The sequence below is a fragment of the Actinoplanes sp. L3-i22 genome, assembly GCF_019704555.1.
GTDB lineage: Bacteria > Actinomycetota > Actinomycetes > Mycobacteriales > Micromonosporaceae > Actinoplanes.
The window spans coordinates 4,352,954-4,464,502 of the sequence record NZ_AP024745.1; the positions used below are offsets into that span (position 1 = coordinate 4,352,954).

The following is a 111,549-nucleotide window of genomic DNA, read 5'->3' on the forward strand; positions in this document are numbered from 1 at the left end:
CCGAGCGGTACCGGCGAGGGTGGGCCGGGCTACCGCTACCGCGACGAACTGCCGACGAACCTGCCGCCGGCGCCGACCGATCCGACCGGGGTGCGCCGGCTTTACGCGCGCGGGGTGCTGGCGATGGCCAACGCGGGCCCGGACACCAACGGCAGTCAATTCTTTCTGGTGTACGGCGATTCGGCGCTGCGCCCCAACTACTCGATCTTCGGGCAGGTGACGGCGCGCGGCCTGCGCACGCTGGACCGGGTCGCGGCCGGCGGCATCGAGGCGACCGCTGATGATCCGGCTCCGGTGGACGGGGCGCCGGCGCTGCGCACCGAGATCCGCAAGGCGACCGTCCGGCACTGATCGGCGGGGCGCTGCAGGAGTGGGTCCGCCCCGGCGGACTCACTCGTCCGGGCGGTGGATTGCCAGGCACCGCCCGGACGGCCTTATATGGTCGCAGTCAGCGTCCGATTCCGAGAGGTGTCCTACGTGGCAAGTCCGCAAGGGATCGAGCGGCTGCGGGTGAAGTACGGGGAGCTGTTCGATCCCGACGCGCCGGCCACCGACCACTGGATCGAGATCGATCCGGCGAAGCCGCCCAGCATTCCGTCGCTGGCTGCCAAGATCGCTGCCGAGCTGGACGGGTCCGGGGCAGCCGCGGTCGAGGTGCGGGTGGCCGGGACGGCGCTGGGCGCCGGCACCCGGGCAACTCTGGACGCCCTCGACGGCACGGCGGCGGGGGAGAGCACCCCGGTGGGCAGTGGCGATCGGGCCTCGCTGGCCGGCGAGTCCACCCAGTTCCGGGCGTTGCGCTATGTCTGTCGCACGCCCGGGTGCGGCGGGGAGGCGTTCCGGTCCTTCCACGACCCGCGGTTCGTGCCGGCCTGCGGGCAGACCGGTCACCAGGCGATGGAGTTGCGCGGATGGATCTGAGCTCGGTGAGCAGCCCCCTCGACGGGCTGCGGTCGGGACGCTTCCTGACCGTCGGCTACCTGCCGGCGGCCGCGTCGGCGATCTTCCTGCTGGTGCTCGTGTGGTCGGGAGCGCCGCTGTGGCTGCGCCACGGCGACCACCTGTCCTTCACCGCCGCCTGGAAGGTCGCCAAGGATCTCGGCGCGGGCGAGATCGTGCTGCTCACCGTGGTCGTGACCCTGATCGCGGTGGTCCTGGTGCCGCTGCAACTGGCGATGATGCGGGTGCTCGAGGGCGGCTGGCCGGTCGCGCTCGGCTCGGGGCTCGGCCGCCGGTGCCAGGTGGCACGCAAACGGCGGCTGGCCGCGAAGGCGGTGCTGCCGCAGGAACGCGGCGAGCTCACCGACGATGTGGTGCAGAAGGCCGGACGCCACGGGGCCCGGCTGCGCCGGCGGTACCCGCTGCCCGAGCATCTGATGCGGGCGACCGCGCTGGGCAACGCGCTGGCGGCGATGGAGGACACCGCCGGGCGTGACTACGGGCTGGACGCGGTTGTCGCCTGGCCGCGGCTCTACCCGTTGCTGGGCGACAAGGTCCGGCTGGTCGTCGATGACCGGCGCGATGTGCTCGACGGTGCCGGCCGGATGGCGGTCACCGCCGCCCTCACCACGGTTGCCGCCCTGGGGCTGCTCTGGGGCGCGGGCTGGTGGCCGTTGCTGGCGATCGTGCCCGCGGTGCTCGCGGCCGTGTCCTACACCGGGGCGGTCGCGGCTGCCGTCGCGTACGGGGAAGCCGTCGGTTCGGCCTTTGATCTGCACCGTTTCGATCTGCTCAAGGCGCTCAAGCTGCGCCTGCCGAAGAGCCCGGAGGCGGAGCGTCTGCAGAACGAGGCGTTGTGCGCGATGTGGCGCCAGGGTGTTCCGATGGAACAGAACTACGAGCAGGACAGGGCGGCGCCATGACGGCCGAGGACGTCCCGATTCTTCCGTACGCGATGGTGGTCGGCCAGGACGAGCTGAAACGGGCACTGGAGATCGCGTACGTGGTCCCGGAGGTCAAGGGTGTGCTGGCGACCGGCCAGCGCGGCACCGCCAAGTCGACGACCGTGCGGGCGTTCGCCAAGATGGTGCTCAAGGCACTGCCGGTGACGCTGCCGATCGGTGCCACCGACGACCGGGTGCTCGGTGGCTGGAACGTCGAGGAGCTGCTCAAGGGCGGTTCCGGCACGCGGGACGGCCTGTTGCTCCAGGCGCAGAAGACCGGCCAGGGGCTGCTCTACATCGACGAGGTGAACCTGCTCGACGACTACCTCGTCAACATCATCCTGGACGCGGCCGCGGGCGAGGTGCTGCCGATCGAGCGCGAGGGCATCGACGAACCCAACGTGCCGGTCAAGATCACGCTGATCGGCACGATGAACCCGGAGGAGGGCAATCTGCGCCCCCAGCTGCTCGACCGGTTCGGACTGGTCGCGACGATCACCGGGGACGACAGCGCCAAGGCGCGCCTGCAGATCCTGCGTAACGTGCTGGCCTTCGACGCCGAACGCGAAGGCCACGCCTCGGCCGAGATCCAGGCGGCCCGGCAGGCCGACACGATCCTCGGCACGAAACTCGAGGACGCTCGCGAGACGGCCAAGGGCCTGGTCTGCTCGGACCACATCCTGAAACTGTGCGCCCAGATCGCCTGGACGTTCCGGACCGCCGGGCACCGCGGCGAACTCTGCATCGCCAACGCGGCCCGGGCGGCCGCAGCGATCGACGGCGACACGCGGGTGCGACCCGGGCACGTCCTGGCGGTGACGCCGATGGCCCTGGTGCACCGGCGGGCCTCCGCCGACACCGGCGGGATCCTGCCGTGGACCGACGAGGACGCCGCGACGCTGGCCGCGCTCGTCACCGAATTTTAGTGGTCTCGATGACCTCCGCGGCCCAGCGGCGCATCGCGACGTTGCTGCGGTGCGTCGCGATCGACCACCGGATCGGCCCGCTGCTCGTTCTCGACGCCCCGCCAGGCCTGCTCGCCGCGATGGCGCGCGCGCTCACCACCCTGATGTCCGTCTCCGGCGCCCCGCGGCCGGAGACCGTCGTGGCCGGGTCCTGGCTGGGTGAGGACGACCTCTGGGTACGGCTACGGCTGGCCGACGGGCAGTTCCGGATGGCGCCCGGCATCCTGGTCGAGCCGGGCACCGCGCCGATCGTGCTGGTGCCCGAGCTCAGCCGGGCCGGGACCGCGGTCACCCGGGCGGCGGTCACCCTGCTCGGCGCCGAGGTCGCCACCGTCGAACGGCACGGGCACAGCGGCACCTGGCAGCCACGGGCCCGTTGGCTGGCCGGCGCCGACCGCTCCGCTCTGGCCGGTCTGTCGCCGCACCTGCTGGACCGGTTCCCGATCCGGGTCGACGCCGCCGAAATCATCGCCGGCGACCTGGTCGTCGCGCCGATCGAGCCGCTGACCGGGGACTGGCCGCAGGTCACCGAGGACGCGCTGGCCGAGGTGCTGCGCACGGTCGGTCGCGGCGCGCGGCTCGGCCTCGCGCTGGCCCGGACGGCACGTGCGCTGGCCCGGTTGTCGCATGCCGCCGCGACGACGGCCACCCATGTCCGGGCGGCCGCGGAGATCATGGGCCTGGTCACTCTCGCTTCGACGGCCGAGGCGCAACCCGAGACCGAAGCATCCGAGCCCGGCGAGGGTGTCGCCGCCGACCCGGTCGAGCAGGCACCCGCGGCCGCGCCACTGGTCGAGGTCCAGGAGTCCGACGAGCCCGCCACCGTCGAGGCGGTCGTCGCGGCCGGGCTCTACCCCGAGGCTTCCCCGGGCGCGCTGCCCGAGATCACCCCGCTGCGCAATCCCTGGGCGGGCACGACCCTGCGGCGCGAGTTGCGCGGCGCCAAGATCGGCACCGAGCGGGCCCGGTCGCGTTTCGACCTCGCCCCGGTGCCGACCCTGCTGGAGGCGGTCAAACATCGGCGGGTGCGCCCGCCCGCCGATCGTCTGGAGATCCGGCCCGAGGACTGGCGCCGGTACCGCCGCGGCTGGACCCCGGGCAAGCTGCTGGTCCTGGTGCTCGACCACAGCTGCCACCGCGGCTGGGACTGGACCCCGGCGCTCGCGCCCTACCTGCGGTGGGCCTACGCCGAACGGGCCGCGGTCAGCGTGGTCGACCTCGGCCACGACAAGGCCGCCGACTGGCTGCGGGCCGAGCGGTACCGGGCGAGCAGCGTGCGCGATTCCCGGGTCCTGCGATCGCTGCGGCACACCCCGGGCCGGGCCACCCCGCTGGCCTCCGGGATCGAGCTCGCCGCCCAGGAACTGCTGCGGCATCTGCGGCGCAGCCGGGTGTACACCGACCGGGCCTGGCTGGTCGTGGTCACCGACGGGCGCGGCAACGTCCCGCTGGAGGCCAGCGCGCGCGGCACGGTCGCGGGCCCGATCGCGCGGCAAGGCATCGACGACGCGCTCGCCGCCGCGGCGGCGATCCGGCCGCTCGCCGGCCTGCGGACCATCGTGGTCGCGCCCGAGGCCGGCGCGTACGCGATGCTGCCCTTCGACCTGGCCGACGCGCTCGGCGGGGTTGTGGTCGCCACCGGGGAGCCGCGATGAACCCCCAGGAACTGGCCGTGACGGTGCGGGGCGGGCGCTCCCCGGAACCGGCGTTTGCCGCGGCCGCCCGCCCGGCCCGGTTCGAGGCCGAGGACGCGCTCGCCTCCGCCGAGGTGCCGATCACCACGGCGCCGGCGCCGATCCCGGCCGCGGCCCCGGCCGGAACCGCGCTGCTGCGGGTGACCCGGGAGACCTACGAGGGGGAGGAGTGCTTCCATCTCGAACTGCAGTCCGACGCCGCATTGCGGATCTCGGTCACCGCGCAGGACCTGCGCAACCAGCGGCGGCCCCGGCTCGGCCTGGCCGGCATCGCCGCCGCCGGCACCTGGCGGCAGGGCCTGGACGCGCTGCACAGTTGGTCGGTCACCAAGGTCGCGCTGCGGCAGTGGCTGACCGCGCTCCGGCGACAGCACGGCCGCGGGCTGCGCCTGATCGTCTGGGACGAGACCGACTTCCAGATCCCCTGGGAGCTCTTCTTCCACGAGACCGACGACCCGGGTGATCACGGCTGGCTGGGCGCCGACGTCGAAGTGATCAGATGGACGACGGTGTTCACCGAGACGCCGATCGACTGGTCGAGCGGCGGCGCCACGGTCTGCGAAGGCCCGGTCCTGAGCTATGTCGAGAAGAGCTTCCCGGCGCTCGACACCCGGTTCGGTGCGCTCGTCCACGACAAGGCCGCCAGCATGGCCGACCTGCTGAGCAAGCTCGACGCACGCAACCAGCGCTTCGGGCTGGTACATCTGTGGGGCCACGGCACCGTCGGCACCGACGGCGCGCAGGCCACCCTCGGCGGACTTTCGATGGACCAGCTCGGCCGGCACCGGATGCGGGCGCTGCGCGCGGCCCGCACGCTGGTGCTGCTCAACGCGTGCAGCAGCGCGCTGCTGATGAACGACGACCGGTTCGGTGAGCGGGCGACGCGGACCTTCGCCGAGATCTTCCTGCGGCGCGGCGCCCGCGGCGTCATCGCCACCGCCGGCGAGGTCGGCAAACTCGACTCCCTCGAGTTCGTCGACCGGCTGCTGGAGGTCGCCCGGGACCGGTCGGTCAGCGTGCCGGCCGCGCTGCGCGACTACCGGGCCGCGCTCGTCGAAGAACTGCCCGCCGATCCGTCCACCGCCGATCCGGCCCTGCTCAAAGCATTCTTCTACGGCTTCATGTATCTCTACGTCGGCCATCTCGACACCGCTCTGTACATGCCGCCGCGCGAGGGTGCCCGATGAGTGTCGAATCCATCGCGCTGCAACCGCTGGTGGGCTGGCCGCGCCAGGTCGCGCCCGGCGGGCGCCATCTGGTCACCGTCGACCTGCGACCGGGCGATCCGCACGCCGACTGGCCGTACGAGGATGAGGAGTATCCGGTCGGGCTGATGCTCAGCGGCCAGATCGGGCTGACGGTGGAGAGCCTGGGCCAGAGCAGTGTGGTGCTGCACCGCTTCGGCGGGACCTATGGTCCGGCTCGATTCGTGGTGACCGTTGATGACGGCCTCGCCGACGGCACCGAGACGGCGCTGTGGCTGACGCTGATCAGTGCGGGCGGTGTCCCGTTCCATACCGCCCGGCTTGCGGTGACGGTGACCGGTGATCCGCCGGTCCGCCCGGTCGCCGATGTGCCGCCGGGGTCCGTACCTCAATCGTCTTTTGATCTTGAATTGCGACCGCCGGTTTCGATTGAGTCGGAGATCGGGTCGATGGTGGCGGTCACCGTCGACGGTCGTGCGACGCTGGCCCTGGGCTGCGAGGACGGCGTCGTGCGGCTCTGGACGCCCGGTGCGCCGATGCGCAAGCGGCGCATCGGCAGTGGGCCGGCCAAGGTCGCCGGCTTCCCCACCGGGAGCCGGACGCTGGTGGCGGTGGCCGCCGGTGACTCGGTGACGATTCTCGACCCGGCGACTGACAAGATCTTTGGGCAGGGGTTCTTCGGTGGCCCGGAGACCGCGGTGCCGACCGCAGCGACGTCGCTGCTCGTGGTGCCGGTCCAGGACCGCCTGATGATCGCGCTGGGCACCGCGGACGGGCGGGTGCAGCTGTTCGATCACCGTGGCAGCTCTCTGGTCCATGTCCGCGACATCGAGGTTCTCGACGGGCCGGTGCTGGCCATGTGCCTGGTCGAGGGCGACGGGCGACCAGTGCTGGTGGTGGGCGGGACGGACCCGGCCCTGAACGTGGTCGATGTCGTGCCCGGGCTGTCAGTTCGCCGGCTTGCGGTCGGGACGGCCAGGGTCAACCAGCTGACAACCTTCGGCGGCTCCGGGGGACCGCCCTCGATCGTCGCCGCCTGCGACGACGGGCTCCGGACCTGGGAACTGCCCGGCTACCAGCTCTCATATGAGTACAGCTATCGTCGCGCGGCCCGGGTCACGGCCGTCACCGATGTGCCACGCAGCGGGGTTGTCTGGGGCGACAGTGATGGGACTCTCGGCAACCTGATCGAGGCTGGACGTTACGCATTCCGGGGCAGTGCCGGTGCGGTGACCGCGCTGGCCGCGTTCGAGCGCGACGGCCGTCAGATGCTCGCCATCGCCCAGCGAGGACGCACGCTGTCTTTTCTGGATCTGACCGAGGTGGCACCGCCGCGGGCCGCGCCCAGGGACAGCGGCCCGCGCCGTGATTCGGGATCGGCCCGCGACGCGGTCGTCTTCATCCCCGGATTCATGGGCAGCGAACTCGTCGATATCGCGACCGGTGAATCGCTGTGGGGCACGTCTGATATGAGGTGGTATATCAGGGCGGCGGCCAGTGGTGCCGTGCTCGACCGTTTGCGTCCCACCGCGGAGGAGCTGGCGGGTCGTAACGAGCGGGTCCGGGCCAAAGGTCTGCTCCGGGCGCCCGGGTGGGCGCCGCTCTTCGGTGGCATCGAGCCCTACACCGCCCTGCTCAAGGCGATCGACCGGGCGGTCCCGCACCCTGACGCGGTGTTGACCTTCCCCTACGATTGGCGCCTTTCCGTCAAGCACAACGCCGGCCTGCTGGCCGAAGCGGCACAGCAGCACCTGGAGCAGTGGCGCCGGCACCACTTCGGTAGCCGGGAGGCTCGCCTGGTGCTGGTCGGCTCGAGCATGGGCGGACTCATCGCGCGGTACTTCACCGGTCTGCTGGGCGGAGCGGACTACACCCGCTTGACCATCGGCATCGGGGTTCCGTACCGGGGGACAGTGGCGGCGTTCGAGAATCTCGCGGGCCGAAGACCGACGATCCCGTTGCCGCGGGCCAGATTCGCCGCCCTGTTCCGGGCGATGCCCGGCACGTACGACCTGCTGCCGTTCTATCGCTGCGTGATCGAGGAGGGTGGTCTGCGGCGGATCACTCCTCGCCATGTCGCCGAGATCGGCGGGGATGCCGGCCTGGCCGCTGAGGCGATGGAGACCAACGAACGTCTCTGGACGGTCGCCACCGGCCGTACCTTCAGCATCGTCGGGATCGACCAGCCCACCTATCAGGGTCTCCAGGTGGAAGATGGGCAGCTGCGGGCGGTGCGGTTGCTGCCCGGGCTCGACAGTGATTTCGGCGGGGACGGAACGGTGCCGCGGTTCTCCGCCCTGCCGCCGGGGGGCGAGGCTCAGGCGCTCTATCTGTCGCAGTCGGCCAGCGGCCTGCTGAGAGATCAGGCGGTGCTGGACTCGGTGCGAGGCATCCTGGCCGGAACCGGCACGGGGAGTTCGCTGTGATGCAACGGCATGGCATCGGTGTCGATGCGCCCGAGGTCGTGACGGCCGGCCGGGAGTTCGCCGTGATCGTTCTCGGGGTTTCGAGCCCGGCCGAGATCGTGGTGCGCATCGTCGAGGTGGATTCCGGCCGCAGGTTCTTTGTCGCACCGGTTCGTCGGACCGGCGTCGCTGAGCTGACGGCCGGCGTGCGTCTCGACGCCCCCGGCCTGTTCCGGATCGAGGTCAGCGACGGTCGGTACCCAGTTGAGCGCCTGCTGCTGGTCGTTCCGGACGCCGAGGAGTGATCTCGCGCTGAGCTTGCGGGCATGGAAATACCCTTGCGCAATGGTCAAGAAACGTTGACCATTGAGCGCATGCCTGCCGATGAGCTTCCCGAGACGTTCCATGTCACCACCGACGAGCAGCTACGTGCCGTCTCCAACCTCACCCGCCACCGGATCATGGCGGTGCTGCGCTTCGAGCCCGCGACGATCACGCAGATCGCCGACCGGGTGGGCCTGGCGAAGGGAAGTTCGAGCTACCACGTGCGGCTGCTCGAACGCGCCGGCCTGGTGAAGGTGGTCCGCACGCGCAAGGTCCGCGGGGTCGTCGAGCGGTACTACGCGATGGCCGCGCGCTCCATCGAGCTGCCGGATCCGGGCGAGGGCGGCCCCGATGTGCTGATGCGGCACGCGGTGGCGGACCTGGAGGCCGCGCCGGCCGACGGCGAGCGGCACGTCCGGATGGCGCACCTGCGGCTGACCGAGGAGCAGTTCGCGCAGCTGGGTGCGCGGCTGGAGGCCCTGGCCGATGAGTACCGGCAGCTGTCCGATGCGTCGCTGCCGGACGTGTCCCTGGTCTTCGCGCTGTTCCGGCCGGCGCAGCCCGGCCGGGTCGAGGGGGACGCGAAATGACCACCGACGCTCGCACGTTGCCGACCGGGTTCGGCCGGCTGTGGACCGCGCAGACGATCTCTTCGCTCGGTGACGGGGTGACCCACGCCGCGCTGCCGCTGCTCGCGTTGACGCTGACCCGGGATCCGATGGGGCTGGCGGTGGTCACGGCCGCCGGGACGCTGCCGTGGCTGATGTTCGGGGTGCTCGGCGGTGCGCTGGTGGACCGCTGGGACCGGCGGCGCACGATGTGGGTCACCGACGCGGCGCGTGCCGTGCTGCTGGCGATACCGGCGGTCGCGGCCGGGCTCGACGTGCTGAGCATTCCGCTGCTCGCGGCCGTCGCCTTCCTGCTCGGCCTCGGTGGACTCTTCTTCGACACGGCCGCGTCGGCCTATCTGCCGGATCTGCTCGGGCGCGACCCCGCGCTGCTGGAGCGCGCCAACGCCCGCCTGCGCGGCGCCCAGACCGCCGCGTCCGGCTTCGTGGGGCCGCCGGCGGGCAGCGTCCTGCTCGCGCTCGGGCGGGCGGTGCCGCTGTTCGCCGACGCGATCTCGTTCGCGCTGTCCGCGCTGCTCGTGCGGTCGCTGCCGGCCGCGCCCAAGCCCGCAGCGCAGGCGCGGGAGTCGCTGCTGCGGCAGGCGCGGGCCGGCGCCTCGTACGTCTTCCGGGATCGGTTGCTGCTCGGGCTCGCGCTGCGCCCGGCGGTCGGGAACATCGCCTTCGTCGCGGTGGAGACCGTGCTCGCGCTGTTCGCGCACGACCGGCTCGGGCTGGCCACCTTCGGCTTCGGCCTGCTGCTGACGGCGGAGGCCACCGGTGGTCTGCTCGGCGCCGGCATCGCTTCGCTGCTCAGCCGGCGACTGGGCACCGGGACCGCGCTGACCTGCACGGCCGCGGTCGAGGGGCTGGCCATCCTCGGGCTGGCCGCCGCGCCGAATCCGTACGTCGCCGGGCTCGCGCTCGCCGTCTGCGGAGCGGGCATGGGCGCCACCATGGTGCTGGTGCCCTCCCTGCGGCAGGCGATCGTGCCCGCGCACCTGATGGGCCGGGTCACCTCCACCTCCCGGATGCTCGCCATGTGCGCCGCGCCGTTCGGCGCCTTCCTCGGTGGCTGGCTGGCCTCCGCGTTCGACGTGCGCACCCCGCTTTATGTCGCCGCCGGCCTGCTGCTGACCATGACGGCCGTCACGACGAGCATGACCAACAACCGCCGGGTCGAGGCGGCGCTGCGCGACGCTGCCTCGACCGACGACCGCGATGCCACCGGATCGCACCCGGGATTACTTGCAGCTTGAAGTGATTCGGTACTACCTTTCACTTAAGGCTTTAACTCATGACCGATCGCGAAGGTGCGCAGATGGCCCCGACGTCGCTTGACGAGATGTTCAATCCGGTACGTCCGGCCGGCGCCTACGACGCGCTGCTGGCCCGGGTGCTGCCGCAGGCGCGTGACCAGCGTCAGTGGGAGCCGGCCGACGGGGCGCTGCCCTCGCTGTTCGTCAGCCACGGCGCCCCGCCGACGCTCGACGACGCGCAGTGGCTCGACGAGCTGTTCGCCTGGGGCCAGTCGATGCCCAAGCCGCGGGGGATCGTGGTGGTCTCGGCGCACTGGGAGAACGCGCCGGCCGCGCTGTCCGGATCGGCGGCCGGTACCCCGCTCTACTACGACTTCGGCGGGTTCCACCCGCGGTACTACACGTTGCCGTACGCCAGCCCGGACGCCACCGACCTGGCCCACCGCATCGCCGGCACGATCGCGACCACCGGCCCGGTGCACCAGTTCGTCGACCGCGGCCTCGACCACGGCGCCTTCATCCCGCTGATGGCGATGTACCCGGCCGCCGACGTGCCCGTGGTGCAGCTGTCCATGCCCAGCCTCGAACCCGAGGCGCTGCTCGCGCTCGGCCGGCGCCTGCGCGGGCTGCGCGAGGAGGGCATCCTGGTGCTCGGCTCCGGCTTCATGACGCACAGCTTCGCCGTCATGCGCCGGCCGGCGCTGGCCGGGCACACCAAGGCCTTCGACGAGTGGGCGGTCGACGCGCTGGCCCGCGGTGACGTCGACGCGCTCGCCGACTACCGGGCCAAGGCGCCCGGCGCCGACGTCGCGCACCCGACCGCGGACCACTACGTGCCGCTGCTGCTCACCCTGGGTGCCGCCAACGATCCGGCCAGTGCGGTCTCGGCGATCGACCGTCAGTACTTCGGCAACTCCATCCGCTCGATCCGGGTGAATTGAGTCGTTAACACTCTTGACTGATTGACGTAACTCGATGTCGAATGTGACAACGTTGTCGTCGGTCGGGTCTTTCGTCGGGGGTGGGCATGATTTCTCGAGCTCTGGTGGCGGCCGTGCTCGCCGCCGGCGCGGTCGCGCCGGCCACCTCGGCGCAGGCTGCGCCGGCCGCGATCTGCAACCGCTACTGCGACGGGCGCGACGCGGGCGCCGCGCCGGCCGACCGGGTCGCGGTGGCCAGCAGCCTCTACGGGCGCACGTTCCGGCTGCACGTCAACGACACCGACGCGATGGCCTGGGCCACCATCGAGGGCGGCCAGGGCTCCGACGAGGTGTGGCTGGACCGGTCCTTCGACGGCGGCCGCACCTGGAGCGACAGCAAACTCGGCGACACCACGGTGCCGGCCGGCTCGACCGGCTGGCGCACCGGCCAGTACAACGTCGACGACTGGAACACCTCCGGCGTCGGCGCGCTGCGCGCCTGCGGCAAAGCCGGCGACCGCCCCGAGATCAGCTGCACCGCCTGGGCCCGCAGCACCTGGAACGCCTGGGACCGCCGGACCGCCGCGGCCACCGCGCTGATGATGCGCTTCGACCGCGGCACCGGCCTGTTCGACGGCAACGGCTGGTGGACCGGCGCGAACGCGCTCACCGCCGTCATCGACAACATCAAAAAAAGCGGAATGCACAGCTATCAGTACGTCGTTGCCGGCACCTACGACAAGAACGTCAACGCCCGGCAGGGACAGTTCCGCAACGAGTACCTCGACGACACCGGCTGGTGGGGGCTGGCGTGGGTGGCCGCCTATGACCTCACCGGGGACAGCCGGTATCTGAGCACCGCGCGGGCGGACGCGGACTACATGTACAGCTACTGGGATGCGACCTGTGGCGGCGGGGTGTGGTGGAAGACCGACCGCAAGAACAAGAATGCCATCGAGAACAGTTTGTACATCCAGCTCAACGCGATGATCAGTCAGCGGGTCGCGGGGGACAGTGTGTATCGGGGGCGGGCTCAGCAGGCGTGGACGTGGTTCCAGGGCACCGGGATGCTGAACGGGTCGAGCCTGGTCAACGACGGGGTCAACCTGAGCACCTGTAAGAACAACGGGGACGTGACCTGGACGTACAATCAAGGGGCTTTGATCAATGCCTTGGTGCAGCTGAACAAGGTGACCGGGGATGCGAACGCGTTGAGCACCGCGCGGCGTGTCGGCGATGCGATGACTGCCAGCGGTTACCTGTCGCCGGGTGGGATTCTGCGGGAGCCGAACGAGCCGGATGGTTGCAGTGGGGACGGGGCGTCGTTCAAGGGGGCGGCGATTCGGGGGCTCGGGGTGCTGAACGCGGCGGTCGGCGGGGCCTACAACGGCTATCTGACGCGTAACGCGGACAGTGCCTACGGGCGGGATCGCGACAGTCTGGACATGTATGGGTCGCACTGGGCCGGGCCGTTCGCCGGGACCAACCACAGTTGCCAGCACAGCGCGCTCGACCTGCTCAACGCCGCCCCCTGAACCCGGGCGGCGGTGCCTGCGGATCAGAGGACGATTTCTGGATCAGGGTGTGTTCCAGCTCGAACCCGGGTGGCGGGCCGAGCAGGTGGCGCTCGACAAGAGCATCCAGGGGAAGAACCTATGCCCGACATCGACGACGCCGCCCTCGCGGCCACCCTGCCGTTCAGCTCGATCGGCGCGCTGCCGGGCGACGCTGTGCCGGTGGCGTGGACGGCGATCGCGGCCGCCGACGGTCCCACCGAACGGGTCGCGGTGGCCCGGCGAGCGTGGCCGGCCGGCTGGCTGGAACAGATCCCGCAGTTCGCGGAGGTACTGAACACCCGGCTCGTCGACGTGCGCCTCGTGTCGGCGAACGACGTGCCCGCACTGATGTACGTGATCGACCACTCCCGCGCCGATCGGGTGGTCACCTGGCTCGGCTACGAACCCGCAGCCTTCGGCGAGCCGCCCCAGTTCTGGAACTCGTTCCCGGAGCCGCTGCAGGACTTCCTGCGGCACACGCATGCCGGGTTCGTCTCACACGACAACTACTCGTTCGGCCTGTTCCGGCCCAGCGAGATGGTGACCATGGCGGAAACCGCCGGCAGCCCCGACGGCATCGACTTCTGGGACGAGATCCAGCCCTACCCGTCCACCCGGCTGCTGCAGATTGCCGCCAACGGCCCAGGCACGATGTATTGCGTGTGCCCGGACGTTCCCGTGGGCGAACTGGTCCTCGCCGACGAGGCGGAGGCAGAGGTGCTCGAACTCGGCCCAGCCCTCGATGACCTGATGATGGCCCGCTTCAGTCTCACAAGCTGACGAATCCGCGATCGAAAGCGGGACGACGGTGGTGAAGCCGACACACCTGCCCCGTTCACCGGGACGGCCTCCGGGTCGGCGTTGACGCTTACGTTCAGCGGGCCGTTCGGATCTCAGACGTCGCTGTCAGGAACCCTCACCGACGACAACATGTCGATCACGGTGCCGCAATCCGACGGGACGATGTCAGGTGTGACCCGGCAACCCTCGACCGTCGATCACTTCAACGACCTCGTCGCTGAACTGCAAACTTCGGCGCAGAATACCGCCGATACGCAAGCATCCGAAAAAAGCAGCCCGGGACGCCACCGCGGCGGCCGTAGCCGCTTCCGGGAAAGTCGCCGAGGACATGGAAGCGCTCCAGGCGGCGGTCACCACCGTTCCGGACCTGAAGGGGCTCGGCACTGCCCTGAACGACGCCGGCGCCTATCTCGGCAAGGCATGTAAGGACATAGCCGCCGCCGGAGCTCAGAGCGACACGATTGCACGGTGCGAAATGGTGATAGCGGCTGCCGATAATTCGACAGCAGTTCACGATGCCGCGTTCGAGCTGCAGGGAACCGCCGGCGAAATCGACGCGGCGGCCGTCGCCGTCCCCGACGCGCTCAGCGTCCTCGACGACGATTTGGCCGCGTATCGCGCAACGCAGGTCCAGGCGCCGGACTACACCGATGGCGGGGACCCGAACGACGCCGCGATCAACGAGCTGCGAACCCGGGCCCAGAAACTCGCCACGTCATGGAAATCGCAGGCGGGCCTCGCGCGGAAGAAGATGGACAAGCCGGCGTGCGCCTGCCCATCCGGGCGGCCGCACACCGGGCGAGCGCTTTATATCAGTGTGGCCGCTCACCGCGTCAGCTTCACATCGGTGCCGACCTACTCCTCGATGCGGCCAGTTCCTCACGCGGGGTAGCGCAGAGTGTTCGAGATAGGACACTCTGTCTCTCTTCGTCAACCGGGGGTGTGAAGGCGTGGCAAGAAGCTCGGCCGAGAAGCAGCGTATGGACGGATTCGCGCTCGTGCTGTTCGGCCTACCGGCAGTAGTCGAACCCGCCCTGGTGGCGGTCGCAGCGACCGCATTCCCGGAGATCGCCGACGCGTCACCGTACGGGCGCACAGGCACCCTCGTCATCGGCTTGCTGGCCGCGACCGTGTCCGCCGTCGGAGTGATCCTGGCCTGGCGTGGCATTTCCGGTACGCCCCGAGCCGCTACCGCAGTCCTGCTCGGCGTCGCTGCCGGGCTGGTGGGGCTACTCGCGTTCACGCTTCTGCTCGGCGGCGGGATGCTGCTCATCTTCGCCATCCTCCTGATCCACGGCACGTTCTCGATCTGCGTGATCGCCCGCGAGGTTCTCCGGTCGGCGCCGACAGCGGAAGGGAGATGAGGGCCCGATGCGGCCTGAAGCCATCCACCGCATACATGAGTACGCCGAAAGTGTCGGGAAGTTGGCGAGCGAGCCGGCTGCGGAGACCCCGCAGCACACGGAGCGAACCGACGCGACCGGCCGGGTGATCGTCGTGCTCGCCGGCGATGGGCTGCCGACGGAGATCCGCGTGCGCGACGACTGGCCGCAGGACGCCACGGCCGACCCGTACGACGACGCCGCCGACTCCGGATCAGAAGGTTAGCGGTTCGAGTCCCTTCGGGCGTACTTATGTGAAAGGCCGTGACCTGCGGAAACAAGGGTCCCGGCCGTTTTCGTTCCCCTTTCCGACCGGTCAAATCCCGAGTCTTGGGGCTGGCCTCCAGGCGCCGTTAGGGTGTTCTCCCCGACCCGGCGCGGCCTTTCGTCACAGCCCGTTGCGGAGTGCGGCGAAGAGTCGCTGAAGGCGAGCGCGATGGTCCTCGGCCGTCGTGGGCTGCCCTGCGATGCAGCGTCGCGCGTTTTCGGTCAGCACTGTGGCGTAGCCGGCCACGAAGAATGCGGCGAGCAGGACGCTGTCGCCTTGGAAGCGTGGATCACGGTCGAGCTCCTCGGCCAGAACCTGCTGAAGTTCAGCGGCAAGCTCCCGGGCTCGCGCGATGAGGGGTGCGGAAGCGGCCACGGTGCGGAAGAACGGGGCGGATCTGTCGTCCAGCCCTGACAGGCCGTGCCGGTCATCGGCGAGCCGGAACGCCAGGTCGTGCAGCGACGCCAGCACGTCGAAGTCGGCTGGACGCTCGCGAACGGCGGATCGCAGCAACTGCACGGCATCGTCGACTCGATCGAGGAGCAGGTCTTCCTTGCGGGGAAAGTGCTTGAACACGGTCACGCTCGAGACGCCCGCTTCGCGCGCCACGTCGGCGACCGTGACGGCATCGAATCCCCGGTCCAGGAACAACCGAGTCGCGACCTCGGAAATTCGAGCGCGTGTCAACGGCCCGCCCCGTGTGTCCGTGCGTGCCATGCGACTCCCTCCGTGGATCAGCCGATCCTAGCTGGGTTGTGTCACTAAGTTTAGTCAGTTAGTGTAGGGTATCCGTCACCGACCAGGAGGAGACCTGGAATGCCTGACCTCATGTCGCGCCCACCTTTCGATCCCGAGTTGGGAGCCGTCCTGGCCGTGTTGCAACAGCGGGGGTCCTTCACCCTGACGACCGAGATGCTTCCGCGGATGCGGCAGCTGGAGATCACGGAGCAAGAACTCGACGAGCGTCTGCGCAGCCGAGGGCTGGAGCGCCGTACCGTGACCGTTCCCGGTCACCAGGGGGACCCCATCGATCTTGCGATCATCCAGCGCGCGGGACGCACCGGTCCGGCGGCATGCTTCTACACCGTGCACGGCGGGGGCATGATGTTCGGCCACTACCTCGGCAACCTCGATTCGTACGACGACTGGCTGCTGACCCACGACGTGGTTCTGGTGAGCGTCGACTACCGCCTCGCGCCGGAGCACCCCGACCCCTATCCCGTCGAGGACTGCTATGCCGGACTGGTGTGGACGGCGGCACACGCGGACAGCCTCGGCATCGATCCGGCCCGCGTCGTCCTGGTCGGCCAGAGCGCCGGCGGTGGCCTCGCCGCGGGAACCGCCCTGCTGGCCCGGGACCGCCAAGGCCCCCGCCTGTTCGGGCAGATCCTCATCTCCCCGATGCTCGACGACAGTGACTCCACCGTCTCGACCCGGCAGATCGACGGAGTCGGCGTCGCGGACCGCGCCATGACCAGGTTCGGGTGGAACGCCTACCTCGGCGAGCGGCGTGGCGGGGACGACGTCACCAGCTACGCGGCACCAGCGCGGGCGACCGACCTCACGGGCCTCCCCGCTACCTACATCGACTGCGGCAGCGCCGAAGTGTTCCGGGACGAGACGGTGGCCTATGCCAGCCGACTCTGGGAAGCCGGCGTCAATGCCGAACTCCACGTCTGGCCGGGCGCCTTCCACGGCTTCACCAGCATGGCGCCGCAGGCGGCGCTCTCCCGGACCGCCATCGCGGCCCTGACGGATTGGACCAACCGGCTCCTCGCCGCGTGAAGATTCACGCGAGCGCAGGGAAATGTCCACTGAAGCGCTTCCGCCCTCGCGGAGAGCAGCCGCCGCCCTGACCCGGCGCCGGCCCGCCGGCGGTCTCGTCTTTCATTCCGATCGCGGCGTCCAAGATGCTCCGCACATGCACGCTGCGTACTCACCGGCCGGTCCAATGCCCGCAGCGACTTTAGGTAACCGGGGGCCTCACGATGCAACGCGTAGCCCTCGTCAATCACCACCCAATCGGTGGAACCTCGGGCACGAATGTCCCGCTCAGAGCAAAAACGTCGAGGCAGTGCCGCTGAGCTGACAGACGTAACCGACACCGGGCAGATACCTTCCGGAGGTGACCTCAAAGGACCGTCCATGCCCTCCGTAACTGACGATCTGGAACTACAGAAGGTAACGTTTATCCTGATCGATTTTGAGGGCACTACGCCGAAGAATCACCCGGCGGAGCCGATCGAAGTAGGCGCCGTGATGCTGCGCCCGGCTGGCGCGGTTCTGGCGGAGGTCGGCCGATTCACGGCGCTGATGCGCCCGCCCGCACACGCGCCGGTCACCGCCCGGCAGGTTGGGATCACCGCGGCGATGGTCGCCGACCGGCCGCCCGCCGGCGTCGTGCTCGCCGAACTCGACTCCGGTCTGCGTGAGCCGCCGTACGTGGCGGTCGCCCATCACGCCTCGACCGAGGCGAACATCCTCGCTCGGTACGCCGCCGCCTGCCCCGTTCTGGCGGCGGCGCCGATGCTGTGCACCCGGCGGCTGGCCCAGCACACCTACCCCGGGCTGACGTCGTACAACCTGGACGCGCTGCTGGCCCACACGCGCATCCCGGTGCCGGCTGACCGGCACCGGGCGTTGCCCGACGCACTGGTCACCGCCGCGCTGCTGCAGCGGCTACTCACCGACGGCGCAGCCCGGCACGGGTGGTCCCGGCTGAGTCAGCTCACGCAACTGGCTGGCCGGCCAGCATCCGGCGGTGCCGATACCACCCAAGACGCCCTGTTCTGAGCACGCCTGCCCGTACCCGCCAGGAGGAGACAACTTGAGCACCCCGCACCAACCCGAACAGACTGGCTCGCCCCAGCACCCCGTGGACGTCTTCCTGCTACTGCTCGACGGTGAGCAGGTGCTGCTCGCCTTGCGCGAGGGCACGGGATACGCCGACGGGCAGTGGAACGCGCCGTCCGGCAAACTCGAGCTCGGTGAGACCGCCGTTGCCGGGATCCGCCGCGAGGCTGCCGAGGAAGTCGGCGTGCGCCTTGACGGCGACGAGCCATACCTCGCCGCCACCGTGCACCATCGCAACCGTGACGGGCAGGGCCGGATCGGCCTGGTCTTCACCGCCGTTTTCGATGCCGGCCGGCACGGCGAACCGATCAACGCCGAACCGCACAAGTGCGCGAAAGTCGGATGGTTTCCGCTCGCCGAACTTCCGGCCGAGACAGATCGGTACACCCGAGCCTGCATCACCGCCTGGCGCACCCGCACCCCGCTGTACCTGAGCGGATGGCAATAGCGACTACCGCAACCGGCTGGCGCGACCATGACGACGGTGCCGGGCGCCGCCGACCTGGTTCCCAACACGAGCACCGACTGCCCCGGCTGGGATCTACGCGTCGCGCTGCCCGGCGTCGTCCCGGCGCCGCGGGCCGCTGTCGGGCAGCCCCGTGCTGCCCGGCCGGAGCCGGCATGACCCCGGAAGAACTCGCCAGCCGACAGGCCGCCCGCACCCGCCCGAACGGAGACACGATGAGCCCGCCGCCATTCGCCGCCGGCACGACAGTGGTACGCCGAGACGTCCTCAACAAACGTGTCTTCAGTGCGGTGGCGCACCGCGTCATCGGCGACGACGGTGAGCACCTCACCCTGGCCTCCTGGCCCGGCACCATCACCTACGCGCTCACCACCTGGATCGCCTGGCTCGGCACCGGCGACGACACGACTCGTAAACAAAGCATTCCCGACCTGGCCTGCGGCCGGTGGGACCTCGGCGAGTGGACCTGGCGCGACACCGCGGTACTGACCTGGGTCGGACTCGACGCCGACTTCAACGTGCAGCGCTACCTGCCGATCACCGGCGGCACCGACCATTGGAAGATCAACTTCGAGCGGCCGGTCACCCGGACCACCCTCGGCATCGACACGTGCGACCTGCTGCTGGACCTCATCGTCGAGCCGGACACGATGCGGTGGCGGTGGAAGGACGAGGACGAGTACGCCCAGGCCAGGCGCCTCGGCATGATCACCGACGCTGACCACCGCCGGGTGGACCAGGCCCGGCAACGGGCCGTCGCCTTCGTCGGAAACCGCTCCGGTCCCCTCGCGCAGGACTGGTCCAGCTGGCAGGTGCCCGCCGACTGGGCGCTGCCCGTTCTGCCGCTGCACGCGTTGAACCAAGGAGAACGCGGATGAGCATCACCGCTGAGAACTCAACGCCAGCCGCACTACGCGCCCGGCTCACCGCCGCACTGGTCGAGAAGGCCTGGATCAACACGCCGGCGGTGCGGGCCGCGTTCGAGGCCGTACCCCGGCACCTGTTCGTGCCGGACACCGTGGCGCCGGCTGCCGCGTTGATCACCGCCTGGGACCGTGACTACCGTGACGGCCCGACCCCGGAGATCACCGTGCACCCCACCGGCACCCCGCTGCCCGGCGCGGGCGGGCTCCAGCTCCTGGTTCCCGCCGGCACACCACCATCGCCGTGACCTGGCCCAACCCGGAGAACCGGCGATGACCTCGACCGAGCACCATGACGCGCCTCGATTGGTGATCATTCGGGGCAACAGCGGAAGCGGCAAGAGTACGGCCGCGGCGCAGGTCCGCAAGAGGTACGGGAGAGGTGCCGCCCTTATTGGGCAGGACTATGTGAGAAGAGTGCTCTTACGAGAGCACGGTGGAAGCAGCATGGACCCGGTCGCGCCCCAGTTCATCGCGACGATGGCCCAAGCCGCGCTCGACGCCGGCTACCACGTCGTTCTGGAAGGCATCCTCGACGGCCGCGGCCACGGCGATATCCTGCGCCGTCTCATCGCGCACCATCAGGGCCCGTCCGCGGTCTTCTACCTCCAGGTCAGCTTCGACGAAACCGTGCGCCGTCACGCCCAGCGCGCCGAGCCGATCGAGGTCACCGCCGAGCAGATGCGCGATTGGTACATCGACCGGGATCTCCTGGGTGTTCCCGGCGAACGGGTGATCGGAGAATCAGCGTCGTTCGAGAAGGTCGTCTCCACGATCCTGCACGACAGCGGCCTCGCCGGCGCTGTGCCGCTGACCCCGTGCCCCACCCGCTGCCCACGATGCGCGTAGAAAGCCGCCGCCGCCGGACACCCGGTCGGCGACTACCCTGATCCACTCGACGGCGTTTCCGCCCGAGGACCCAGCGGCCAGCAAGGCGGGCGTCAGTGAGCGGGTGGTTGCGGCCCGAGCCGTACGGCGATCGCGTCTGACTACGACAACCGGCACCGGGCGACGAACCGGCAGTGATCGAGATGGCCACCGACCCGCGGGTGCGCCGCCGTATCGGCGGGTTGTCCGGCCCCGCCAACGCTGCGGTCCGTCGACTGCGGGCTACCTCATGATCTCGACCGGCTCATAGTTAGATGTTGACCATGAGATTCGCTATCAGGTCGGATGTCGCGATCACGGTGGCGTTCGAGCCAACCGCGGAGATCTATCCGCTGAGCGCAGGCGAAGAGATCGCCGTGGAATGGACCGATGGCGCAGATGACGGCGCAGTCACCCTGGAAGCTGGTGACATGGTCGTACACGTGCCCAGCGGGGGTTCCAGGATGAGAGCGTGGCGGTCCGACGGAAGCGAGATCTATATCGGTCCGGACTCCGGACCTGAGGCGATGTGAATCACCGTCGACCCGGACTCGATCCGGAGCATCCTGGCTGCCGTTGCTGCGGACCGCAGGCAAGGACAGGCGCACTTGTTTGCCGCGCGGCGCTCACTGCGAAGCACTATGCAACCGGGGGTCGCTGAGCCTCGGTACGGGCTTACTTCACGCCCGCCTGAACGCCTGGTTACCGGCGAGGAACTTCGAAAGCGGAGTGCCCCCAGCCGGGCATGCTTGGATCCCTAGTCATGACCCCTCCTTTGCAGCGCCGTGTCGGTCACCCCGGATCGCGGATCCTGAGCGTGGCCTCCTACCGCCCGCGAACCGAGGTGGGCAACGAGGCGATCGCCGACCTGATCGACTCGAGCGACGAATGGATCCGCCGCCGCTGCGGCATCGAGTCTCGCCGGCGCGCCGCACCCGACGAGGACCTGGTCATGATGGCCACGGCGGCCGCCTCCAAGGCCCTGGCCGATGCGGGCGTCGACCCGTACGACGTCTCGGCCGTCCTGGTGGCGACGATGTCCCACCGGGGCCGCGCGACCACCACAGCACCCCTGGTCGCCAACGCGTTGGGAGCCACCCAGGCTGCCGCGATGGATCTGGGAGCGGCATGCGCCGGATTCCCGTACGCCCTGGCGACCGCCGACGCGCTCATCCGCAGCGGCTCGGCCGGCTACGTGGTCCTGGTCGGCACCGAGCGCATGCTCGACATCGTCGACGAACGTGACCGCGGCACGGCGTTCCTGTTCGGCGACGGCGCCGGCGCGGTGGTCATCGGTCCGGCACAGACGTGCGACATCGGCCCGGTGGTGTGGGGCGCTGACGGCTCCGGGAGCGAGTTGCTGCGGTACGACGAAGCGGGCATCCTGCGCATGGCCGGCCCCGAGGTGTTCCGCTGGGCGACCTCCATCGTTCCCGACCTGGCCAGGCGCGCGCTGGACGCGGCGGGCATCTCGGCGGACGACCTCGCGGCTTTCATCCCCCACCAGGCGAATATGCGCATCATCTCGGCCACCGCGAAGGCCCTGGAACTCGGAGCGCACGTGCGCGTGGCCACGGACATCACGACCAACGGCAACACCGGCGCGGCTTCCATCCCCCAGGCCATGGCAGCCCTGCCCGACACGACGGGGCCGGCCCTGCTCGTCGGCTTCGGCGCCGGCCTCTCGTACGCGGCTCAGGTCGTGATCTTGCCCTGACCCCGTGGTTGCGATGGCCGTTGGTGACGCCTGGTTCACGCAATCGGTCATGGAACAGAGCATTTTGGCCGCACTCGTCTGCCGGCAGTCGCGCGGGCGGCCGGCTCAATCGCCGATGAACACCAGTTCGCCGTGCTGCTCCGCGCAGTGCTCCGCCATCGATCGAAGCCGCATCAGCCCGCGGTGCTCAGCGCCCGCCTTCGCCAGCGTGAGCAGCAGCTCGACCTCGGCGATGAGCTGCTGCATCTGGCCAGCGCCGAAACGGGTCTCGCCATGAGGATCAAGCCGGCCCAACAGCCCGAGTGCCGAATTCTCGTGGAGCACCAGCCGATCGAAGTCGCCAGCGGCATCGAAGGATCCGCCGGCCGGGTCCGGTAGTCGTTGGATCCGCTTGCCGGCCACACGCAGCTCGGCCTGAATGCCCATCCCCTGATGATCCACGATGCCGGGCCGGCGCCCTCATCGGCGGCCACAAGGAACTGCTCGACAGGCGTCCCGTCTGATCGTCGTGGCGTGCCGCCGCTCGCTTTCCGGTCAGCAGCGCGGCTGCGCGGCCAACCGGTGGGAGACAAAGACACCGATGCCGGTCGTAATGCCGACCATCGAACCGGTGGTCCAATCATGCTGAGTGGCACCGAGGGCCAGCGTGAAGACCACCGAGGTTGCGAACCCGGTGAGCGCCGCGCCCCGCTTGGTGAAAGGGGTTCGGTTTGTCGTGCCCATGACCCGAGTGTGCGACCGGTTGCAGCACGTGTGCGAGAGCGTTCGGAGACGCACTCGGATGACGCATAAAGTCGGCGCACCGAGTAGGCCAGATCGGGTGCACTTACCTGCCGCGATCCGCGTCGGCGTTGTCACTCACCCGGTGACACAGCGTAAATCCTCGACTTCGAGGCGCCGGCCGCTGATCCTGGAGCTCGACAGACGACCGGAACCGGCGTAGCTCCTCCGCGCGCTGTCGAGCCGTCACGCAACCACCTCACCCAATTCCGGCCGGGGCGGCATCCGGACGGCGCCGACGTTGGCGGCGATGACCAGCGTGATGGCCAGCCCTTCGAGCACGGTGAGCTGCTGGTGCAGGACGACGTAGCCGGCGAGCGCGGCGACGGCGGGCACAAGGCTCATCAGCACGGCGAAGGTCGTGGTGGGCATGCGGCGCAGTGCCAGCAACTCCAGGGTGTAGGGCAGCGCGGAGGACAACAGCGCCACCGCGGCGCCCATCGCCAGGACGTACGGATTCAGCAGCGTGATTCCTGCTGTGCCGGCGCCGAACGGAAGAGTGATGACCGCGGCGGCGGTCATGGCCAGGGCCAGGCCGTCAGCCCTGGGAAAGCGTTGCCCGACCCGGGCACTGGCCATGATGTACCCGGCCCAGACAGCGCCCGCCGCGACCGCGAAGCCGATCCCGGCCGGGGTGAGCCGATCGAATCCGGTGCTGCTCAGCAGTGCCACCCCGGCTGCGGCCAGGCCGGCCCACAGCCAGCTCGCCGCGCGGCGGGTGGTCACCACCGACAGTACGAGCGGCCCCAGCACCTCCAGCATCACCACGGGACCGAGCGGGATCAGCGCGATCGCGTGGTAGGCCAGCGTGTTCATGCCGGCCAGTGCCGTACCGAATCCGCCGATCAGCAACCAGTCCGTGCGCCGATATCCCCGCACGCGGGGCCGGCACACGGCCAGCAGCACGAGCGCCGCGATCGTCAGCCGCAACGTCACGACTCCGTCCACGCCGACCCGGGGGAACAACAGCGCCGCTACCGCGCCGCCGAACGGACCCGACAGCAAGGCCCCCAGTACGAGCCCTACCGCGCCGGCGCGTCGTGTCGGGGCAGCGGTGACGGCGGACGGGGCGGGGTGCAGAGCGTTGGCCATGCGGCCGAGGTTAGGAGTCGGCCTTCGGGCACGGAAATGCCGAATGTGCTGCGGTTATGCTCTGTCGTTATGACCGTGGAGCTGCGGCATCTGCGCGCCTTCCTCGCCATCGCCGCCGAAGGCACCATCACCCGGGCCGCGGCCCGGCTGCACGTGACGCAGCCCGCGCTCTCTCGCACCCTGCGTCAGCTGGAAACCCACCTCGGTGCTCGCCTGATCGACCGGTCCACCCATCACCTGCAGCTCACCGCCGCCGGACTCGCGTTCCAGCCGCGAGCCGCCGCGGCGGTCACGGCCGTCGACGAGGCGCTCGACCCGGGGCGCGTCGGGACCTGGCCCCTGCGCCTGGGCCACGCCTGGTCGGCGCTGGGCGAACACACCACGCCACTGCTGCGCGGCTGGAAGCAGGAGCACCCGGACACGCCCCTGCAACTGCTGCGCGTCGACGATCGCAGCGCCGGGCTCGAGCACGGCAGCGTCGACGTCGCCGTCATCCGGGGCGAGGTCGACCTGCCCGCCGAGGTGAACACCGTGGTGCTGCTGCTCGAGCCGCGCGTCGCCGCCGTCGCCGCGGACAGCCCGCTGGCCCGCAAAGCCCGGCTCACCCTGCACGATCTGATCGCCAAGCCGGTCGCCGTCAACACCATCGCCGGCACCACGGCCCTCGGCCTCTGGCCTGCCGATGACACGCCGAACGACATCGTCGAGGTCGCCAACACCGACGACTGGATCGCTGCCATCGCCGCCGGCCACGCTGTCGGCGTCACCACCACCGCGACCGCGGCCACCTACCCGAACCCGGCCGTCGCCTACCTTCCGCTCGTCGACGTGCCGGCCGTCACGGTTCACCTGGCCTGGAAGCAAACCCCGAGCCATCCCGCCGTACCGGATTTCATCGCCTTCGCCCGGCGGTTCATCTCAACTCCACACGGCCCAGTCTCGGGACGAAGTCCGAGTGGCGGAGCAGGAAGCCAATGACGGAGTGGGTGGGCTCGACGGCGGAATGCGTCGCGGCGTACGTTGATCCTTGCCGCCGGCGAAGGTTCGCGGGAATGGCGCTACGGGTGCCTACCTTGCGAATGCTCGGTTCGCTGACGACGTAGTGAGCTTCACGGTCACCCTTCAGGGTCGCTGGCGTCAAGGCGGCTGAGGCCACCAAGGTCCAGCGGATCGTTGCGAGCGCCACCTAAGAATTATTTGGAATTCCCGGTAGATCTGTAGGGATTCCTTTACCACTTCGTGGAGTCATGGATCTCTGTTATTCGGATCAGGGCGCCCGCGACTGTAGGTCAAGGCTCCTGGTGTCAGCTTCCCGACCGTGACCCTAAGGGAAGGATCTTCATGTTCAGTGAACCCCATGAGCCGCGCAGGCGTTGATATCGTTGCGCGTCAACGTCTGGAGGTTTTTTGTGTCAGTGCCACGGGCCATTGAGGCACGACGACTCGCCGGCAAGTTCGTGCTCCTGGTCGCGGGTGTCTGGATCATGGGCCTGGTGGCGTTCATCGCCGCAGGCGCTCAGGGGTCCTGGCTGCCGCTACCGAATCTCTTGATCTACCTGGCTTCTGGCGCCGCATTGATCCCGGCGGGGTACTTCTCCGTCCGGCTGCATGCCACAGACGATCGAGAGGTTTTAGATCAACTTTTTCCTAGAGCTGTCTGGTGTTGTCTCGCAGGCGTTGCGATCTTCGCAGCCGGCTTCTTCCTGGTCCTCCAACTTGGCGGTGCTAAATGACCTTCAGTGTAGAACCTGCCGACATGCGGGCGTACGCCGCGAAACTTCTTGACCTTTCTGATGACGCCATCGAAGGCAAGGCCTACACCCACCGCTACGGCGACATTGGGATTACGGAGAACGGCATCTTCGGAGCACTCCTGATGAGTCATTCCAGATTCATGACTCGCCTTGACGACATGTCCAGCCATCTTAAAAAGTTGACTGACAGCAATCATCAATCACTGATGCAGATCGCTAGAGGGTATGAGGCTATCGATCACAGGTCGGCTGCGGAAATTGATGATTCGTATCCGACGACTCAGCGCCCGATGGTTTTTAAGGGCTAGCCAGCACGGGGGAAGCGATGAGCGAGGCAGTAAACCTTCTGGTGGCTCCAGGTGAGCCCGACGACAGCATGACTGAGGGTTTTTGGGATCCTGGGGACCTGTTCAACTACTTGTCGCCTTCGGCGTATATCTCTTCGATGATCGAAAGTGTCACCGGCGTTGACGTTTTCGGCACCGTGACCGACGCCTTAGCTGGCGATTGGGCGTCATTTTACAGGTTTGGCGATGCTCTAATCAGCATGGCGGACTTCCTTCAGGAAATTGGGGTGCAAATCCAGTCTGGGTTCCTGGATCTTGACAGAACCTGGAACGGGAACGCCGACGATTCAGTATTCGTCTACTTCAGCAACCTGGCGTCTGCCGTGAGTCGGCAGCAAGACGCACTTCACCAGGCATCCGACGGCTACCACGAAGCAGCCAAGGGTGCATACCAGTTTTCGAAGCAATTAGGGAATGTACTCCAAGCCCTCGTTGATTCAGCAATTTTGATGGCCGCGTCTGCTGCAATCGGTACCGCAACCGCCGAAACCGGGGTGGGCCTCCTCGTCGGCTACGGCCTTGCCGCCTCCCAAGTCCTCCGTGTCCTGGAACTAGCCAATAAGGCGGCCATCATCGTTTCCACCGCTTGGACAGCAATTTTCGGCAGCTTTGGGCTTATTGTGGACCTGGCGAGCCAGGGTGGCGACTTGTCGCAGGTTCCACTACCCGCGAACACGTTCGCTCTCCCGGAGAACTAGTCATGACTGATCACGTGAGCGAACAGCTGGAACAGATGACCGACAATCCCCGCATGGTCCGAGCCATGCGAGACACCTTTCATCAGCTCAGTAAGGGGGTAGCCGGCCCCGACCTTGCGGAGATGGCTGAGGGCGTCCTCAAGGGCGACGTTCCGATCCGAGACCTTGCCCGTACCTCCGCGTACGGCGACGCACTGGGCGCGGCCTTCGAGCGCTATCGCGAGTGGGAGGCGAAGCTCGAACCTGAAGAACGTCAGCGGCTGATGGACGAGACGCGCAAGACACTCGAAGGTGATCCGCAAGGTGACAAAGGCACCCGGCGCTGAGACTTCTTGTGACCCCCGAGGAAGCGGGGGTCACAAGAACGGGTAGGCACCATGGGCGGTGAATTGCATGTCGATCCGCCGAGTCCCTCCGGGGGTACCGGACCTTGCTTCTGTCGGCGCTTGGTGCCGTACGCGAGCAATCCTTTGATCTTGATCGGGTTTTCAGAAGGGAGTGGCCGCGGGCGGTTCGGTGACTGCGAGGTTCGTTTGCCGAGCAGGGCGAACCGGTCCGAGGTGGTGTGGTCGGTCAGGTGCGGCAGGATCGGGGGCGGCGAACACGGTGCGGGAGAAAGCCGGCGTCGCGCATCGCGCAGTTTCGTCCGGACGGCCCGCGTCGCCGGTAGGTGACCCCGTAGGGCGGTGCGCCGCGGTTGCCCGGACCCGTGATGATGGGTGGATGCCGATCATTCGGGGTGGGTCCGGTTCAGTGCGTTCGGGCTGGAAAGTGGCCGGGTTTCTGGCGCTGTGCGGAGCGTCGGTCATGGCCGCCGCCGTGCTGATCGGGATGTTCGCGCCGCCGTGGGCGTCCAGGGATGGGCAGGCCTGGCCGGTTGTTGCCCTGGCCGCGGTGTTCATCCTTGCCAGCACGCGGCTGTGCCTGCGGCTGGAGGGTCGCCGGGCGGTTTCGTTCCGGCCTCAGGTCGCTCGCCTGGGCATCGGTCTTGTCGTCGGCGTGGGGCTGGTCGGCCTGCTGGCCTGGGGTCTGATGCTCGCCGGGGTGCTCTACTGGCAGCCCAACCGGGGCTTCAGCGCCTCGCTGATGCTCAGCGGCACCGTCTATTTCTGCTGCGCCGTCCTGGTCGAGGAAATGACCTTCCGGGGGTACGCCCTGCAACGGCTGGCCGAACGCATCGGGGCGCGCGCGGCGGTCGCCGTGCTCGCCGTCGCGTTCGGTGGCTATCACCTGCTGAGCCTGGGGGCCAACCCGTCGGTGAAGACCGGCGGCGCCGATCTGCTCTGGATCGCGGCCGGCCCGGCCATCGGCGCGATCGTCTTCGGTGTCGCGGCCCTGCGGACCGGTGGCATCGGCCTGCCGCTGGGATTGCATCTGGGCTGGAACTGGACCCAGTGGCACTTCTTCACGTTCGCGGCCGACGACAATCCGGTCGGTCTGTGGAATCCGCTGGTCATGCCGTGGTACACGGAGCATCCGGCGGCGTTTCGAATCGGCTACGTCGCGGCGATGGCACTGGCGCTGCTGATCGTGCTGCTCACCACCCGGCGCCCGGGGGCCGACCCGCTGTTTCCGGCCAGTCGGCCCGCGGCCGTCATAGGCTGACCTGTCCGGGCTTGCGTCAGTCGCACAAATGGGGCGCGATGGGAGAGGCCGTGACACACGATCGTGCCGCCGGCGACATCGCGACGCTGAGACTGCCCGGGATCGGGTGGCTGCTGCAGTGGCGTGGCGACGGCTTCTGGCGAGAGCTGAACGACGCCCAACATCACGACGAGCTGGCCGGCTCGTTCATGCCGTCCGAGGATGAGTGGGTGCGCTGGACCGGGCGTTCCCGGCCGCAGGCGCGAGGCGGCGCATGGGGTGGGGTCGCGACGTGGTGGCTGGTCTACGGAGAACTGCCCGGCGAAGCCACGCCCAGCGTCGGGCTCGCCGACGGCACCTGTCCGCCGGTTCTCCGGCTGGGGCGGGTGTGGGCTTGTGAGTGGCGATCCGTGGCCCAGCCGGTGACGGTCAGCGTCGCAAGCGAACGATTCGACTTTGCTTTCGCCGAGCCGCAGTACCGGCGGTCGCTCGGCTGACCTCATCGAGGTGGGTCCGATGCCGGCGAGGTGCGGCGCCACTGGTGGAAGGTGCCGGCTGTGGGAAGAGATTGCGGCTAACGGGTGCGGGAACGGTGCCGAATGGTTAGTTGTGCACCGAATGACGATCCGTTCCCGGCTCGTGCTCAGTGTGACCGCGTTGCTGATCGTTTCGGTGGCAGTGCTGGTCACGGTGCTCGTGGCCGGGGCGTCCAGCAGACTCAAGACGGCCGCCTTCAGCGACGCCGAGCATCAGGCCGAGGCGAGTGCCGCGCAGGTGGAGCGGCGGTTCGACACCGCGTTCACCACCGCGCGGGATCTGGCCGGGTCGCTGGAGTCGATCGCGGTCAAGGATCAGTCGCGGACCGTCGCCGATCAGGTGCAGGCGACGCTGCTGGCGGCGCACCCGGAGTACATGGCGGTGTGGTCGGCGTGGGAGCCCAACGCGTTCGACTCGCGTGACCGCCGGTTCCGTAACACCACCGGCACCGACAAGAGCGGGCGTTACATCCCGTACTGGCATCGCACCGAGACGGGCGGGGTGGCGCTGGAGGCGCTGGCCGGGCTCGACGACACGACGAGCAACTCCTGGTACGAGAACCCGAAGAAGACCGGGCAGGAGATGGTGCTGGAGCCGTACTCCTACAAGGTGGGCGGCAAGGACACGCTGATGACCTCGGCCGAGATGCCGATCATGCGGGACGGCACGTTCGTCGGCCTGGCCGGTGTCGACATCACCCTCGACTCGCTGAGCGGCATCGTCAGCGGGATGAAGCCGTTCGGGACCGGTGCGGCGACGCTGGTCAGCTCCGCCGGGAACGTGGTCGCCGGCGGGAAGGCCGACCAGTTGACCAAGCCGCTGGGCGGGGCGCTGGGCGTCCTGGCGGGCAAGGCGGTGCTGGGCGCCAACACCCGGGCGGTCACCTCGTCGCAGCTGCGGGTCGCGGTGCCGCTGGCGATCGGCGCGAAGGCGACCTGGGCCCTGGTCGTGACGATCCCGGACGCTACGGTGCTGGCGCCCGCGCACCGGCTGCGGAACCTGGCGATCCTGCTCGCGGTGCTCGCGATCGGGGTCAGCGCGATCGCGGCGCTGCTGCTCGGGCGGGCGATCGTGGCGCCGATCAAAGCGCTGCGTGACCGGATGGCCGACATCGCCGACGGCGACGGCGATCTCACCCAGCGCGTGGACGAGTCGCCGTACCACGAGGTCGGCCAGCTCGGTGCGGCGTTCAACCGGTTCGTGCTCAAGGTCGCCGGGACGGTGCGGGGCATCGCCGGCGCGGCCGAGGAACTGGGCGGGGTCAGCGGCACCATCACCGACGTGTCGGGGCGACTGGCCGGCAGTGCGCGTACCTCGGCCGAGCAGGCCGCCGTGGTCACGGATTCGGCCGGGCGTGTCTCGGCGAACGTGGAGACGGTCGCGGCCGGCGCGGGGGAGATGGGCGCGTCGATCCGGGAGATCGCCGAGAACGCCTCGGAGGCCGCCCGGGTGACCGCGTCGGCGGTGGAGACCGCGCACCGCACCGGGGCGGCGATGACCCGGCTCGGCGAGTCCAGCGCGGAGATCGGCGCGGTCCTGCAGGCGATCACCTCGATCGCCGAGCAGACGAACCTGCTCGCGCTGAACGCGACGATCGAGTCGGCGCGCGCCGGGGAGGCCGGCAAGGGGTTCGCGGTGGTCGCCTCCGAGGTCAAGGAGCTGGCGCAGGAGACCGCGCGGGCGACCGAGGACATCAGCGGGCGGATCGGCACGATCAAGGCGGCCACCGCCGAGGCGGTCGCCGCGATCAGCGCGATCACCGAGGTCATCGGGCTGATCAGCGGGTATTCGACGACGATCGCGTCGGCCGTCGAGGAGCAGACCGCGACCACGAACGAGATGAGCCGGTCGGTCGGGGACGCGGCCCAGGGCTCCCGGGAGATCGCCGCGGTGATCGCCGGGGTCGCCGACGCGGCCGAGAACACCACGGCCAGCGCGACCGAGACCCAGCAGGCGGCCGCCCAGCTGGCCGAACTGTCCGAGCGGCTGCGCATGCTGGTGGGCTCGTTCCGCTACTGACGCGGACCGCTACCGGCGTACGGCGATGATGGTCTTGCCCTTGATCCGTTCGGTCGGGTTGAGGGCGGCGACCGCGTCGTCGAGCGCGGCGACGGTGCCGATGTTGGTTCGCAGTCGCCCGTCGCGGACCCGCTGGACGATCTGGCTCAGCTGAGCCCGGTCGGACTCGACGACGAAGTCGACGGCCGAGCCGTCGGCGGGGCGGGACTCGACCGGCCCGACGACCGACACCAATGTGCCGCCGGTGCGGATCAGGGGTGCGGACTGCTTCTGGATGTCGCCGCCGATGAGGTCGAAGACCAGGTCGACGCCGCCGATGTCGGCCAGCATGTCGCTCTGCAGGTCGACGAACTCCTGGGCGCCGAAGTCGAGGGCCTTCTGCCGGTCGCCGGTGCGTCCGGTGCCGATCACGTAGGCGCCGAACTCGCGGGCCAGCTGCGTCACCATCGTGCCGACCGCGCCGGCCGCGCCGTGCACCAGCACGCTCTGCCCCGCCCGCAGCCGGCCGTGGTCGAACAGGCCCTGCCACGCGGTCAGACCCGAGATCGGCAGGCTCGCGCCGACGCTGAAGTCGACGTCGCCGGGCAGGGGCGCGAGGTTGCGGGCCTCGACGGCCACATACTCGGCGAGCGTGCCGTCGCGGTGCCAGTCGGTGAGGCCGAACACCCGCTGCCCGACCGACAGGCCGGTCGTGCCGTAGCCCAGGGCGCTGACCACGCCGGCCAGCTCGTGTCCGGGGATCGACGGGGTGCGGTCCAGGCCGCGCCGGTCGGTCCAGGTCGAGGGCCAGTCCGTCTCGGTGGGGACGAAGCCCGACGCGTGGACCTCGACGATGACGTCGTTGATCGCCGCGGACGGCGCGGGCCGCTCGGTCAGCGTCATCCCGGCGGTTCCGGCGCTCTGGTCGGTCACCACGATCGCTTTCATGCGGACTTCTCCTCGTTGAGGTGGTGGAAACCAACGTCCAGCCGGACGTTGTGCTTGTCGGCGCTTGGTGCCGTACCCAAGCAATGTTTTGATCTTGATCGGGGTTTTCAGAAGAGGGTGGGCGCGGGCGGATCGGTGGCCGCCGGGGTTCGTTTGCCGAGCAGGGCGAACCGGTCCGAGGTGTCGTGGTCGGGCAGCGGCAGGCCGTGGCGGCGCAGCGCCTGGTTGACCCGGGCGCGGATGAGGTCCTGGTGGGCGCGCGGGATGCGGGATCCGGCGGCGTACAGGTCGGCGTAGGCCGGCACGAGGTTCGGGTGTTCGTGGTGCAGCCAGGTGAAGAAAAGTTCCTTCACGCCGCGCATCAGGTACAGCGGGGTCGGCAGGATGTTGGCGGCGCCGGCCTCGGCGAGCGTGCCGATCAGGGCGTCGAGCTGCTCGGCGCTGTCGGAGAGATGCGGCAGGATCGGCGCGACGAACACGGTGGGGGAGAAGCCGGCGTCGCGCATCGCGCGCAGGGTCGCCAGCCGGGCGGCGGTCGAGGGCGCGCCGGGCTCGAGCGTGTGCTGCACGGCCTCGTCGAGGAACGCGATCGACATGCCGAGCTCGACGTTGACCCGCCGGGCGGCGCCCGCGAGCCGGTCCAGGTCGCGGCGGATCATCGAGCCCTTGGTGAGGATCGAGAACGGGATGCCGGCGCCGGTCAGCGCGTCGATGATCGGCGGCATCAGCTGGTAGCGGCCCTCGGCGCGCTGGTAGGGGTCGGTGTTGGTGCCGAAGGCCACCCGCGGCGGCAGCGTGCGCTTGCTGGCCAGCTCGCGGCGCAGCACGTCGGGGATGTTGACCTTGACGATGAGCTGGTTGTCGAAGTCGGCGCCCAGGTTGAGGCCCAGGTGTTCGTGGGTGGGCCGGGCGAAACAGTAGGCGCAGGCGTGGGTGCAGCCCCGATACGGGTTGATGGTCCACTCGCCGGGCAGCATGGCGCTGGTCGCCGGCACGTGGTTGAGCGCGCTCCTGGTCAGCACCTCGTGCAGGGTGATGCCGTCGAACTCCGGCGTGCGCACGCTGCGGACCAGGTTGTTGAGCCGGGTCAGGCCGGGCAGGGCGCCCGGCTCGATCGCGTCGATGCGCTGCCCGGCCCAGCGGATGTCGCTCAGGTGCGCGTGATGCTGGCTCTCGGCCTGGTCACTGGGTGAGGTCATGGTGGGGGAGCACTTCCGGGTCGGCAGGTTTCCCCGACCCTCTCATGCCCGGACCAAATAGTCCACTAAACGATCTCTTGAAACCAAGAAGAACCAGATCAAATGCGCATTGAGCGTACGGACAACTGGCCTGTATAGTCCATGCAGGCGCGTGATCGGGCGCGGATGGGAGCGACGGGTGAGTGACGAGCAGAAGCCGCGGCGGATCAGCCGGCGGGGGATCGCGACCCGGGAGCGGATCGTCGAGGCGGCCAACCAGCTGATGTTCGTCCGGGGGGTCAACGCGACCACGCTCGATGATGTGCGGGAGGCCAGTCAGACCAGCAAGTCGCAGTTCTACCACCACTTCGAGGACAAGAATGCCCTGGTCCGCGCGGTGGTGAGGTTCCGTGGCGCTCTGGTGCTGGAGCGTGAGCACGATCGTCTGGAGCGGCTGCGCACGTACTCCGGGCTGGTTCGCTGGCGTAACGCGCTGGTGCAGGCCAATGCTCTGCAGAACGGTGCCTACGGGTGCGGGCTGGGCAACATGGCCGTCGAATTGTCCGACCAGGACGAGCCGTCGCGGTCGATGCTGTCCGAGGCGTTCGCCGCGTGGGAGAAGCTGATCAGTGACGGGCTGCAGCGGATGAAGGACAGCGGTGCGCTGCGAAGCGAGGCTGATCCGGCGGGGCTGGCGACCGGGCTGATGGCCGCGTTGCAGGGCGGCTACCTGCTGGCTAACGCCGCGCACGACGTGAAGCCGATGGAGATCGCGCTGGACATGGCGCTGGCGCAGATCAAGTCGTACGTCGTCGGTTAGTTCTTCGTCATGCCTGCTGCGTCCGGTGGTATGCCTCGAGGACGGGCGCGATGCCGTCGGTGAGCATCTTCTTGCGCACCGAGCCGAGCAGCTTCGCCATCGCAAACCCACCGGCGCCGGTGAAGCCGGTGTGCTTCCAGGTGAACCGGGTGCCGCCGGGGACGGGTTCGAGCAGATAAGTCACGTCGGTGACGTTGGTGGTTTCCTCGTCGCCCCGCCACGTGTAATGCAGAGAATGTGGGGCGGTCACGGCGATCACTTCGCAGTAGACGATGCCGGCCCAGCCGATGACCGGCTTGCCCACGAACCGGAACTTCGTGCCGGGCACGGGGGCGTAGTTCTCCGGGCGGCCGCCCTGGCCCGTGGTGGTCCACTGCGCGACCTGTTCCGGATCGGTGAGGACCTGCCACACCTCCGCCACGGGATACGGGTACTCGCGGACCACGGTGTACTCGCTCATGAACAAACTCCTCGAGATCGATCGACTCAGCCCGGCAGCAGTAACCTACCTAACGGTAGGTAGGTAGTCAACCGGTCGTTAGGTAGGGTGGCCGCATGGCTGATCCGCACCTGACCCGCACGGCGGGGCGTCGCGACGGAGCGGAGACCCGGGCGCTCGCCCGCCGCGCCGCGCTGCGTCTGTTCACCGAGCAGGGCTACGAGGCGACGTCGCTGCGGCAGATCGCCGATGAGCTCGGCATCAACAAGGCGTCCCTGTACTACTACTTCGACAACAAAGAAGCGATCCTGCAGTCGCTGTTCGACGAGCGCGGCAGCGAGGCCGAGCAACTGCTGAGCTGGCTGCGGGAGCAGCCGCACACCCCCGAACTGCTGTCCGCCGCGGTGCTGCGCTGGGTGGACTCCTCAACCGCCGAGAAGCTGCAGGGCATCCGGTTCGTGAGCGCCAACCCGCTCATCGCCCGTCACCTGACCAGCCGGCCGGGCGGCGGTCGGATCGGGACGAGCCTGAACCTCGTCGTCGACGAGCTGACGACCCTGTTGCCGGACCCGTCGCCGCAGAACGTAATGCTGCTGCGCATGGCGATGCTCAGCATCAACGCTGCGGTCCAGGCCGCCCCGCCCGCCGATGGCGGCGATGAGGCCGTCATCGCCGCCGCCCGGCGGGCCGCACGAGCTGTCCTGAGCGAACTTACGAAGTGAACTGAAGACTTGCGGAAGCAATCGGCGGCGTCTCGCACGTAGGCGATCGGGCCCGCCTGCGCGGGCCCGTTGTCATGGCTTTCCGTCGTCCGCCATTTCGCTCATGTCCTGATATGACCGTCGCGGTGGCCGGGTTCCCGTCCGGTTCTGCGGCGGACCGTTTTCGGCCGAGGCGGTGGGGCCGGCTATCCGCAGGTGGCCGTGGCGGGTGATCTTCAAGCAAGCCCGTCGGCCAGGCGAATGGCCAGCTCGGTGTGCCATCGGGTCTTCATGCGCTCCGAGCGTGGATCGGTGAGGTATTCCTCGTACCGGCAGCCGAAGTGGTCGCCTTTGGGGCTTGTCGTGCAGTCCAGCGGGTGGCCGTGTTGCTGGGCCCAGTCTCGTAGCGTGCCGTTGGCGCGTCGGCCGTGGTTGATGTAGGTCAAGGTCGCGTATCGGCCGGCGGGCAGCACTCCGGGGCGGATCCGGCCGTCGCCCTGGACTTCCTTCTCCGTGATGACTCCGACCTCGACGTCCATGGGGCCGTCCATGTCCACCACGTGGAGACGGAAGAACGTGTGACCGTACGCGATGGATTGGTCGTCCGCCCAGGAGTACAGCTGCTGCATGAGCTGGTCGCGGACCGCGAACATGCCGCGGAACGGCGTGACGAGGCGGATGCCGATGCAGTGCCGGTCGGGCTTGGTGACGGTCTTCGGGCCATCGATGATTTCCACTGGCACCTCCAGGTGGATCGGGCCATGTCGGTAAGTCCGGGCCGTCGTGCGGTCAGAACAGTTCGCACTCCCACGACTGCAGGGCGGCCTGTCCGGGCGGAAGTTCGCCGGTGCAGTACTTGTACAGCCAGGTGGCGGCTCGGCGTTCGGCGTACTTCTCGTTGGTCGGCTCGCCTGCGTCGTCGAGTTCGAGGGCGAAGTCATTCCGGCCCGTGATAGGCGATAGACAGCACGTCTTGCCGCCGCTGGCCGAGATACCAGTCTCCCACCTGGGTCAGATCGAGAGTTTGCTTGAGCAGCCCCGGAGCCCCGTTGGGAAGCTCGCCCATCACTTCGCCCCGCGGAGACACCACCATGCTCGGACAATGTTGGTCGGGGTGAGCGATATTGGCGGAGACGACGAAGCGTTGGTTCTCCGCGGCGCGGCTGATCAGGTGGCTGCGCCATACGCCGTCAACCTCGCGTGTGTTGGCAGCGTTGGTCATGTAGACGAACAACTCCGCTCCGGCGCTGGCCAAGTGCTGCCACTGTTCCGGGAAGCGGATCTCCCGGCACAACTGCACACCTACGGTGAGCTTCCCCTGGGGTCGCGAAATATTCACGGTCGACAGACCGGTCCCGGGATGCAGCCGGCCGCGTTCGTTCATGGCGAGATTGATCTTCCGGTATACGTAGTGGTCGCCGGCGGCAGTGAAGGTCAGTCCGGCATTGCACCATCCGCCACGCCACGGCAGGAGCGATCCGCAGAAGATCTGCACCTGTCGCTGGACGGCAAGCGCGCCTACCTGTGCGACGGCGTCATCGATCAGGGCACGGTCGACGGCTTCCAGAGGTGTCAGATCCTCGCCATAGCCGGACAGCATGCCTTCGGGCAGGACGACAAGGTCGCCGGGCTGCGCTTCATCGACGACGTCCCGCAAGGTTCCGAGATTGGCCTCGACGTCCCAGGTGACAGGAACTTGCCCGATCAGAATGGAAATCTGCATCAGACGATCTTCGAGGGCCGGTGGGCAGCACGCCGTCGTGGGGTCGGGAACCATGTCTGCGCATCCGCTTCTGCCGCATCAAGTACGCGCCGGTTTGGCGGGTTCGGCACCCTGCATGCCAGGCGCTGGAACGTTATCGCTTCTCGGTCGTCCGGTGTTGCGGAACCGCAGAGGGTAGCGTCGATGTGGTGGAGGCGTTTTCCCGCGACGGCATGTGGTTCGACGTGTCGGACGAGGGGCCGGTGGATGCGGAGACGGTCGTGCTCCTGCACGGGTTTCCGCAGAGTGCGCGTTCGTGGATCGGCGTTTCCCGGCGGCTGCTCGCGGCCGGTTACCGGGTCATCGCGCCGGACCAGCGCGGCTACACCCCGCGGGCCCGGCCTCGGTCCCGGCGGGCTTACCGGCTCAACGAGCTCGTGGCTGACGTCGTGGCCCTCGTCGATGCCGCCGGCGCCGAGCGGGTTCACCTGGTGGGCCACGACTGGGGCGGCGGGGTTGCCTGGATGTTCGCCGCCACGAGACCGGATCGCCTGCACACCCTGACCGCCGTTTCCGCGCCGCACCCGCGTGCGGTGGTAACGGCCATGCTGACCAGTCGGCAGCTCTGGCAGGCGTGGCACGTCGGATTCTTCCAGGTGCCGTGGCTTCCCGAGGCCGCCATCCGGTCGCAGGGTGGCCGGTTCGCGGTGGCCATGCTCGAGCGATCCGGTCTCGGTGCTGAGCTGGCGAGGGCGTACGCCGAGCGGCTCATCAACGACCCCGGCGGTCTGGCCGGCGCGTTGCGCTGGTACCGGGGCATGCCGCTGGACACCGCCGTCGGACTCCGGACCGGCGCGGTCACCGTCCCGACGACCTACGTCTGGAGCACCGACGACATCGCCATCGGTCGCCGTGCCGCGGAGCTGACCAGCCGGTGGGTGACCGGCCCGTTCGACTTCAAGGTGCTCGAAGGCGTTTCGCACTGGATCCCCGAACAGGCACCCGATGAGCTGGCCGCGTACATCCTGGAGCGGATCAGAAGCATTTCGCCGACGACCTGAAAGGCGCGCCGCCGAGGTCGGCCGACTCGGCATGCCTTATGCCGTCAGGAGGCGTTCTGATAGACGTGCCTTCGCCGCGGGCCACTGAGCCCGGAGCATCGAGTACAACAGCAGGTTCGACTCGCCGGTGACTGTCGGGTCGGAGTCGATGAGGGTGGCGCCGACGCGGAGGATCGCCTCCCGTGAGCGGGTGTTCGCCGGGCTGATGCGCCAGAGGACGGCGGCATAGTCGAGCGTCTCGAAGGCGTAGGTCATCGTCAGCAGCTTCGTTTCGGTATTCGCCGCGGTACGCCACCACCTTCGTCCGAACCAGGTACCGCCGATCTCGATGCGTCCGTCGCCGCGCTGCCAGCTGTGCAGATTCGTGGTGCCGATCGCCGTTCCCCGGTCGCGGGCAACAACCGCGAACGTGACGCGCTTCCGGTCGTCGACGTCCTTGAGGCGTCGGGCCACGATCTCTCTCAGGTCGGCTTCGGTACGGGGAGTGGGCGCGCTCAGCCAGCGCCAGACTTCGTCGTCTTGGCCGCCCGCGTCGAACAGGGCGGGTACGTGCGACTCGGCAAGCGGCTCGAGACGTACGTAGCGGCCTTCAAGGACGATTGAACGGGGAACCGACGACATGGCGGGCGACGCTACGCTATCCAACATCCGCGCGTGCCGCGATCCGGACCATGCCGGTAAGTCCGTGCCGTCGTGCGGTCAGAACAGCTGGCACTCCCACGATTGCAGGGCGGCCTGTCCGGGTGGAAGTTCGCCGGTGCAGTGCTTGTACAGCCAGGTGGCGGCTCGGCGTTCGGCGTACTTCTCGTTGGTCGGCTCGCCTGCGTCGTCGAGTTCGAGGACGTTGGCGAAGATCGCGAAGCAGGTCTCCATCTGCGACGGTGAGTCCTTCAACTCGTCCCAGTAGTTGATGCCGTCGAGCATGGGGTGGCCGACGCAGCCGCGGGCCACCCATCCGGCGAAGCGTCGGATCGCGCCCGACGCTCCGTGGCTCATCTGGTTGACCATGCCGGAAACCTACCGGGAGTGCCGATGTCGCTCGTCGGCATCGGCACGAGCGAGCAGCCGGCTGACCGCAAGTCGGACGAGAGTTGCCGGTGAACGGCGGGGGGCATCGCCATCACGTCCTTTAGCGGCGGCTGAACCCGCCGGCCGCGTGCGGGGTACACGGGATCGAGGTAGTTCGAAGTCGTGTGGGTCGCCGAGGCGGGGATGACCGATGTTTGATGATCGTATGGCGGTGTTGGCCGGCCTACGGGACGACGGTGAGGCGCTACTGCGACGGGCCAGGTCCGCAGCCCGGGCTTCGGGCGAACCGGGATCGGACTCGACCGGTTCGGTGACGGTGACCCTGGACGAGCACGGCCGGGTCGTAGCAGCGACCGTATCGGACCGGTGGCGGTCGCGCCTTACCGGCGAACGGTTGGGCGCCGCGGTCGTTGACGCGGTCCGGGACGCCTCGATCCGACGGCTGACCGCGTGGGGCGTGGCGTACAGCGAACCGGATCGGCCGCAGCCGCTTTCATCCGCGAACGGAATGCGGCAGCAGTTGGATTTGATCACCTCTGCTGCGCTGTCCGACGCTGACCGGGAAGCCGCGTTGGTGGCGTTGCTGGAGGTAGTCGAGTCGATCGAGCGTGGCCTCGACGAGGTCTCCGGCAGGCTGCAGCAGACCCTGGATGCGACCCATGTCGGGCACAGCCGGCACCGCGAGGTGAGCGTTGAGTTGACCGGAGGTGGTGAGGTGGTGGCTGTGCGATTCGACCGGCGATGGCTGCGGGATGCTCATCATGCCAACCTGACGCGGCAGCTGTCCGCGGCGTTCCGGGCGGCCTACGAGCAGGTCGCGGCACACGGGGTGCAGCGACTGATCGCTGACAGTCCGCTGGGCGAGGCGCAGTGGGTGATGCAGGATCCGTTCGGGTTCGCCCGTCGGTTCGGGATGGCCGGCCGATGACCTTGAAAGTCGCGCTGGACGCGTTGCGCAGCGATGCCGCCTCATGGGAGCAGGTCGCGGCGGTGACTCGACAGGCCGCGCACGAGGCGAGTCTGCTGACCTTGGGGTCCGGGGAGATGTCCTGGGCGTCGTTGTCGACCGGGCTGCTCGACACCTACACAGAGCTTCAGCTCAAGGTGGTGACCTTGCTGCAGGAGGCGAGTGAGGTGTACAGCGGGTTGAGCACCAAACTCGACAAGGTCGCCTACGAGTACGAGACGAACGACGAACGTGCCGCACGAGACCTCAAGGGAGTGTGGGAAGTCCGTGAGTAGCAGCATGCAGCCCGTCCTTCTCGAACGCATCCATTCGACGATCAACCGCATCGATGGCAAGACGACCGAGCTGCAGAGCTCGATCGACGACAAGGTGGGTTACCTCCCGGGCCCGATGCAGGCAACGATTCGCAAGGGCTGGGACGACTTCTGTGCGTTCCTGCGGCGCATCTGGGACAACCTCGGCATCGTGCTGTCCAACATGGGTTCGCTGTCCGCCCTGTCGACGACCGCGACTGCCTGGACCGAACGGGTCGGGGTGCCGGTCAGTGGCCAGGTCCAGGCCGCCGACGCCGGCCTGCTCATCGTCGACGACAAATGGGACGGGGACGCCGCGAACGCGTACCGCCAGATGCTGCCGCTGCAGAAAGCCGCGCTTGAGAAGATCAAGACGACCATCACCGACGGCCTGTCCACGGCGCTGGACCAACTGCACGGCGGAATCTTCCTGTTCTGGACCGGCCTGGCCGGAGCCCTGGTCGCGCTGGCAATCGGCCTGATCAGCGCGTTGGCCTCCAGCGCCACGATCATCGGCCTGCCGGCGGCGCCGTTCATCGCGGCCGGCGCGGCCGTGACCGCCTCCGTGGCGCTGATCGTCGGCTGCGAGACCCTCCGACGGACGTGCACCTCAGCCAACAACACGCTGCGGCAGAAGTTCGACGACAGCGGCTTCTTCCACAAGCACTGGCCGCCGGCGGGCACCGCATGACGGCCTCGCGCACCGAGAACGGTCGAAACACGCTGCTCGCGGTCATGATTGCCGCGGCCGCGCTGGCCGATGCCCTGCTTGCCTGGCTGGGTGCGACGGCGTGGATCAGCTACCGCGACGGCGGTTTCACCGCCGCGCAGGCCGCGCCGTTCGCCGTGATGGGTGTGTCGGCCGTTGTCGGCGTCGTGCTTACGCTGTTGGCGATGATTGCCCTGATGCGTGGCCATCACGGTCTCGCCCGCGTCGCCGGCGTCCTGACCTGGCTGCGGTTGGGCGCGGTGACCGTGGCGTTGGCGGTCGTCACGCTCGGCCTCGGCGTCGCCGGGATGTTCTCGGTGTTCGGCGTCGTGCTGGCCGTGGGCGATGCCCTCGGTGGCTTCGTCATCACCGCAGCGGCGGCTCGCCGGACCCGCGGTGGATGAGTCGATCATTGCCCTGGGCAGCCTGCTCTGCGTGTTGATGATCGCGCTCGTCGCCGTGGTCGCGGTGATCCAGCGTCGTCATGGCCGCCGGGAGCGCCAGCGGTGGCAGCGGTGGGCCGACCAGCGTGGTTGGATCTTCGCCGACCGGCCCGTGGTCTCCTGGCACCGGAACGTGCCGGGAGAACTGCGATTCGCCGTGTCCGGTGTGGCGCAGGGCCGTCGCGTGATGGTGGCGGAGTGCGCGGTGACCGACGCCGACACGAACACCACCTTCTTCGTGGCGGCGGTGGCCGTCCTGCGGCTCTCGCTGCCGGACACCGAGGTGGAGCCGCGGGCAACGGTGTCTCGGCTGCTCGGCACCGGTGCCACGACCGGACGGCCCGACTTCGACCGGGCCTTCCGGGTCCGGACCGCCGATCCACGATGGCTTCCGCCGGCCCTGATCGAAGCACATCTGGCCGGCACCGTGCCGTCGTCCTGGCGGGTGCGGGGCACTGATCTGATCATCGTGCGGCGCGGGCGCGTCAATCCCGGTCAGGTATCCGGAATCATTGCCCAGGTGTTGCCGCTGGCGGCCGCGCTCGATCCCCCACCGGAGCCCTCCCGGACCCGTTGATTTTTCGAACGTTTTCTCCAACTCAGTGAACGTTAGTGGAGACGCACTAGCTGGGCTTTCGGGCTGGGGTGCAGGTCCAGTGGCCGTCGTGCCAGGTGCAGGTCTGTTCGTAGCCGGAGCGGAACGAGCCGAGCCAGGCGATGTCGTCCTGGTAGCGGGTGGGCGGCGGGGCCGGTGCGAAGTTCGCCGCGTCGTCGGTGCTGCCGGTGCCGTCGTAGCGGGCGACAGTCGGATAGGGGTAGACCGGCCGAGTCCGTACGGCAAGGTCGTCCTGGTTTTTCGTGGCGACCAGCCGGCTGGGGGCGACGCCGGTCTCGACCCAGGCGAGGGTGGGGGTGAGCGCGTCGATCGTGTCCGGTCCCTGACCGCCGCCGCAGTGGGCGACGCCGGGCAGCATGAACAGCCGGGCGAAGCGTTGGGTGGCGGCGGTCCCGCCCATGCGCTCGGTCAGGGCGTGGTAGTAGGCGATCGTGCCGTAGGGCGAGATCGCCGGGTCGGCCCAGCCGTGCCAGAGCAGGAGTTTGCCGCCGGCGGCGCGGAAGGCCGTCAGGTCGGGGTCGCTCGCGTCGTAGATGCCGGCCCGCTGGTAGATCTCGTGGAACGTCGCCGCGTCGAAACGCAGGTCCTGCAGGGTCGCCGTCGGCCGGGCCGACGGGTAGGCGAGGTATTTCAGCGCGTTGGTCGCGTTGGCCTCGGCCACGGCCGGGGCGCCGGCGGCGGTCGGGGTGACCCAGTGGGCCCAGTTGGCTTCCGAGCCGACGGGCTCGCCGCCCGGGTACATCCGCCGGTTGTGTTCGTCGCGGGGCCCGTCGTACAGCTTGCGTACGGCCTCGATCTGCGCGTCGGTGAGGCAGGTGTCGCTGTCGGTTCCGGTCGGGCAGCGCAGGCTGCGCGGGTCGAAGGCGCAGGCCCGCGGGTCGTCGATCTGGCCGTCGGTCAGGCCGTCGCGGGCGTCGCATTCGCGCAGCACGGCCTCGTGCAGGGCGGGCAGCTTGGCGGCGGTCAGGATGGGCCGGCCCTGCGCGTCGGTGTTCGCGGTGGCGTGCCAGCCGGTGGACCAGACGATGAGCGAGGTGAGCAGCGACGCCGGGGCGCCGGCGACGATGCCGTCGAAGTCGTGCGGGTAGCGCTGCGCCTCGGTCAGCCCCTGGTGGCCGCCTTGCGAGCAGCCGTCGAAGTACGAGTAGCGCGGGCCCTGTCCGTAGAAGAGCGTGATGAGTCGTTTGGCGACGAGCGCGACGACGTGGTCGGACCGGTAGCCGAAGTCGACGCGCAGCTGCGGGTCGGCGCCGAAGGTGGCGTCGAAGCCGGCGACGCCGACGTGGCCCTCGTTGTTGGTGGCCAGGACGAAGTCGCCGCGGTTGAGCGGCACGCACCCGTCGGCCGCGTCGGCGTAGAAGTCGATGTTTCCGCAGAGCGAGGCGCATCCCAGCTGCAGGTACCGCTGCCGCCAGGTGGTGGTGGGCAGGAAGACGTCGAACTGGATCTGTGGCGCCACGGTGCCCTTGACCTCGCAGGCCGGTGAGCCGTCCGGCGAGGTCGCCTCGGTCGCGGAGCCGATGACCGCCGGCGCCTCGGGCGTTGTCGACAGGTCCTGCCCGGCGAGGGCCGCGCAGTCGATCTTCGGCAGCACGACGGCCGGGCCGTCGGCCTTGGTGGATGCCCCGGCGACGGCCATGCGGGGCGCGGCCTGGGCGCCGCCGGTCGTGACGAGCACGGCGAGGACGGCGAGCGCCCGGAATCCGGCCTTGCCGATGACGTGTCCCGGCGTGCGACCCCGTAGACGAGCGCGCATGCGTGTCCTCCCCGTTTCGCGGCGTACGCGTAATCGCGGGATGTCGGTGACGCCTGCGACTGCACGACAGGAGCACGGAAAGCTAAATCTGGCCGCGCATAGGTGTCAATACCGAATCGGACACTCGGAGATCGCGCCGGCGCCCGACGACAGCTGTGGTGCCCGGGGTTGCGGCGCACGGCGTTGCGGTGTTCTCTGAATGCTGCGCCACGGTGCGTCCGTCGTGACCGTGCGCGGTGCCCGTCCGGACACCGGTGACCTCTCACTTGTTGGGAAGTGACTCCGGTTGGCTTCGGGCGCGTTCCGCACTGTTCTCCGCCGGCCCGGCGTGCGCCGGCCGACCGCCGGCGCGGTGATCGCATCCATGCCGATCGGCATGCTCAATCTTGCGGTGCTGCTGCTGGTGCAGCGTTCGCAAGGGCGATTCGCGACGGCGGGTCTGGCAGTCGGCATGCTCGGCGCGGGGACTGCTGTCGGCATGGTGGTTCAGGGCCGGTTGATCGATCGGTTCGGGCAGACCTGGGTGCTGCTCGCGGCAACCGGTGCGCAATCGTTCGCGATGATCGGCCTGGTGGTTGCCGGTCGCTCTGGTGCGGTCCCCACGGTGTTGGTGTGTGCCTTCCTGAGCGGTGCCTGCGAGCCGCAGGTGAATGCAAGTCTGCGTGCGTTGTGGCCTGGGCTGGTGCCCCCGCGGTTGCTTCCCGCGGCGATGACCCTGTCGTCCGTGCTGTTCGAGGCACCTGTGCTGCTGGGCCCGCTGCTGCTGACGGCGATCGTGCCGGCCACCGGTCCGGCTGTGGCGATCCTGCTGTGTGCGGTGCTTTTCGCTGCCGGCACCGTGATCCTGGCGACCAGCAGCGCTTCTCGAGCCTGGCGTGGCGAAGGCCGCCGCGATGATCTGGCCGGTGCGCTGGCCAGCCCCGGAGTACGCACGGCGCTACTGTTCGCCGTCGGGCACGGAGTGATCTTCGGGGTGGTCCAGGTGTCGGCTGCCGCGCGCTTCACCGGCTATGCCGGTTTCATGTACGCGGCAGTTTCCGCCGGCAGCCTTTCGGGGGCCATGCTGGCCGGCACCCGGCTGCAGGGCGGTCGTCCGGCCGTGCGGATGGCCGTACTGACGGTCCTTTGTGCGGTTGCGCTCGGTGCGGCATCGCAGGCGGCCACGCCCGTCACGTTTGCTGTCTCGCTGCTCGCCCTCGGGAGCTGTCTCGGCCCGGCGGGCGTGCTCGGATACAGCCTGGTCGGACGTCTGGCTCCGCCCGGTCACACGGTCGAGGCGTTCACCACGATCACCGCGGCCGGGCTGGGCGCCGTGGCCGTCGGTGCATCCGTGGCGGGCGCGGTGGCGGACCGGTTCGGCACGGCCGATGCTCTCCTGGCTACCGCGGCGGGGGCTCCACTGCTGGCGTTGCTGCTGATCGCGCGGCGACGCTCGTTGCCTCCAGCGGGATGCTGACACGCGCGACGGAAGAACTGCCGGATGTGTTCTGGTTCATAACCGGGGCCGCCTTGACTTTCGTTCCGGTAATAAACAAGCATCGATTGCGCGTGGGTCCCGCGGATCATTGATCCGGCGTGGCGGACTTCGCCGAATTCATCCATGCGCCGTCATCGAGAAATGTCGTGGCTGGATCCCGGAAGTGCGGAAATGCCGCCTTCTGAACCGCATTGCCGACGATCGAGGAGAGACGTGTCCGAAACGATGAGGGTTGTGCAGACCAGCGCTGTCGGGGGCCCCGAGGTGTTGCGCCTGGCCGAGGTTGACCGGCCCGTGCCGCTGCCGACGGAGGTGCTGGTCAAGGTGCACGCGGCCGGGGTCAACCCGGTCGACTGGAAGATCCGCGCGGGGGTCTTTCCGCCCGGTGGGCTGGGGGAGCCGCCGTTCGTGCAGGGCTGGGACGTGGCCGGTGTGGTGGTGGACGGGCCGCGGGTCACCCGGTTCGAGCCGGGCGACGAGGTGTACGGGCTGCTGTGGTTCCCGCGGCAGGCCGGTGGCTACGGCGAGTACGTGACGGCGCCGGCGCGTCAGCTGGCCCGCAAGCCGGCCGGATTGTCGTTCGTGCAGGCGGCGGCGCTGCCGCTGGCCGGGCTGACCGCCTGGCAGACGCTGGTCGAGGTGGCCGACGTCCGCCCTGGTCAGAACGTTCTGGTGACGGCCGCGGCCGGTGGTGTCGGGCACCTGGCGTGCCAGCTGGCCAAGCATCTGGGTGCCGAGGTGACCGGTACGGCCTCCGCGGGCAAGCACGACTTTCTCGCCGGGGTGGGCGTGGATCACGCGGTCGACTACCGCACGGCCGAGGTCGGGTCGGTGGTGCGTGACCAGGACGTGGTGCTCGACCTGCTCGGCGGGGCGAACACCGCGCCGCTGCTGGCGACGCTGCGGCCGGGCGGCCTGCTGATCACCGTGATCGGCCGGCTCGGCGACGATCTGATCGCCGCCGCGCAGCAGCGTGGCGTACGGGTGAAGTCGTTTCTGGTCGAGCCGGACCGGGTGGGTCTGGAGGCGCTCAGCGCCCTGGTCGAGTCCGGTGCGCTGCGGGTGCACGTCGACCAGGTCTTCCCGCTGGCCGAGGCGGCCAAGGCGCACGCGGTCGGCCAGGGCGGCCGGACCACCGGAAAATTGGTGCTGAACGTCGTCGAATGAGCGTCGAGCCGGGCGGGGTAGCCGATCAGCTACCCCGCCCGGCGGCCTCTTTTTGAGTCGTTGACCCATTGTCCGAATGCCCTTTACGGTGCTCCTCGAAGCATTAAAGAAGCGACGTCCACCATTTTCGGTGAGTCGCTCGGACGGGTATTTATAGTCGGGGGAGTGGGTCGGCTGTGCGAGTCCTGGTGACCAGTTGTCCCAATTACGGACATCTTTTTCCGATGGTTCCGCTGGCGTGGGCGTTGCGCAACGCCGGCCACGACGTGCTCGCCGCGGTGCCGGCCTCGCTGGTTGCGGCGGCGGTCGGCGCGGGTCTTCCGGCGATCTCGATCGGTGACGTGCTGATCCAGTCGGCGCACGACGATCCGGCGCCGGCGCACCAGAGCCAGACGACCGAGGCCCTGGTCGAGCACGTGCTCGAGTTCTACGTGCCGCTGGCCGAGGCGAGCGTCGACAAGGTCCTCGAGACGGCCCTGGCCTGGCGCGCCGACCTGATCGTGCATCCGTCCTGGGATTACGCCGCGCCGCTGGCCGCGGCCGCGCTCGGCATTCCCTCGATCCTGCACAGCTGGGGCCTGCTGCCCCCGCCGGAGATCGATCTGGCGGCGTTCGACGCGCTGGCGGGCCTGCGCGGCAAACTCGGCGGCGACCCGGTCGGGGATCCGCGGTGGATCGATGTCTGCCCGCCCGGGCTGGCCGTGCAGTCGCCGCCCGGCGCCCTGCCGATGCGCTACGTGGCCTACAACGGATCGGTGGAGCTGCAGCCCTGGCTGCTGCGGGAGCCGGAACGCCCGCGCATCTGCGTGACGCTGGGCAACATCCCGATCCTGGGTGAGCACAACGATGTGGTCTCCACGGTGATCGAGGCGCTGGCCGGCACCGAGGTCGAGCTGGTGGTCGCGGCGGCGGATCGGCTCAGCGTCGGCACCGACCTGCCGGGCAACGTGCGGGTCGAGCGCCGCCTGCCGTTGCGCCAGCTGCTGCCCACCTGTGCGCTGGCCATCCACCACGGTGGCGCGGGCAGCACGATGGCCTCGATCGTCACCGGCCTGCCGCAGCTGGTGCTGCCGCAGATGTGTGTGCAGTACCAGCACGCCCAGCAGATCGCCGCGGTCGGCGCCGGCGAGTGGCTGGCCCCGGCGCAGGTCGGCGTCGACAGCGTGCGCAGCGCGGTGCGGCGGCTGCTGGGCGATCCGGCGCCGGCGCAGGTCTCGCGGAGTCTGCGCGACGAACTGGCCGAGCGGCCCGGCGTCGCCGCGGTCGCCGCCACCGTGGCCGCGCTGTTGCCCGCGGCCAGTCCCGTCACTGTCTGAACGCCCGCCCGAGCCAGAGGAGATTCCGATGATCGAGGACGGATATCAGGACGTCCTGGAGGCAGTCCGCAAGTACCACCAGACCGCCGATGTGCAAGAGCAGTTCGTGCCGGGCGTCACCCCGCTGCTGACCGGTGGCGCGGTGCTCGACGAGGACGACCGGGTCGCGCTGGTCGAGGCGGCCCTGCAACTGCGGATCGTGGCCGGTCCGGCCAGCCAGCGCTTCGAGCGCGAGTTCGCCCGCACGCTGGGTCTGCGCAAGGCCCACCTGACCAACTCGGGGTCGTCGGCGAACCTGCTCGCGGTGACCAGCCTGACCTCGCCGGCGCTGGGCGAGCGGCGCCTGCGCCCCGGTGACGAGGTGGTGACGGTCGCGGCCGGGTTCCCGACCACGGTCAATCCGATCCTGCAGAACGGCATGGTGCCGGTCTTCGTCGATGTGGAGCTGGGCACCTACAACACGACACCGGAGCTGGTGCAGGCGGCGATCACGCCGCGGACCAGAGCGATCGTGCTGGCACACACGCTCGGGAACCCGTACGCCGCGCAAGAGATCAAGGACATCAGCGCGGCGCACGGACTCTGGCTGGTCGAGGACAACTGCGACGCACTGGACTCGACCTACCGCGGCCGGCTGACCGGCACGTTCGGTGACGTGTCGACGTGCAGCTTCTACCCCGCGCACCACATCACCACCGGCGAGGGCGGCTGTGTGACGACCAACAATGTGCGCCTGGCCCGGGTGATCGAGTCGATCCGGGACTGGGGCCGCGACTGCTGGTGCCCGCCGGCCGAGGACGACACCTGCCGCCGGCGCTTCGAGTGGACGATGGGGACCCTGCCGCCGGGCTACGACCACAAGTACACCTACTCGCACATCGGCTACAACCTGAAGTCCTCGGACCTGCAGGCCGCTCTCGGTCTCACCCAGCTGGCCAAGCTGCCGCGGCTCAGTGAGGCGCGCCGGCGCAACTGGAAGCAGCTGCGCGGCGCGCTCGAGGGCACCCCGCACCTGCTGCTGCCGCAGGCCACCGAGGGCAGCGATCCGAGCTGGTTCGGGTTCGTCATCACGATCGCGCCGGGCGCGCCGTTCGAGCGCGGCGAGCTGGTGGCTTTCCTGGAGTCGCGGCGCATCGCCACCCGGCTGCTGTTCGGCGGCAACCTGACCCGTCATCCGGCCTACCGCGACGCCGAGTACCGGATCAGCGGTGAGCTGACCAACAGTGACGTCATCACCGAGCAGACGTTCTGGGTGGGCGTACACCCGCGGTTGACCGCCGAGATGGTCGACTACATGGCCGAGAGCATCCGGGCGTTCGCGAGCTCGCCGTCGATGGTGTGAGCGGCGCCGCTCAGCCCGCGGCCGGGTCCGGGGTCGCCAGCCGGCGGGCCGCGGTGATCAGCGACTGGCGTTGCTGGGCGCGCTCGGCGGCGCTGTCGCCGGCGCCGCCGGTGAGCATGGCGATCACCTGGGGTGCGGCGAACCACCACGCGGCCAGGGCGATCACCATGAACACCAGGTGGGCGGTCTCGATGTCGACGGCGAGCCGGCCCTGGCTCTGGCCGGCCGCGAAGGCCTCGACCTTCTCCCGGTAGTAGCGGGTGCGCTCGGCGTGCCCGGCCGTGGAGCCGGTGTAGGTCAGGCCCTCCCAGTGCAGCAGCCGCACCAGTTGCGGGTGCTGCAGGTGGTAGTCGAAGACCAGGCCGGCGAACTCGCCCACGTCCTGGTCGCGCACCGACGCCAGCGGCACGGCCTTGGCGATGCGGGCCAGTTCGTCCTGCAGCACCAGCTCGAAGAGCTTTTCCTTGTCCCCGAAGTAGTGGTAGAGCCGCTCCTTGTTGACCCCGGCTCGTCGCGCGATCCGATCCACCGTCGTACCGGAGAGGCCGTGTTCGGCGAACTCCTCGGTAGCGGCTGCCTGCAGCCGCCGACGGGTCTCAGCAATGTCCCAGGCCATCTCCGAACTCTAACTCCAACGGTGTCGTTGACAGCCGCTCAGGTGCGTCTCTAGGCTAACTCCAACGTTGGAGATGGAATTTTGTTCGGGAGGCCGGCCGATCGATCCAGGAGTGATCCCAGTGAAATCGCATCGAAGGTCTCTGCTCAAAGGCGCGGCGGCCAGTGGCGGCGCCGTCGTCGCCGGGCTCGCGGGTCTGCCGCGGGCCGGACAGGCCGCGCAGCCGGGCGGGCCCACCGCCGGCTCGGCGCGCGCGTTCGCCGATCCGGTCCAGCGCGCCGCGGCCGGGCGGGCGCTGCGGATCGAGGCGGCGGCCCGTGACTACCCACACCGCTTCCCGGCGCACCCCGACAACGGTGACGAGCAGGCCCATCCGTACCTGGCGACCTACACCAAGGGGTTGCCGCACAACGAGCTCGGCGAGGTGCAGCACCAGGCGCACGACGCGCTGCTGCACGCGCTGGCCACCGGTGAGCCCGCGCAGTTCGCCGCGGTGCCGGCCGGCGCCGCCAACGCGCGCAAGCAGCTCGGTCCGCAGGGCGCCTTCTCCTTCGAGCTGATGGGCGCCGACACCCACGGCCTGGTGGTGCCGCCCGCGCCGGGCGTCGCCGGCGCCGAGACCGCCGCCGAGCTGGCCGAGCTCTACTGGCTGGCCCTGCTGCGCGACCTGCCCTTCACCGAGTACGAGGGTTCGTCGCTGGCCGCCGAGGCAGCCGGTGATCTGTCGCGCTACGCGGGCTTTCGCGGTCCGCGCAGCGGTGGCCGGGTGACCCCCGGCACGCTGTTCCGCTCCGGGCTGCCCGGTGCCGAGGCCGGGCCGTTCATCTCCCAGTTCCTGCTCAAGCCGGTGCAGTTCGGCATCTCACGCATCCCGCAGCTGCACGACACGGTGGCGCCCGGGGTGGACTACCTGGGCTCGTTCGCCGAGTGGCTCGCGGTGCAGAACGGCGCGAACGTGGCGACGGTGCGCGACTTCGCCCACCAGCGGTACGTGTTCAACGGCCGGGACATGGCCCACTACACCCACTTCGACGTGCTCTACCAGGCGTACCTGTTCGCCGCCCTGATCCTGCTCGGCTCCACCGACTACCCGGCGAGCCTGCAGGACGCGGGCAACCCGTACTTCCGGTCGGCGAACCAGATGGGCTTCAACTCCTTCGGTACCCCGCATCTGACCAGCCTGCTCGCCGACGTGGCGATCCGGGCCATCAAGCACACCGAGTTCCAGCAGTTCAAGGTGCACCGCCGGATCCGCCCGGAGGAGCTGTGCGGGCGCGTCGACGTGCACCTGCGGCAGGGCCGCTACCCCGGGCTGGTCCACGACGACCTGCTCACCTCGCCGGTGCTGCAGCGCAGCCGCGCCAAGTACGGGTCGTACCTGCTCACCCAGTCGTTCCCGGAGGGCTCGCCGATGAGCCCGGCCTATCAGAGCGGGCACTCCACGGTGGCCGGCGCCTGCGTGACGGTGCTCAAGGCCTGGTTCAACGAGTCGTACGTGCTGTCCGACCCGGTGGTGCCCGGGCCGGACGGGACGAGTCTGGTGCCGTATGAGGGAGCCGACCGCGACCGGCTCACCGTCGGCGGCGAGCTCAACAAGCTGGCCGGCAACATCGGTGCGGGCCGCAGCTCGGCCGGGGTGCACTACCGCTCCGACAACGCGGCCGCCTTCACCTTCGGCGAACAGATCGCCATCGACCTGATGCGCGAACAGCGTGCGCTCTACCTGGAGAAGAGCGCCATCACCGTCACCCGCTTCGACGGGACGACGGTGACGATCTGACCGTGACACGGCGGATCGCGACACCACCACAGAAGGAGTAAGACAGTGCGTCGACAGTTGCTGGGCACGCAGGGCCTGGAGGTCTCGGCCCTGGGCCTCGGCTGCATGGGGCTGACCTTCGGGTACGGCACCATCGGCGAGGACCGGGCGATCGCCACCGTGCATCGTGCGCTGGACCGCGGGATCACCTTCTTCGACAGTTCCGATCATTACGGGCCGAAGACGAACGAGGTGCTGCTCGGCAAGGCCCTGGCCGGCCGGCGCGAGCAGGTGCAGCTGGCCACGAAGTTCGGCACCTACTCCTGGGAGCAGCCGCCGCGGGTGCCCGACGGCCGGCCCGAGCACGTCCGGGAAGCCGTCGACGCTTCCCTGACCCGGCTCGGCACCGACTACATCGACCTGTACTACCAGCATCGGGTCGACCCGCAGGTGCCGATCGAGGAGACGGTCGGCGCGATGGCCGAGCTGGTCACCGCTGGCAAGGTTCGCTACCTGGGGCTCAGTGAGGCCTCCGGGGAGACGATCCGCCGGGCCCACCGGGTGCACCCGATCGCGGCGATCCAGCCGGAGCACTCGTTGTGGAGCCGGGAGGTGGAGGCCGAGGTCGTGCCGGTGATCCAGGAACTCGGCATCGGTTTCACGCCGTACGCGCCGCTCGGGCGCGGATTCCTGACCGGTGCCATCAATTCGCTGCAGGACCTGGCGGAAAATGATTTCCGGCGGGTCGCACCCCGTTTCCAGGGGGACAATTTCGCGCACAACTGGGAAATGGTGGAGCGGGTCAAGACGGTGGCCGCGCGCCACGATGCCACGTCGGCTCAGGTCGCCCTGGCCTGGGTGCTGCAGGCCGTCGAGGGGTCGGTCCCGATTCCGGGCACCACCCGCCCGGAGCGGATCGACGAGAACGTCAAGGCGCTGGACCTGGTGCTCAGCGACGACGACCGCAAGCTGCTGGAAGCCGACTTCGAGGCGGCCGGCACGCGGTGGCCGGCGCCGATGATGGCGTTCGTGAACGGCTGACGACTCGCGTCGGAAATGGGCGGGTCACCGGATGGAACCGGTGGCCCGCCCGTTCGGCTTGCCGTGTGCGAATGCCGCCGGGGTAGCCGTTCGGCTATCCCACCGGGAGTCTCCCCAAAGGCGAACTGATAGTCATTGTGGCCGATCGATCGTCACCGGTAATTTTTCCACGAGGCGCTCGACGATTTCGACACCTTGGGGAGTTCGTAGTGAATGATTCATTCCTGGACCGACTGAAACGCTTCGACGCGGCCGATGCCGTGGTCTTCGACCAGCCGGCCAGCTATACCGAGTTGCTCGACGCCGTGCGGAACTGGCGGGAGTTCCTGAGCGCGCACGGCGTGCGCGCCGGTGACGTGGTGACGCTTGAGGGCTCGTCGTCGCTGCATACCTGCGCGGGGATGCTGGCACTGATCGACCTGGACACCGTGGTGGTGCCGCTGACGAGTCTGCCGGCGGCCAAGCGGGCCGAGTTTCTGGACGTGGCCCAAGCCGAGGTAACCATCACGGTCGACACGACCGGCGAGCGGGTCCTGCAGCGCACCGGCCGGCGCGCCGACCACGAGTGGTACCGCAGGTTGCGCCAGGCCGGCCGCCCGGGGCTGGTCCTGTTCAGCTCCGGGACCACCGGGCGCAGCAAGGCCTCGGTCCTGGACTTCGGCAAGGTCCTGGCCCGCTACGGCGAACCCCGGCGGGCGCAGCGGATCCTGTCGTTTCTCAACCTCGACCACATCGGGGGCATCAACACGCTGTTTCACACCCTCAGCCAGGGCGGCGCGGTGGTGACCGTCGCGCAGCGCACCCCGGACAGCATCTTCGCCGCCATCGCCGCCCAGCGCGTCGAGGTGCTGCCGACCACGCCGACGTTTCTGAACATGGTGCTGATCTCCGGGGCGCTGGAGCGCTACGACACCTCGTCGCTGCGCCTGATCACCTACGGCACCGAGCCGATGCCGCTGCCGACGCTGCAGCGGCTGCGCGCGGCCCTGCCGCAGGTGCGCCTCAAGCAGACGTACGGGCTCTCCGAGGTGGGTATCGTGCCGACCCGGTCCCGTGACGACGGCACGCTGTGGGTCAAGCTCGGGGCCAGCGCCGGGTTCGCGTACAAGATCGTCGACGACATCCTGTGGGTGAAGTCGGACATGGCCATGCTCGGCTATCTCAACGCGCCGGCGCCCTTCGACGACGAGGGCTACTTCAACACCCAGGACGTCGTCGAGGTGGACGGGGAGTACGTGCACATCCTCGGGCGCCGTTCCGAGATCATCAATGTCGGCGGCGAGAAGGTGTACCCCACCGAGGTGGAGAACGTCCTGCTCGAGGTGCCCAACGTCGCCGACGCCACGGTCAGCGGGCAGCCCAGCCCGGTCACCGGCATGGTGGTCAAGGCCGTGCTGCGCCTGGCCGAGCCGGAGGACCCGCAGGCGGTGCGCGCCCGGGTGCGCGCGCACTGCCGCAGCCGGCTCGAACGCTTCAAGGTGCCGCAACTGATCGAGGTCTCCGGCGCGGACCAGCACTCGGAGCGGTTCAAGAAGATCCGGGTGGCGCGGTGAGCGCGCCCGACCGGCCCCGTACGGCGCTGATCAGCGGCGGCAGCCGGGGTCTCGGGCTGGCCGTGGCCGAGCGACTGCTGGCCGAGGGCACCCGGGTGGCGACCTTCAGCCGCTCCAGCACGCCGGCGCTGGAGGAACTGCGCGACAAGTACCCCGACGAGCTCTGGTGGTCGCCGGCGGACCTGCGCGACACCGGCGAGCTGCACCGGGTGGTCGCCCGGGCGGCCGAGCACTTCGGCGGCCTGGACATCCTGGTCAACAACGGCGGCCTGCTGCATCAGGAGCTGCTGCTCACCCACGCCACCGCGCGCGTGGAGGAACTGGTCGCGGTGAACCTGGTGGCGCCGATGGTGCTGGCCCAGGCGGCGGCCCGGGTGATGAGCCGCACCGGCGGCGGCGCGATCGTCAACGTCTCGTCCATCAACGCGATCCGCGGCTTTCGCGGCGTCTCGGTCTACGCCGGCGCCAAGGCCGGCCTGGACGGCTTCGGCCGCAGCCTGGCCCGCGAGCTCGGGCCGCTCGGGATCCGGGTCAACTCGGTGGTCCCCGGGTTCTTCGACACCGACATGACCGCCGCGGTGAGCGCGCAGAACCGCGAGCGGATCACCCGCCGTACCCCGCTGGGCCGATTGGCCTCGGTCGCCGAGATCGCCGAGGTCGTGCTCTTCCTCTGTTCCGCACCCTCTTCGTTCATCACCGGTCAGACGCTCGTCGTCGATGGAGGCATCACATGCTGAAGATCACTGAGGTACGCGCCGCGGTCGTCGCCGAGATCGAGGCCCTTCTCCTGGAGGAGGACGAGGACACCGCGCAGGTGCGCGGCACGGCCCGCCTGCACGACATCGGCCTCAACTCGCTGATGCTCGCGCGGCTGATCGTGCAGCTGGAGGGCGTGGTCGGCGGCGACCCGTTCGTGGCCGGGCTCGCCGAGATCGCCGACGTGCGCACCGTCGACGACCTGGTCGCGGCGTACGAGCGGGTGGCCGGCGCGCTGGGCGTACCGGTCGGGAGCCCGTCATGACCGCGGCGGTGGGCATGCTGCTGCGACTCGACGACGTGGACGACTACCTGGGCCCGGCGCACGGGCGTTTCTTCGCCAGCGGGTACCGGCGGGCGACGTACGGCGTCCGCGGTGTTGATGTCAATGTCGGTGGGCCCGGGACCGGTGGCACGAGCGCGCGCGTCGACGTCGCCTACCCCAGTGACTGGTCGCGCAAGGCCGACGCCGATCTGCGCCCGCACCTGAGCACGATGGACATGCTGGTGCTGGGCGCGCAGCTGAGCGAGGCGCACCTGACCCAGGCCTACGGGCTGGACGCGACGATGCAGCGCCAGGCCTGGATCCGGAAGGTGACCCTGCGCGCCGGCAGTGAGCCGCAGGAGGAGTTGACCGGCCTGGCCGGGTCGGCGGAGCTGATCGGCTGCGCGGCCTCCGGCGACGGCACCGCGGTCTCGACCTATCAGAGCCGGATCGGGGCGATGAGCGCGCGCTACGAGATCGTGCACCCGGTGGCCCGCCACGACGCCTCCGGCGGCCGGTTCGACGACCTGAGCGCCGTGCTCGGCGATGCCGGCGACCGGTACTACGGCGAAGGCTTCCAGGCGCAGCGGCACCGCATCGAGAACGTCGAGGTGGATCTGGCCGGCCTGCGCTCCACCGCCCGGGTCACGCTGGAGCAGACCGGGCCGCGGCGCCCGAGCGAGGGGCTCGAGGGCGACTACCAGCCGAGCTGGTCGCTGCTGGACTGCTTCGTGGTCAACCTGCAGCTGGCCCAGATCATGATGTACGAACTCGACAGCCTGCGCCGCCAGGACAGCAACACGCTGTGGATGGTCAAGACCGTGCTGCGCGCCGAGCGGCCGCAGCGGCCGATCGCCGGGCCGGTCACCACCCAGGCGGCGGTGACCGGCAAACACCTGGTCGACCTGCGTGGTGGCCGCTGGCGTGAGGTCGCGGTGACCGCCAACTGCGCCGGCGTGGCCCTGCGCGCGTCCTTCGCCCATGAGCTTCCCGCAGGCAACGTCGCCGCGTCGTGAGCACTGCCCACCACAGGAGAGTGTCAATGAAGATCGCCGTGTCAGGTACCTATTCGTCCGGCAAGACCCGGACCGTGATGGCTCTGTCGCACTACACCGGAGTGCCGCGCACGCTCGCCAAGGCGATCCGGGAGATCATGCCCGAGGCGGTGCCCGGCAAGGCGCTGGCCGAGGTCACCCCGGCCGAGTTCGTGCAGCTGATGATGCGCCGGCACGTCGGGCGGGCGGTGCACGAGGCGCTGCTGGGCGAGCGCTTCATCTCCGACGGCTCGTCGTTGCAGGAGTGGCTCTACGGCGCCGCGCGGGTGCTGCACGGGATGAACCCGAACGCCACCGCGGCGGGCGGTGTCGCGCCGGCGACCAGTGCGGCCGAGATGGCGTTCTTCGAACAGGTCGTGGCGCAGTTCGGGTTTGCCTTCAAACAGCACGTTAAGAAGACCTACGACTCTTTCGTCCATTTACGACATGAGTTGCCCATCGCCGACGACGGGCATCGGCCGATGAACGAGAAGTTCCGCTCGACCATCGATGAGATGCTGCTCACGACGCTGCAGGAGCTCGACATCCCGGTGTACGTCGTGGGCGGCTCCTTCGAGGAGCGGCTGGACCGGATCGTCGAGATCTTCGCACTACCGACAGTGATCAGTCGGGAACAGGCCATCGAGCGCGCCAATGCCGACTACGCAGCCCTCGATCTGCGCCTGGAGAAGGAGCGTGCGCGAAGCGTCGCGGTCTGAGCGATAACGGATTGTGAAGCCGGCCGGGAAACCGGTCGGCTCCGGGCCGCCCCGATCACGGGGCGGCCATTCGTGCGTGCCGGAAACGGCGCGTCGCGATGGCGCCGGCCCTTCTTTCGGCGGAAATGTTTTCTCGTAGACTCCGGGTCTGATGCTGATCGATGGTGGTGCGTTTTCGTATCCGCCGTCGACGGGGGAACAGTGACTGCGGGGAAACTTTCTTGAGTGAGCAAATATCGCGATTGCATCCATCTCTCGATCATCGTCCGGGAAATGATCTCGCGGTGGTCGTCTCGGTGGCCAACGAGTTGCAGCGCCTCGGTATCGGACGCCTGGTGGAATCGCTCGGTCCGCGGTTCCGGGTCCGCACCGAGCCGGACCTGCCGCGGGCGCTGCGCTCGGCGGTGGCCGATGCGTCGAGCGTGTTGATCGTGGCGCTGCCGGACGTGCTGGTCGACGCGGGGCGGGCGGTGTCGGCCGCGACGGCGGCCGGGGCGAAGGTGCTGATCCTGTTCGAGGGCGACGACCCGCGCCGGCTCACCGAGCTCTCCCAGGCCAGGAGCTGCGGATATCTGGACGTGGGGGAGCTGGACGCGGCGGCGGTCGGCGAGGCTCTGCTACGTACCCGGCGCGGGGAGATCGTCATTCCGCCGGCGCTCGCGGCGAGCCTGCTGGCCGCGGTGCGCGAGCCGCCGCCGGCCGCGCACCCGGTGCGGATGACCCCGCGCGAGCGGCAGGTGCTGCATCTGCTCGTCGGGGGGCTGAGCAACAAGCAGATCGCGCGCCAGTTGGAGATCTCCGAGCACGGTGCCAAAAGGATTGTCGCCAATATTATGGCCAAGATGGATTGCCCCACTCGCACGCTGGTCGTTTCCAAAGCCATTAGGATCGGCATGCTGCACGCCCCGGGTACGGAAGCCTGAGGGGTCACCGTAATGCCGCAATACTTCGATCATGTTTTTAACTACATGTTCACGGAATGGAGCCTCCGGAAACAGGGGCGGCGGCTAGAGTCGACGACGGTGAATGGGTTTCTTCCTGTCGGGGCGCCGGATTCGGCGGAAGGTGCGTCGGCGTCGTCGTACCTTCATCGCGCGGACCTAGCGCGGGCTTCGGCACCTGAAAGACGGGGTGTAAACAATGCATTCATTAGATGAGGACACGCCGGGTGTCATCGTCGGGTTACGCAACGAGCTGCGCCGCGCCGGGCTCGGACGGATGCTCGACTCGGTCGGCGGCTCCGGGTCGTACCGGCTGATCGGCAGCCTGCACCAGGCCATCGACGCGGCCGCCGCGATCGCCTCGGCCATCCTGATCATCGCACTCGGCGAGCTCGACCCCGCCGACCTGGCGCTGCTGATTCCGCTGGCGTCCTCGGTGCGGATCCTGACCCTGGTCGACGACACCGAGCTGCACCTGCTCGGCCCGCTCGCCGGGCGCAGCACCGGGGTGCTTCCGCTGGCCGATCTCGACACCGAAACCCTGCGCGACGCGGTGCGCCGCGCCGAGCGCGGCGAGTTCTCCATGCCGCAGCGCATCGCCGTCAAGCTCGTCGCGCAGCACCGCCCGGCCGGTACGCCGACGCCGCTGCCGAGAATGACCACGCGCGAGGAGCAGGCCGCTCAACTGCTGGTCGACGGCCTGACCAACAAACAGATCGCCCGCCGGCTCGGCATCTCCGAACACGGCGCGAAACGACTGCTGGCCAACGTCATGGCCAAGCTCGACTGCCCGAACCGCACGCTCGCGGTCGCCAAACTGCTGCAGGACCGCAGCCCCGAGCCCGCCCTGCAGCACTGAGAGGAATCCGGATGACGTTCGTGTCCACCGAACAGGCCCGGTTGGTGACCGAGATCGCCGAGGCGCTGATCGATCGCGACGAACAGGTCGCGATCGCCGAGAGCAGCACCGGCGGCCTGGTCAGCGCCTGCCTGCTCACCTATCCGGGGGCGTCGCGGTTCGTGGTCGGCGCCGGCGTGCTCTACAGCTATCCGATCCGCGAGGCGCTGCTCGGCATGGGCGAGGCCGAGCACAAGCCGTACGGCGGCTCCACCCCGGAGCTGGTGCTGCGCCTGGCCGAGCTGTTCCGCGACCGGGTCGGCGCGCAGTGGGGCATCGGCGAGGGCGGCGCGGCCGGGCCGGCGCTGAGCCCGTACGGGCATCCGGCCGGATACACCGCGCTGGCGATCGCCGGGCCGGGGACCATCCGTACCGAAATCGTGGAGACCGGATCCGATCAGCGGGCGCAGAACATGTCGGCGTTCACCACCGCACTGCTGGATCTGTTCGCCCGCACACTGCGCGAGACCACGTGAGCCCAGAAGGAGAACCCATCGTGACCGCACCGGCCGACCAGGACTCGCCGCAGCTGCGGGGCATGCGACTGCTGAGCGAGATCGCCGGTACCGAACGGCCGGCGATCCTCGACGCGCTCGCGCCGATCGCGCCCGACCTGGGCCGCTACATCGTCGAGTTCGCCTACGGCGAGGTCTACCACCGGCCCGGTCTCAGCCTGGCGACCCGGCAGCTGGTGACCGTGGCCGTGCTGGCCGCGCTCGGCACCGCGGGCCCCCAGTTCGGCTTCCACGTCAACGGCGCGCTGAACGTCGGCTGCGACCCGCACGACATCCTCGCGAGCGTGCTGGAGTCGGCCGCGCCGGCCGGCGACGCGGCAGTGATCAGCGGGTTGACGGTGACGCTCGATGTTTTCGACGCTCGCGGGATCACCTCGGTGTCCGCCGCTGCCGGGGCGCCGGTCGTGGCGCTCGCCGGGGCACCGGAGCTGGGCCGGCGCCTGGCCGACCTCGGCTTCGGCGGCCGTGACCTCGAAGCGCGCACCCGGGCGCTGATCGGCATCGCGGCGCACGGGGTGCACGGCCCCGCCACGGCGCAGGGCCGCGCCCAGGTGCGCGAGCTGCTGGCCAGTGGCGGGCAGGCGCAGGAAGCGGTGGAGGCGGCGATGCAGATCGCGGTCTACGCCGGCTTCCCCGCGGCGATCAACACGATCACGGTGATCGGCCAGACCCTCGCGGCAAGCGCGGCCGAACCCCGGGCCTGAACCCGCGTCGACAAAGCCGCCGGGATCAGATCAAGACCATTGAAACCGACAAGCTCGCTTTGGTACGTCGATGCCAATCGGTGCACCAGAGGTTGGTCCTCAAAGGCGAAGTGGCGTCCCGCTCGCCATCCGGGCGATCGGGGTTCTCGTCAGGGTCCGGCCCACCCCGGGAGGTGGGCCGGACCGTGGTTGCCGGCGTCGGTCAGGAGCGGTGCATCGCGAACGCGCGGTTGTTCCCGTCGGCCGATACGGTGTTGCCGACCGACCAGAGCTCGCTCGCCGAACCGGGCACGGCGGTGATGCCACGCAACGTGGTCGAGCCGGCCGGGCCGGTCGGGACGGTGGTGTCCTGAGCCCACGCCGTGCCGTTCCAGTGCAGCACGGTCCCGGGATCACCCGGGCCGCCGACCGCCCAGACACTCGTCGGCGAGTTGGCGGTGACCGACGCGATCCCGCCGTTGCCGATGTTCGGCAGCGTCGTCAGCGACCACGTGGTGCCGTTCCAGTGCATCGCGATCGGCCGGGGCGGCTGGAAGCCGGAGATGTCGCTGGTGCCGCCGACCGCCCAGGCGTCGTTGGCCGAGATCGACACGACGCTGTTGAGAACCTGGGTGGTTCCGGCCGGGGTCGCAATCGCCGGGTTCGGGCTGGGCACGACCGTCCAGGCCGAGCCGTTCCAGTGCATGGTGAGCGTGAACTTGTTGGCGTTGGTGCCCTGCGCGCCCTGGGTGTAGCCGACCGCCCAGATGTCGTTCGCGGACCGTGCCGAGATCCCGGTCAGCGTGGTGCCGACGAACGTGTTGCCGGCCGGCACGGTGGGAACCGGTGCCGCGATGATCGTCCAGGCAGATCCGTTCCAGTGCTCGATCAGCGCCCGGTTGGCCTCGCTGCGCCCGACCGCCCAGACGTTGCCGCCGCCCAGGTTGGCCACGCCGAACAGGATCGACTTCGACCCGCCGGTGGTGGCCGGGACCGGCACCAGGCTCCAGGCCTGCCCGTCGTAGTGCGCGGTGATCGGGTCGGTGTGCGCGAACCCGGTCATGTTGGTGGAGCCGACCGCCCAGACGTCGTTCGCGGCCGAGGCGGACACGGCGTTCAGATTCTCGTTGAACCGGACGACGTTGGGCGTGGGCAGCGCCGTCCACGCCGTGCCGTCCCAGTGCTCGGCCAGGATGGCCGAGCCGTCGTCGTCGTTGGCCCGTTCGAAGGTGCCGACCGCCCACGCGTCGGTGCCGGTCCGGGCGGTGACGGCGCGGAACACGTTGTTGAACGGCACGCCGTCCGGCACCTGGTCCGGGGTCGGTGTCGCGACCCAGGCCGGTGCGGCGAGCGCACTGCCCGCGGTCAGGGCCAGAACGGCGGCGACCGCCGGGAGCACCACGGCGAGGCGCGGGCCGATGGCTGATTTCATGGTCTTGTCTCCTCTCCTGGCTCAGCCCACGACGCGGAAGGCGATCGAGGACGACTGCCCGGTGGTGCTCTCCCACTGGCTGCCCACCGCCCATTCGGTGGTGGCGTCGGCGGTCGTGATCGCGCCGAGCGTGGGAACGCCGACGCCGCCGGTCACGGTCACCGCGGTGACCGTCCATGTGGTTCCGTCCCAGTGGGCCAGGGCGGGCTTGCCCGGGTCGTCGGAGGCTGCCCCGGTGACCCAGACGTCGGTGGCGGACCGGGCGGTCACTCCACCGAGGTTCACCAGCGGCGGCGCCGCGACGGTGTGCCACGAGGTGCCGTCCCACCGTACGACCAGAGCCGCGCCGCTGGTGCCGACGCCGACCGCCCACACGTCCGTCGCCGAGAGCGCTGCCACGTCGTAGAGGAAGGTGCTGCCGTTGTTGGGGCTGGCGACCTGGGTCCAGGCCGTGCCGTCCCAGTGCAGGATCTGCGACTGCCGGACCCGGTTGCCGTACGGCAGGTTCAGCGAATATCCGACGGCCCAGACGTCCCGGGACGAGACGCCGTCGACCGCGGTCAGGAAGTTGGTGCGGGTGCCCGCGCTGGGTGTCGGCACGGCGCTCCAGGAGGTGCCGTCGTAGTGCATCGCCAGGGTCTTGCGGAACGTCGAGCCGGCGGAGGCCGTCTGCCCGACCGCCCAGGCGTCGCTCGCCGAGAACGCCTTGACCGCGGCGAGCTCGGTGTCCGTGCCGGCCGGCTTGGGCAGCGTCTGCCGGCTCCAGGCCGTGCCGTTCCAGCGCAGCGCGACGGCCGACTTGGCCCCGCCGCTGGCCGCCGTCGTGTTGCCGACGGCGATCGCCGACCCGGCCGAGGTCGCGTCGACCCCGCTCAGGTCGGCCCAGCTGTTCGCGCCGCCGCCGAGCAGGTCCGGACTCGGGAACACGCTCCATCTCGTACCGTTGAAGCGCTGGATCATTCCGTTGCCGTCGCCCCCGACGGCCCACCCGTCGGACGGCGAGACGGCGTCCACCCCGAGGAACCCGCCGAAGAAGCCGGTCGACGCCACCGGTACCTGGGTCGCGGTGGCGGCCCACGCGGGACCACCGGTCGCGGCCACCAGGCCGAGGGCCACCGCCGAACCGGCGGCGGCCATGAGTGTCTTTCTCACGTTTCCCCCTTACGTTCGATAGCCGGACGGTGCCACCGCGCGCTGAAGGGAGCCTGACGCGGCGCTGAAACGCCCGCGGCCGTCGTGCCCGGTTCGGGCCGCAGGGCACCTGGCCGCTGCCCGGCGTCACCATGGGGTGCAGCCACGGCGCCGGGATCAGATCAAGACCAGCAAAACCGACAAGTTCGCTTTGGTACGTCGATGCCAATCGGTGCACCTGGCGCCAAGTCCGATGGAGAACTCACATCACGCTCGGCCGGCCCCGATCAAACGGAAAGACCGGACCGCTCACGCGCCGAGTCCACGACGCCGAAGCTCAGAACGGATGTCCGACGACGACCTCAGCCCCGCAATCGGCATGGAGAAGCGCAGTCGATCACCCCGGCACTTACGCAACGGACGACGGCCACGGCGGTCAAGGCGCATCACGCGCGATTCGTCAGCGGAACCTACGACAACGTCGAGCATCGCGACGGGCCACACCCACCGGACCCGGGCACTGGTCACGGCCGCATAGGGCACCACGACCACATCGCGCCGCTCAGCAGCCAGCTCGACCCAGTCGCCGCCGAACCTCAACCCAGCCGGGCGCGCGCGGGAGAACAGCAGGGAGAACACGGCGAAGAGAATCGTATAGACAGTTACAAAAACGGCAGCGTTGATGATGACGAGGTTGCCCGGCCCGCCGACGGGTGCCGGAAGCAGCAGGGACACGGACTCCGACCCGACCACACCGACTACCGCCCCGACGAAGCCCATCGCGGCTGCCGCGACCAGGTAACGCCACGGCGACCACCCGAACACCACATCACCCTGCACGGGGGCGTCGCCGTTCACCATAGGCTGATCATGGCAGCGGCTGCTGCGCCGATGCCAGACCAGATGGTCAACCCAACAGCGCCGCCGTCAGCGGAGTATTCGGCGCCCTTCGCGTCGTACGCCTTCTGCGACGTCGAATCCCAAGCCTCGACAGTCTTCGCGATGTTCTTGACGGTCACGTCGACAGGCAGAACTCGCCTTGCGCTTTTCGCCCGAAGTCGGTGCTGCCGACTCGCGACACATCGCAGTGCATCTCCGTGACCGTGAACTCGAACTTGCCGTCCTTGCTTGGCTTACCCCACTGGCCGGCGGCAGCGGTCAGTCCTCGATCTCGATAACCAGGTCGCCGCCGTTGATCCCCGCATACAAGCCGGCCTGCCGAGTCAGCACCCACCGGCCGGCCTCCATCGCCGCCGACGCGGCCGAAGCGGCATCAGGGCGGCCCACGATGTCCTGTGTCATCGAGTGTGCCCGCCACGACCACGGTTCGTCGGACACGATCTTGACCGCCGGATGGGTCACCAGGTAGTCGAGGCGGTCCAGGTCGGTGATCGCGGGCAACGCCGCGGACAGGCACAGGAACGGCATACCGGCGGCTGCGGCCTCAGCGTCAACTTCGACGAGCATTTCACCGACATGCACCGAGCCGCGGCAGTAGTCCACCACCGCGGACGTGTCGAGCACGATGCGAATCGGCCGGTAGCTCACGTGGTGCGCGGGCCGGTGAAACCGAGCCGTCGCCGGGTCGCCTCGAACGCCTCCGGGTCGCGGCGGGCTTTCGCTTCGTCGAGCTTGCGCCGGGCGCGGGCGCGGCCTTCGTCGGTGACGTGGATGCCGAGGCGGGCCAGGCCGTCGACCAGCGTTTCGTTGGTGCTGGCGTCCTGCTCCATGCCTTCGAAAGTAGCCGTTCCGGCATATCGGGTACACCAAGCGCCGGCGCTTCGAGGGCGAGATGCGAGATGGCCTATTCCGGTTGATCCTCTGCCGGCACAAACCCGCAGTCGACGTACACCACGTTGCCGGGCGCACCCCACGGCCCCGGATGGATCTCGTAATCGCAGACGAGCTGTAGTTCAACGAAATCGCCGCTGGTGTGGATGGCACCGGGGATCAGGGCGGTGTACCGCTCGCCGCCGCTGAGTTGCTTTCCGGCCGCTTGCGGGTTGAGCTCGCAGCGTTCCTTCCAATGCTCATAGGCTCGCTGTACCTCGCCCGAGGGCGGGCCGACATGCTCCGGGAACCCTTCGAGTTTCCACAGCCTGTCCGAGCCACTCATCATGGAGCCTCCCTGGCAAGGTGCAGCGGATTGGCACGTCAGCTGTTGCGGGCCCCCCACGTTGCCAGTTGCTTGCGGGTGGGCCGCTCGTCGGCCGGATCGTCGGTCTCGTCGGGCCGGGTGAACCAGTCCCGCAGCCAGGCCCATTCGATGCGAGGCTCTGATGGGATTTGCATGGCGGACTTCCAGGGGGCCGACGCGAGGACCAGGGTGCGCAGGTCGGCGGGGGAGAGGTCCGCGTACCGGGTCAGGACGCCCAGGATGGTGTTCACGGCGCCGGCATCAGGCGGCTCGAGTGCATCCGGCTCGACGCCTACGTCGTCAAGGTCTACGCCTCTGTCGGTGGCGAAGAGGGCTTCGGCGAACAGTGCGTCGCCGCCGAGGGCGAGGTAGTGGCCCTGGCAGAAGTAGAGCAGCAGGTTTCGTTTGGTGTCGGACAGACCCGGGCGGTTGATCTCTATGGTCTTGATGACGGAGTGGATGCTCGTGGTCATCGGCGGACGGTATCGCCACGTGTCGCCGAGGTCAGTCCCTCGATGCGGGGCTGTTATTCCAGTTGGCATGATCCCCTCCGCACCGTAGTCGCGAGAAATACTCACCGTAGTGGGTCCCGTGGCTGAGTCTTGTCCTCGATCTGACAACCCATCGATGTTCATCACGCAGCCGCCCTGGTGGCCGCCAGTGGATATTCGCGGACCCGCAGGTGGGCATTCCATCTGGTCAAGTCGCTACCGTGATCCCGACGCTGCGGCCGCAGAATGGCCCGGTTCGTCAGGACAACGTTGGCGCTCGGGCAGCGGCACCGTCTGTTCCCGCCCGCCCCGGCTCCACCTTGGCCGGGTTGGTCAATGATTGCCGGGTGGATCAGGCGTTTGCCCCGATGGGCAGGGCAACTGCGTGCGTCCACTCGTACATCCGCCGGTCCCGGTGAAAGTGCAGCAACTGCACGCGATCGAGGGTCACGGTGACCGGATCGAGGATCGGGAGGGCCGCGGCGATCGGGCTTGCCGGTTGCGGCCGGTTGGCGTAGGCGACGCTGACGTGTGGCGTGTAGGGCTGCGCCGGTTCGAGCGCTCCGACGATCCCGGACACCGCTGCCCGCACGATCTCGCGGATCGCGACGATCGCGCCGGCCGGCTCGACCGGCAGATACACGGCCTCGGGCCGGACCACCGCGCTGCCGAAGGTCACCACGGGGCGCTCGACTCGCCCCAGCCCGGCGGCGACCGCGTCGATGACCCGGCGCACCTGCTCGTCCGAGACTTCGTCGACAAAGCCGATTCCCTGCATCGTGAGGTGCAACCACGGCGCGGGGATGAGATCAAGACCATTAAAACCGACAAGTTCGCTTTGGTACGTCGAGACCAATCGGTGCACCAGAGGTTGGTCCTCAAAGGTGAAGTGGCAGGCGTAGAAGTGGCGTCCCGCGCGCCATCCGGGCCGCCACCACCAGTGATCACGCATCTGCTCGGCATGCTCGACGGTGTCGTCCATGGGTCAGCCGCTCCCTCAGATGTCGGAGAGGCCGGCAGCGTCCGAGGCGATCAGCTCGATACGATCGGCCGGCGAGATTGATTCGGACACCATGGCAGACGCCTGGCATCACGGTGCGGGAACTGCCGGCGCCTCCGACTCAGCGGTTCGCGGGAGATCGGGCCGCAGTTCGCCGAGCTATTCCTTCTCGTCCTCGTGAACCCGGTTGGGTCGGTTGGCGGCCCACTGCCGCACGTCAGAGGTCCGCCAGATCCGGCCCACAGATAGGTGGGCCATCGGGGCGGGAAAGTCGGGGCGTTCAACGAGTACTGCCACGCGCTGGCGGGACACGCCGAGGTAGTCGGCGATTTCAGCGGCGGCCATGACGTCGTCCATCGAACCAAACCTTGCCGCCCACGGGTCTTGGCGCAACACGGTGCGCAAAATCGTTGAGGCCGGTGCACCGGTCCTGGCCGCGTTCGTTGAGCGGCGCGAATGATTTGCTGCTGTTGCCGGTTGTTTTAGCAGCGCGAACGGTCACCAGAAGGTGGTGTTGGGCTGTTGGGGCTGTGTCGGGAAACTGGTGGCCAACCTGTTGGCGCTGTCGGGTGCGGTGTCGGCTGGGTGTGCGCGGATGGTGGTCTCGCACCGGCGACGGGCCGGGGCTGGATTCCATTCGTGAGGTTGGGATGTCTGGTGAGAGGTGGCCGTCGTCGCCGCTGGACGCGGCGCAGAAGGCGTTTTCGCTGCTGGTGATACCGCCGACGGTGCTGCTGTACGACACCGGCGGGATCGACGGGGTGGTGCCGTTGGATCGGCTTCGGGGGCTGCTGCTGAGCGCCCGGGCCGAGGCGGCAATGCGCGATGTCGTGTGGCGGGACCTGGTGCTGCGGGCGCGCGAGGACGGCCCGGGATGGGTGATCGGCGCGGTCGGCGTGGCGATGCCCGGGCTGCGGCGCGCGGCCGGGCGCCTTGCCGCCGGCTGGGCGGGCGACCGTGAGGATGTGGACGCCGAGCTGCTGGCCGGGTTCGTGGCGGCGCTGCCGAGGGTGGACCTGGACGCGCCCCGGATCTGCGGCCGGTTGATCGATGCCGGGGTTCGGGCGGCCCGCAAGGTCCGTGACGCGCAGGCGCAGCAGCCGGTGAGGATCACGGGTGTCCCCGGGCCGTCGGCTCCGGCGCGGGCTGCGGATCATCCCGATTTCGTGCTGGCGCGGGCGGTCGCCGCGGGCGTCGTCGACGCGGACGAGGCGAATCTGATCGCCGCGACGCGTCTCGAAGGCGCCACCCTGGCGGTGGCGGGGGAGCGGCTCGGTCTGCCGGCCCGGCTGGCCTCGGCGTGGCGGGCGCGGGCGGAGGTCCGGTTGCGGGAGGCGATCCGCGACGGCGAGCTGGCGTTCGTGGCGCTGCAACCGCGCCGGCCGGCGGCGTGACACAAGCGGGGGCCGGAGCCACAGTGGCCCGACAACTGCGGCCGCAGCGTAGTTCAAGACATGTTGGTCAGGACGCGTCCGCTGCGGCTCGGTTGTTCTCCAGGGTTCGGACGAGACGGGCTGCCTCGGTGGCGAGCCGGGTGGCGCCGCCCTGGGCGGCGATCGTCCTCACCTCGGGGATGTCGTCGGTGGCTTGAGTGGTGGCGGCTGCGGAGGCGGCGATCATCAGCAGATCCGGTGTGCCCGCGGCTGGGCGGGGTGGAGTCAGGACGGTCGGGAGCAGAGTGCGGGTGAGGTCCCAGACGGCCGAGGCGGCGCCGGCCCGCAGCGCCTGCTGGAGGCTGTCGACCACCCGTTTCAGGACGATGACCTGGGCGGCTTCCAGCATGCCGAGTTCGTGGCCGACGATGGTGCCGTCGAGCAGGTTGCGGGCGGCCAGCGACACGAAGGCATCCACCGTGACCATCCGGCCCGCGGGTCGCCCGGCGGCCAGGCCGTACGCGAGGCACAGGGCCATCGCCGGGCCGAACGGGCCGTTGCCGGCCGCGACGGCGGGCAGGACGTGGAGCTGGTTGGCGTAGTCGCCGTCGGCGGCCATGGTGAGCAGGGGCAGCGCGTGGGCGGCGACCAGTTCGCGGTGGCCGGGCAGGATCATCGGCCACATGGTGATCGACTCGTCGTCGGGCAGGTAGCCGTAGGCGCGCTCGCGGGCGCTGGTGGCCGGCAGGCTCAACAGCCCGTCGGGGACGGTCAGCGGCGGATGGGCGAACGCTTCGATGGCGACCGTACGTCGAAGTCGGGGTTGGTTGTAGCTGACGGGTCGTTCGGAGCTGATCGCCACGGCGGCCGGGTCGGGCAGGCCGCCGTCACGCAGCCATCCGGCGAACTGGCGGCCGGCGGGGGAGCGCAATCGCTCGGCCGCCGCCCGGGTCGGTGCGTCGACCTCGCGGGGCAGGCGGAGCAGGGCCTGTGCCAGGTCGTACGGGCCGGGCTGCCAGCCGTCGGATTCGGCGTTGGTGAGCAGGTCGAGGACGCGGTGGGGGTCGACGTGGCCGTCGACGGTGGCGGGGGTGGCCAGCAACGCGGGTGGTGGCGTGCCGTACAGCTGCCCGGTCAGTTCGGTGACCCGGGCGTTGATCATCGTCCAGGCGGGGCTGGACAGTGGCGCCCCGCCGAACGAGGAGACCTGGTGCCGGGGTGGGCGTGGGCCGCGGTGCACGATGCCGTAGATCAGCCGGTCGACCAGCCAGCCGCCGTATTCGTCGAGCATCGGGGTGAGGATCGCGGCGAGAGCGGGCCGGTCGCCGTACGCGAATCGGGTTAAAGCGTCGAAGACGCGTTCCATCAGGATCGGGTCGAATGTTTCCCAGCGGTTGGCGGCCGCGGTCTCGCCGGCGAGTTCGCCGAGTGATGCGATCGATGGTGGCATCGCCGCCACCGGCGCGGGCGCCGGCAGCAGGACCAGCGAATCCTGCTCCTCGACGGTGGCCCCGGCCTGGCGCAGCACCTCCTGCGCCTGGCGACGCAGATCCCCCGCCAGGATCGTGGCGGCCTGGGCGAGCGGCTCCGGGCCGTAGGCGGTCAGGTGGGCGGCGGCCAGGTGCAGCGTCTGCTCGGCGAGGTCGACCGCCTCGTTGCCCAGCCCGGCCAGCAACGCCTCGTAGAGATCCGGGTCGGACCGGTCGGTCAGCACCGCGCCGATCCATTCGAGCATGGCCCGGACCAGCTTCTTCTCCTTGCGCGGCAGGACGGCGTAGGCGGCCTCGACGATCAGCTCGGGTTCGGCCCGGCCGCCGGCCTCGGCGACGCGCAGCGCCGCGAGCGCCAGGTCGGCCACCGCGACCGGCGGGCTGGACAGCATCGCCAGGTATTCCTGCCGGTGCTCGGCGCATTCCTCGAGCGTCGGCGCGAGTGCGCGGTGCAGGTCGGCCATCGACTTGATCGACGCGGGGCGGTCCCCGGCACGTAGCCGCAGCAGGCAGCCGTCCAGGATCGTCCGGCGCGTCGCATCGTCGTCGGCGGCCAGCATGGTCAGGGCTTTCGGCCATTCCTCGTCGAGATGGGTGCCGAGGCGAGGAATGGCAAACAAATGCGGCAAAAGATCGGGGGTACGGGGATCAGCGCGCAAGCGATCGATCAACTCCTCGGACCAGGCGCGTCCCTGCTGCTGGATCCAGCCGGTCAGGGTGGCCTCGGTCGGCGGGACCGGCAGTTGCGCCGCGTCCAGCAGGGCGCTGACGACCGGCCATTGGTCGACGGTCGTCGGTCGCATTTTCTGGGCCATGGACGTGGCGACGGCGGCGATCGAGGGCCGGCCGGGGGCCTGCAGGACCCGCACCACCGACTCGGCGGACTCGGTATCGATGTGCAGCCAGGTGTCACGGAGCCGGGTGACGACGTCGGTGGCCCGGGGCAGCCCGGCGACGCAGGCCACCGCGAGCGCGATCTTGCGCCGGCGCAGCAGGTCCCGATGCTCGTCGAGCGCCCGGGAGTTGGCGTGGTAGTTGGTGAAGTAGTCGCCGGTCGGCAGCGGCTCGGGCAGATGAGCCAGCTGGTGGTCCTTGAACTGCCCGGCCAGGGCACGGCGCTCGGTCTCCTGGCCGGCCACCATCAGCGCCGCTACGCCCTTGATGTCGCCGGCCTCGATCCGCGCGAAGACCTCCTCGGCGTCGATCACGTGTCTTCCTTTCCGGTGAGCCTCACCGCTCTCGTGAGCGTCACCGCGAGGACATGTTTGCAAGGGCCGCGCGTGCCGCGGTGCTCGACCCACCAGCGGCAGGTGCAGCCCAGTTCGCCGCCGGCCGTCTCGTGGACCAGGTAGTCGCCCACGCTGGTGCCGGCCGGGCCCGGGTGTACCGCGCCTGCGGCGACCAGGGCGCGGGCGGCGACCAGCCGGGGGTTCAGGTCGGCGATCAACTCCGGCCGCAGGGGCAGCTCGCGATGGAAGTACGCGGCGTCGGCCCAGTCGTAGCCGACCTTGCCGGACATGGCCAGGGCGGCCAGGGCGCCGCGGACCTGCTCGGTGGTCATCCCGTTCGCCTGCGCGATCAGGTCCGGGTCGACGGTGCCGTCCCAGCCGAGCCGGTCGGCCAACTGTTCGGCTTCGTCCAGGCGGGTCAGCAGCGCGCCCTCGCCGGACAGGCCGCGGTCGACACCGGGGGAGAGCAGCAGGGAGAACCGGACGCCGGGCAGCTCCAGCTCCCAGCCGCTGGGGAAGGGAGGGCTGCCCGGGGTGGCCGGGGGACCGTAGAGGCGGACGAGTCGGGTCATCGGCAGCAGCGGGCGCAGGACGGCGACGCGGTGCGGGCCCGGCAGGCAGACCGCTGCGGGTGTGGCGCCGGTGGCGAGCCGGACCGAGCGGCCGGCGGGGACCAGCCATCGCACGTCGCGGTTCGGCCGCGGGGGCATCCGCTGCAGCAGTGAGGCCGCGGCGGCACCGGTCAACTCTGCGCGGGGATCGAGGCCTGACGCGATGAAACCGGCCTCGGCCAGCCCACGTAGCCAGCGGGACGGCAGCGGGACCTTCTTCTCGACGATGTGCGCGTCGAGGGTGGTGACCGTCAGGTCGTCCGGGCCGACCGACAGGCGTAGCGGGTCCTTGCCGCCGATGCGGGACAGGGCGCGATAGAGCTCGGGGTTGATGTCGACGTTTGTCGTGCCGCGGGCGTGGATCTCGCCGTCGAGAGCCTCGGGGAGCACGTCCAGCCGTGCGTATACGCCACAGCAGCCGGACAGCACCTCGAACCGCAGCCGGTCGCCGCCGCAGGTGACGACCGGGTCCCGCAGGTACCCGGTGTACTCCGGGCGGAAGTCGGCGGCGGCTACATCCGCCAGGACCGTCAGGCAGACCGCGGCTGGTCGCGCGGCGGTCAGGAAGCCGGTGAAGAACCGGGGGTGCAGGCCGGCGGTCTGCAATGACAGCAGACTGCCTACCAGCTCCGACGGGCGCCGATACGCGACCGCCAGGGACTCCCCGGCCACGAGGTCCGACCGTACCGGCCACGGCGTGGTGCCACTGGCAGTTCGGCCACACCGGTGGTCCGGGGGTCGGGGACCGGCGGATGTCGCTCGGCCGGACCGGCGAACTTACTGACCGTGCACGGCGAGGGGGACTCCGTGTAGTAGCCGCCGCCGCGGGCGCTAACCCGTTGTTGCGCCGGTTGCGGCCATGGGTCAGCCACGGAACATTGCATTTACTTCATCCTAGGGACCGCGTTGGTTCGGTGAGGTATGGGTTGGCGTTCCATCCGGTAACCGGTGGAACGTTCCGGCTCAATGTATATGGCGGGTCGATCGGGCCGGCTGGGACACTTGAAATTGGGGTTTCCAGGTCTGTTGACGCAGTGGAGGCGTGGCGCCTGAGCGGCACATAGTGGTCATGGTAATTGCGTTCTCGGGTAACTGCTGCCGTGACCTGCCCTCGGCAAGAAAGAACAACGCCGTTATGATCAGACGCATGCGAACGCTACTCGCCGCGATCGCCGCATTCGCCACCCTCACGGCTTGCACGTCGACACAGGACGCCGGAAACGACAAGCTCCGCGCCATCGAAGTACCCGCCGAATGGTCCGAGGGGGCGTGGGGCAGCGGCGGCGACTTCGGTCTCGGCTCGTCATACCGCATGTGGACCCTCGAATACGCGCCCACTGAACAAACAGGCGACCAGATCCGCCAGATATACGACTCCGCGCTGACAAATGCGGGCTGGACCTGGCACTCCACGTGCACGACAAAACGCCTCTACTCATCCGAGGTAAAGGACGGATGCTGGCAGTTGAAAGACTATATGCTGATCTACAGGGTTGAATCAAAAGTTGGCGACACCAAGCAATATGTAGACGCGACAATGTTCAAAGACGACTGATTCGCCGGATGGATGTGTGGATTCGGTGGCAGGCGCGCCATGGCCTTGGTACTGGACTTGGCGTGCGGTGGCCCGGACGACGGAGGAAGCCATGGCGGTGGCCCCGAAAGCTGCGGTGAGCAGCAGTGCTGGCGGGTCCGACCGTCTAGTCGACCTGTTGTCCCGGGCTGGCGCCCGGCACGGTGTCGTTCACGATCTGCTCCAGCTGGGTGCCCGTTTGGATGGCGCGGTTGCGGATCTGGTCGAGCACGTCCGGGTCCGGGGCGCGACGTTCCAGCGTCTCGAGGTCGCGCAGCAGGGCGGCCAGTTCGAACAGGGCACCGGGGCCGTACGGGGTTTCGCTGTGGTACCAGCGGTGGTAGGTGCTCATGATCTCGTACCCGTGGTGGATCGACAGCCGTGGCTGTTCGAGCAGGTCGGGGAGGTCCTGAACGAACGGCAGGACTGACGAGTCGACTTCCAGTATCGGGTCGTCGGGGTCGGTCGGGCCGTATGCGCGGAGCCGCTCGGCGATGCCGGCGGGGTCGGCGGACTGGCCGGCGCACCGGGCCCAGGCAAGGGTGAGGCCCTCGGCCGCGAGCGGCAGGACCGGGCGCCGCAGCTCGTTCTCCGTGGCGGAGCGGGCGAGCAGCGGCAGGCAGCGGTGGATGGCGGCGACGGAGAGGACACGCTGGGCCTCGGGGTCGAGACGGGTGGCCCGGTCGGTGAGATCCAGCAGCAGCCGGTAGTCGGGGTTCGTCACGGCCGGACGATACCGGGAGCGAAGAGCGAGGCACGGACGAGCCGTTTCGGTTTCACCGGTGGCTGTACCTGTGAGCCGAGGAGTCCTTCGACGAGGGCTTTGCAGGTCTGGGTCGTGGCGGTGCACGACCGTCGGGTCCCGGGCGGCCGTCGGCCAACGGATGGCCAACTGTCCGGCGGCGGTGGCCACCAGACTCGTCGACGCCGGCGAGGCGCATCTGATCGCGGTCACCCGCCGGCCTTCCAGCATCGTGGACGTTGTCGGCCGGCGTAGCGGGACAATGCCCTGGTGCAGACCGACGAGCCGTATTACCGCCGTGACCTTGCCTACGTCTTCGACCAAGGCTACGGCTTTCACGCCGACGCCTGTGCGCCCGGCATCCTGGCCCTTCTCGAGCCCGTCCGGACACGCCAAGGCTTGGTTCTGGAGATCGGGTGCGGGTCGGGCCTGCTCACCAAGCGCCTGACCGAAGCCGGTCATCGGGTGATCGCCACTGATGCCTCACCGGCGATGCTCGATCTCACCCGCACCGCCGTAGGGGGCGCCGCCGACGTGCGGACCTTGGTCCTGCCCGACGATCCGATTCCGGCGGTGGACGCGATCGTCGGGATCGGACACGCCCTCAACTATCTGTCCGATGCGGCCGCTGTCCGCCGTGGCCTGGTAGCGCTCGCCGACGCGTTGCTGCCCGGCGGTCTGCTGGCGGTGGATCTGTGCGACCTCGAATGGGGTACCGCGCGCGAGGGTGCCATGGCGCAAGGACGGGTCGGTGACGACTGGGCCATCATCACCAGGTTCAGCCGGCCGGCGCCGGACCGGTTCGACCGGGACCTCACCACGTTCGTCCGCGGCGTGGACGGCAGTTACCGTCGCGAGGACGAGCACCACGGCAACGTCCTGATCGACACCTCGTCGGTGCCGGAGCTGCTGCGCGAACGTGGCGTGACGGCCACGATCGGCGACTCGTTCAATGACGACCACCATCCGCTGCCCGTCGGGCTGCGTAGCATCGTCGGCCGCCGGTGAAGCGTGCCATCAGCCAGCCGTTCCACCGATAGCAGCGAGGACACGATCATCTTGATACATCCGGACGCCGCCTCCGCCCGCGGATACCAGCCCTGTAGTTGATGACCTCCAGGTGCGGATGTCGGCTCGACGCCGAGTCAGAGCGGATCCCAAACTGACGCCCGATGCCTCGCGCTCAGAACCACAGCGCTTCGCTGAGGCCGGCCGAAGCTGCGGGCGGCCGCGTGGAGCGCACGGCACCTAAGGGCCGGCCGAAAGCCACGTCGGACGGCCAACAAACAGCACGGAAGGCCAACCGAAACAGAACAGCGCTTCCGCCGTACGCAAGCGGTTGGCTCTTGTTGGGTTTTCGCCCGGTGGTGTCGGGCGGGCCGGAGCGCCCCTTGGTGGGTGCGGCATCGATCGGTGTCGCGCCCATCGTTGCGGTTCCGCGGCAGGCGGGACCGGGAGGTGCCCATGTTCCCCCGACGAACCATCGGACGGCTCGCCTGCGCGCTGGCCGCCGCCATCCTGATCCTCGGCATGGCCGAACCGGCACACGCCGCGCCGGCACACGCCGCGCCGGGCGTCGTGCTCGCCGTCTACCAGCTGCCGCAGATCATCGCCAACATCCGTAACTGGGTGATCGGGATCGCGGCCGCGGTCGCCACCCTGTTCCTGAGCGTCGCCGGCATCCGATACATGCTCGCCAACGGCGACGCCAGCGAGGTCGAGCGGGCCAAGACCGCGTTTCGCACCGCGCTGCTCGGCTACGCGATCGCGCTGCTCGCACCGGTGTTCCTGGCCGTCCTGCAGGGCCTGATCGGGGCGCGGTGATGGGCGGCGACTGGCTGCTGACCGGCCTGCTCGGCCCGCTGCTGGGCGCGGTGTCGGCGCTGGTGCTCGCCGGGCTGGACCTGGCCTGGCGGCTGTTGTCGCTGACCGTGCTGGTGGTCCCGGACGTGACCGCCCTGCCGCAGGTCACCGACCTGATGGCGACCTCGCTGGGGGTGGTCGACACGTGTTTCGTGCTGGCGTTCGTGTGGACCGGCGTGATGGTGATGAACCGGGAGTGGCTGGCCGCGCAGGCCGGGCTCGGTGAGCTGATCCCGCGCCTGGTGATCGCGCTGATCGCGGCGAACAGTGCCCGGCCGATCTGTTCGGCGGTGGTGGGCACGGCCAACGCGCTGACCGTCGCGCTGGCCGGGCGCCGGGGCGCGTCGCCGGTGCCGCAGTTGCGCACGGCGGTGGCCGCGGCGACCGACGGGCTCTCGGGCAGCCGCCCGGAGGACTTCCTGATCCTGATCATCGCGGCGGTGGTCGCGGTCCTCGCGGTGCTGCTGGTCGTCCAGTGGATCACCCGGGCCGGGCTGCTGATCCTGCTGGCCGGGATCGCCCCGATTGCGCTGGCGATGCACGCCACGATGCAGACCGAGCCGATCGCCAAGCTGTGGTGGCGCGCCGTCCTGGGCATGCCGGCCACCGTGGTGCTGCAGGCGGTCGCGTTGCACACCACGCTGCAACTGATGCTGGCGCCGGACTCGACGCTGCCGGCGCTGGGGCTGTCGGGCACGCCCGGCGCGGCGATGAACCTGCTGGTCGTCGCGTGTCTGTTGTGGGGCACGCTGCGGATCCCGGCGCTGATCGCCCGGTACGTGTTGCAGTCGCGGCCCGGCCGGATGCCGGGGCTGCTGCGGTTCGCGGTGATGCAGCAGGTGACCCGGATGATCCCGCTGCCCGGTCTGGACCGGCGCCGGCGATGACCGCGCGCTCATGTGCTGACCAGGTCGGCGACGACGCAGGCGATGTTGTCCGGCGCGCCCGCGGCGTAGGCGAGCTCGATCAGCCGTTGTGCGGTCGGTTCCGGCGCGCCGGTCTCGGCCAGCGCGGTGTGCAGCTCGCCGCGGCCCACGACCGCGGACAGCCCGTCGGAGCACAGCAGATACCGGTCACCGGCCAGGGCGGTGCGCAGCGCCAGGTCGGCCTCGACGGGCCGGCCGCCACCACCGAGCGCCCGGGTGAGCAGCGCGCGCCGCGGGTGAGCGGCGGCCTGATCGGGGCTGAGCTTGCCGTAGTCGACCTGCTCCTGAACCCAGGTGTGGTCCTGGGTGAGCTGCGCCAGCTCACCGCCGCGCAGCAGATAGGCGCGGGTGTCGCCGACGTGCACCAGGGCCAGTTGCGAGCCGCGGCGCAGCAGCGCGGTCACGGTGGTGGCCGGCTGGTCGTCGCCGGCGCCGGTGGCGTGCACCGCGCGATCGAGCTCGTCGACGGTCGCGGCCAGCATCGCGAGCAGCTCGACGGCCGGTTTGTCGGCCAGTTCGAGCGCCTTGAGCGCGTTCACGGCCGCGGCGCTGGCGGCACCGCCGGCTCCCCGGGTGCCGTCGGCGACGGCCAGCAGCCGGTCGCCGGCGTAGGCGACGTCCTCGTTGCTGTCCCGCCCGTGGCCGGGTTCGCAGCGCACGGCGTACCGAAAGGTCAGGGTTGGTCTGTTGGCGGACATGGTGGCGCCCTCCCGGGACAGCTGCTCGACGAGGCGGGTGACGCGGTGCGCGCGGGTCGCGGTGTCGGCGCTGACCTGCTGCCAGAAGGCGGTGACCGCAGTGGCCGCGGCGCCCGGCTCCAGCTCGCACACCACGCGGATGCTCGCCAGCGGCATGCCGATGCGGCGCAGCGCGGCGATCAGCCGGGCGTGCGCCAACTGCCGCGGCTCGTAGAACCGGTACCCGGACTCGGGGTCGACGGCCGCCGGCGCCAGCAGCCCCACCTCGGCATACAGGCGCAACGCCTTGGGTGTCAGCCGCGCCGCCCGGGCGAACGCGCCGATCGTCAGCAGCTGCACGCGGTCATCCTCCTCGCGCCGACCGGGTGGCCGGCACGCACCAGCCTGGGGTCTGCCCCAGGGGCAAGGTCAAGCCGATCGCAAACGGCCGGCCGCACCGGGCGCGGATCCCGACAGGGGCCTCGAAATGCCCTTTCTGCGGTGGTTGTCTGGGCGGTACGAGGCTGACCAGCTGCAGCGGTTTCTTTAGATCGGCAGCTGGTTGGCGCCCCGGCTCGAGGCTCCGAGCTGGGTGTGGCCTACGTCATAGTTGAGGTTGACCTTGGGTCAGGGTCGAAGCTCGCCGCAGCGGCACGACGCCGACCGGGCAGCACGGACTCAAGGAGCAACCAGCATGTCCATCGTCCTTTCCGAGCAGGACAAGAGCACCCTGCGGGCCGCCGCGTACGGCGCGGTGTCACTGGTGGCCGCCGCTACGGGCTCGCCCCAGAAGGCCGCCACAAATGCCGCGATCGTCCTGAGGTCGGCGACCGGTCTGGTCGGGCAGGCCTTCGCCACCGGCGCCAAGGACAGCGAGCTGACGGGCAGCACCGTCGCCGAACGGGTACTGCCGGCCCTGACCGCAGCCATGAAGCTGCTCGGTGCGCGCGCTCCGGCCGAGGCCGGCAACTTTTACGGCGCCGTCGTTCTCGCCATCGAAGCGGCTCAGATCGACCCGGACAACGCCAACACCGTCGCGGCCGAGATGGCCCGAAAGATCACCGCTGCCCTCGATGCCGGGGTAGCGCCGGCCACTGCTGCCGCCGGGCCGGACCGCCCGGAGTTGCAGAAGGCGATCGAGGAGATAGTCGATTCCGGGTTCGTCGGGGTCTCGCTGCGCGTGCACGACGAGCGAGGCGAGTGGGTCGGCAGCGCCGGGACGGCCGAGCTGGGCGAGACCGCGAAGCCGCCGGCCAACGGGTATCACCGCGTCGGCAGCAACACCAAGACGTTCACCGCGACCCTGGTGCTGCAGCTGGTGGCCGAAGGCAGGTTCGGGCTGGACGACCCGGTCGCCGAGCACCTGAGCGGGTTCGGGCTGGACGAGCGGATCACGGTGCGGATGCTGCTGCAGCACACCAGCGGGATGTTCAACTTCACCGGCGAGGTCTACGACGACGGGACGATCGCCACCGGGATCCCCATCCCCTACGGGACGACGAGTCAGCAATGGCTGGACAACCGGTTCAAGACCTATCGGCCGCAGGAACTGGTGGAGCTGGCGTTGGCCAAGCCGGCACGGTTCGAGCCGGGAACGGGCTGGAGCTACTCCAACACCAACTACGTGCTCGCTCGGCTGCTGATCGAGAAAGTCACCGGCCGTTCGTACGCCGCGGAGATGCGGCGGCTGATCCTCGGGCCGCTCGGGCTGTCCGGCACCGTGGTGCCCGACGCCTCGCCGGAGCTTCCCGAGCCGCACGCCCACGCCTACTACCGCCACGCCGCCACGACCGTCGATGTCACCCGCCAGAACCCGTCCTGGGTCTCCACCGGCGGCGACCTGATCTCGACCACCCAGGACCTGCATACGTTCATCGCCGCGCTGCTGGGTGGCAAGCTCCTGCCGGCACCGCTGCTGAGCGAGATGTGCGCACCGCACCCGACCGGCATCCCGAACATGGACTACGGCCTGGGAATATTCGTGGTGACCACGGACCGGGGCGACACCCTCCTGTCCCACAACGGCGCCGCCGTAGGCCACGCGGCGCTGATGTACAGCACACCCGGCGGACGCAAGACCCTCACCGCCGCGCTGAACTGCGTCGACGACGCCGATCTGTCCATCGGCGCAGCATTCCGCAACGCCCAGCAACGGCTCGTCAACGAGGTCTTCGGCGGCGGGCGGGCAGATCCGGGCCAGCCGGCGAGCTGAGCACCGGTGACGGATACGGGAACCGTCACCACGCCGAGCCGGCACACAAGGCAGGCTCGGCGGATGCGCAACGGAGTCACGATCGGGCAGGCGGCGGCGTTCGTCGGCGTCACCGTCAAGACAGTGCGGCACTACCACAAGCTCCGCCTGGTCGAGGAGCCGGAACGCGACAGCTCCGGCTACCGACGGTACGCATCGGCCGACCTGCTGCGGCTCGTGCAGATCCGGACTCTGGCCCAGGCGGGGGTGCCACTGGCCGAGATCAGGCCGATGCTCGACGGCGATGCCGCGCGATTCGCCACCGCGCTCGCCGACGTCGAGCGGCAGCTCACCGAACGGATCGACGAGCTGACCGCGCGACGGGACACGCTGCACCGCCTCGCCGACGGCGACCGGACCCTGCTGCCCGACCACGCGGTCGCGCTGCTGCAGCGAATGCCCGGCCTCGGCTACACCGCGGACGAGGTGGCCGCCACCAGGGACGGCTGGGTTCTGGCCAAGGCCCTGGTCCCGCAAGGCTTCGACGCCTACCTCACCTCGTTCGAACACGCCCTGCAGGACACCCAGCTGCTGGCCCTGGCCAGGCGCGCAGCCGACGCCGTGACCTGGGAACCGGACGACCCGCGCATCGCCGAACTCGCCACCGCCGCGGCCGAGCACTACCTGGCCGACCCCGTGCTGCTGAAGACCGTGACCGGCCTGCAAGCCCGCACCGACGCCGCGGCCCGGTACACGCTGATCGCCCACCACGGCGAACAGCAGACGCCCGCCGCAGCGCGCCTGAGCGCGCTCTTCGAAACCAGGCTCCGCGCCGCCGGCATCCGCATCCCCAGACCAGACCCGCACTGACCGCGGGTGCCGACCCGGCCCCGCACATGCCGCCCCACGCCCGCTGCGGGACCAACCGGCCGGGCTCGGTGAACGCGCGGACCACCCCAACGCCGGCCCGGTGCGCTCGCGCCGCGAAAACCGCACGGTCAAGCGCCGACCTTCGCATGCAGGGAAAGGGTGAGTGATCACCAATGAGTCCGAAGCGCACCTTGGCTGACGAGCCGTACACGGCGCGGATCCCGGCCGACATCGACACCCCCGACAAGATCGCCTACCACCTGACCGCCCGCCAGCTGGCGGTTCTCGCGGTCGCCGCGGTCTGCGGCTACGGCCTGTTCACCGCGCTCTCGCGGGCGCTACCGATCCCGGTCGCGGCCGGCGTGCTGATCCCACCGGCCGGCGCCGCGCTCGCGCTGGCACTGGGCCGCCGCGACGGCCTGCCGCTGGACGGCTGGCTGTGGGCCGGCCTGCGGTATCTGCGGCACCCGAAACGCTCCCGCCCGCAGCCGGCGATCGCGATCGACGACGACGGCGTGCTCGACACCGGCGCGCACCGGCTCGCCCTGGTCGCCTCGACCACGGTCAACATCGGTCTGCGCAGCCAGGACGAGCAGACCGCGCTGATCGCCGGGTTCGGCCGCTGGCTCAACAGCCTGTCCGCGCCGGTGCAGATCGTCGTCTCGACCCGCCGGGTCGACCTGTCCCGGCAGGCCCAGCGGGTCAGCGACACCGCGCGCACGATCACCGATCCGGGTCTGGCCGCGCTCGCCGGCGACTACGCCGCGTTCCTGGGCCAGTTGGCGCAGCAGCGCGATCCGCTGTGGCGCACCGTGACGATCGCCCATCCGGGCCCGCGGGCGCTGCGCGACGCCGAACACACCGCGACCGCGCTGGCCACCCTCGGCGCGAGCACCGCGGTCCTCGACGGCGGCGCCGCGCTCGCGGTGCTGACCTGCGCGATCGACCCGTTCACCCCGGCCGACACCGGCTGGCCCCGAGCGATCCCCAGCCGTGCGATCACCGGAGAAAAACCATGAAAAAATCAACGGCCTGCGACGGTACGGGCGTGAACCCGCTGCCCGCCCCGGCCGCGATCACCACGCACCCGGATCACGTCCAGGTCGCCGACGGCTACACCGCCACCCTGATCGTCACCGGCTACCCGGCGCAGGTCGGCCCGGCCTGGCTGGAACCCCTGCTGTCCTGGCCCGGCCGCCTGGACGTGGTGCTGTTCATCGACCCGCTGTCCGCACCGGCCGCCGCGACCCGGCTGCGCCGCCAGCGCGCCCGCCTGGAATCGAGCCGGCTCAGCGACGCCGGCCGTGGCCGGGTCAGCGATCCGCTCACCGACGCGGCCGCCGACGACGCCGCCGAACTCGCCGACCGGGTCGCCCGCGGCGAGTCCAAACTGTTCCGGGTCGGGCTGTACCTGTGCGTGACCGCATCCACCCCGCCGGAGCTGCGCGAAGCCCTCGCGCAGGTGCGCGCCACCGCCGCCGCCGTACTGCTGGACACCCAGCCGGCGACCTGGCGGCAGCTGGCGGGCTGGCAGTGCGGCCTGCCGCTGGCCACCGACGGCCTGCGGATGCGCCGGGTGATGGACACCGGCGCGCTGGCCGCCGCGTTCCCCCTGGCCGGCGCGGACCTGCCGGCGCCGCTGCCCGGCCGGCCGGGCCCGTCCGGCGGCGTGCTCTACGGACTCAACCGGGCCTCGCACGGCGTGGTCTGGTGGGATCGCTGGTCGCAGGACAACGCCAACGGGGTGGTGCTGGCCCGCAGCGGCAGCGGCAAGTCGTACTTCGTCAAACTCGAGATCCTGCGCTCGCTCGCCGACGGCGTGCACATCGCGGTCATCGACCCGGAGAACGAATACCTGCGCCTGGCCCAGGCGGTCGGCGGTGCAGGCATCGTGCTCGGCGCCGGCGGGGTGCGCCTGAACCCGCTGGACATTCCGGCCACCGACCGCCGCGATCAGGCCCGGACCCGGCGCGCACTGTTCCTGCACACCCTGGTCGCGGTGCTGCTCGGCGAGCAGCCACCCCCGGCGGAACGGGCGGCGCTGGACCGGGCGGTCGTCGACGCCTACGAGCGCGCCGGGATCAGCACCGACCCGGGCACCTGGCATCGCCCGGCACCGCTGCTGCGCGACGTCACCGCCGCCATGAGCCGCCAGCACGGCACGGCCGGGGAGAACCTGGCGGCCCGGCTGAGCCCGTGGACGCACGGCTCGTTCCGCGAACTGTTCGACGGGCCGACCAGCACCGTGCCGGCCGGACAGCTGGTCTGCTGGTCGACCCGGGCGCTGGCCGACGAGCTGCGCCCGGCCGCCATGCTGCTGGCCCTGGACGCGATCTGGCGCGACGTCGACAACCCGCTCGACGATCCGCCGCGCCGGCTGGTGGTCGTCGACGAGGCGTGGACGCTGATGCAGCACAGCGACGGCGCACGCTTCCTGGCCCGGCTGGCCAAACAGGCCCGCAAACGCCGTGCCGGTCTGCTGATCGCCTCCCAGGACGTGCTCGACGTGCTGGGCAGCGACCTGGGCCAGATCGTCATCGCGAACGCGGCCACCCAGGTCCTGCTGCGCCAGGCACCCCAGTCGATCGACCTGGTCACCACGGCGTTCGCACTCAGCGCCGGCGAGGCCCGCACCCTGCTGACCGCACGCCGCGGCGAGGCCCTGCTGCTCTCGGGCACCCACCGCGTCGGCTTCCAGGTGGTCGCCGCCCCCACCGAACACCGCCTCTGCACCGGCGACCACGACCGTTGACCGTGACCGTCCACCGGGGCTGGGCGGCCTTCGTTCGGGGCCGGACAGCTACAACGACGACGGAACTATCGGCCGCGGCCAGCGGAGGGGATGGGAATGGCGGGGCTGAGCCCGATCACGACCGTCAGGAGCAGTCCTGGCAGGACCGGCGTCGAGGCCAGCACGGGAACCGAGGTCGCCGCCAGCAGCGCGGCAATCCCTCGGGCCGGCGCCGTCCGCCCGGTCATGACCCGCTCGTACCATCCCGTGGCGGCCAGATGGACAGCGAGGCCGCCGCCGAGCGTGACAGCGCCGAAGGCACCGAGCGCGGCGGTTGCCTCGGCTTCGTGCATCGCCGTTGCCAGGCCGACGGCGACGATCAGAATGCCGCCGACGATGCCGGCGTGCAGGTAGGTGCCGACGGTGGCCAGGGAGGTCCGGCTCTCGCCGGCCCGGTCGGCCACCGCGCGTTGGGCCGCCCCCGCGAGGCGGGAGAAGTAGTTCCACCACATGGCCACGGACAGCCCGACGGCGAGCAGTGCCGCGGTCAAGACGCCCGCGTCGAGGTGGTGCGAGCGCGTACCGGAGCCGATCGAGATGATGGACTCGCCCAGGGCCAGGATCACGACGAGCTGGTGGCGCTCGGCGAAATGGGCAGCGGACGGTAGCCGCCAGGCACCGCCACGCGAGGTCAGTCGGATGGTCACCCCCTCGACCACCACTGCGGCGAGCCACAGCACGAGCTGCGGCGTGCCGGCGAGGAAGGCGCCGGCAAGCAGCGCCGCGGACACCGGGAGCATCGTGGCGCCCATGGTGCGCAGAACCTGCCGACGGAGCCGGGCGTCGGCGCCGGCTGCGACCAGCGTGACCACGGTGTAGACGACGGAGACCGCGATGAAGCCCACGGCGAAGATCAACGGTCCGGCGAGTCCGTGGAACGCCTCCGGAATGGCCAGGGCCAGCACGAAGACCAGCACGACCGCTGCCAGTGTCCCGAGCCTGCCGATGCCCCGACCGACGTGCACCTGATTCGCCAGCCAGGCGTAGGACGCCCACGACCACCACAGGACGCCGAAGACCGCCAGGGCCCGCAGCACGCCGAGCAGGTTCGCGTTCTCCACCGCCAGGTGGGTGACCTCGGTGAACGCGAACACGTAGACCACGTCGAGGAACAGTTCGAGCGGGGTGACCCGGTGTTCCTCCGAGATCGCCGGCGTCGAGGCTGATGTCGTCTGCATAGGCACGATGCCGAGTGTGGCCAGCACGGACGGGCGGGAGAAGGTCACCGCTTCCTGGGTGGCCCGCACCCCGGAAGACGCGACCTTCCCGGCCCGTGAGCCGAGCGCCAAGCTCGGCGCATGAACATTTCTGAGCAGCGGGTGACGGACTGGGTCGACGGATACCTCAAGGCGTGGCGCAGCACCGATGAGAAGGACATCGCCGCACTGTTCGCCGACGACGGCGAGTCGCACGAATGGCCGTACCAGACGGACTGGATCGGTCTGGACGCGATCGTCCGCGGCTGGCGGTCGCGGGCGGCCTGGCAGGAAGGTGGCTGGACGTTCACCTGGGAACTGCTCGCGATCAACGGCGACACGTTCGCGGTCAAGGGCACCGGCGCCTACCGGGAGCTCGGCAACTTCGACAACCTGTGGGTCGTGACCCTGAACGACGCCGGCAAGTGCACCGTCATGCGCATGTGGAACAACGAGACCAAGTAGCCGGTCGTGACCTACGCGGACGACCTTCTGGGCGCGCGCACCGTCCGGGAACTGGTCCGTGCCTTCACCGCCGTCTCGCCCGGGCTGTCGCTACACACGCTCGCAGCGACGGCTCGCAGGTCAGAGGCCGGGACTCTGCGTGCGCGCAGTGACCTGTTACAGCGAGCGTTGCTGGCCGATATTCCGCACGGATACGCCTCTCTGGCTGCGATCATCCGTTCGGCGCACCGGGCGCCGGTGCTGTTTCGGGGCTGGATGCTGCTGCCGGTCACCATGGCCGTCGCGGCGCGGGCGTGCCAGGACGGCACGCGGGCGGCCTACGACGACGCGATGGCCCTGCTCGGCGAGGTCTCGGGACGGTTCACGTCGGAGTTCGCGGTGCGGCCGATGCTCGTTCACGACCTGTCGCGTGGCCTGCGGATCGCGCGGGACTGGGCGCGGTCGCAGGATGAGGATGTGCGCCGGCTCGCGGTGGCTGGCACCCGCCCGCACCTACCCTGGGCTCAACGTGTGCCAGCGATCCTGGCCGATCCGGGTAGCACGGTACCGATCCTTGATCTGTTGCATCACGACCCGACCGAATATGTCCGCCGCTCAGTGGCCGATCACCTCGCCGATCTGGGCCGCCAGGATCCGCAGCTAGCGTTGCAGGTGGCGGGTCGGTGGCTGCGGAACCCGGATGACGACCTCCACCGCCTGGTCGCGCGAGGGTTGCGGCGGGTGCGTCACGCGGAAGCGTGCACCGAGCCGAGGTAGGTCAGGGCCTGTTCGCTGCGGCTGCCCGGTTGCGCCGTCCCCACCTGCAACTGCTGGCCGGGCGCGTCGCGGACATCGAAGGTCTGATAGACCAGTTCGATGCGGCCGGCCTCGGGATGGTGGAAGGTCTTGTCCATCCGCGGGAGCGCGCCGACGCGTTGCCGGCCCCAGCGCTGCGCGAATTCGGGGTTTTCCGCGAGGTCGTCCAGCACCGTGCGGACGTCCGGGTCGGCCGGGAACAGTCCGGCGTTGAGGCGCAGCGCGTGCACTACGGCGTCGGCGGCCGCCGGCCAGTCGTCGAAGAACGTTCTGGCCCGCGGGTCGGTGAACACGACCCGCACCATGCTGGGACGTTCCCCGAACTGGGCCAGCAGCGCCGCGCCGAGCGGGTTCGCTGCCAGCACGTCGAAGGCCGGCCCGAAGACGTAGGCGACCGCATGGGGGAAGCCGTCCATCAGATTCAGCAACGCCGGGTGCACCACATCGCCGGCCGCGGTCGGGGTGAGGCCCGGGTTGAGTCCGGCGAGCCGATAGAGGTGGCCCCGGGTATCCGCGTCGAATCGGAAGGCCCGCGCGATCGCGTCGAGGATCTGCGCCGAGGGGTTGCGCTCGCGGCCCTGCTCCAGCCTGGCGTAGTAGTCGGCGCTGACCCCGGCCAGCACGGCGACCTCTTCGCGCCGCAGCCCCGGCACCCGGCGATCCCCGCCCGTGAGCAGTCCGGTGTCAGCCGGGTCGACCTGCGCGCGACGCGTCCGCAGGAACTGCCCGAGAGGGCTCGCGTGTGCCATTCGACGAGCCTATTGCGGCTGCGCAGCGCCTGCCAGGGTGCGGCACTCCCTGGCAGGCGCGGGGTCTCTCAGGCGCGGGCGAAGGCCGTCGAGTTGACGCCGTTGATGGTGGTGTCGCCCTGTTGAAAGCCCAGGCCGAAGCTGCGGATGACGTTCATCGGGTACTCGAGAACCGGTTCGGTCAGCGCGGCGAGCCGGTCGATCTCCTGCTGCTCCAGCGAGAGGTCCGCCGAGGCCAGGTTGGCGTTCAGCTGCTCGATCGTCCGGGCGCCGATCAGCGTCGAGGTGACCTCCGAGCGCTGCCGGACCCAGGCCAGCGCGACCGCCGCGACGGCTGTCCGGTGCTCGGCGGCGATCTCGGCGAGCACCTCGAGCAAGACGAACGTGGACTCGGTCAGCTGCGGGGCGGCGTACCCCGCCCGGGAGGAATCCTCGACCGAGCGCACCTTGCGGGAGTACTTGCCGGACAGCACCCCGGAGGCGAGCGGGCTCCACGGGGTCACCCCGAGGCCGAGGGCACGGGCGGCGCCGAACTGCTCACCCTCGGGCGTTCGTGTCAGCAGGGAGTACTCGACCTGAAGTGCGGCGAGGCTTTCCCAGCCGCGGGAGCGGGCGATCCCGACGGCCTGGCCGACCCACCAGGCGGGAGTGTTGGAAACCCCTACCGCACGGATCTTTCCGGTGCGTACGAGATCGTCGAGCGTCGACATGGTCTCCTCGATCGGGGTGTGCCGGTCCCACTGATGCATCCAGTAGAGGTCGATGTAGTCAGTGTTGAGCCGGCGCAACGACTCGTCGAGCTGGGCGTGGATGGCCTTGCGGCCGGCGCCGCCCGCGTTCGGGTCGGTGGGATGGAGCGTGCCGCCGAACTTGGTGGCGAGCACGATCCGGTCGCGGCGGCTCGGCTGCTTGCCGAAGTACCGCCCGAGCGTCTCCTCCGACTTTCCGCCGTTGTACTGGTTGGCGGTGTCGATGAAGTTGCCGCCGGCGTCGAGGTAGCGCTCGAGGATCGCGAACGACGCCTCGGGCGTGGAACCCCAGCTGCCGTCGTCGAAGGTCATGGCGCCCAGCGCGAGCGGGCTGACACGCAGGCCGGAAGTCCCAAGGGTGCGGTATGCGGTGAGAGACATGAAAGGCAGTTTGCGGCCGGATTCGCACTCGTAGAAGGGCGCGTCTACCGGGGTGTGCGACACCTACTCGGAGTAGCCGTCAGCCGTGCAAGGACTTGGCGGCACGAACGTCCACCACAGCGACTCGGCGAGCTTGTGGGCCGGCCTTCCCCGGTGCGCCGCGCCCCGTCACTGGTCCAGCGTCACGAGGATGTCCGTCGCCCGGCGCCGCAGTGCCTCTCGTACACTGCCGGGGGTGAGGACCCGCAGCGGCGTCGCGAGGCCGAGCAGGTAACGGGCCAATTCGTCGGCGTCGTACCCGCCGATCTCCACGACGGTGGCGGTGCCGTCCGGTTCGTGCACGCCCATGGACGTCGGGATGAGCTTGCGGGCCTCGTCGAGTGGCAGTGCGAGGCGCACCGTGCAGTAGACGGGATACACCCCGGCGGGCAACGCGAGTCGGACGAGTTCGGCGGCGTCGGGCGGGTCACCCAGCTGCACGGGCCGGCCGGTGGCTTCGATCGCGGCCACCCGGTCGGCGCGGAACGTGCGCCATTGGCCCTTGGCGATGTCCCGGGCCACGAAATACCAGCGCCGTCCGGTCTGCACCAGACGATAGGGATCCACCTCGCGCACCGTCTCCCGGCCTTCCCGGTCCCGGTACGCCATCGTGGCGCGTTCGCCGCGGCGGCAGGCGGTGACGAGGTCGAGCAGGATCTCCAGGGCGATCTGCGGCATGACACGCCGGGGAGCGTGCGCCACGGTGACGTCCACGGCGGCGATCCGGTCGGCGATCCGGCGGGGCAGGACCTGCTGCAATTTGCTCAGCGCCGACAGGGCGGGCTGCTCACTGCCGAGCATCCCGCTGAGCGCCACCTCGCGCAGCGCCACTGCGACGGCGAACGCCTCGTCGTCGTCCAGCGCCAGCGGCGGCACCTTGTTGCCCACCTCGAGCCGATAGCCGCCCCAGGGACCGGGATCGGACTCGACGCCGTACCCGAGCTCGCGCAGTTTGGCCACGTCGCGGCGCACGGTGCGCTCGGTGACCGCCATGCGCGTGGCCAGTTCGGCGTTGGTCCACGACGGCCGTGACGACAACAGCGACAGCAGCCGCAGCAGGCGCGCAGAGGTGCTGATCACACATCCCAGCTTTCCCCGTGACCAGGACAGAAGCTGTCCTGGACCGATCGTAGCTTCGTCGGCACGAGGGCAGAGCGCCTTCACCAAGGAGCTCACGATCATGCAGCAACGCAAGCTCGGCCGTGACGGGCTGACCGTGTCGGCCATCGGTTACGGGGCGATGGGCATCACCACCGGTTATGGCGCCGCCGACGAGCAACAGGGCATCCGCGCGGTCCGACGTGCGTACGACCTCGGCGTCACCTTGTTCGACACCGCCGAGATGTACGGGTGGGGTGCCAACGAACAGGTTCTCGGGCGTGCCGTGCGCGACTTCCGCGACGACATCGTGCTCGCCACCAAGTTCGGCATCACCCCGGAGTACGGCGTCGACAGCCGGCCCGGCCACATCCGCGAGGTCGTCGACAACAGCCTGCGACACCTCGGCGTGGACAAGATCGACATCCTGTACCAACACCGTGTCGACCCGTCGGTGCCCATCGAGGACGTCGCCGGCACGGTCCGCGACCTGATCGCCGAGGGCAAGGTCGGCCACTTCGGTCTCAGCGAAGCCGGCCCGAAGACCGTCCGCCGGGCGCACGCCGTCCAGCCGGTCGCCGTGCTGCAGACCGAGTACTCGCTGTTCGCCCGCGATGTCGAGAAGCTGTTCCCGACACTCGACGAACTCGGCATCGGCCTGGTCGCGTACGCGCCGCTGGGCCGCGGCTTCCTGACCGGCGCCGCGGAGCCCGGCCCGTACCCGGACGGCGACTTCCGCGCCACCGATCCCAGGTGGCAGCCCGGCAACTTCGAGAAGAACCGTGCGGCCATGCTTGAGCTGGCCGGGCTGGCAGCGGCCAAGGGCGCCTCGGTGGCTCAGCTGGCGCTGGCCTGGATCCTGGCCCAGCGCGACGATGTCGTGCCGATCCCGGGCAGCCGCAACGCCGAGCGCATCGCGGAGAACCTGACGGCCGCCGGCCTCACCCTTACCGCCGACGACGGGGAGCGCATCGAGCGGATACTCCCCGGCGGTGGCTTCGGAGCACGGTACGAGCACAACGCCATGCCCGTCTGGGAGTGACCGAGCTGAAGGGGCCGTCCCTCCACATCCGTGGCGGGACGGCCCCTTCACGCTGCCCGCCCAGGTGCTCGGCCAACCCGTCACCGGTGGAGAACTGCGCAAACCCCGATCAAAACCTTCCTTGCGTACGACGGGAGCCAACAGTGATCACGATGTGTGTTGTGTTGTCCGGCGTGCTCGCGGCCCTGTTGGGTGCCGGCGCGCTGGTGTCGGGCCGGCGTCGGGTGTACCGGCTCGCCGCGGGTGGGCGTGAAGTGCTGATCAGTGCGCCGCCCGCGGTGGATGCGGCCGGGGCGGGCGTGTTCTGGGCGACGCTGACCGAAGTGTTGCGCACCGGATGGCGGCAACGGCTGCGGCATGGCCGCGGCTGGACCTGCTACGAATACCGCTGGGACGGGCGGCGGCTGCGCCTGGTGGTCTGGCTGCCCCGTACCGTCGCCATTGATCCTGTCCTTGCCGCGATTCGCGGCGCCTGGCCCGGCGCCGCCTGCACCGTGCAACCGGCGGCCGCGCCATTGCCGCAGGATGCCGCGGCGGCTGCCGGCGCATCGCTGGCCACCGCGCTGCCGGGCTGGTATCCGCTGCGCACCGAGCACCGCGACGATCCGCTGCGCACTCTGATCAGCGCGGCGTCCGCACTGCGCACCGGCGAGCAGGCGTGCGTGCAGATCCTGGCCCGGCCGGCCAGCGGCCGGGCCCGGCGGCGGCTGATCCGCGGCGTGCGGGCCCTGCGCGCCGGCCCGGGCGCGCGCGGGCTGCTCGACCCGGCCGGCTGGCTGCTGGAGGTTCTCGACCTGCTGACCGGCGCGCCGGCCCGGCCGCAGGCCAAGCCGCAGGCAAGCGCCGACCCGCAGCGCGAACGTGACGCCCGCGCCGGGCTCGACCAGCTCGCCGGGCCGCACTGGGAGGTCGCGGTGCGCTGCGCGGTCGCCTCCACCCGCGATGATCAGGCGCGGCTGAGCGTGCTGGCCCGTTCGATCGCGACCGCGTTCGGGCCGTTCACCGGCCGCAACCGGCTGCGGGCGCGCCGGCTGAGGCATCCGGTGGCGCTGGTCAACGGGCGGCGGCTGTGGCGCGGGTTCGTGCTCACCCCGGTCGAGCTGGCGATGCTGGCCGGGCTGCCGCGCGACATCGCCGTACCGGGAATGGAACGTGCCCGGGCCAAAGCGATGCCGGCGCCGGTGGGGATCGCGACCGGAGGTCGCGGCACGAAAGTCCTCGGCCGCGCCGAGGTCGGCGGGCACGCGGTCGCGTTGCGCGCCACTGATGCCCGCCATCACCTGCATGTGCTCGGCTCGACCGGCTCCGGCAAGAGCACGCTGCTGACCAACCTGATCCTCGACGACATCCACGCCGGCCGCGGCACGGTGGTCATCGACCCGAAAGGTGACCTGGTCACCGACCTGCTCGACCGGATCCCGGTCGCCTACGCGCGGCGGCTGGTGCTGCTCGACCCGGACCAGCCGGACGGGCCGACGCTCAATCCGTTGCAGGGCGACGACCATGATCTGCTGGTCGACAACGTGGTCAGCATCTTCGGCCGGATCTTCGCCAAACACTGGGGTCCGCGCATCGACGACACGCTGCGGGTGGCCTGCCTGACCCTGCTGCGGCTGCCGGGCGCCACCCTGACCATGGTGCCCCAGCTGCTCAACGAACACGGGTTCCGCCGCAAATACCTCCAGAACCTCGAGGATCCGGCCGGGCTCGGCGGCTACTGGAGCTGGTACGAGAGCAGCCCGCTGCCGCTGCGCTCGGCGGTGATCGCGCCGGTGCTGGCCCGGCTGCGCTCGCTGCTGCTGCGCGACTTCGTGCGGCACACGTTCGGCTCACCGCACTCCAGCTTCGACATGCGCCGGGTGCTCGACGGCGGGATCCTGCTGGCCCGGCTGCCCAAGGGCCAGCTCGGCGAGGAGGCCGCCCGGGTGATGGGCTCGTTCGTGCTGGCCAGCGCCTGGCAGGCGGCCACCGCCCGGGCCCGGCTGCCGCAGGACAAGCGCCGCGACGCGAGCGTGTACGTCGACGAGGCGCACAACTTTCTCAACCTGCCCGGCTCGGTGGCCGACATGCTCGCCGAAGCCCGCGGCTACGCGCTCGGGCTGGTGCTCGCGCACCAGAACCTGGCGCAGATGCCGCGCGACACGCAGCTGGCGGTCTCCGCGAACGCCCGCAACAAGGTGTTCTTCTCCTGCGCGCCCGAGGACGCCGTCCAGCTGGCCCGGCACACCGCGCCCGAACTCGACGAGCACGACCTGTCGCACCTGGACGCCTACACCGCCGGGTGCCGGCTGGTGGCCGGGGGACGGGAGACGGCCGCGTTCACACTGCGCAGCGCGCCGCCGCGGCCCGCGCTCGGCACCGCCGCCGCACTGCGGGAGGCCCTGGCCCAGGCTCGGTGATTTTTCGGCAGGCCCTGGCCCAGGCCCGGACCTGACCCCGGCCCGCACCCCGGCCGCGCCCCAGCCTCGTACGGCCGGGTCGCGGTCTGTTTCTTTTTGCCCAACACCACAGCTGGGAGGCCATCGTGAACGCGGCCATGCCGCCCCGACAGTTTCCTGAAGGGGAAACTCCCGAACGGGGGAGCAGCCTTCTCACCATTTCGCACCGCCTGCGGGTGCGCGACTACACCATCGCGAACCTGCTCGACGAACACACCACCCTGACCACCGACCAGCTCACCGCGCTGCTGTTCGAGCACCGCACCACCTGCCGGCACCGGCTGCACACGCTGCGCCGGATCGGCTTCATCGACCGGTTCGTGCGCAACCGGCCCGGCGAGCCGAACCCGGCCTGCTGGGTGCCGGGCACCCTGTCGGCCCGGTATGTGGCCCTGGCCCGCGACGAGAACCCGCCGAGCCCGCGGGCGTTGCGGGATCGGCAGGACCGCACGTACGCCAGCCCCTATCTGGATCACCTGCTGGAGGCCAACCAGTTCTTCGTCGAGCTGCTCCTCGACGCCCGCGAGCGGCCGGGGGTGGATCTGGTGCGCTGGTGGTCGGAGCGGACCACGGTGGCCGCGTTCGGGCGGCGCGTGCACCCGGACGGGCACGGGGTGTGGCGTGAACCGGCGGGGGAGACCGGGTTCTTCCTCGAACTCGACCGGGGGACCGAGTCGCTGACCCGGCTGGTCGACAAACTCGGCGCGTACCGGCGGTTGCGTGTCGACGGCGGGCCGGCGTATCCGGTGCTGTTCGCGTTGCCGAGCCGGGCCCGGGAGGAGCATCTGCACGCCAAGCTGGCCGGGCAGCTGCTGGGCGGGGTGCGCGTGGCGACGTGTGTGAGCACGCCGGGGGTGAGCCCGGCCGGGCCGGTGTGGCGGCTGGTCGGCGATGTCCGGCGGCGGCTCACGCTGGTGCAGATCCCGGGTGAGCACGGGGCGGCCGGTCCGCTGAGCCCGGGCCCGGCGGCGCCCGAGCACCACCCGCTCGCCCTGCTCACCGGGGTCCCGCTGCTGCCGTAGGCCGCACCGCTAAGGCCAGACGTACATGGTCACATTCTTCGGCTGGATGTCATGGTCTGCGAGCCTATGGAGATCATCGGCGCCGGGCTTGAGTCAACCGACGCTGAACGCCGCACCATGATCCGCAGTCGTCCGACTCAAGAAACGCGCTGACCTGGGCCCCAGACTCCGAAACCATGTATACCGACTTTGATCTGATGCCGCTGGCCGGCAAGTGGCGGCACGGTTCCTCGACCACCGTGCTGAACGACACCGACCCGTACCGTGGCGATCTTCTCCTGGAAATCCCGCAGGCAACCGTCGAGGACGTCGACGCGGCCTACACCGCCGCCCGCGAAGCGCAACCCGGCTGGGCCTCGACCCCCGCGTCCGAGCGCTCGGCGATCTTCCTGCGCGCCGCCGAGATCATCGACGCCCGCCAGGAGGAGCTGGTGGACTGGCTGACCCGCGAGGCCGGCACCACCCGCGTCCGTGCCCTGGTCGAGATCGGGATCGTGCGGGCCACCACGATGGCCGCCGTCACCCACACCAGCCTGGGTCGCGAGACCGTGGCCAGCGACGTGCCCGGCAAGGAGAACCGGGTCTACCGCCGGCCGGTCGGCGTCGTCGCGGTGATCAGCCCGTGGAACTTCCCGATGCACCTGTCCTACCGCACGGTCGCCCCGGCCCTGGCCGTCGGCAACACCGTGGTGCTCAAGCCGGCCGAGGACACCCCGGTCACCGGCGGCCTGCTGATCGCCAAGATCCTGGAGGAGGCCGGCCTGCCCGCGGGCGTGCTCAGCGTGCTGGTCGGCCCGGGCTCCGAGATCGGCGACGCGATAATCGAGCACCCGATCCCGCGGGTCATCTCGTTCACCGGCTCCACCGGCGTCGGCCAGGGCATCACCCGCAAGGCCGGCGTGAAACGGCTCGCCCTGGAGCTCGGCGGCAACGGCCCGTTCGTGGTGCTCGACGACGCCGACCTGGACCGGGCCGTGGAGGCCGCGGTGTTCAGCAGCTATTGGCACCAGGGCCAGATCTGCATGGCCACCAACCGGGTGATCGTCGACGCGGGCATCCACGACGAGTTCGTCGAGCGCTTCGTCGCCGCGGCCGGCGCGCTGGTCACCGGCGACCCCCGGCAGGCAACCACCCAGATCGGCCCGATAATCAACCACAAACAACTATTGAGCGTACGCAACAAGGTCGCCCGTTCGGTCGCGGCCGGCGCCCGCCTGCTGCTCTCCGGGGAGCCGCACGGCCCGACCGGACGGGTGCTGCCGCCACACGTGCTGCTGGGCACCAACGACGTGGCCACCGCCGCCGAGGAGGTGTTCGGCCCGGTCGCCACCATCATCAAGGCCGACGGGGAACAGGACGCCCTGCGCATCGCCAACGACACCACCTACGGGCTGTCCAGCGCGGTGTTCACCGAGGACGTCGAACGCGGGATCGCCTTCGCGCTGCGCGTCGAGGCCGGCATGACCCACGTCAACGACACCACCGTGCACGACGACGTGCACGTCGCCTTCGGCGGCGAGAAACAGTCCGGCCTGGGCCGCTTCGGCGGCGACTGGGTCCTCGACGACCTGACCACCCAGCACTGGATCAGCGTCCAGCACGTACGCCGCAATCTGCCGTACTGATCGGCAGTCCTTCGACGTAGGCCGCGGACGACACCCGCGGCCCAACGTCCCGGCCCCGGGCGAGCCAATGCCGGGCCGCCACCAATGTCTCCAGCAAACCCGGGGCGGACAGTGAGTTTGGGTCCCGAGGTCAGTTCGCGGAGGCGGGTATCGCCATGGTCACAGACTGTTGCTCGCGGATACGGGCGCGGTAGCGAAGCGGCGACTCACCGACCTCGCGTTTGAACGCTGTACTGAACGCACTCTCCGACGTGTAGCCCAGGTCTGCCGCGATAGTCCCCACCCGCACGTCGCGCTCGCCCAGCGCACGCTGGGCGAGCAGCATGCGCCAGCCGTTCAGGTAGGTCAGCGGCGGTACGCCCGCCACCGCCCGGAAGCGTTCCGCGAAGGAGGTGCGCGACATCGCCGCGGCGTGCGCCAACTCCGCCAGCTTCCAGGCCCTGCCCGGTTCGGCGTGCATGCGGCTGACCGCCGGGCGCAGGCGCGTGTCGGTCAACACCCGCAACCGTCCCGGTGGCAGCTGCGCCTGCCCCACATATGCCCGTAGCACTTCAAGGACCAGCAGTTGCGCGTACTGCCGGATGGCGAAGCCCGATCCCATCCGTGCGGCGCTCACCTCATCGACCAGCTGAGCGACGATGACACGTAGCCGGGTCGCCTCCGCAGCCTCCGCGCGGACATGCCCGACCGGCGGAAGCGCCTGCAGCAGCAAGTCCTCACCAGCCCGGTTGAGCAGCACCCGGCCACCCACGACAAGATCGCAATCCGGGTCGGTGCTCAGAACGCCGGTGGTCAGGTCCGTGATCTCCGGCTCGATCTCCCGCACCGGGCCGTCGCCGGTGCCGCCTTCGAGCTCAAGCCAGGAACGGCCGTTCAAGATGGCGACGTCGCCCTCTTCGAGGTACACGGGCGCCTCAAGGCCGTCGGCCGACAGCCGAGCACGCCCGCGCACCATCACCGCGAGCTTCAGCGGGGTCCGGCTGAACGAGCGGGCTACCCAACGCCCGCGCGCCGCGAACGCACCAGTCACCTGCCCGCGCGCCTCAACGACATCGAATACCTCGGAGAACTCGTCCATGCCCGGACTATCGCAAAGAAAAAATGAACTATCAACCATTCTCCGTACGGCGGATGCGCCTACCGTTGAATCATGACCATCGAACAGCAGCACCCCATCGAAACCCCGTTCACCGCCGCATCGACGGCGGACGACGTCTTGGCCGGCCTCGACCTGACCGGTAAGAACGTCATCATCACCGGGGGTGCCGGCGGCCTCGGCCTGGAGGTCACCCGCGCGCTGAGCAAGGCCGGCGCCTCGATCACCGTCGCTGCCCGCAACGCTGAACGAGCCACCGTCACCCTCGCCGGCATCGACCACGTCGAGGTCAGCGAACTGGACCTGCTCGAGCCCGCCTCAATCGACGCCTTCGCGAACCGCTACCTGGCCACCGGCCGCCCGCTGCACATCCTCATCAACAACGCCGGCAACGCCTACGGCAAGCTCACCCTCGACGCCCGCGGCTACGAGGCGGGTTTCGCGGCGTTCCATCTCGGCCACTTCCAGCTCACCCTTGCCCTGCACCCGGCGTTGCAGGCCGCGCACGGCGCCCGGATCGTCAACGTCTCCTCCGGCGCGCACCGCACCAGCGACATCCGCTGGGACGACCTGCACTTCTCGCAGGGCTACCACGGCAACCTCGCCTACGGGCAGGTCAAGACCGCCGGCGTCCTGTTCGCCGTCGAACTCGACCGGTGCTGGGCCGGCGAGGACATCCGCGCCTTCGCCGTGCATCCCGGCATCTCCGTCGCTTCGAACCTGGCCCACCTGGAACAGGGCACCTTCACCATGCGGCAGCTGCAGGCTATGGGCTTGGTCGATGAGAGCGAACAGCCGATCATCGACCCCGAACACGAGAAGAAGACACCCCAGCAGGCCGCCGCGACGATCGTGTTCGGCGCGACCAGCCCGCTGCTCGACGGCATCGGCGGCGTCTACCTGAAGAACAGCAATGTCGCGCCCGTGGACCCGACTCCGTGGGGACCCACCCCGGTGGGCGAGAAGCCGATCGTGCTGTCCGACGCCGCACCCCACGCGCTCGACCCGAAGTCCGCGCAGCGGCTCTGGGAACTCAGCGAGAAGCTGCTGACCAGGTAGCCCCATCATGCCGAGTAACGCGAGAAGCGATTGTCCAAGGTTCCAGTCGCCGTGTTGACAGCAACGTGGTTCCGTCGCGGATCTTGTCGTACCTCCCGAGCATGATCAACGTTGTGGATGACGATGCGCACTCGGGAAGACGGCCTCGAACGGAGGAGGAGTGGAAAGCGGCAGAGCAGCAGTGGGACGCGTTGAGTGTGGCCAACGATGTTCGCGTGTGGTCGGCCGGGTGGCGGGCGGCGGGTGATCCTGACCTCGAGCGGGTTGAGTGGGGCCGGTTCCATCACTGGCGCGGTCCTGCCGACGATGTGCCCGGCCTGCTGCGTTGCCTGGCCGGTCCGGATCCGCAAGAGGCCCGCCAGGCGCTGCGCGGGTTGCGGGATCGGTTGATCCAGGAGATGGCCACGTCGGCTCCGGCCGCGCTCGCGGTGCCGTTCTTGCTGCGGATGGCTGCCGACTCGGCCGCACACTGCCGCGCTGGAGCGTTGTATCTGGCGGCTTGGGCCGGGCATCGGGTGAACTTCGTCGTCGAGACCCGCTCGACGCTGTTCTGGGTGGAATGGCCGGTGGACGAGTTCACGTTCGGGCCGGGTGAGGCGGACCGCAGCGACTGGTCCATTCAGGCGGCGCGTGAGGCGCTCGGCGCTGATGCGGGGATTCTGATCGACCTTGTCGACGACGACGATCCGGAGGTGCGCATCGCTGCGGTGTTCGCGCTCGCCACTGCTCTGGATTTGCCGCGGTCCGCCGACGGCGCGCTGCGGGCCCGGCTGGCCGTCGAGCCTGATCCTGCCGTCCGGGTCAGTCTGGTACTGGCCATCGGGCAGCTCGGCGGCGACGCGGGCGAGGCCGAGCGACGCTGGCGCGATCCGGCCCTGCCCGGCGACGTCCGGTTCGCGGCGGCTCTCGCCTGGCTCTGTGTGACGGATCTGCCCGCACCCGCCGACCTGACCGGGCTGCTGACCGAGCTCACGACGCCCGAGACGGAGCAGGTAATGCTGCGCGTGCCATGGGCCGAGTTCACCTCGCTCGAGGCGCAACAGCGGCTCCCGGCCTCGCCCTGGCCGGCTGACAACCTCACCGGCGGGCTGGCCGGATGGCTGGCCGAGCTGCTCGCCGACGCGTTCGGAAAGCGGTATTGGGTGCCCTTCCCGCGTAAATGAGAGCGCGCCACAAATCAGGCAAGGACCACGGCACTGATTGAACGTGCGTTTCGGCATCGATTGTTTCGACACCATCGCTTGCCAAGGATGCGTTGGGTTGCTGGGCTGCATATAGCAGCCTTCGTGGCGGCATGCGTTATCGTCCGCTTTGGGTGGGTGTGCGATCATCTCTGCGGTTGGTGCAGGCAGTTGCCTGCGGTCGCGGAGACGGGTTTAGGGTGGGGCATGGCGGACAACGAGGCGGCTGGCGAGGTTGAACCCGTTTTTCGCCAGGACGTCACCGTGGAACTTGTGCGGGGCAGCGCCCAGGACGCCGATGTGCTTTTCGCGGCGCGGGTGTCGACGATGGGCGAGCAGTCCCTTGATGAGCTGCAGAAGGATCCCGAGCGTTCCCGGGGATTGATCAACTATCTGATGCGTGACCGGCATGGGACGCCGTTCGAGCACAACTCCATGACCTTCTTCGTCAGCGCGCCGATCTTTGTGTTCCGCGAGTTCCAGCGGCACCGTGTCGGCTTCTCCTACAACGAGGAAAGCGGCCGTTACCGGGAGCTGCAGCCGGTCTTCTACGTTCCCGGCCCGGATCGCAGGCTGGTCCAGCGTGGCCGCCCCGGTAAGTACGAGTTCTTCGAGGGTTCGGTTGAGCAGCACCAACTGGTGACCAAGACCATGGAAGCCTCCTATACCCAGGCTTACCTGGCTTATCAGGAGATGCTTGCCGCCGGCATCGCCCGTGAGGTGGCGCGGGCGGTGCTGCCGGTGGGCCTCTTCTCCTCGATGTATGTCACTTGCAACGCCCGATCGCTGATGGCGTTCCTCTCGTTGCGTACGAAGGACGATCGGGCGACCGTCCCGTCCTTCCCGCAGCGCGAGATCGAGATGGTCGCCGAGGCGATGGAAGCGCTCTGGGCCGAGAGGATGCCGTTGACGCACGCCGCGTTCAACGCCAACGGCCGCGTCGGACCATAGGCAGGCAGCGGACTCGGGCCGGGCCACCACGACGTCTCCGCCCTTTTGCGGACGGGCCGGCCGTACAAGGCGAGCTGGCGAAGTAGTGATCGACCGTCGACAGGATTGCCGCGGTTCGGGGGGCGTCGGGCGGGCCGAGGCCCTGTCACAATGTCCGGCGTGACACACCCCTCGGGGCACGAGCCGCCGGCCGGACAGCCGGCCGACTCTGCCTATTCACCGCCTGATCAATCGCCACCGCCCGGATACGCCCCGCCCGGATACGCCCCGCCCGGATACGCCCCGCCCGGTTATCCACCGCCTGGATATGGGCCGCCCGGATATGGGCCGCCCGGATATGGGCCGCCCGGTTATCCGCCGGGACCGGCGGGTGGATACGCGCCGCACGGTGGGTACTGGCCTTCGCCGGTCAGCCCGTCCGGTCAGCCGCTGAGCGACTTCGGTACGCGCTTGGTCGCGTACCTTATCGATTCGGTCGTTCTGGGTTTTGCTGTGGGCATCGTCGTCTTCCCGCTTCTGTTCCTGGTCGTCTTCCGGTTTGCCGACGGGATGGCGGACCCGGACCAGTTGGCAGACGATCAGTTCCCCGCGGCGTTCTTCATCACGGTCTTCGCTGCGGAGTTCGGGCTGTTCCTGTTCAGCCTGCTCTGTCAGTACCTCTATACGGTCGAGCTGCTGGTGCGCTGGAACGGCCAGACACTCGGCAAGCGGATCATGAAGATCCGGGTGGTCAGCCTCCACCCCGGCGTGCCATTGACCAGGGGCATCGCGGCCAGGCGTTTCCTGTTGGTCGTCGCCGGCGTCTTCGTGCCGGTGCTGCCGCTGCTCGACGGTCTGTGGCAGCTCTGGGACAAGCCGTTCCGGCAGTGCCTGCATGACAAGGCGGCCGAGACAGTGGTCGTCACGACCTCGGCGTGAGCTGACCGACCGTACCTCGGCAGGGTTTTTGTTGGTTGGTTTACCAATTTGCCAACGAGGCCTTGCCGAGGTGGTCAGCGCATCAGAGGGCGTCGAACGGGACTGATTCCCAGGCGTCGCGCAGCAGGGACACCAGTTTGTCGTCGGCCGGGAAGGGCATGCCGTCGATGCTGCCGATCGGCTGGGCCGGGCAGATCGAGTTGACCGCGGCCGCACCGGCCAGCAGCGGCAACTCGACCGCGTCGACGGGGCGCAGGGTCCACGGCGTCCCGTTCATGGTCAGCGCCAGCTGCAGCAGCACCATGGTCACGCCCTTGAGCATCGGCGCCTGCGGCCAGATCACCCGGTCGCCGTCGAAGAACGCCACGTTCCACGTTGTGCCCTCGCTGACCAGGTTGTCCGGGGCGACGAAGAGGGCATCGTCGTAGCCCGCCAGGCGCGCCTGCTGCACGGCGTACGTCAGTCCCATGGTCGCCGCGTGCTTCTGCGCCGGCCAATCGCGCCGATAGCCGTCGGTCCGGACCCGAAGCGGCGAGGCGGCGGTGTCGTCCCTGGGTTCGCTCACCGAGATCAGGATGTCCGGCGCTGCCCCGCGAGTGCTCGGCGGCACGAACCCGACCCGCACCGAGGCGTCCGTCTCGTCGCCGAGCGCGTGCCGGATGAGCGCGAGCAGCCGCTGCTCGTCGTCGATGCCCATCCGGTAGTTGAAGAATTCCTCGTTGCCGTCGGAGAGCCGGGCCAGGTGCAGGGCCAGACCGCGGACGGCCAGGCCACGCACCTGCATCGAGGTGAAATGTCCGTAGTTCGCGGACGTCAGTCGCTGGAGGTCGGCGATGTCGGACGGTACGCGGCCGTTCAGCTCGATGTTCAGCACAGCGTTCAGCCTAGGGGGAGCCAACCGATGAGGTTGTAGAGGAAGGCCACGCCCAGGTAGCCGAGGGCGGCCACGGTCGTGACCGTGTACGCCAGCCGGCCCTTGACCGTCCACCAGCCCCGGGTCCACGCCGCGCCGGTGCCCACGAGCAGCACCGCCGTGGTCCCGGCTGCGACCGTGTTCAGCGCGAGCATGGCCGTCAGCGCCGGCGTGCCCAGCAGGACCGTCTCGGTCAGCGCGTTGAAGTCCGTGGCCATCATCAGGAACCATCCGGTGAACCCGGCCGCGAGCGCGCCGGTGAGCCACGCCGCCAGCCGGGCTCCCTGCGCCCATCGCGAGTGGCGTTGCCGGCCCCGCGAGCGCCGCACCAGCGCCATGACCGGGAACCACACGACGGCAAGCAGCAGCACCAGCAGGCCGGTGACCAGCACGATCTGATGCGCGACGGGCGAGGAGTACCAGGCCAGTCGCTGGTACGCGACGCTCGGATCCTGCGTCGAGAACAGGTTGCCCTTGCCGTCGAAAGCGATCCGCGCCTGCCCGCCGACCTGCTGGAACAGCCGCGGCCCGATCGGATACCAACGCTGTTGCTGGGCGTTGGGGTCGAGCGCGATGCCGTCGGTGGTCACCGTGCCGTCGTCGTGCACGGCCACGGTGATCGGCGAGACGAGCGCGACGACCCGGGTCACCTGGGTGTGGCTGGTGCGGTCGATGCGGTACTGGCCGGCCAGACCCGACGTGTCGGTTCCGCTGACCGCTTTCGGCGCGGCGGGGCTGCCGGGCACGTACCGGTCAATGATCTGGTTTATGAGGTCTTTGCCGTCCCAATTGGCGAGGCCGCCGGTCCCGTCGCCGTTGTAGACCACGTAGACGCCCAGGTCCTGCTCGGGCAGCATCTCCAGATTGGTGTGGAAGCCCGGCAGGTCGCCGTCCTTGAACAGCAGGGGCCGGCCGTTGCGCGGCTCCTCCTGCAGCATCCACGCCATCCCGGGTAGCCGGGGATCCATCGTGAAATGCTGCTGCTTCACCGCCTGGGCGACGCCGGCGCCGAGGCTGGGGGAGTCGTCGAGCAGCGCGGTCATCAGGCGGCCGATGTCGGTCGCGGTGGCCACGGTGCCCGCCCCGGTCGGCGACCACGCGCCGTACTGGCCCTGCTCGGCGATCTGCTTGTCGCCCACCGGGCGGTAACCCTGGGCCAGGCGGGCCTGGATCGTGGCTGGATGCGGCTGTACGAAGGTGGTGTCGTTCATGGCCAGTGGCGTCAGGATGTGGTGCTGCACGTACTCGGCGAACGGCTCGCCGGAGACCGTTTCGACCAGGTAGCCGGCGAGGGCGACACCGTAGTTGTCGTACTGGGCCAGCAGCCCCGGCGGCCGGATCCGTTCGGGCTGGTGCGCGGCCAGGTAGGCGCCCAGCTCAGGCACGTCGGCCGGGTCGGCCACGGCGGCGCCGGTCGGTGCGTCGTCGAAGCCCGCGGTGTGGGTCAGCAGGCTCTGTGCCGTGACCGGATGCCCGGGAAAGGTGTTGCGCACCTGGAAGGTCTTCAAATACTTGTTCACGTCGGCGTCCGGGTCGATCCGGCCCTGCTGGATCAGCTGAGCCATGGCCGTCGCCGTGAACACCTTGGCCACCGAGGCGGTGAAGAACGCCGTCGAGTCCGCGTCGACCGGCGTCCCGGCGGCGACGTTCGACACGCCGTAGCCCTTGGCGAAGACCTGCTTGCCGCCGGCCACGACGACGACCGCGGCGCCGGGGATCCGGTCGCGGCTCAGCTGCTCGGCGACGACCCGGTCGACCAGCTGCCCGACGCCGGTCAGATCGGGGGTGACCGCCCTTGCCGGTGCCGCCGAGGCCGCCGGGACCGCCGCGACGGACAGCGCCGCGGCGAGCACGCCGATGGTCAGCGCCCGTTGAAGACCTACGTTTCGCATGACGAGAGCCTGTCGAAACGGCGGCCGGCTCTCGATCCCGCAGACACCCGGCCGCCAGGTAGGGCCAGCCTCACCTCGCACTCGCCGGTCCATGCCGCCCGACACCGCCGGCAAGACCCAAAAGATCAAAATCCGCTTACGGTACGACCGGTGCCCGCGCCCGGCCGACGCCGGAAATCGTGGGCCTGGGAGTGGGTGCCGATCCAAGGCTGGCCGCGGAGCCGGTCGGCTCGACGGATTGTGGCCTGGGTCACATCGCTTCGGCTATCCGTCGGGCGGCCGGCACCGTCCTACTGAGCGTGGATGATCGGGAAGCGGAGACCGAGGTGCAGCTGGTTCGCCGCTGCGCGCGCGGTGAGCATGCCGCTTTCGACGAGTTGTACCGGCGTACGGCGCCGTGGCTGGCCACCCGGTTGCGGCGGCGCTGTTCCGACGACGAGGTCGTGGCCGAGGTCCTGCAGGAGACCTACCTGGCGGTGTGGCGCTCGGCGGGCTCGTTCACCGGCACCGCGCAGAGCGGCGCGACCGGCTGGATCTGGACGATCGCGGCACGCCGGCTGGTGGACGCTTTCCGGCACCGGGCCCGCGCGGCCGAGCTCCCGGCGGCGATCGCCGCCGAGGCGCCGGCGCCCGCCGCCGAGGACGAGGTGCTGGCCGGCCGGGTCGAGGCGGACCTGCTGCGGGCCCTGCACACCCTGGCTCCGGAGGTCCGGCGGGTGCTGCAGGCGATGGTTCTGGACGGGCTCTCGGTCCGCGACACCTCGGCTCTGCTCGGCGTGCCGGAAAGCACCGTGAAGATGCGCGCCAGGATGGCACGCATCCGGCTTCGGGAGGCGCTGTCATGACCGCGCACATCGACGACGACCTGTTGGCGCGCTATGCCGGGATCAGCGAGAGCCTGCCGGATGCCGCCGTCTGGGACGTGGAGATGCACTTGGACACCTGCTCGGGCTGCCGTGGCCGGCTCGGCGCGGTCGTGCACCCCGGCACGGCGGCGATGGTCGCCCAGGTCGGTGGGGAACTGACCGGCTCGTTGCCCGCGGTGGTGCCGTACCGGCGGCTCGGGGCGTTGCGCCGGTGGTCGACCTGGTCGTTGGTGCCGCGGCTGATGGTCAGCGTCGGCGCGCTGCTGGCGGCGCTGCTGCTGCAGGTGGTCAATCCGCACTATCCGTCGCCGGTGCTGCTGATCGCCCCGGTCGTGCCGCTGTTCGGCGTCGCGGCGGCGTGCTCGCGCCGCGACGATCCGGCGTGGGAGCTCGTGGTCGCCTCCCCGCAGGGCGGCGTGCTGATGGTGCTGCGCCGCACCGTGACGGTGCTTGCCGCGCTGCTGCCGGTGCTCGCGCTGGTCGGCTGGGCGTCCGGGACCTCGGTGGCGTTGTGGCTGCTGCCCTGCCTGACCGTCACCTCGGCCACGATCGCGCTGGGCAGCCTGCTCGGCGTCCGGCGCGCTGCCGGTGTCGTCGCCGCCGCCTGGATCGCCGTGGTGACGGCGCCGGCGATGCTGACCCACCAGGTGCCCGGCGTGCTGGCCGCCGACAAGGCGCCGCTCTGGGCGATCACCGGACTGCTTCTGACCGCGCTGGCCTGGGCCCGCGCCGACACCTTCCAACGACTGGCCAGCGGCAACTGATCAACCTGCACCCGCTGTTGTCCCGCTGCCTGCCGGCAGCTGATGAGCCCTGCCCAAGGAGCGATTATGGTACGAAGTCTGTCCGAGCCCGAGGTGCGACCGGCCGCGTGGGCGCACGCGGTGCAGGCACACGGCCTGCAGGTGCGGGCCGGCCGGCACCTGGCGGTCACCGGCCTCGACCTGCGCCTCGGTGTCGGCGTCCACGGCCTGCTGGGCCCCAACGGCGCCGGAAAGACCACGCTGATGCGCGCGCTGGCCACCGTGCTGAGGCCGGCCGCCGGCCGCCTGGAACTGCTGGGCCGGCCGGTGCACGAGCGCCGGGCCGATCTGCGGCCGGTCCGGCGCATGACGGGCTATCTGCCGCAGGAGTTCGGCTATTACCCGAAGTTCACCGTCCGCGAGTTCGTCGAATACATGGCCTGGCTCAAGGAGATGCCCAGGGCCGGCGTCGCCGTGGCCGCCGAACGGGCGATCGCGCGGGTCGGGCTCACCGGCCGCGCCGACAGCAAGCTCAAACAGCTGTCCGGCGGGATGCTGCGCCGCGCCGGCGTCGCCCAGGCCATCGTCAACGACCCGGCGTTGCTGCTTCTCGACGAGCCCACCGTGGGTCTGGACCCGGAGCAGCGGCTGAGCTTCCGCGAGCTGCTGCGCGAGCTCGGCGCCGACACCTGCGTGCTGGTCTCCACCCACCTGGTCGAGGACGTGGTGGCCTCGTGCACCGAGGTGGTCGTCGTCCATACCGGCCGGCTGGTGTGGCAGGGCACGCCCGCCGAACTGGCCGACCGCGGCGGCACCGGTGACCCCGGGGACAGCGCCGCTGAACGTGGCTACTCCGCGCTGGTCGGCCAGGCCCGGCGGGAGGCCGGCGAATGATCCGCGCGCTCGCCATCGACCTGCGCCGCAGCGCCGCGCTCGGCAGCGGCCTGATCGTGCTTCTGCTCGGCCTGGCCGCGATGTATCTGCTCTTCGGAGTCGAGGCGTGGAGCAGCCGATGGTCCCCGCTGGCCGAGACACTGCGCAGTGCGATGGGCTTCACCTGGCCCCTCACCGTCGCCGCCGGCGCCTGGCTGAGCGACCGCGACCGGCGCGGGCGCGTCGGCGAGTTGTTCACCAGCACTGCCCGGCCCGGCTGGCAACGCGCCGCGTCCCCGGCTCTTGCGCTGAGTCTCACCGTCACCGTCGCCTACCTGCTGACGGTTTTCGCATGCCTGCCGCTGGTGGTCGGCTCGGCGACCTACTTCAACCCCGCCGCGATCGCCGTCATCGCCACCGGCCTGCCGATGCTGCTCGCCGCCGGCCTGCTCGGCATGGGTCTGGGCGTCGTCGTACCGTCGCGGTTCACCGCGCCCGCGCTGGCCATCGCCGGGCTGACGCTGGCCAGCGCCCCCGGTCTGCTGTCCGCCTACGACGCCGGCCGCATTCAGCAGTACGTCGCTCTGCTGTCGCCGGTGCTCGGCCAGAGCGGCGACTTCGTCATCGTGCCGGCCCGGTTGAGCCTGGCCCAGTCCATCTGGGCGCTCGCCCTGGCCGCCACCGGATTCCTGCTGCTGTCGGCCATCGGCGGGCGCGCCCGTACGGCTGCCGTTCTTCCGGCCGTGTCCGGTGCCGTGACCGCGCTGCTTCTGCTGGCCCCGACCGGACCGGCCAGCAGCGTCGACGCCGCCGACGCCGGTGCCCGCGAACTGGTCTGCGCCGACGCAACGCCGCGCGTCTGTGTCCGACGGGTACACGCCGGCATGCTCGCCGACGCGGTCGCACCCGCTCGCGACGCCCTGCACCGGCTCAGTCGCCTGCCGGATCCACCCACCGCCGTCGAAGAAGGCGTCGAGGTGATCAGCGGTGACCCCGACGAGCAGGACACGCCGTCCGCGCAGACCGCGCGGTTCTACCTGCAGACCGGACTGGCCGCGCAGATCGACGCCGAGCAGGTCAGGCTGCAACTGCTCAGCGGTGCCGGGGTCATCAGCTGCGGAGACACCGGCAACTGGGAGACGTACGCCGCCGCCCGGCTGGCCGCCGCGTACTGGCTGCTCGAAACCGCGCCACCGGCCACCGAGCCGAAAGCGGTCGAGGCGTGGCAGCGGCTGACCGCACTGCCCGCAGCCGAACAGCTGGCCCGCATCGGCGCGCTCCGTGAAGCCGGCCTCGCCTGCAACGCCGACGCCCTGTGGGGCATCCTGATGGACGGCCCGCGATGACGGGACTGGCCCACCACCTTCGAGCACGCCGGGTACCCGCCGCCATGATCGGCGCCGCGGGCCTGGTCTGGGGTCTCTGGGCGATCTGGACCGCGATCTCGCCGTCCGGATTCCTGCCGGCTCCACTGTCCATGGCCGCCATCGGCTTCGCGGCCATCGCGGTCGGCACCACGCTCACCGGTCCTGACCCCGACCTGGACCGCACCGCCGCACTGCCCTGGCCGACTCGGCGTGCCCTGCACCTGACGCTCGCCGCCCTCGCCATCCTCGCTCTGCTGTTGTCGGTGGCCGGCACGGCGCACGGATACGGCGAGCCGGTCGTGCTTGCGCGCAACTGCGCCGGGGCGCTCGGTCTGATCAGTCTTGGCGCCGCCACCCTTGGCAGCGCACGCACGTGGTTCTTCCTGGTCCCCTTCCTGACCATCCCGCCGTTTCTGCCGGTCACTCGCACCGCCGGCGACAGCGTCCTCGGCCAGATATTGAGCTGGCCGCTGCAGCCCGCCGAGTCCGGCGCAGCCGGCACGACCGCTGCGGTGCTGCTGGTCCTCGGCACAGCCGACTACATCCTGCGCGGATCACGGCCGACCACGTCACCACGAGCCGCCGTCTGACATCGCTGTCGGTCGCGTCGGCAATGCCGCAGATTCAATTGGACCGATAATCTTCCGCCTCGGTCTTGGCACCGAGAGGACCCAGCACTCCCAGCCCGCGGAACACCCGAAACCGCCCTCGATCCCACGTACCAAACGGGGCATCGAGGGTGTGCCGGCGGAGGTCATCTAGGTGCAGCTACGCCCGTCCGCCTCAACACGCGAGGCGTGTCCATCGCAGCTCCTCTGCATCGTTGGGGCGGTGCGTCAGGGCCGCTCGAAGCAGGGCGAATGGATGAGGACCGCGAAGCCGTCCGGGATGGCGCGCTCGATGTCCAGGTCGTAGCCGTCTGGGGTCTTGGCCGCGACAACGCCGTCATCCGTGCCGACAGTGCGGTCGTCGGTAATGGTGTAGCCCTTGGCCACCCAGTCGGCCTTGACTCTGGCCAGCGATGCCAGGTGTTGGTCCTTCTGCGGGGGATCGACGTTGTAGGCGCCCTGGACGGTGAAAATCTTGTCGCTGCTCTCGTCGCCTCGGCCGGTGCACCGGCGGGCACTGAGACTCGGGTTGACCAGCGGATTTCCCACAAGTGAGGCGATCGTCTCAGCGTGCTTCTGAACCTGAGCGTTCACGTCGTTCTCGGACTTGGTCTGCACGTCGTCTCCTGAGCAACTGGAAAGGAACAGCGTCGAGGCGGCCAGCACGAGAGCCGCTGATCGAACCTTGCTGCGAATAGTCATCGCCAGTCCTCCGGAACCTGACCACTGTCGGCAAAGGTGACCTTGTTGTAGGCACCAGCGAGGACGCGAGCCTGGTTGTTCAAGCTTTCGCTGCCGTTGTCCCAGTAGTGGGTGTGACCGGGAGTATCGGCCTTTCACACGTTGCCGCCGAAGGCCGAGTCGCTGGGTGCCAGCCCGTGTGTGGCATCGGCCTTGGTCTCCGCGAACTCGATCAATGGCGAGCTGTCTGTCACCTCGTTGTTGGAATCCAACCATGCACCGGCACGCGCAACCGGGTCGCTGTCGGAGGCGCCGGCCCAGACGTGCCGCGGGTCGTCCATGAGCTGACTCGCGGTATCGACATGCATACCGGGACTGCCGGCCACGACGATGTCGTCGACAGGGAGGCCGCCAGTCTTCGCCGCTTCACCGACCACGGTAGAGCCGTACGAGTGACCCATCGCTACGAGGTGGCCGACCGCGCCGGCCACGCCGTGGAGGTCTTGGTCAAGGTCAGGCCGGTCTTGGCTGGCTGTTGTGGCGCTGGGCCTGCAGCCGATGGTCGCGGATGGTCAGGTGAAGCAGGTCGCGGCACTCGGCCGGGCTGAGTACCGTGCCGGAGCGCTCGATGGCCCACAACAGGTGCGCCGGGCGGGTTCCGATGACGTTGACCGTGGGGTTGTCGCAGCGGCCGATGGTCGCCTGGTCGTGCATCAGCATCACCGCGGTGCGCACCGGAACCTGGTAGCCGTTGCGGGACAGCCAACTGGTGAGGTCGGCGGCGACGTCGAGGACCTGGCGGCCCCAGGTGCGGCCGGTGGCGTCGACCGCCCAGCCGCTGCCGACGGTGTGGCCCCGGGCGTCGAGTTTCTCGTACCACCACTGCTCGCCGGCCACGTGCAGGCGGACCCGGCGGCGTTTGACCTCGATGGCCCAGATGCCGGCCGGGCCGATCAGGACGTGGTCGGTTTCGCCGCGGCGGTTGTGGTAGCCGCGCAGCATCGTCCACGAGTCGTCCAGGGTGGCCAGGCCGTCGACCAGGGCCTGTTCGCCGAGCACTCCGGCGGCCTGCTGGCGGGCGCGGTCGGTGATCTGCTGGCGGTCCAGTTCGGCGTCGGTGACGCCCTGTGACGCGAACTGGATGCGGGCGGCGGCCTGCTGCTCGGCGCCGCTGTTCAGGTGCAGGGCCCGGCGCCACCAGGACTTCGTACGCCGCAATTGTTGTAGGTCTTGATAGGCGTCGTAGTACTCCTCGCGGGCGGCGGCAACCGTCGTTTCCGCGCTGCGCAGGCGGCGGACCAGGCGGTGCAGCTGCTCGCCGCCGTGGTCGGACAGGACGTGGATCTGCATCGGGGCGCTCCTCACGGGTGGGTGAAGGTCAGGTTCTGCAGCAGGGCGGCGGCGAACCGGTCGGTGTCGGTGTCCGCGTCGATGCCGGCGTCGGCGAGCGCGCGGTGCAGCTGCTCGCGGCGGTGCCGCACGCCGTCGGCGTCGCCGAGGTCGGCGGCGGCCTGCATGGCGTGCCGGGCGAGCTCTTCGGACATCGGGTCGTAGTCGCTGGCGGTCTCGTGCCACCCGCGGGCGGTCTGCGCGTCGGTGCCGGCGAGCAGGCCTGCGGCCTGCAGATGGATGCGGATCAGCAGGCGGCGGGCTCGCTCGCGGTCGGTGTCGATCCATTCGTACGCGGTGTCGGCGCCCAGCGTTCGCCCGGCGGCCGCGGTGATCGCCGTGCGCAGGTGCCGCAGCCGGGTCTGGTCGTCGCCGGCGGTGGTGGCGGCGCGGTGGGCGTCGACGATGCGCCACCAGTCGACGTCGACGAGTTCGGCGTTGAGGTGGTACCGGCCGCCGGTGTTGATCACCGGGTCGACGCGTGCGCCAGTGCGGTGGATCCCGCCGCGGATGATGTTGCGCAGGTTGGTGACGCAGGTGGAGAGCCGTTCGGTGGCGCGCGCGACGGTGACCTCGGGCCAGAGGGCTTCCATGATGTCGCCGAGGGCGATGCCGTCGCGGTTGAGCACCAGCAGCACGCACAGTTCGAGGCTTTTGGCGCGCAGGCCGCGCACCGGGTTGGCGTCGGCGCCCAGGATCGCGGGTTTGCCGAGGACCCGGATGCTGACCCGGTCCGGTGTGGGCGGCGGCGTGTGGACCGGGTCGGCGGGCGGCTTCGCGGCCTCGAGGAGGCCCGCGGCGGTGCCGGCGTCGAGCACGGCCAGTTCGCCGGCTTCGGTGCTGCCGTCGGCGGCGACGTTCAGGGTCAGCCCGGAGGGCCAGGCGCCGAGCAGGGTGACGTCGATGCCCAGCGGTTCGCCCTGGCGGGCGGCGGTGGCCAGCCGGGTGTGCCAGGCCGGGCCGGGCACCTCGGCCAGCAGCAGCATCGCCGGTGCGGGCGCGGCGCGCTCGTCGTCGCGTTCGTCGGCGAGCCGGGTGCGGCGGATGATCTCCTCGTCGAGCCGGGCCAGGGCGGCGGCGAAGTCGTCGGCGACGGTGATCCGGTCCGAGCTCGGGGCGTTGTCGAGCAGGCCGGCCAGCGTGGCGGTGGTGGTGACGGCGGTCGTGCCTTCCAGGGCGCCGGTGAGCACGGCGACCAGTGCGGCTCGGGCGGCGTCTTGGGCGCCGGGGCCGATCAGCGCGGTCGCCGGGTTGCGCGGCGGCAGGAACTGCGCCGGCCGGCCGGGTTCGCTCGGGACGGGCGTCTCGGGGGCCGGGTTCGCGGTGGTCGCGGTGGCTGCTTCGGCGGCGGGCCGTGGGCGGCGCCTGCGGCGCCAGAGCAGACCTGCGCCGTACGCGAAACCGGCCGTGAGCGTGAGTGCGGCGATGCTGGAGGTCGGCGCGGACCCGGTGTGGCTGCGGCCCGGCGATGCCGAAGGCGAGGCGGTCGTGGTCGTGGGTGCCGGGGTGGCCGGGGAGGCGTCGGGATCCGGCGTGTGCCGCGGTGGCTGGTGTGTGACGGTGGCGGGTTTGCCGGTGCAGTCGCCGGAGTCGGTGGTGGTGGCGCCGGTGGGCAGGCGCAGCTGCCAGCCGGGGTAGATCAGGTCCGGGTCGGTGAGCCGGCCGCCGACCGCCGGGAACTTCTTGCCGTGGTTGAGCTTGAAGATGGTCGGCCAGCGGTCCGGGTCGCCGAGGCGCTGTTTGGCGATCCTCGACAGGGTGTCGCCCTTGGTGACCGTGCAGGCCGGGTCGGTCTGGGCCTTCTCGACGGCCGGCGTGTGGAAGGTGGCGGGCGCCGTGGGTGCGGCGGTGGCCGTCGGCGGGGCAGCGGCCGCGGCGGGGGAGTAGCTGGCGGTGACCGCGGCGGCGCCGAGAACGGTGGCGGCCAGGCTCTGCAGCGGTCCCGGCAGCTGCTGGATCAGGCGGCTGAGCCGGCCGGCCGAGCGGGCCGCGGCGAGCCGGACGGTGCCGGCGGCGGCCAGGGCCCAGCACAGCCAGGCGAGGGTGGCCAGCAGCCCGGGCAGGAACTGCGTCGCGGTCGGGTTCGCCAGCCAGGCCTGCAGATCGGCCGAGGTGGGTGCACGGGCGGGCAGCGGTGAGCCGGCCAGCGCGACGAGCCCGGCCGGCAGACCGGTGAGGATGACGAACAGGGTCAGGCCGGTGCGCACGAGACGTTCCCCCCAGCGTCGGCGACCGGGGCCGCTTCGGCCCCGCCTAGCCGACGACGCTAGGTGCGGATCAGTCGTAATGGCTGGTCCGGGCACCTGACAGCACCCTTACAAACTGCCGGATCCGGTCCCCGTCACGCGGCGGTGTTCAGCGCGGGAAGCCGGGACAGCTCCAGGCGGCGAGCTGGTCCGCCTGCGGGGCGCGGCCCTGGGCTCGCAGTGCCAGGTAGACGGCACGCACCAGATCGGGACGGGTGGTCAAGGCGGTGGCGGCCGCCCGCTCGCCCAGTTCTCCGCAGGACAGTCCCAGGCCGGTCCACGACACGAGATCATCGGGGTCGGTGGTGATGCCGGTGAGAAACTCGGCTTTGGCGGCGGCGGCGTCGCCGGCGATGAGTGCGCCCACGGGTGTATCGGCGACCGTCGGCTCGATGACCGCCGCGCGCAGGGGCCGGCTCCAGGTTCGCGAAACCTGGGGCGCTTCGGTGGGCGCTTGGATGACGGCGGCGTCGGTATCGCTCTGGTCGGCCGGCTCGCCCGCCGACCAGCAGCGCACGAGTGCCGCGATCGCCTGCGGCGCGGGTCTTCGATGGTGCAGCAGCCACGTGCTGCGGTGCGCGTGCAGGGCCAGGGCGACCAGCCGGCTCACATCATCGGGTATCCGGTCGTCGAACCATGGGCGCATCGCTGCGGCCAGGCCGGCGAAGAATTGCTCGCCCACCTCGGTGAGCCCGCCCGAGCGCCGGGCGACCTCGAGGCCGGTGGCGGTCTGTGCTCGGCTGAGGGCGTAGGCGAACTGGGCCACCCGACGTTCGGGACCCTCGGTCACGCGGGTGTGCTTGCGGTAGAAGGCGGCGATGCCGTGGAACGCGAAGACCCCTTGGACCAGTCCGCCGAGCGGCCGGGGGTCGTCACGCCAGGGCGCATACAGCTCGGCGCGGCCCTCCTGGCGGTGCAGCGGGCACAAGTGCATGAGTCCACCCAGCTTGATGTGCTGGTATTCATGCACGAGCGTGGCTGCCAGATCAACCGGGTTGGTCGGCGATGAC

Annotated in this window: 119 protein-coding genes (2 of these 119 only partly in view); 80 read left to right on the forward strand and 39 right to left on the reverse strand. The window is 70.0% G+C overall.

The genetic code is table 11. The features are described 5' to 3' along the window. The 16 genes from L3i22_RS19180 to L3i22_RS19255 all read left to right on the forward strand — a co-directional run. Positions 1-351, forward strand: the end of a protein-coding gene (locus L3i22_RS19180; protein ID WP_221328323.1) for a peptidylprolyl isomerase. 375 nt of this gene lie to the left of the window's left edge; the window shows 351 of its 726 coding nt (coding positions 376-726); the start codon falls outside the window, past its left edge; the stop codon is at positions 349-351. A 126-nt stretch (positions 352-477) separates the two neighbouring features. Beyond that, positions 478-921 carry a hypothetical protein gene (locus L3i22_RS19185; RefSeq protein WP_221328324.1) on the forward strand — a complete coding sequence of 148 codons (444 nt, stop codon included), beginning with the start codon at positions 478-480 and terminating at the stop codon, positions 919-921. Next, positions 912-1,862: a hypothetical protein gene (locus L3i22_RS19190; RefSeq protein WP_221328325.1), complete on the forward strand. Its 951-nt coding sequence runs from the start codon at positions 912-914 to the stop codon at positions 1,860-1,862. The genes L3i22_RS19185 and L3i22_RS19190 overlap by 10 nt, the downstream gene beginning before the upstream one ends. Further along, on the forward strand, positions 1,859-2,809 hold the full coding sequence (locus L3i22_RS19195; RefSeq protein ID WP_221328326.1) for an AAA family ATPase: 951 nt from the start codon (positions 1,859-1,861) through the stop codon (positions 2,807-2,809). Before L3i22_RS19190 ends, L3i22_RS19195 begins: the two co-directional genes overlap by 4 nt. A gap of 8 nt (positions 2,810-2,817) precedes the next feature. Beyond that, a complete protein-coding gene (locus L3i22_RS19200; RefSeq protein WP_221328327.1) occupies positions 2,818-4,503 on the forward strand; it encodes a hypothetical protein in 1,686 nt (561 codons plus the stop codon). Further along, positions 4,500-5,729 carry a CHAT domain-containing protein gene (locus L3i22_RS19205; RefSeq protein WP_221328328.1) on the forward strand — a complete coding sequence of 410 codons (1,230 nt, stop codon included), beginning with the start codon at positions 4,500-4,502 and terminating at the stop codon, positions 5,727-5,729. Before L3i22_RS19200 ends, L3i22_RS19205 begins: the two co-directional genes overlap by 4 nt. Continuing rightward, a complete protein-coding gene (locus tag L3i22_RS19210; RefSeq protein WP_221328329.1) occupies positions 5,726-8,173 on the forward strand; it encodes a hypothetical protein in 2,448 nt (815 codons plus the stop codon). The genes L3i22_RS19205 and L3i22_RS19210 overlap by 4 nt, the downstream gene beginning before the upstream one ends. Further along, positions 8,170-8,457, forward strand: a complete 288-nt coding sequence (locus L3i22_RS19215) for a hypothetical protein (RefSeq protein WP_221328330.1) — start codon at positions 8,170-8,172, stop codon at positions 8,455-8,457. Before L3i22_RS19210 ends, L3i22_RS19215 begins: the two co-directional genes overlap by 4 nt. Before the next feature lie 69 nt (positions 8,458-8,526). Next, positions 8,527-9,066 (forward strand): transcriptional regulator, encoded by a 540-nt coding sequence (locus L3i22_RS19220; protein WP_221328331.1) that lies wholly within the window; start codon positions 8,527-8,529, stop codon positions 9,064-9,066. Next, positions 9,063-10,343 (forward strand): MFS transporter, encoded by a 1,281-nt coding sequence (locus L3i22_RS19225; protein ID WP_221328332.1) that lies wholly within the window; start codon positions 9,063-9,065, stop codon positions 10,341-10,343. The genes L3i22_RS19220 and L3i22_RS19225 overlap by 4 nt, the downstream gene beginning before the upstream one ends. A 38-nt stretch (positions 10,344-10,381) precedes the next feature. Further along, the gene (locus L3i22_RS19230; RefSeq protein WP_255658395.1) at positions 10,382-11,284 is read left to right on the forward strand and encodes a class III extradiol ring-cleavage dioxygenase; all 903 of its coding nucleotides are present in this window, start codon (positions 10,382-10,384) and stop codon (positions 11,282-11,284) included. Positions 11,285-11,370: 86 nt separating this feature from the next. Beyond that, positions 11,371-12,798, forward strand: a complete 1,428-nt coding sequence (locus L3i22_RS19235; protein ID WP_221328333.1) for a glycoside hydrolase family 76 protein — start codon at positions 11,371-11,373, stop codon at positions 12,796-12,798. A gap of 120 nt (positions 12,799-12,918) precedes the next feature. Continuing rightward, positions 12,919-13,599, forward strand: a complete 681-nt coding sequence (locus L3i22_RS19240) for an SMI1/KNR4 family protein (RefSeq protein ID WP_221328334.1) — start codon at positions 12,919-12,921, stop codon at positions 13,597-13,599. Positions 13,600-13,948: 349 nt separating this feature from the next. Next, the gene (locus tag L3i22_RS19245; protein ID WP_221328335.1) at positions 13,949-14,512 is read left to right on the forward strand and encodes a hypothetical protein; all 564 of its coding nucleotides are present in this window, start codon (positions 13,949-13,951) and stop codon (positions 14,510-14,512) included. 88 nt (positions 14,513-14,600) lie between these two features. Further along, positions 14,601-14,984, forward strand: a complete 384-nt coding sequence (locus tag L3i22_RS19250) for a hypothetical protein (RefSeq protein ID WP_221328336.1) — start codon at positions 14,601-14,603, stop codon at positions 14,982-14,984. Between the two features lie 7 nt (positions 14,985-14,991). After that, positions 14,992-15,228: a hypothetical protein gene (locus L3i22_RS19255; protein ID WP_221328337.1), complete on the forward strand. Its 237-nt coding sequence runs from the start codon at positions 14,992-14,994 to the stop codon at positions 15,226-15,228. A gap of 162 nt (positions 15,229-15,390) precedes the next feature. On the opposite strand, the gene L3i22_RS19260 is transcribed toward L3i22_RS19255, so the two are convergent. Further along, positions 15,391-15,987 carry a TetR/AcrR family transcriptional regulator gene (locus L3i22_RS19260; RefSeq protein ID WP_221328338.1) on the reverse strand — a complete coding sequence of 199 codons (597 nt, stop codon included), beginning with the start codon at positions 15,985-15,987 and terminating at the stop codon, positions 15,391-15,393. Positions 15,988-16,086: 99 nt separating this feature from the next. Here L3i22_RS19260 and L3i22_RS19265 point away from each other — a divergent pair, with 99 nt between their 5' ends. From L3i22_RS19265 to L3i22_RS19305, 9 genes are all read left to right on the forward strand, one after another. Then, positions 16,087-17,055 (forward strand): alpha/beta hydrolase, encoded by a 969-nt coding sequence (locus tag L3i22_RS19265; protein ID WP_221328339.1) that lies wholly within the window; start codon positions 16,087-16,089, stop codon positions 17,053-17,055. A gap of 258 nt (positions 17,056-17,313) precedes the next feature. Continuing rightward, positions 17,314-18,063, forward strand: a complete 750-nt coding sequence (locus L3i22_RS19270; RefSeq protein ID WP_221328340.1) for a PolC-type DNA polymerase III — start codon at positions 17,314-17,316, stop codon at positions 18,061-18,063. Between the two features lie 34 nt (positions 18,064-18,097). Continuing rightward, positions 18,098-18,571, forward strand: coding sequence for an NUDIX domain-containing protein (locus tag L3i22_RS19275; protein ID WP_221328341.1), 474 nt, complete (start codon positions 18,098-18,100; stop codon positions 18,569-18,571). Positions 18,572-18,598: 27 nt separating this feature from the next. Beyond that, entirely contained in the window at positions 18,599-18,748 is a 150-nt protein-coding gene (locus tag L3i22_RS19280) for a hypothetical protein (RefSeq protein ID WP_221328342.1), read from the forward strand. Between the two features lie 56 nt (positions 18,749-18,804). Then, positions 18,805-19,467 (forward strand): DUF402 domain-containing protein, encoded by a 663-nt coding sequence (locus L3i22_RS19285; protein WP_221328343.1) that lies wholly within the window; start codon positions 18,805-18,807, stop codon positions 19,465-19,467. Continuing rightward, positions 19,464-19,760: a hypothetical protein gene (locus L3i22_RS19290; RefSeq protein WP_221328344.1), complete on the forward strand. Its 297-nt coding sequence runs from the start codon at positions 19,464-19,466 to the stop codon at positions 19,758-19,760. Before L3i22_RS19285 ends, L3i22_RS19290 begins: the two co-directional genes overlap by 4 nt. A gap of 25 nt (positions 19,761-19,785) precedes the next feature. Beyond that, complete coding sequence (locus tag L3i22_RS19295; protein WP_221328345.1) at positions 19,786-20,361, forward strand: AAA family ATPase; 576 nt, start codon at positions 19,786-19,788, stop codon at positions 20,359-20,361. Between the two features lie 296 nt (positions 20,362-20,657). Then, positions 20,658-20,912, forward strand: coding sequence for a hypothetical protein (locus tag L3i22_RS19300; RefSeq protein ID WP_221328346.1), 255 nt, complete (start codon positions 20,658-20,660; stop codon positions 20,910-20,912). Between the two features lie 230 nt (positions 20,913-21,142). Further along, entirely contained in the window at positions 21,143-22,096 is a 954-nt protein-coding gene (locus L3i22_RS19305) for a beta-ketoacyl-ACP synthase 3 (protein WP_255658690.1), read from the forward strand. A gap of 105 nt (positions 22,097-22,201) precedes the next feature. Here L3i22_RS19305 and L3i22_RS19310 read toward each other — a convergent pair whose 3' ends face one another. From L3i22_RS19310 to L3i22_RS19320, 3 genes are all read right to left on the reverse strand, one after another. After that, on the reverse strand, positions 22,202-22,522 hold the full coding sequence (locus L3i22_RS19310; protein WP_221328348.1) for a hypothetical protein: 321 nt from the start codon (positions 22,520-22,522) through the stop codon (positions 22,202-22,204). A 108-nt stretch (positions 22,523-22,630) separates the two neighbouring features. Continuing rightward, entirely contained in the window at positions 22,631-22,819 is a 189-nt protein-coding gene (locus L3i22_RS19315) for a hypothetical protein (RefSeq protein ID WP_221328349.1), read from the reverse strand. Between the two features lie 243 nt (positions 22,820-23,062). Beyond that, the gene (locus L3i22_RS19320; RefSeq protein ID WP_221328350.1) at positions 23,063-23,968 is read right to left on the reverse strand and encodes a DMT family transporter; all 906 of its coding nucleotides are present in this window, start codon (positions 23,966-23,968) and stop codon (positions 23,063-23,065) included. A gap of 69 nt (positions 23,969-24,037) precedes the next feature. Here L3i22_RS19320 and L3i22_RS19325 point away from each other — a divergent pair, with 69 nt between their 5' ends. From L3i22_RS19325 to L3i22_RS19360, 8 genes are all read left to right on the forward strand, one after another. Next, positions 24,038-24,946, forward strand: a complete 909-nt coding sequence (locus L3i22_RS19325; protein WP_221328351.1) for a LysR family transcriptional regulator — start codon at positions 24,038-24,040, stop codon at positions 24,944-24,946. A 437-nt stretch (positions 24,947-25,383) separates the two neighbouring features. Further along, complete coding sequence (locus tag L3i22_RS19330; RefSeq protein ID WP_221328352.1) at positions 25,384-25,701, forward strand: hypothetical protein; 318 nt, start codon at positions 25,384-25,386, stop codon at positions 25,699-25,701. After that, positions 25,698-26,030, forward strand: coding sequence for a hypothetical protein (locus L3i22_RS19335; protein ID WP_221328353.1), 333 nt, complete (start codon positions 25,698-25,700; stop codon positions 26,028-26,030). Before L3i22_RS19330 ends, L3i22_RS19335 begins: the two co-directional genes overlap by 4 nt. A gap of 17 nt (positions 26,031-26,047) precedes the next feature. Then, a complete protein-coding gene (locus tag L3i22_RS19340; RefSeq protein ID WP_221328354.1) occupies positions 26,048-26,767 on the forward strand; it encodes a hypothetical protein in 720 nt (239 codons plus the stop codon). A 2-nt stretch (positions 26,768-26,769) separates the two neighbouring features. Next, a complete protein-coding gene (locus tag L3i22_RS19345; RefSeq protein WP_221328355.1) occupies positions 26,770-27,093 on the forward strand; it encodes a hypothetical protein in 324 nt (107 codons plus the stop codon). A 280-nt stretch (positions 27,094-27,373) separates the two neighbouring features. Beyond that, complete coding sequence (locus tag L3i22_RS19350; RefSeq protein ID WP_221328356.1) at positions 27,374-28,372, forward strand: CPBP family intramembrane glutamic endopeptidase; 999 nt, start codon at positions 27,374-27,376, stop codon at positions 28,370-28,372. A gap of 50 nt (positions 28,373-28,422) precedes the next feature. After that, the gene (locus L3i22_RS19355; RefSeq protein ID WP_221328357.1) at positions 28,423-28,848 is read left to right on the forward strand and encodes a hypothetical protein; all 426 of its coding nucleotides are present in this window, start codon (positions 28,423-28,425) and stop codon (positions 28,846-28,848) included. A 121-nt stretch (positions 28,849-28,969) separates the two neighbouring features. Beyond that, a complete protein-coding gene (locus L3i22_RS19360; protein ID WP_221328358.1) occupies positions 28,970-30,907 on the forward strand; it encodes a methyl-accepting chemotaxis protein in 1,938 nt (645 codons plus the stop codon). 9 nt (positions 30,908-30,916) lie between these two features. Here L3i22_RS19360 and L3i22_RS19365 read toward each other — a convergent pair whose 3' ends face one another. Continuing rightward, positions 30,917-31,834, reverse strand: coding sequence for an NADP-dependent oxidoreductase (locus tag L3i22_RS19365; protein ID WP_221328359.1), 918 nt, complete (start codon positions 31,832-31,834; stop codon positions 30,917-30,919). Positions 31,835-31,941: 107 nt separating this feature from the next. After that, positions 31,942-33,033: a radical SAM protein gene (locus tag L3i22_RS19370; protein WP_221328360.1), complete on the reverse strand. Its 1,092-nt coding sequence runs from the start codon at positions 33,031-33,033 to the stop codon at positions 31,942-31,944. A gap of 178 nt (positions 33,034-33,211) precedes the next feature. Here L3i22_RS19370 and L3i22_RS19375 point away from each other — a divergent pair, with 178 nt between their 5' ends. After that, entirely contained in the window at positions 33,212-33,832 is a 621-nt protein-coding gene (locus L3i22_RS19375; RefSeq protein WP_255658398.1) for a TetR/AcrR family transcriptional regulator, read from the forward strand. Between the two features lie 7 nt (positions 33,833-33,839). Here L3i22_RS19375 and L3i22_RS19380 read toward each other — a convergent pair whose 3' ends face one another. Then, the gene (locus L3i22_RS19380; protein ID WP_221328361.1) at positions 33,840-34,292 is read right to left on the reverse strand and encodes an SRPBCC domain-containing protein; all 453 of its coding nucleotides are present in this window, start codon (positions 34,290-34,292) and stop codon (positions 33,840-33,842) included. Positions 34,293-34,387: 95 nt separating this feature from the next. Between L3i22_RS19380 and L3i22_RS19385 the strand changes: the two genes are divergently transcribed. Further along, the gene (locus L3i22_RS19385; RefSeq protein ID WP_221328362.1) at positions 34,388-34,993 is read left to right on the forward strand and encodes a TetR/AcrR family transcriptional regulator; all 606 of its coding nucleotides are present in this window, start codon (positions 34,388-34,390) and stop codon (positions 34,991-34,993) included. Positions 34,994-35,208: 215 nt separating this feature from the next. Here the strand turns inward: L3i22_RS19385 and L3i22_RS19390 are convergent, their stop codons facing one another. Both L3i22_RS19390 and L3i22_RS19395 read right to left on the reverse strand, forming a co-directional pair. Continuing rightward, positions 35,209-35,709, reverse strand: a complete 501-nt coding sequence (locus L3i22_RS19390; protein WP_221328363.1) for a GyrI-like domain-containing protein — start codon at positions 35,707-35,709, stop codon at positions 35,209-35,211. Between the two features lie 200 nt (positions 35,710-35,909). After that, positions 35,910-36,695, reverse strand: a complete 786-nt coding sequence (locus tag L3i22_RS19395) for a carbon-nitrogen hydrolase family protein (RefSeq protein WP_221328364.1) — start codon at positions 36,693-36,695, stop codon at positions 35,910-35,912. A 188-nt stretch (positions 36,696-36,883) separates the two neighbouring features. Between L3i22_RS19395 and L3i22_RS19400 the strand changes: the two genes are divergently transcribed. Further along, complete coding sequence (locus L3i22_RS19400; protein ID WP_221328365.1) at positions 36,884-37,735, forward strand: alpha/beta fold hydrolase; 852 nt, start codon at positions 36,884-36,886, stop codon at positions 37,733-37,735. A gap of 36 nt (positions 37,736-37,771) precedes the next feature. Here the strand turns inward: L3i22_RS19400 and L3i22_RS19405 are convergent, their stop codons facing one another. After that, on the reverse strand, positions 37,772-38,356 hold the full coding sequence (locus L3i22_RS19405; RefSeq protein ID WP_221328366.1) for a GNAT family N-acetyltransferase: 585 nt from the start codon (positions 38,354-38,356) through the stop codon (positions 37,772-37,774). A gap of 78 nt (positions 38,357-38,434) precedes the next feature. Beyond that, a complete protein-coding gene (locus tag L3i22_RS19410) occupies positions 38,435-38,743 on the reverse strand; it encodes a hypothetical protein (protein ID WP_221328367.1) in 309 nt (102 codons plus the stop codon). 331 nt (positions 38,744-39,074) lie between these two features. Between L3i22_RS19410 and L3i22_RS19415 the strand changes: the two genes are divergently transcribed. The 5 genes from L3i22_RS19415 to L3i22_RS19435 are packed head-to-tail and all read left to right on the forward strand — an operon-like array spanning position 39,075 to position 41,753. Next, positions 39,075-39,692: a YbaB/EbfC family nucleoid-associated protein gene (locus L3i22_RS19415; protein WP_221328368.1), complete on the forward strand. Its 618-nt coding sequence runs from the start codon at positions 39,075-39,077 to the stop codon at positions 39,690-39,692. Then, positions 39,689-40,006, forward strand: coding sequence for a hypothetical protein (locus L3i22_RS19420; RefSeq protein ID WP_221328369.1), 318 nt, complete (start codon positions 39,689-39,691; stop codon positions 40,004-40,006). The genes L3i22_RS19415 and L3i22_RS19420 overlap by 4 nt, the downstream gene beginning before the upstream one ends. Continuing rightward, complete coding sequence (locus tag L3i22_RS19425) at positions 39,963-40,715, forward strand: hypothetical protein (RefSeq protein WP_221328370.1); 753 nt, start codon at positions 39,963-39,965, stop codon at positions 40,713-40,715. The genes L3i22_RS19420 and L3i22_RS19425 overlap by 44 nt, the downstream gene beginning before the upstream one ends. Continuing rightward, positions 40,712-41,137, forward strand: coding sequence for a hypothetical protein (locus tag L3i22_RS19430; RefSeq protein WP_221328371.1), 426 nt, complete (start codon positions 40,712-40,714; stop codon positions 41,135-41,137). The genes L3i22_RS19425 and L3i22_RS19430 overlap by 4 nt, the downstream gene beginning before the upstream one ends. Beyond that, positions 41,130-41,753 (forward strand): hypothetical protein, encoded by a 624-nt coding sequence (locus L3i22_RS19435; RefSeq protein WP_221328372.1) that lies wholly within the window; start codon positions 41,130-41,132, stop codon positions 41,751-41,753. The genes L3i22_RS19430 and L3i22_RS19435 overlap by 8 nt, the downstream gene beginning before the upstream one ends. Positions 41,754-41,799: 46 nt before the next feature. Here the strand turns inward: L3i22_RS19435 and L3i22_RS19440 are convergent, their stop codons facing one another. Continuing rightward, complete coding sequence (locus L3i22_RS19440; protein ID WP_221328373.1) at positions 41,800-43,548, reverse strand: tannase/feruloyl esterase family alpha/beta hydrolase; 1,749 nt, start codon at positions 43,546-43,548, stop codon at positions 41,800-41,802. Positions 43,549-43,900: 352 nt separating this feature from the next. On the opposite strand from L3i22_RS19440, the gene L3i22_RS19445 reads away from it, so the two are divergent. The 4 genes from L3i22_RS19445 to rfbH all read left to right on the forward strand — a co-directional run bounded on the left by L3i22_RS19445 (position 43,901) and on the right by rfbH (position 48,850). Further along, on the forward strand, positions 43,901-45,004 hold the full coding sequence (locus tag L3i22_RS19445) for an MFS transporter (protein WP_255658399.1): 1,104 nt from the start codon (positions 43,901-43,903) through the stop codon (positions 45,002-45,004). Between the two features lie 246 nt (positions 45,005-45,250). Then, positions 45,251-46,192 carry an NADP-dependent oxidoreductase gene (locus L3i22_RS19450; protein WP_221328375.1) on the forward strand — a complete coding sequence of 314 codons (942 nt, stop codon included), beginning with the start codon at positions 45,251-45,253 and terminating at the stop codon, positions 46,190-46,192. Between the two features lie 224 nt (positions 46,193-46,416). Next, the gene (locus tag L3i22_RS19455; RefSeq protein WP_221328376.1) at positions 46,417-47,508 is read left to right on the forward strand and encodes a nucleotide disphospho-sugar-binding domain-containing protein; all 1,092 of its coding nucleotides are present in this window, start codon (positions 46,417-46,419) and stop codon (positions 47,506-47,508) included. A gap of 28 nt (positions 47,509-47,536) precedes the next feature. Then, positions 47,537-48,850 (forward strand): lipopolysaccharide biosynthesis protein RfbH, encoded by a 1,314-nt coding sequence (gene rfbH / locus L3i22_RS19460; RefSeq protein ID WP_221328377.1) that lies wholly within the window; start codon positions 47,537-47,539, stop codon positions 48,848-48,850. Positions 48,851-48,860: 10 nt separating this feature from the next. Here rfbH and L3i22_RS19465 read toward each other — a convergent pair whose 3' ends face one another. Further along, positions 48,861-49,466, reverse strand: coding sequence for a TetR family transcriptional regulator (locus L3i22_RS19465; RefSeq protein WP_221328378.1), 606 nt, complete (start codon positions 49,464-49,466; stop codon positions 48,861-48,863). A gap of 121 nt (positions 49,467-49,587) precedes the next feature. Here L3i22_RS19465 and L3i22_RS19470 point away from each other — a divergent pair, with 121 nt between their 5' ends. The 11 genes from L3i22_RS19470 to L3i22_RS19520 all read left to right on the forward strand — a co-directional run bounded on the left by L3i22_RS19470 (position 49,588) and on the right by L3i22_RS19520 (position 59,651). Continuing rightward, positions 49,588-51,246, forward strand: coding sequence for a phosphoesterase (locus L3i22_RS19470; RefSeq protein WP_221328379.1), 1,659 nt, complete (start codon positions 49,588-49,590; stop codon positions 51,244-51,246). Positions 51,247-51,291: 45 nt separating this feature from the next. Further along, a complete protein-coding gene (locus tag L3i22_RS19475; RefSeq protein ID WP_221328380.1) occupies positions 51,292-52,266 on the forward strand; it encodes an aldo/keto reductase in 975 nt (324 codons plus the stop codon). A 209-nt stretch (positions 52,267-52,475) separates the two neighbouring features. Continuing rightward, entirely contained in the window at positions 52,476-53,819 is a 1,344-nt protein-coding gene (locus L3i22_RS19480) for a class I adenylate-forming enzyme family protein (RefSeq protein ID WP_221328381.1), read from the forward strand. Next, positions 53,816-54,556 carry an SDR family NAD(P)-dependent oxidoreductase gene (locus tag L3i22_RS19485; protein ID WP_221328382.1) on the forward strand — a complete coding sequence of 247 codons (741 nt, stop codon included), beginning with the start codon at positions 53,816-53,818 and terminating at the stop codon, positions 54,554-54,556. Before L3i22_RS19480 ends, L3i22_RS19485 begins: the two co-directional genes overlap by 4 nt. Beyond that, positions 54,550-54,840 carry a phosphopantetheine-binding protein gene (locus L3i22_RS19490; RefSeq protein ID WP_221328383.1) on the forward strand — a complete coding sequence of 97 codons (291 nt, stop codon included), beginning with the start codon at positions 54,550-54,552 and terminating at the stop codon, positions 54,838-54,840. Before L3i22_RS19485 ends, L3i22_RS19490 begins: the two co-directional genes overlap by 7 nt. Further along, positions 54,837-55,856, forward strand: a complete 1,020-nt coding sequence (locus L3i22_RS19495; protein WP_221328384.1) for an AvrD family protein — start codon at positions 54,837-54,839, stop codon at positions 55,854-55,856. The genes L3i22_RS19490 and L3i22_RS19495 overlap by 4 nt, the downstream gene beginning before the upstream one ends. Before the next feature lie 26 nt (positions 55,857-55,882). Then, positions 55,883-56,593: an AAA family ATPase gene (locus tag L3i22_RS19500; protein WP_221328385.1), complete on the forward strand. Its 711-nt coding sequence runs from the start codon at positions 55,883-55,885 to the stop codon at positions 56,591-56,593. A 284-nt stretch (positions 56,594-56,877) separates the two neighbouring features. Beyond that, positions 56,878-57,516 carry a response regulator transcription factor gene (locus tag L3i22_RS19505; protein WP_221328386.1) on the forward strand — a complete coding sequence of 213 codons (639 nt, stop codon included), beginning with the start codon at positions 56,878-56,880 and terminating at the stop codon, positions 57,514-57,516. Between the two features lie 217 nt (positions 57,517-57,733). Next, on the forward strand, positions 57,734-58,393 hold the full coding sequence (locus L3i22_RS19510; RefSeq protein WP_221328387.1) for a LuxR C-terminal-related transcriptional regulator: 660 nt from the start codon (positions 57,734-57,736) through the stop codon (positions 58,391-58,393). 11 nt (positions 58,394-58,404) lie between these two features. Next, on the forward strand, positions 58,405-58,908 hold the full coding sequence (locus tag L3i22_RS19515; RefSeq protein ID WP_221328388.1) for a CinA family protein: 504 nt from the start codon (positions 58,405-58,407) through the stop codon (positions 58,906-58,908). Between the two features lie 20 nt (positions 58,909-58,928). Continuing rightward, a complete protein-coding gene (locus L3i22_RS19520; RefSeq protein ID WP_221328389.1) occupies positions 58,929-59,651 on the forward strand; it encodes a carboxymuconolactone decarboxylase family protein in 723 nt (240 codons plus the stop codon). Positions 59,652-59,853: 202 nt separating this feature from the next. Here L3i22_RS19520 and L3i22_RS19525 read toward each other — a convergent pair whose 3' ends face one another. From L3i22_RS19525 to L3i22_RS19570, 10 genes are all read right to left on the reverse strand, one after another. Beyond that, positions 59,854-61,062 carry a hypothetical protein gene (locus tag L3i22_RS19525; protein WP_221328390.1) on the reverse strand — a complete coding sequence of 403 codons (1,209 nt, stop codon included), beginning with the start codon at positions 61,060-61,062 and terminating at the stop codon, positions 59,854-59,856. A gap of 21 nt (positions 61,063-61,083) precedes the next feature. Next, positions 61,084-62,214 carry a hypothetical protein gene (locus L3i22_RS19530; protein ID WP_221328391.1) on the reverse strand — a complete coding sequence of 377 codons (1,131 nt, stop codon included), beginning with the start codon at positions 62,212-62,214 and terminating at the stop codon, positions 61,084-61,086. A gap of 288 nt (positions 62,215-62,502) precedes the next feature. Further along, on the reverse strand, positions 62,503-63,054 hold the full coding sequence (locus L3i22_RS19535; protein ID WP_221328392.1) for a hypothetical protein: 552 nt from the start codon (positions 63,052-63,054) through the stop codon (positions 62,503-62,505). Next, entirely contained in the window at positions 63,048-63,212 is a 165-nt protein-coding gene (locus L3i22_RS19540) for a DUF4352 domain-containing protein (RefSeq protein WP_221328393.1), read from the reverse strand. The genes L3i22_RS19535 and L3i22_RS19540 overlap by 7 nt, the downstream gene beginning before the upstream one ends. 139 nt (positions 63,213-63,351) lie before the next feature. Next, the gene (locus tag L3i22_RS19545) at positions 63,352-63,717 is read right to left on the reverse strand and encodes a hypothetical protein (protein WP_221328394.1); all 366 of its coding nucleotides are present in this window, start codon (positions 63,715-63,717) and stop codon (positions 63,352-63,354) included. Between the two features lie 20 nt (positions 63,718-63,737). After that, positions 63,738-63,923, reverse strand: coding sequence for a hypothetical protein (locus tag L3i22_RS19550; RefSeq protein ID WP_221328395.1), 186 nt, complete (start codon positions 63,921-63,923; stop codon positions 63,738-63,740). Positions 63,924-63,997: 74 nt separating this feature from the next. Further along, complete coding sequence (locus L3i22_RS19555) at positions 63,998-64,309, reverse strand: hypothetical protein (protein WP_221328396.1); 312 nt, start codon at positions 64,307-64,309, stop codon at positions 63,998-64,000. Between the two features lie 38 nt (positions 64,310-64,347). After that, entirely contained in the window at positions 64,348-64,803 is a 456-nt protein-coding gene (locus L3i22_RS19560) for a hypothetical protein (protein WP_255658404.1), read from the reverse strand. A gap of 370 nt (positions 64,804-65,173) precedes the next feature. Beyond that, positions 65,174-65,803, reverse strand: a complete 630-nt coding sequence (locus L3i22_RS19565) for a 2'-5' RNA ligase family protein (RefSeq protein ID WP_221328398.1) — start codon at positions 65,801-65,803, stop codon at positions 65,174-65,176. Positions 65,804-65,980: 177 nt separating this feature from the next. Beyond that, positions 65,981-66,178 carry an AlpA family transcriptional regulator gene (locus L3i22_RS19570; protein WP_255658405.1) on the reverse strand — a complete coding sequence of 66 codons (198 nt, stop codon included), beginning with the start codon at positions 66,176-66,178 and terminating at the stop codon, positions 65,981-65,983. Between the two features lie 293 nt (positions 66,179-66,471). Here L3i22_RS19570 and L3i22_RS19575 point away from each other — a divergent pair, with 293 nt between their 5' ends. After that, entirely contained in the window at positions 66,472-67,215 is a 744-nt protein-coding gene (locus L3i22_RS19575) for a hypothetical protein (RefSeq protein ID WP_221328399.1), read from the forward strand. Between the two features lie 67 nt (positions 67,216-67,282). On the opposite strand, the gene L3i22_RS19580 is transcribed toward L3i22_RS19575, so the two are convergent. Next, on the reverse strand, positions 67,283-69,892 hold the full coding sequence (locus tag L3i22_RS19580; RefSeq protein ID WP_221328400.1) for a DUF6493 family protein: 2,610 nt from the start codon (positions 69,890-69,892) through the stop codon (positions 67,283-67,285). Next, a complete protein-coding gene (locus tag L3i22_RS19585; protein WP_255658406.1) occupies positions 69,889-71,196 on the reverse strand; it encodes an SWIM zinc finger family protein in 1,308 nt (435 codons plus the stop codon). The genes L3i22_RS19580 and L3i22_RS19585 overlap by 4 nt, the downstream gene beginning before the upstream one ends. A 475-nt stretch (positions 71,197-71,671) precedes the next feature. Here L3i22_RS19585 and L3i22_RS19590 point away from each other — a divergent pair, with 475 nt between their 5' ends. Further along, positions 71,672-72,079, forward strand: coding sequence for a hypothetical protein (locus L3i22_RS19590; protein ID WP_221328401.1), 408 nt, complete (start codon positions 71,672-71,674; stop codon positions 72,077-72,079). Positions 72,080-72,224: 145 nt separating this feature from the next. Here the strand turns inward: L3i22_RS19590 and L3i22_RS19595 are convergent, their stop codons facing one another. Then, entirely contained in the window at positions 72,225-72,821 is a 597-nt protein-coding gene (locus L3i22_RS19595; protein WP_221328402.1) for a hypothetical protein, read from the reverse strand. 288 nt (positions 72,822-73,109) lie between these two features. Here L3i22_RS19595 and L3i22_RS19600 point away from each other — a divergent pair, with 288 nt between their 5' ends. The 3 genes from L3i22_RS19600 to L3i22_RS19610 all read left to right on the forward strand — a co-directional run bounded on the left by L3i22_RS19600 (position 73,110) and on the right by L3i22_RS19610 (position 75,589). Further along, complete coding sequence (locus L3i22_RS19600; RefSeq protein ID WP_221328403.1) at positions 73,110-73,847, forward strand: trans-aconitate 2-methyltransferase; 738 nt, start codon at positions 73,110-73,112, stop codon at positions 73,845-73,847. A gap of 456 nt (positions 73,848-74,303) precedes the next feature. Further along, positions 74,304-74,663: a pilin gene (locus L3i22_RS19605; protein WP_221328404.1), complete on the forward strand. Its 360-nt coding sequence runs from the start codon at positions 74,304-74,306 to the stop codon at positions 74,661-74,663. Then, positions 74,663-75,589 carry a conjugal transfer protein TrbL family protein gene (locus tag L3i22_RS19610; RefSeq protein ID WP_221328405.1) on the forward strand — a complete coding sequence of 309 codons (927 nt, stop codon included), beginning with the start codon at positions 74,663-74,665 and terminating at the stop codon, positions 75,587-75,589. Before L3i22_RS19605 ends, L3i22_RS19610 begins: the two co-directional genes overlap by 1 nt. Positions 75,590-75,597: 8 nt before the next feature. Here L3i22_RS19610 and L3i22_RS19615 read toward each other — a convergent pair whose 3' ends face one another. Further along, positions 75,598-76,665, reverse strand: a complete 1,068-nt coding sequence (locus L3i22_RS19615) for a MerR family transcriptional regulator (protein WP_221328406.1) — start codon at positions 76,663-76,665, stop codon at positions 75,598-75,600. A gap of 334 nt (positions 76,666-76,999) precedes the next feature. On the opposite strand from L3i22_RS19615, the gene L3i22_RS19620 reads away from it, so the two are divergent. The 4 genes from L3i22_RS19620 (at position 77,000) to L3i22_RS19635 (ending at position 82,118) form a co-directional block, all read left to right on the forward strand. Further along, entirely contained in the window at positions 77,000-78,517 is a 1,518-nt protein-coding gene (locus tag L3i22_RS19620) for a serine hydrolase (protein WP_255658407.1), read from the forward strand. 63 nt (positions 78,518-78,580) lie between these two features. Beyond that, positions 78,581-79,366, forward strand: a complete 786-nt coding sequence (locus tag L3i22_RS19625) for a MerR family transcriptional regulator (protein WP_221328407.1) — start codon at positions 78,581-78,583, stop codon at positions 79,364-79,366. A gap of 173 nt (positions 79,367-79,539) precedes the next feature. Beyond that, positions 79,540-80,385 carry a PrgI family protein gene (locus tag L3i22_RS19630; protein WP_221328408.1) on the forward strand — a complete coding sequence of 282 codons (846 nt, stop codon included), beginning with the start codon at positions 79,540-79,542 and terminating at the stop codon, positions 80,383-80,385. Beyond that, on the forward strand, positions 80,382-82,118 hold the full coding sequence (locus L3i22_RS19635; protein WP_221328409.1) for a VirB4 family type IV secretion system protein: 1,737 nt from the start codon (positions 80,382-80,384) through the stop codon (positions 82,116-82,118). Before L3i22_RS19630 ends, L3i22_RS19635 begins: the two co-directional genes overlap by 4 nt. A gap of 65 nt (positions 82,119-82,183) precedes the next feature. Here L3i22_RS19635 and L3i22_RS19640 read toward each other — a convergent pair whose 3' ends face one another. After that, positions 82,184-83,362, reverse strand: coding sequence for a low temperature requirement protein A (locus tag L3i22_RS19640; protein WP_221328410.1), 1,179 nt, complete (start codon positions 83,360-83,362; stop codon positions 82,184-82,186). A 93-nt stretch (positions 83,363-83,455) separates the two neighbouring features. On the opposite strand from L3i22_RS19640, the gene L3i22_RS19645 reads away from it, so the two are divergent. Together L3i22_RS19645 and L3i22_RS19650 are read left to right on the forward strand one after the other, a co-directional pair. Continuing rightward, entirely contained in the window at positions 83,456-83,818 is a 363-nt protein-coding gene (locus L3i22_RS19645) for a nuclear transport factor 2 family protein (protein WP_221328411.1), read from the forward strand. A 6-nt stretch (positions 83,819-83,824) separates the two neighbouring features. Continuing rightward, positions 83,825-84,574, forward strand: a complete 750-nt coding sequence (locus L3i22_RS19650) for a DNA alkylation repair protein (protein ID WP_221328412.1) — start codon at positions 83,825-83,827, stop codon at positions 84,572-84,574. On the opposite strand, the gene L3i22_RS19655 is transcribed toward L3i22_RS19650, so the two are convergent. From L3i22_RS19655 to L3i22_RS19665, 3 genes are all read right to left on the reverse strand, one after another. Beyond that, a complete protein-coding gene (locus L3i22_RS19655) occupies positions 84,544-85,362 on the reverse strand; it encodes a helix-turn-helix domain-containing protein (RefSeq protein ID WP_221328413.1) in 819 nt (272 codons plus the stop codon). The two genes, L3i22_RS19650 and L3i22_RS19655, sit on opposite strands and share 31 nt — an antisense overlap. A 68-nt stretch (positions 85,363-85,430) precedes the next feature. Next, the gene (locus L3i22_RS19660) at positions 85,431-86,492 is read right to left on the reverse strand and encodes an aldo/keto reductase (protein ID WP_221328414.1); all 1,062 of its coding nucleotides are present in this window, start codon (positions 86,490-86,492) and stop codon (positions 85,431-85,433) included. A gap of 168 nt (positions 86,493-86,660) precedes the next feature. Continuing rightward, positions 86,661-87,611, reverse strand: a complete 951-nt coding sequence (locus L3i22_RS19665) for a YafY family protein (protein WP_221328415.1) — start codon at positions 87,609-87,611, stop codon at positions 86,661-86,663. Between the two features lie 100 nt (positions 87,612-87,711). Here L3i22_RS19665 and L3i22_RS19670 point away from each other — a divergent pair, with 100 nt between their 5' ends. The 4 genes from L3i22_RS19670 to L3i22_RS19685 all read left to right on the forward strand — a co-directional run bounded on the left by L3i22_RS19670 (position 87,712) and on the right by L3i22_RS19685 (position 93,756). Further along, positions 87,712-88,671 (forward strand): aldo/keto reductase, encoded by a 960-nt coding sequence (locus L3i22_RS19670; RefSeq protein WP_221328416.1) that lies wholly within the window; start codon positions 87,712-87,714, stop codon positions 88,669-88,671. Positions 88,672-88,823: 152 nt separating this feature from the next. Then, positions 88,824-91,070, forward strand: coding sequence for a helicase HerA domain-containing protein (locus L3i22_RS19675; protein ID WP_255658409.1), 2,247 nt, complete (start codon positions 88,824-88,826; stop codon positions 91,068-91,070). A 215-nt stretch (positions 91,071-91,285) separates the two neighbouring features. Further along, positions 91,286-92,131 carry a replication-relaxation family protein gene (locus L3i22_RS19680; protein ID WP_221328418.1) on the forward strand — a complete coding sequence of 282 codons (846 nt, stop codon included), beginning with the start codon at positions 91,286-91,288 and terminating at the stop codon, positions 92,129-92,131. Between the two features lie 176 nt (positions 92,132-92,307). Continuing rightward, positions 92,308-93,756 (forward strand): aldehyde dehydrogenase family protein, encoded by a 1,449-nt coding sequence (locus L3i22_RS19685; protein WP_221328419.1) that lies wholly within the window; start codon positions 92,308-92,310, stop codon positions 93,754-93,756. A 130-nt stretch (positions 93,757-93,886) separates the two neighbouring features. Here the strand turns inward: L3i22_RS19685 and L3i22_RS19690 are convergent, their stop codons facing one another. Continuing rightward, positions 93,887-94,834 carry an AraC family transcriptional regulator gene (locus L3i22_RS19690; RefSeq protein WP_221328420.1) on the reverse strand — a complete coding sequence of 316 codons (948 nt, stop codon included), beginning with the start codon at positions 94,832-94,834 and terminating at the stop codon, positions 93,887-93,889. Positions 94,835-94,906: 72 nt separating this feature from the next. On the opposite strand from L3i22_RS19690, the gene L3i22_RS19695 reads away from it, so the two are divergent. The 4 genes from L3i22_RS19695 to L3i22_RS19710 all read left to right on the forward strand — a co-directional run bounded on the left by L3i22_RS19695 (position 94,907) and on the right by L3i22_RS19710 (position 98,961). Then, positions 94,907-95,911, forward strand: a complete 1,005-nt coding sequence (locus L3i22_RS19695) for an SDR family NAD(P)-dependent oxidoreductase (RefSeq protein WP_221328421.1) — start codon at positions 94,907-94,909, stop codon at positions 95,909-95,911. Positions 95,912-96,012: 101 nt separating this feature from the next. After that, a complete protein-coding gene (locus L3i22_RS19700; protein ID WP_221328422.1) occupies positions 96,013-97,074 on the forward strand; it encodes a hypothetical protein in 1,062 nt (353 codons plus the stop codon). 225 nt (positions 97,075-97,299) lie between these two features. After that, complete coding sequence (gene thyX, locus L3i22_RS19705; RefSeq protein ID WP_221328423.1) at positions 97,300-98,043, forward strand: FAD-dependent thymidylate synthase; 744 nt, start codon at positions 97,300-97,302, stop codon at positions 98,041-98,043. 150 nt (positions 98,044-98,193) lie between these two features. After that, positions 98,194-98,961, forward strand: a complete 768-nt coding sequence (locus tag L3i22_RS19710) for an RDD family protein (protein WP_221328424.1) — start codon at positions 98,194-98,196, stop codon at positions 98,959-98,961. Between the two features lie 82 nt (positions 98,962-99,043). Here the strand turns inward: L3i22_RS19710 and L3i22_RS19715 are convergent, their stop codons facing one another. Beyond that, a complete protein-coding gene (locus L3i22_RS19715) occupies positions 99,044-99,835 on the reverse strand; it encodes an aminotransferase class IV (protein ID WP_221328425.1) in 792 nt (263 codons plus the stop codon). Positions 99,836-99,840: 5 nt separating this feature from the next. Continuing rightward, complete coding sequence (locus L3i22_RS19720; RefSeq protein ID WP_221328426.1) at positions 99,841-101,766, reverse strand: serine hydrolase; 1,926 nt, start codon at positions 101,764-101,766, stop codon at positions 99,841-99,843. A gap of 299 nt (positions 101,767-102,065) precedes the next feature. Here L3i22_RS19720 and L3i22_RS19725 point away from each other — a divergent pair, with 299 nt between their 5' ends. The 5 genes from L3i22_RS19725 to L3i22_RS19745 all read left to right on the forward strand — a co-directional run bounded on the left by L3i22_RS19725 (position 102,066) and on the right by L3i22_RS19745 (position 106,205). After that, entirely contained in the window at positions 102,066-102,611 is a 546-nt protein-coding gene (locus L3i22_RS19725; RefSeq protein ID WP_255658410.1) for an RNA polymerase sigma factor, read from the forward strand. After that, complete coding sequence (locus tag L3i22_RS19730; protein ID WP_221328427.1) at positions 102,608-103,396, forward strand: hypothetical protein; 789 nt, start codon at positions 102,608-102,610, stop codon at positions 103,394-103,396. Before L3i22_RS19725 ends, L3i22_RS19730 begins: the two co-directional genes overlap by 4 nt. A gap of 66 nt (positions 103,397-103,462) precedes the next feature. Then, on the forward strand, positions 103,463-104,269 hold the full coding sequence (locus L3i22_RS19735; RefSeq protein WP_221328428.1) for an ABC transporter ATP-binding protein: 807 nt from the start codon (positions 103,463-103,465) through the stop codon (positions 104,267-104,269). After that, positions 104,266-105,594 carry an ABC transporter permease gene (locus L3i22_RS19740; protein WP_221328429.1) on the forward strand — a complete coding sequence of 443 codons (1,329 nt, stop codon included), beginning with the start codon at positions 104,266-104,268 and terminating at the stop codon, positions 105,592-105,594. The genes L3i22_RS19735 and L3i22_RS19740 overlap by 4 nt, the downstream gene beginning before the upstream one ends. Next, positions 105,591-106,205 carry a hypothetical protein gene (locus L3i22_RS19745; protein ID WP_221328430.1) on the forward strand — a complete coding sequence of 205 codons (615 nt, stop codon included), beginning with the start codon at positions 105,591-105,593 and terminating at the stop codon, positions 106,203-106,205. Before L3i22_RS19740 ends, L3i22_RS19745 begins: the two co-directional genes overlap by 4 nt. Positions 106,206-106,451: 246 nt before the next feature. Here the strand turns inward: L3i22_RS19745 and L3i22_RS19750 are convergent, their stop codons facing one another. The 5 genes from L3i22_RS19750 to L3i22_RS19770 form a co-directional block, all read right to left on the reverse strand. Next, positions 106,452-106,925, reverse strand: coding sequence for a hypothetical protein (locus L3i22_RS19750; protein ID WP_221328431.1), 474 nt, complete (start codon positions 106,923-106,925; stop codon positions 106,452-106,454). A 134-nt stretch (positions 106,926-107,059) separates the two neighbouring features. Further along, the gene (locus L3i22_RS53565; RefSeq protein ID WP_255658411.1) at positions 107,060-107,395 is read right to left on the reverse strand and encodes an alpha/beta hydrolase; all 336 of its coding nucleotides are present in this window, start codon (positions 107,393-107,395) and stop codon (positions 107,060-107,062) included. 22 nt (positions 107,396-107,417) lie between these two features. Further along, on the reverse strand, positions 107,418-108,254 hold the full coding sequence (locus L3i22_RS19760; protein WP_221328432.1) for a nuclease-related domain-containing protein: 837 nt from the start codon (positions 108,252-108,254) through the stop codon (positions 107,418-107,420). 11 nt (positions 108,255-108,265) lie between these two features. Next, on the reverse strand, positions 108,266-110,500 hold the full coding sequence (locus L3i22_RS54370; RefSeq protein ID WP_221328433.1) for a LysM peptidoglycan-binding domain-containing protein: 2,235 nt from the start codon (positions 110,498-110,500) through the stop codon (positions 108,266-108,268). A gap of 148 nt (positions 110,501-110,648) precedes the next feature. Then, a protein-coding gene (locus L3i22_RS19770) for an HEXXH motif domain-containing protein (RefSeq protein WP_255658692.1) crosses the window boundary here: on the reverse strand, positions 110,649-111,549 show its 3' portion. The gene runs 887 nt beyond the window's last position; 901 of the gene's 1,788 nt are visible here — the last part of the coding sequence; its start codon lies beyond the right edge, outside the window; it ends in the stop codon at positions 110,649-110,651.

Excerpts from the sequence above, each read along its gene's own strand:
- L3i22_RS19430 (WP_221328371.1), top strand. The coding sequence starts at position 40,712 with ATGACGGCCTCGCGCACCGAGAACGGTCGAAACACGCTGCTCGCGGTC.
- L3i22_RS19575 (WP_221328399.1), top strand. The coding sequence starts at position 66,472 with ATGTCTGGTGAGAGGTGGCCGTCGTCGCCGCTGGACGCGGCGCAGAAG.
- L3i22_RS19700 (WP_221328422.1), top strand. The coding sequence starts at position 96,013 with ATGATCAACGTTGTGGATGACGATGCGCACTCGGGAAGACGGCCTCGA.
- L3i22_RS19710 (WP_221328424.1), top strand. The coding sequence starts at position 98,194 with ATGTCCGGCGTGACACACCCCTCGGGGCACGAGCCGCCGGCCGGACAG.
- L3i22_RS19675 (WP_255658409.1), top strand. The coding sequence starts at position 88,824 with ATGTGTGTTGTGTTGTCCGGCGTGCTCGCGGCCCTGTTGGGTGCCGGC.
- L3i22_RS19310 (WP_221328348.1), bottom strand. The coding sequence starts at position 22,522 with ATGGGCATTCAGGCCGAGCTGCGTGTGGCCGGCAAGCGGATCCAACGA.
- L3i22_RS19490 (WP_221328383.1), top strand. The coding sequence starts at position 54,550 with ATGCTGAAGATCACTGAGGTACGCGCCGCGGTCGTCGCCGAGATCGAG.
- L3i22_RS19740 (WP_221328429.1), top strand. The coding sequence starts at position 104,266 with ATGATCCGCGCGCTCGCCATCGACCTGCGCCGCAGCGCCGCGCTCGGC.
- L3i22_RS19495 (WP_221328384.1), top strand. The coding sequence starts at position 54,837 with ATGACCGCGGCGGTGGGCATGCTGCTGCGACTCGACGACGTGGACGAC.
- L3i22_RS19285 (WP_221328343.1), top strand. The coding sequence starts at position 18,805 with ATGAGCCCGCCGCCATTCGCCGCCGGCACGACAGTGGTACGCCGAGAC.
- L3i22_RS19750 (WP_221328431.1), bottom strand. The coding sequence starts at position 106,925 with ATGACTATTCGCAGCAAGGTTCGATCAGCGGCTCTCGTGCTGGCCGCC.
- L3i22_RS19395 (WP_221328364.1), bottom strand. The coding sequence starts at position 36,695 with ATGCAGATTTCCATTCTGATCGGGCAAGTTCCTGTCACCTGGGACGTC.
- L3i22_RS19245 (WP_221328335.1), top strand. The coding sequence starts at position 13,949 with ATGGAAGCGCTCCAGGCGGCGGTCACCACCGTTCCGGACCTGAAGGGG.
- L3i22_RS19515 (WP_221328388.1), top strand. The coding sequence starts at position 58,405 with ATGACGTTCGTGTCCACCGAACAGGCCCGGTTGGTGACCGAGATCGCC.
- L3i22_RS19210 (WP_221328329.1), top strand. The coding sequence starts at position 5,726 with ATGAGTGTCGAATCCATCGCGCTGCAACCGCTGGTGGGCTGGCCGCGC.
- L3i22_RS19260 (WP_221328338.1), bottom strand. The coding sequence starts at position 15,987 with ATGGCACGCACGGACACACGGGGCGGGCCGTTGACACGCGCTCGAATT.
- L3i22_RS19645 (WP_221328411.1), top strand. The coding sequence starts at position 83,456 with ATGAACATTTCTGAGCAGCGGGTGACGGACTGGGTCGACGGATACCTC.
- L3i22_RS19685 (WP_221328419.1), top strand. The coding sequence starts at position 92,308 with ATGTATACCGACTTTGATCTGATGCCGCTGGCCGGCAAGTGGCGGCAC.
- L3i22_RS19555 (WP_221328396.1), bottom strand. The coding sequence starts at position 64,309 with ATGAGTGGCTCGGACAGGCTGTGGAAACTCGAAGGGTTCCCGGAGCAT.
- rfbH (WP_221328377.1), top strand. The coding sequence starts at position 47,537 with ATGATCGAGGACGGATATCAGGACGTCCTGGAGGCAGTCCGCAAGTAC.
- L3i22_RS19745 (WP_221328430.1), top strand. The coding sequence starts at position 105,591 with ATGACGGGACTGGCCCACCACCTTCGAGCACGCCGGGTACCCGCCGCC.
- L3i22_RS19230 (WP_255658395.1), top strand. The coding sequence starts at position 10,382 with ATGACCGATCGCGAAGGTGCGCAGATGGCCCCGACGTCGCTTGACGAG.
- L3i22_RS19630 (WP_221328408.1), top strand. The coding sequence starts at position 79,540 with ATGAGTCCGAAGCGCACCTTGGCTGACGAGCCGTACACGGCGCGGATC.
- thyX (WP_221328423.1), top strand. The coding sequence starts at position 97,300 with ATGGCGGACAACGAGGCGGCTGGCGAGGTTGAACCCGTTTTTCGCCAG.
- L3i22_RS19590 (WP_221328401.1), top strand. The coding sequence starts at position 71,672 with ATGCGAACGCTACTCGCCGCGATCGCCGCATTCGCCACCCTCACGGCT.
- L3i22_RS19370 (WP_221328360.1), bottom strand. The coding sequence starts at position 33,033 with ATGACCTCACCCAGTGACCAGGCCGAGAGCCAGCATCACGCGCACCTG.
- L3i22_RS19450 (WP_221328375.1), top strand. The coding sequence starts at position 45,251 with ATGAGGGTTGTGCAGACCAGCGCTGTCGGGGGCCCCGAGGTGTTGCGC.
- L3i22_RS19635 (WP_221328409.1), top strand. The coding sequence starts at position 80,382 with ATGAAAAAATCAACGGCCTGCGACGGTACGGGCGTGAACCCGCTGCCC.
- L3i22_RS19730 (WP_221328427.1), top strand. The coding sequence starts at position 102,608 with ATGACCGCGCACATCGACGACGACCTGTTGGCGCGCTATGCCGGGATC.
- L3i22_RS19510 (WP_221328387.1), top strand. The coding sequence starts at position 57,734 with ATGCATTCATTAGATGAGGACACGCCGGGTGTCATCGTCGGGTTACGC.
- L3i22_RS19220 (WP_221328331.1), top strand. The coding sequence starts at position 8,527 with ATGCCTGCCGATGAGCTTCCCGAGACGTTCCATGTCACCACCGACGAG.
- L3i22_RS19500 (WP_221328385.1), top strand. The coding sequence starts at position 55,883 with ATGAAGATCGCCGTGTCAGGTACCTATTCGTCCGGCAAGACCCGGACC.
- L3i22_RS19440 (WP_221328373.1), bottom strand. The coding sequence starts at position 43,548 with ATGCGCGCTCGTCTACGGGGTCGCACGCCGGGACACGTCATCGGCAAG.
- L3i22_RS19420 (WP_221328369.1), top strand. The coding sequence starts at position 39,689 with ATGACCTTGAAAGTCGCGCTGGACGCGTTGCGCAGCGATGCCGCCTCA.
- L3i22_RS19610 (WP_221328405.1), top strand. The coding sequence starts at position 74,663 with ATGGGCGGCGACTGGCTGCTGACCGGCCTGCTCGGCCCGCTGCTGGGC.
- L3i22_RS19455 (WP_221328376.1), top strand. The coding sequence starts at position 46,417 with ATGGTTCCGCTGGCGTGGGCGTTGCGCAACGCCGGCCACGACGTGCTC.
- L3i22_RS19405 (WP_221328366.1), bottom strand. The coding sequence starts at position 38,356 with ATGTCGTCGGTTCCCCGTTCAATCGTCCTTGAAGGCCGCTACGTACGT.
- L3i22_RS19660 (WP_221328414.1), bottom strand. The coding sequence starts at position 86,492 with ATGTCTCTCACCGCATACCGCACCCTTGGGACTTCCGGCCTGCGTGTC.
- L3i22_RS19240 (WP_221328334.1), top strand. The coding sequence starts at position 12,919 with ATGCCCGACATCGACGACGCCGCCCTCGCGGCCACCCTGCCGTTCAGC.
- L3i22_RS19295 (WP_221328345.1), top strand. The coding sequence starts at position 19,786 with ATGACCTCGACCGAGCACCATGACGCGCCTCGATTGGTGATCATTCGG.
- L3i22_RS19570 (WP_255658405.1), bottom strand. The coding sequence starts at position 66,178 with ATGGACGACGTCATGGCCGCCGCTGAAATCGCCGACTACCTCGGCGTG.
- L3i22_RS19250 (WP_221328336.1), top strand. The coding sequence starts at position 14,601 with ATGGACGGATTCGCGCTCGTGCTGTTCGGCCTACCGGCAGTAGTCGAA.
- L3i22_RS19410 (WP_221328367.1), bottom strand. The coding sequence starts at position 38,743 with ATGGTCAACCAGATGAGCCACGGAGCGTCGGGCGCGATCCGACGCTTC.
- L3i22_RS19265 (WP_221328339.1), top strand. The coding sequence starts at position 16,087 with ATGCCTGACCTCATGTCGCGCCCACCTTTCGATCCCGAGTTGGGAGCC.
- L3i22_RS19620 (WP_255658407.1), top strand. The coding sequence starts at position 77,000 with ATGTCCATCGTCCTTTCCGAGCAGGACAAGAGCACCCTGCGGGCCGCC.
- L3i22_RS19550 (WP_221328395.1), bottom strand. The coding sequence starts at position 63,923 with ATGGAGCAGGACGCCAGCACCAACGAAACGCTGGTCGACGGCCTGGCC.
- L3i22_RS19255 (WP_221328337.1), top strand. The coding sequence starts at position 14,992 with ATGCGGCCTGAAGCCATCCACCGCATACATGAGTACGCCGAAAGTGTC.
- L3i22_RS19560 (WP_255658404.1), bottom strand. The coding sequence starts at position 64,803 with ATGACCACGAGCATCCACTCCGTCATCAAGACCATAGAGATCAACCGC.
- L3i22_RS19325 (WP_221328351.1), top strand. The coding sequence starts at position 24,038 with ATGACCGTGGAGCTGCGGCATCTGCGCGCCTTCCTCGCCATCGCCGCC.
- L3i22_RS19695 (WP_221328421.1), top strand. The coding sequence starts at position 94,907 with ATGACCATCGAACAGCAGCACCCCATCGAAACCCCGTTCACCGCCGCA.
- L3i22_RS19380 (WP_221328361.1), bottom strand. The coding sequence starts at position 34,292 with ATGAGCGAGTACACCGTGGTCCGCGAGTACCCGTATCCCGTGGCGGAG.
- L3i22_RS19305 (WP_255658690.1), top strand. The coding sequence starts at position 21,143 with ATGACCCCTCCTTTGCAGCGCCGTGTCGGTCACCCCGGATCGCGGATC.
- L3i22_RS19235 (WP_221328333.1), top strand. The coding sequence starts at position 11,371 with ATGATTTCTCGAGCTCTGGTGGCGGCCGTGCTCGCCGCCGGCGCGGTC.
- L3i22_RS19205 (WP_221328328.1), top strand. The coding sequence starts at position 4,500 with ATGAACCCCCAGGAACTGGCCGTGACGGTGCGGGGCGGGCGCTCCCCG.
- L3i22_RS19270 (WP_221328340.1), top strand. The coding sequence starts at position 17,314 with ATGTCCCGCTCAGAGCAAAAACGTCGAGGCAGTGCCGCTGAGCTGACA.
- L3i22_RS19315 (WP_221328349.1), bottom strand. The coding sequence starts at position 22,819 with ATGGGCACGACAAACCGAACCCCTTTCACCAAGCGGGGCGCGGCGCTC.
- L3i22_RS19200 (WP_221328327.1), top strand. The coding sequence starts at position 2,818 with ATGACCTCCGCGGCCCAGCGGCGCATCGCGACGTTGCTGCGGTGCGTC.
- L3i22_RS19335 (WP_221328353.1), top strand. The coding sequence starts at position 25,698 with ATGACCTTCAGTGTAGAACCTGCCGACATGCGGGCGTACGCCGCGAAA.
- L3i22_RS19535 (WP_221328392.1), bottom strand. The coding sequence starts at position 63,054 with ATGGTGAACGGCGACGCCCCCGTGCAGGGTGATGTGGTGTTCGGGTGG.
- L3i22_RS19525 (WP_221328390.1), bottom strand. The coding sequence starts at position 61,062 with ATGAAATCAGCCATCGGCCCGCGCCTCGCCGTGGTGCTCCCGGCGGTC.
- L3i22_RS19735 (WP_221328428.1), top strand. The coding sequence starts at position 103,463 with ATGGTACGAAGTCTGTCCGAGCCCGAGGTGCGACCGGCCGCGTGGGCG.
- L3i22_RS19360 (WP_221328358.1), top strand. The coding sequence starts at position 28,970 with ATGACGATCCGTTCCCGGCTCGTGCTCAGTGTGACCGCGTTGCTGATC.
- L3i22_RS19760 (WP_221328432.1), bottom strand. The coding sequence starts at position 108,254 with ATGCAGATCCACGTCCTGTCCGACCACGGCGGCGAGCAGCTGCACCGC.
- L3i22_RS19565 (WP_221328398.1), bottom strand. The coding sequence starts at position 65,803 with ATGGACGACACCGTCGAGCATGCCGAGCAGATGCGTGATCACTGGTGG.
- L3i22_RS19320 (WP_221328350.1), bottom strand. The coding sequence starts at position 23,968 with ATGGCCAACGCTCTGCACCCCGCCCCGTCCGCCGTCACCGCTGCCCCG.
- L3i22_RS19605 (WP_221328404.1), top strand. The coding sequence starts at position 74,304 with ATGTTCCCCCGACGAACCATCGGACGGCTCGCCTGCGCGCTGGCCGCC.
- L3i22_RS19655 (WP_221328413.1), bottom strand. The coding sequence starts at position 85,362 with ATGGCACACGCGAGCCCTCTCGGGCAGTTCCTGCGGACGCGTCGCGCG.
- L3i22_RS19280 (WP_221328342.1), top strand. The coding sequence starts at position 18,599 with ATGACGACGGTGCCGGGCGCCGCCGACCTGGTTCCCAACACGAGCACC.
- L3i22_RS19195 (WP_221328326.1), top strand. The coding sequence starts at position 1,859 with ATGACGGCCGAGGACGTCCCGATTCTTCCGTACGCGATGGTGGTCGGC.
- L3i22_RS19190 (WP_221328325.1), top strand. The coding sequence starts at position 912 with ATGGATCTGAGCTCGGTGAGCAGCCCCCTCGACGGGCTGCGGTCGGGA.
- L3i22_RS19625 (WP_221328407.1), top strand. The coding sequence starts at position 78,581 with ATGCGCAACGGAGTCACGATCGGGCAGGCGGCGGCGTTCGTCGGCGTC.
- L3i22_RS19690 (WP_221328420.1), bottom strand. The coding sequence starts at position 94,834 with ATGGACGAGTTCTCCGAGGTATTCGATGTCGTTGAGGCGCGCGGGCAG.
- L3i22_RS19670 (WP_221328416.1), top strand. The coding sequence starts at position 87,712 with ATGCAGCAACGCAAGCTCGGCCGTGACGGGCTGACCGTGTCGGCCATC.
- L3i22_RS19465 (WP_221328378.1), bottom strand. The coding sequence starts at position 49,466 with ATGGCCTGGGACATTGCTGAGACCCGTCGGCGGCTGCAGGCAGCCGCT.
- L3i22_RS19290 (WP_221328344.1), top strand. The coding sequence starts at position 19,464 with ATGAGCATCACCGCTGAGAACTCAACGCCAGCCGCACTACGCGCCCGG.
- L3i22_RS19345 (WP_221328355.1), top strand. The coding sequence starts at position 26,770 with ATGACTGATCACGTGAGCGAACAGCTGGAACAGATGACCGACAATCCC.
- L3i22_RS19720 (WP_221328426.1), bottom strand. The coding sequence starts at position 101,766 with ATGCGAAACGTAGGTCTTCAACGGGCGCTGACCATCGGCGTGCTCGCC.
- L3i22_RS19365 (WP_221328359.1), bottom strand. The coding sequence starts at position 31,834 with ATGAAAGCGATCGTGGTGACCGACCAGAGCGCCGGAACCGCCGGGATG.
- L3i22_RS19340 (WP_221328354.1), top strand. The coding sequence starts at position 26,048 with ATGAGCGAGGCAGTAAACCTTCTGGTGGCTCCAGGTGAGCCCGACGAC.
- L3i22_RS19385 (WP_221328362.1), top strand. The coding sequence starts at position 34,388 with ATGGCTGATCCGCACCTGACCCGCACGGCGGGGCGTCGCGACGGAGCG.
- L3i22_RS19225 (WP_221328332.1), top strand. The coding sequence starts at position 9,063 with ATGACCACCGACGCTCGCACGTTGCCGACCGGGTTCGGCCGGCTGTGG.